Raw genomic sequence first — 115343 nt, forward strand, 5'->3', positions numbered from 1 at the left:
CAAAGTTCATTAATTGTCACCTCCGAAAATAAGGGGTTGTTGCTTGTGATAATCCGTTGTTGCTTCAAAGGCAGCTGCAGCTTGGTAGATGGTCTCTTCCGAATACTTCGGACCAATCAACTGCAAACCAACTGGAAGACCTTGAGCAAAACCTGCAGGAATCGAAATCCCTGGAAGACCTGCCAAGTTAACTGGAATGGTCAAGAGGTCCGCCAAGTACATGGCAACCGGATCATGGTTAAGCGAATCCAAATCAAAGGCCACGCTTGGAGCTGTAGGACCAAGGATGAGGTCGTAATCCGCAAAGACTTTTTCGAAGTCTTGGATAATGAGGGTACGAACTTGTCCGGCTTTCTTGTAGTAAGCATCGTAGTAACCAGATGACAAACTGAAGGTTCCCAACATAATCCGACGTTTGACTTCATCACCAAAGCCTTGGCTACGAGTGTTCACGTAGATATCATCCAAGTTCTTAGCATCTTCCGCACGGAAACCATAACGAATCCCGTCAAAACGTTGCAAGTTTGATGAAGCTTCAGACGAAGCAATGATGTAGTAAACGGCAACCCCGTATTTAGAATGAGGCAGGCTGACTTCTTCGACAGTTGCTCCCAATTTTTCAAAGTGCTTAGCTGCATTAAGAATCGTTTCTTTGACTTCTGGGTCAATTCCTTCCCCTAGGTATTCTTTCGGAAGGGCAATCTTCATCCCTTTGATGTCTTGACCAATCTTAGAAGTAAAGTCTGCTACACGAACAGGTGCAGAAGTTGAATCTTTGGCATCTGCACTGGCAATCACATTAAGCAATTGCGCATTTTCCTTAACGGTTGGAGCAAACGGTCCAATTTGGTCGAGTGAGCTACCAAAGGCAATGAGACCGAAACGAGAAACTGTTCCATAGGTTGGCTTGAGTCCAACAATCCCATTGAAGGCAGCAGGCTGGCGAATAGAACCACCTGTATCTGAACCAAGGGACAAACGGACTTGTCCTGAAGCGACAGAAGCTGCTGAACCACTAGAAGATCCACCAGGCACCTTGCTGTGGTCCCAAGCATTCTTGGTTGGTCCATAGTAAGAAGTCTCACCAGATCCACCCATGGCAAACTCGTCCATGTTGGTTTTTCCGACAACAATCATACCTTTAGCTTTGGCGTTAGCAACTGCTGTCGCATCAAAGATAGGCTCATAGTTATAGAGCATTTTTGAGGCCGCAGTTGTCAAGATGCCGTCAGTAGAGATGTTGTCTTTCACTGCAAATGGAATCCCTGATAGAAGATTATCTGCATCGATTCCTTTTTCATCAATGGCCTTGGCTTGTGCAAGGGCCGCTTCTTCAGCCACCGTCACAAATGCATTGACTGCTTCTTCACGCGCCTTGATATCGTCAAGTGTCGCTTGAGTCAATTCGGTTGCTGAAATTTCCTTAGAGACAAGGAGGTCGTGCAACTCTTCAATGGTTTTATGGTTGAATGACATTAGGCATCTCCTCCATCTTCTAGGATAGCTGGCACCTTGATGTAGTAGTTATCTTTTTCAGGTACATTTTTAAACAAGCGGTCACGGTCTGTCCCTTTTTCAGCAACATCCGGACGCAATACGGTCTTACGATCAGCCATAGTCGTTGTTGGGGCTACACCGGTTGTGTCCACTTCTTCCAACAATTCCACCATGTCGACAATCTTCGACAAGGTTGTCGCAAACTCAGCTGTCTCTTCTGGAGAGAATTTCAATTTTGAAAGATTGGCAACGTGGGTTACCTCTTCTTGCGTAATTTTCATCTTGCTTCCTTTCGTGAATTGATGATTTTTCAATACCCTCTATTTTACCATAATTTAGCTCAATTTGCTTGCCTTAGAAAAAATCTGTAGGACTTTTTTGTCGCTACAGATTCTTCATTTTATATTGCTTTTTCGCCTAATTGTCCCATCTCTATTAGAGTTTCTTTCCAGAGTTTCTGGACATGAGATGCGAGGTAGCAAGAAGCCAAGTCATAAGAAGCCTGATGAAATGGTGCAAGGTCACTTTCAAAGAGCTGGACCAGCTTGTCTGCCAACTCTTTGACCAATTGTTCTTCGGGCACTGTCTCGCTATAAGGTACCAAAAAGCCATTTTCACCCTCTTTTATAAAAGTTGGATTGCCATAACGAGCATCAAAGCCGAGCAAGGCTAACCCTGCTCCAGCCGCCTCCATCAAGGTCAATCCAAAGGTCTCCCACTGAGAAGTGGTGAGGTAGGCTTGGTAGCAAGGATAAATCTGCTTAAGATCCGCATGACCACGTAGATGAATAAAGTCTTGCGCTTCAAGCTCCTGAATCAGGTGTCGCAAGTTGTCCGCTTCGCCACCTTTCCCATAAATATCAAGCTGAAGGGCTGGGAGTCGTTTCTGTGCTTGAGCCACTACTCGAATGGCCAAATCGATGCGTTTTCTTGGATCCAAACGGGAAGCTGTGATCACACTAAAGGGAGGTCTATCTCCTTGTGATTCCGTCAATTCTTCTAGATGCCCCACTGGAATACTATAGATCGGAATTCCTTGGCATTCTTGTTTGGCAAGTGTCTGCTCCAAGACTTCTTTTTGAAGATCCGTTGCCGTGATGAAGTAATCGAAGCGTTTGGCATACTTGAACACATAATAGTACTCATAGTTGAGATGGCCATTTTCAAATTCATGCTCCGAATGAAACACCATGGCGAGCTTGGAAGGATTATCTTTCTCCAACAAAGGGCGGGCAAAATCCATGCGCGAAGCCCGATCAAGCAGAATCAGATCCCCTTCTTTGAGCGAAAGTTTCGACAGAAAACGCCTCATCACTTCTGTATGGTTGGTCAAAATCTCAGGTCCCAGTTTATAGAGCCAGCTTCCACCTAACTTCAATTCTTCAAAGGCGATACTTCCATCTTGATGGTGATAGGTTCGTCTGAGAACACTACCATACTGAAAATACTCTGTAGCAAGTTTACAAGCTCCATAATACTCTCGCTTGATCCTATTTCCAGCCAAAAGATAGTCTACGTAGCGGACACAGTTTGGATGATAGGGATCCAGATGAAAGGTCAGGGCGTTTTCATCCGCAAATTGGTAGCGAATGGCTCTTTCCGTTTTTTCAACAACATCTAGACGAGTCAGTTGAAACTCCATTTGCAAGGCCCCCACCGTCTTTTGAGGGACTGTAGTCTGTTGATCTGTAAAGCCTAAATGAGCAAAAAGCAACTCCTCATCCCGATGCCCCAAAGAGAGGTAATAGGCCAATTTTTCTGGAGTGGGCCAAGTGGTAAAGACAAACTTCGCTGCCACTCCTAGACTCCGGAGCATCTTTGCCCGAGAGGCTTGTGCAACATCGACCCCATTGGGTTCAAATCCCACTAATAGATTAAAGGTATAAATGGTCATGCTGTTCCTCCCTCTAATCGCTTAAAGATCTCTTTTAGAGCATCTTTTTCTGGCAGTTCCAAGATCCGCACTTGCTCTCTTAACATTTCTTTGAAGGCCTCTGGATGCTGGAACAATATTTCTAGTTGCTGTTTCATTTCTTCGACTGTATCGGTAATCGTGCTCAATTCTTTATAGGCTTCCTGGTGCACCGTGCTCTTTAAACCAAACAAGACTAGCCCATTTTCAAGAGCACGTATACTACTGTTCATCACTTCTTCACCTTGGTTGCAATCCAGATAAATAGAACATCTAGCTAATAAACTCTCATAATTCCCCAGCGAAATCCCTGGATAGAGGCGTACATTTGGTCGAGCCACTAAATCTGTTAATTTCGGACCCATGGCTGTTAAGGCTGCAATATGAAAGGTCACTTGTGGGAATTGATGGACCAGGCTAGATAAGCCTTCGACCTCTTGAGAAGCCGTCATGATCAGGGCTTCTGGTTGAAAACTTTCCTGCTCCACATCTACTAGCCCCGACAGAGCCGTGATTCCGTCTTTTTTCTCACTCAAAATGCCATCTTCTACCAACAAAATCTGGCCAACCTGCTCTTTGATCTCATCTAGAGCATGAGCTTCACGAGCACAGTAGGCTAGTCGCTCCTTTGGTATCTCTTTCACAAAAGCTAGCAAGCTCTGATCCATCAAAAGGATGGCTTCATCTTCCGGCAAGACTTGTTTCAGAACAGCTTTTTGAAGCTCTTCTTTATTAGCATACAGATGATCCCGTCCTTTAGGGGGTTGATACAAAAAGATCCCTTGCGAAATATAATGAAGCAGGACTTCTTCTTGCTGACGGTTCAAATAAATGTCTAAATATGGTTGACCAGTTTCCGTAAGGAGACTCTGTTTGCTTCTCCAACCATAGCGATTGTAGAAATCAATAGATGCGATCTCTTCTCCCTGACCAAACCACTCTACTCTGTCAACCGTTCGTGACAAGATATCCCCTCGCAAAACCACATTGGCACGACGTTCCTCCCCATCAAAAAGATAGGTCGTGATCCCAAGCGTCCAACATTCCCATAATTCTGGAACTTCTAGATCATTGAAAAATAAAGGGTTCCCAACTTTTGATGCCGGGTCTTTTTGGGTAAAAAAGGTCGCCAGACTCTCTGTCTGTTCAGCTATATCTGTTTCCAAATTGGTCACAAACACACGGTAGGGCTGGCCAAGTGTGTCCAATAATTTTCGCAAACGATCCAGCTCTCTGGTCTGCTCTGATGCAATAATGAACATGCTGATCCTTTCTCATCAATAAGTTCTTAGTCCATGGTTTCAACGAAACTGAGGTTGATCACCACGCGCTCATAGGTTTCTGACTCTTGCAAGCCAGCTTCTTCTAGTTTTTCAAGAGCCCGTTTCAACCGCGTTTTATAGATATAGCGGTGCCAGGTCAGATCATAGCCCAACATCCCAAGAAGAGCCAATTTTTCTTGCTTGGCTTCCATCTCATCGAGTACCCGCTTTTCTGTCCAAACCTGGGACAGAGTATCTGAACGACCCACGCGATACCAATAAATACATTTCTCCGTATGGACCACCCGATTGGCTTTTAAGAAGAGCTTGTACATGAGAAAGTTATCTTCAACATTTTTTCCGACCGGAAAACGAAGTCCTTCAAATAAACCACGCTTATAGAGTTTCATCATGGCACACGCCCAGGCCATATCTCTGGTCTCCTGAATGGCATCGTGGTCCATAATTGCTCGCCCCTCATAAAGGGTCTCTGAATAATCATCGTCCGTTACCTTGATCAAGTATTTGCTACTACTGTCATCATAGAGGTTATAGTTGGCTACCGAGACATCCGCATCATACTTCTTCAGTTGGCGATAGAGCACTTCTACATAGTCCTCCGTCACCCAGTCATCTGGATCAATAAAAGTGATGTAATCTCCAGTCGCTAACTCAATCCCTGTATTGCGGGCAGCGGATAAGCCCCCATTTTCTTGGCGGACGTAGCGGATGCGCGCATCCTTCCTAAAAAATTCTTTACAGATCTCTTCTGACTGATCTGGCGAACCATCATTGACCAATATGATCTCTAAATTCGGGTAAGTCTGATGGATAACCGTCTCCAAACATTGCCTCAAATAAGCTTCTACATTATAGATGGGAATGATAATACTGACTACTTCATTTGCTTCCATACTTCTTCTCATTTCTCTTTAAATAAGCACGAATCGCTGTCACCATATCCTGCACCTGGTCATCCCTAAACACCTGATTCTCACCATTCTCCACATGATTGGTTCCTTCAAAAGAAAAAATAGGGAGACCTTGTTGATTGATCGTTTGCGTTATCTGATCGACCTCATCATAGGGATTGATATCCAAATAAAAATCCAATTTTTCTAGGACTTTTCGACTGGTCAAGGGATCAAAAGAGGGATAAAGAAAGAGGTTAGGGTAGCGTTCCAATTGCACCAAGTTAAAACCAAAATGACTATGGGCAAGGACATGAATCGCGACATCTGGCAACTCTTTTAACAACGTCTCCAACTCGTGGATATCTGCTGTATGGGTATATATACCGGCATGATAAGGAAAAGTTCCCACTAGATCTTGATAGGTTTGTTTCAAAATCGGTTTTCGAAGCAAAATTTCCTCCCAAGAGAGGGCATAATAAAACCACCATAGATCGCGGAAACGATTGAAACGTTTAGAGGTCCATGGTTTATTATGAGAGGTGTAATGAATGACCGCAGGAATCCCTTGAAAGGCCTCATACCAGTCCAAGTCCCCATAGAGGTACTGGTCCTTATCAGATCCTACTTGTAGATTATAAGTCCAAGGCAATGGATACCAAGCATCTTTGAAATACATATTTAAAATCCCTTGATCTCCATAAACATGCTGATGATGCTCACGAGTGAGGTCAAAAAGAGCCTCTGTCACTTGGTGCTCTTGCCACCAAGCCTTATCAATCACCAAAAGTCCAGCATTAAAACCATCTGTTGTCGTCGGCTTATCGACCACTGCACCCAGTCCATAACCTTTTAGATCGACCTCAAATAAAGGCGATAAATCCTGTGTAAGGATCATATCACAATCCAGATAGAGGATTCGCTCTTCTTCCACAATCTCTGGAATAGCGTAACGGAAATAGGTCGCATAGTGAATATGGTCACTTGGAAGCGAAAAGGACTGGAATTGCTCGGGAGACATCCGACAATTGATCACTTCTGAATCCAACTGGCGCAAGCGCTGATTCATGATAGTAAACCACTCAGTTGGTAGATCTTCATTTAAAACATAGATTTTCAACTGGTCCTGATGGGCACACAGTGACTTCATAGCGGTTTCCAACTTTTCCATATAAGACAGATTGGCTGAAAACACGACAGCTTTTTTACTCATAACTTCCCCTTTTTTCTTTCATTAGAATACCATTTTCAAGTGAGGAAAACAATTTCTAAGCCCCAAAAAAGAGGCCTAGACAAGTGTCTATGACCTCTTTTACATCGGTTTCTTATTTTTGGTCTAATACAGCTAGTGTATCGTCTACCAAACTTGCCCCTAAGACATGCTTGAAGTGATTCAAAGCAAACTGGTGGTTTTCAGGAGTGAGCGACGCCACTGCAGGTTCCACAACTTCGATCTGATAACCCAGATTGTAGGCATCAACCGCTGTATGAAGGACACAGATATCGGTCAAGACACCCGTCAAAATAACGGTATCCACATGACGTTCCCGAAGGCGGATATCTAGATCCGTCCCTGAAAAAGCAGAATAATGACGTTTGTCCATCCAAAAGACGCGTGAATCCGCTTTGTGCTCCCGATAAAAATCTGCTAAAGGGCCGTACAAATCACGTCCACTAGTCCCAATGATATTATGGGGTGGGAAGAGCTTGCTTTCAGGATGAAAAGGATCGTCTACATCATGCGCATCAATGGCAAAAAAGACATAGGCTCCTTGGTCAAAGGCCAATTGGGTCACCTGAGCAATGCTCTCAGAAATGGCTTGGGCGGGAGCCCCTGCCGTTAGCTTACCTTCATCCGCTACAAAATCAACGGTGTAGTCAATCGAAATTAATGCTTTAGCCATTAGTAGTCTCTTTTCTTAATTTCTTCAAAAATATCTGGTATCAACACTTTGAGATAGGTTCCCTTCATTCCGAGTGAACGACTTTCAATAATACCAGCAGATTCCAATTTCCGAAGTGCATTGACAATCACAGAACGAGTAATGCCAATACGATCTGCGATGATAGAAGCAGTCAACTGACCTTCATTGCCTTTCAATTCACTAAGGATGGCAGATACGGCACGCAATTCGGAGTAAGACAAGGTATTGACAGCCATATTCACCGCTGTGCGACGACGAATATTCTTCTCGTCCTCCTCGCGTTGGTAGTTCAACATTTGAATCCCTACCACGGTACTAGCAATCTCAACCAAGATCAAATCATCATCCGCAAACTGTTTATCATTGCGCCAAATGATTAAGGAACCCAACCGAATCCCAGACACATGAATAGGCGCAATAGTGGTCAAGCCATCAGGAAATTCAGACTTGGTTTCAACTGGAAAGATACTCAAATCATGGTCCACATCTAAATTAGCTTCTGTATCGTAGACCAAACTAGCCGCCTTGGCATAATCTTCTGGTAATTTTTTATTTTGAAAGAAAGCTTCTACCCGGTCATTGTTGGTCTTGTAACGCATGAAATAACCAAGAAGAGTTCCCTTACTGTTAATGATACAGGCATTACAGTGAATAATATCCGCCAATTGCTGGGCAATATCATTGTAAGGCATCTCAGCTTGCAACTGTTCATCTGTCCGTTTCAAGATGGATGTAATTTTACGTGTCTTTTCTAATAAGTTTGCCATAATAAACCTCGCATATAGTCAGCTAAAGTATATCATATAAGTGTGAGAATTTCAATCAAATTATCTGAAAATTATTTATTTTTTCTACAATTATGCACAATTCAGAAAAATGGCGATGAGATAACATGGATTTTATAGAATGAAACAAAAAAAGAGAGTGGGACAGAAATCGGTAATTCGTTAGAATTCGATTTCGTCGTCCCACCTCCGCACAGTTGAGTAGGGCTATAAAAGCTGATGAAATCAGCGTAGTAGAGTCCACTCAACCACTGCGTCTTGCTCGACAATCCAAAGACAATTGAGAGGCTAGGACTTTTGTCCCAGCCTCCTTTAACTAATTAGCGTTTGTATTGTTTCAAGAAACGAGTCATTTTTTCTTGAATTTGAGCCAATTCATCCACACGTGGGAGGTAAACGATCCGGAAGTGATCTGGGTCCTTCCAGTTAAAGCCACGGCCATGAACCAAAAGAATCTTTTCTTGCTTCAAGAATTCTAAAACAAATTGTTCATCGTCATCCACGCGGTACATATCCCGATCAATCTTAGGGAAGATATACAATCCAGCCTTTGGCTTAACAGCTGAGAGGCCCGGAATCTCATTGATGGCTTTGTAAATAAAGTTCCGTTGTTCGTAGATTCGACCACCTGGAAGCAAGAGTTCATCCACAGATTGGTAGCCTCCAAGAGAGGTTTGCACAACATGTTGAGATAAGACATTTGAGCAAAGACGCATATTGGACAACATGTTCAAGCCTTCGATATAGCCCTTCACATGATGCTTCGGACCAGACAGAACCATCCAACCAACACGGAAACCTGCAATCCGGTGAGATTTTGACAAGCCATTCATACTCACACAGAAAAGATCAGGCGCTAAGCTTGCAATAGCCGTGTGCTTTTCGCCATCCATGACCAAGCGATCGTAGATTTCATCCGCAAAGATGATCAAGTTATTTTGGCGAGCAATCTCTACAATCTCAAGCAAGATCTCATCTGGATAGAGGGCACCCGTTGGGTTATTCGGGTTGATGACAACGATGGCTTTGGTATTTGAGGTAATTTTCGACTTGATATCCTCGATATCTGGATACCAGTTTGCTTCTTCATCACAAAGATAGTGAACCGCATTCCCACCAGCTAGGCTGACAGCTGCTGTCCAAAGAGGATAGTCCGGCATAGGAACCAAGACTTCATCGCCATTGTCGAGCAGTCCTTGCATGGACATGACGATCAGCTCACTCACTCCATTTCCAAGGTAAATATCATCAATATCCACATTTGGAATTTTTTTCAACTGGCAGTACTGCATGATGGCCTTGCGGGCTGAAAAGATCCCTTTTGAATCCGAATAGCCTTCACTATCACGCGCATTCATGATCAAATCATGGATAACTTCATCTGGAGCTGTAAAACCAAATTCAGCAGGATTCCCTGTATTCAAACGAAGAATTTTTTCTCCATTTGCTCGCATGCGCATGGCTTCTTCCAAGACTGGACCACGAATATCGTAAGCGACATGTTCGAGTTTGCTTGATTTATTATATTCCTTCATATTCTGCCTCGATTCACGAAATTATCTCTATTATACCACTAGTTCAAATAGAGTACAAATTGAGGACTTTATAAATTCTGCAAAAATATACCAGAAAAGTGAGACTTTACCTTTACATTCTAGCTTAAAAGGAATAAAATATAAGTGTATAAAGAATAGAAGAACTTCTGTTCTATCCATGTTTTCAAGCTATAAGGAGGTAGGGTTATGTCTCAAAAATACGAAAACATCATGGTCGCCGTCGACGGTTCCCATGAAGCAGAATTAGCCTTTGAAAAAGGGGTTAATGTTTCTCTTCGCAACGGCTCTAAATTGACTATTGTCCACGTCATCGATACCCGTGCCCTTCAAAGTGTCTCAACCTTTGATGCTGAAGTCTACGAAGAATTGCAAGAAGAAGCCAATGAATTGCTCAAAGGCTACAAGGAACGTGCTGAAAAAGTCGGGGTTCAAAATATTGCGACTGTTGTAGAAATGGGAAATCCAAAAGTCCTCTTGGCCAATGATATCCCAAGCAAAGAAGGGGTTGACCTTATTTTGGTCGGTGCTACTGGACTCAATGCATTCGAACGCTTAATGGTCGGATCCTCCTCAGAATACATCCTTCGCCACGCCAAAGTAGACTTACTAGTGGTGCGCGATAAGGATAAAACCATGTAAGAAAGAAAAAGAGGCTGGGACAAAAGTCCTAGCCTCTCAATTGTCTTTGGATTGTCGAGCAAGACGCAGTGGTTGAGTGGGCTCTACTACGCTGATTTCATCAGCTTTTACAGCCCTACTCAACTGTGCGGAGGTGGGACGACGAAATCGAATTCTAACGAATTACCGATTTCTGTCCCACTCTCTTTTTTAGTTGTCTTTTTTTGCTTCTTTTTGTTTTGCATGTTTTTCGTAGGCCTTGAGCTGGCGATCGAGTTCTTTTTGGATAGCTGGTTCTGGGGCGTATTTTTCTTCCCAATCATCTGGCTTCAAAATCTTGTGAGTCACTGGATCAAAGTGCGCTCTTCCATCTGGGAAAATCTTACCCATATTTGCCCGATGAACAATCTCAAAGACCTCTTCAGGATCCACTCCCATTAGAACAAAGCTACCATAAGTCAGATAGAGGGTATCGATCAAGGCATCGACCTGTCCCACCATGGAAATTTCAGCTGGATGCTTGCTACGCACCTTATCTGCAGCCTTATCCAAGGCTTGGTGAAGAGCTGCTACCGAGCGGTCAAATTCTTCCTCACTTGTGCTAGCTGCTCGGACAAATTCTACCAACTCCTCTTGCTTGAACATGGTTCGATAAAGGGCGTCTTGAGGTTGCCAAACAACTGGTTTCTCCTGGGTTTCTCCATCCATCACACCATGGAAGGTTTTGACCTTATTGAAGTGATCATCCTTAGAAAGAAAGAGTTCTTTCTCTGAGAGGATACCAAAGTGTTGCAGGGCCTTTTGAATGCCATCCTTGCCATTACTGGTCGTGGTATGCTTGGCAATCGCTTTGACACTGGTCGTTCCATTTCCCATCGCAATGGACAAGCCAACACCTGAAAGCATCTCTAAGTCATTATCCGAATCTCCAAAAGCCATCACTTCATCGATGTCAAAGCCAAATTCCTGACCAACGATGCGGATCCCTTCTAGTTTGGAAATCCCTGGGTTGAGGACATCTGCTGCAAAAGGACTAGACCGTGTGAATTTCAGATCCGGAAACTCTTTTTCAATTTTTGCAGTCTCTTCTGGACTCGATAAGATCAACACTTGGTAGATCGGTTCTTGCGCTAGTGCATAGAGGGTGTCCTGATCTTGTGGGACGACCTTGCTGACCACTTTGTTAAATCCTCGACTGACGGTACGGGCCATTTTGCGGGGCACAAACCGACTGGACCAGGTTGAAATAGGACTCATCCCAAAACTCATGATCCGAGAACCAAATACCCCATCCTTGGTACCGAGAGCAATTTCCTTACGGTGTTCCCGAGCATAGTCAATTAGTTGGTGCAGGCTCTTTTTATCGATTGGACTGGTAAACAGCACGCGGTCCTTGGTCAAAATATACTGACCATTATAGGTCACTGCAAAATCAAAACCATAGCGTTCCATAAACGGTTTGACAAAGGCCGGTCCCCGACCTGTCGCAAGGCCTACATAGATCCCTTCTTCCTTTAAAGACTGAATAGCTTTTTCTGTTGATTTGAGGACCGCTCGACTATCATTCACCAAGGTTCCATCGATATCAAAAAAGACTGCTTTTATTTCCATGTCTACTGTTTCTTTCTTTTTATGATAAAATAAATTATATCACATATTCCAAGGAGCTTCACATGTTTAAGAAAATTTTAGCACTACATACCGGAGGAACCATTTCGATGGCGGCAGATGACTCTGGGGCAGTGATTACCAATGAAGTCAATCCCATGACCCAAGTTACTTCACCAATTGAAGGGATTGCAGTCACCTCAGAGGACTTCTTCAACCTTCCCAGCCCTCAAATGACCCCCCGTCACATGTTAGCTCTATATCATAAAATCAAAGAGGAAGCCCACAACTACGACGGCATCGTCATCACTCATGGGACAGATACGCTGGAAGAAACGGCTTATTTCTTGGATACCATGGAGTTACCAGAGATCGCTGTGGTCATTACAGGAGCTATGCGAAGCTCCAATGAGCTAGGAAGCGATGGTGTCTATAATTTTCTGACAGCCCTTCGAGTGGCTGCCGATCCAAAAGCACGTGATAAAGGGGTCTTAGTCGTCATGAACGATGAAATTCATGCGGCTAAGTACGTCACCAAAACCCACACTACCAATGTCAGCACCTTCCAGACACCAACCCACGGCCCACTAGGTTTGGTCATGAAAAAGGAAATCCTCTTCTTTAAAACAGCCGAGCCAAGGGTGCGCTTTGATCTCGATACCATCGACGGTTTCGTTCCGATCATTGCTACCTACGCAGGGATGAAAACCGATCTGCTGGACATGCTGGATCTTTCAAAGCTCGATGGTCTCATTATCGAAGCCTTTGGAGCAGGAAACATCCCTAAAGAAACGGCACATAAACTCCAAGAGTTTATAGATGCAGGCCTTCCAATCGCTTTAGTATCCCGTTGCTTCAACGGAATCGCTGAACCCGTCTACGCATATGAAGGAGGAGGCGTCCAACTCCATCAAGCAGGTGTCTTTTTCATCAAAGAATTAAATGCCCCCAAAGCGCGCATCAAACTCCTCATCGCCCTCAATGCCGGCCTAAAAGGACAAGAACTCAAAGACTATATCGAAGGGTAAACTAAGATACAAAGCCCGTAAAATGCCAAGTGAAAATAGGAAATTGTCGCGGGGAGCGAAGCTCACAAGAGAATTTATCTTTTTCACACAGCATATAGGGCGTGCTCAATTCGTGTAACGGCAAGCACTATGGTGCCTTGCCTACACGACTCACTAACTCCTCAGGTGGATGGTATCGATCCATCTTCGTCCTGTCGCATTCATCAAGATACAAAGCCCGTAAAATGCCATCTTAAAGGGAGTGGAGTGGAATCCAAAGAATTTCCACTCCACTCCCTTTTTATACTCTAATCTAAATGTTCTTTCTTTTCTAAATAAAGCGAGAGCAAATGCCAATCTGGGTGTTCGCGCCAATCTGGCGTGGCTACGATCTGGCTGGCAACTTTCCTTGCTTCTTCCAGAATGGGATAATCTTCTACCAAATCCGCTACTTGAAATTCTGGAATCCCAGATTGACGGGTTCCAAAGATTTCACCTGAACCTCGCATTTTCAAATCTTCTTCCGCCAGCACAAACCCATTGGTTGTCTCTGTCATGATTTTCATGCGCTGCTTGCCACTATCTGTCTTAGGATTGGCTACTAGAATAGCATAGGATTGCTTGTTTCCCCGACCAACCCGACCTCGAAGCTGGTGAAGCTGGCTAAGACCAAACCGATCTGCATCCATAATGACCATAACGGTTGCATTGGGTACGTTGACTCCTACTTCAATAACGGTCGTAGACACCAAAACATCAACGTGGTGCTCTTTAAAGGACTGCATGATAGCATCTTTTTCTTCACTTTTCATCTTCCCGTGAAGAAGAGAAACGCGTGCTCGCTGACCAAAGAAGGCCTCTAGCTCTTCTTGGAGGGCAAGGGCGTTTTTCAAATCTAGCGCCTCTGACTCTTCAATCAATGGAGAAATAAAATAAGCTTGAGAACCTTTGCCAAGTTCTTTGACTAACCAGTCGAGGACCACTTCTAACTGCTCATGCTTGACCCAACGTGTGATGATTTCCTTTCGTCCAGCAGGCATCTGGTCAATGATGGACACATCCATATCTCCAAAGGCTGTAATAGCCAAGGTCCGGGGAATAGGGGTAGCCGTCATCATCAGGACGTCTGGATTTTGTCCTTTTTCTCGAAGGATACGGCGCTGGGAAACCCCAAAACGGTGCTGTTCATCAATAATGACCAAGCCTAGATCTTGGTAGTGAACTCCCTCTTGAATCAAGGCATGTGTCCCCACAATCAGTTGAGCTGTTCCTGAGGCGATCTCTTCTATGACTTCTCGTTTCTCAGCCGCCTTTAATCCTCCTGTTAAAAGGGCAATTGGCAAGTCAGGAAAAAGATTTTGCAAGCTTTCCTTGTGTTGCTCTGCCAAAATCTCCGTTGGAACCATCAAGGCTGCTTGCTTCCCAGCGCTTAAGGCTGCATACATGGCAAGACCGGCCACGACTGTCTTCCCGCTTCCCACATCCCCTTGCAAGAGGCGGTTCATATGATAAGAAGAAGCCATATCTGTCAAGATTTCATTCAAGCTGTTTTCTTGAGCTTGCGTTAGCTCAAAGGGAAGCTGTTTTTTTCGTTCTGCTAATTTTTCTGGATTCCAGGCCAAGGAAATCCCTTGGCTGGCATCGTGATTTTCTTCTTTTAGCACTTGGAATTGCAACTGGAAAAAGAGGAGCTCTTCAAATTTTACCCGGCGAAGAGCTTGCTTGTACTCTGCCAGATCCTTAGGAAAATGCATAGCCTGCACTGCTTGAGAGCGTGACAAGAGTTGATAACGCTCCCGCAAAACTTGGGGCAAATTCTCTTCTAAAAGCTGATCCAAGCCCTGATCGAATGCTATTTTGATCAATTTCACCAGGCTGTTTTGGCTGACTCCTTGCGTCACCCGATAGACTGGCTGCAAATCATCTTCCACTTGAGCCAGGAGCTTCATTCCTGTCAAACTGCCTTTTGCCTTGTCCCATTTCCCAAAAATCGCTACTGTTTGCTGAACCTCGATTTTGTCTGCTAGATAGGGTTGATTGAAAAAATTAACCGCAATCACTTGGTCTCCCTGTTTGATCGAAAAACGCAAGCGATTTCGTTTGTAACCATAATATTGGACATTGGCTGGTGTTGCTACCACCCCAGAGATGACTGCTTTTTCCCCATCTTCTAACTCTAAAACATTGCGGGTTTTGAAGTCTTCATACCGAAAGGGGAAATACAAGAGTAGATCTTCTAAGGTTTCAATCCCTAATTTTTTAAATTTTTCCGCCGATTTTGGACCGACGCCAGGCAGTACGGATAAGGGTTGGTGTAAATTCATTGTTCCTCCTTTCTTTTATAAAAAAGCAGGTCCTTCAGGGAAAACCCACCTACTTTTTTTATTCTTCACCTGCATAGTCACGAGGAATCCGATCACTCAAGAGACAGACTACTTCATAATTAATGGTACCACGGTAGTCCGCAATCTCTGTTGCCGTAATTTCTTTCTCGCCGTCTCGGCCAATCAGGGTAACCTTGGTTCCCAGAGGTAATTCTTCTGGAAGGCGAACAGTAATCTGGTCCATCGAAACGCGACCAACAATGGGACAATACTCACCCTTAATTAGCACATGGAAATTTTGCATTTCTCGGATCCAACCATCCGCATAGCCAATGGGAATCGTTCCAATCCATTGGGCATCTTCCGTCGTATAGGTTGCCCCGTAGCCAATATCTTGTCCGGCTTCTAACTGTTTGACATGAACCAATTCGCTCACCAAACTCAAGGCTGGCTTGATTTCATAAGGCAAGGCTAGCACCGAACCACTTGGATTCAAGCCATACATGACATCTCCCAGACGAACAGCTGTGAAAATCGTATCTGCATGCCACAAAGAGGTGGCTGAATTACTAGCATGAACAATCGGAGGAAGGGTTTCAAGAGCATCCAATACTTCTTTGAAAAAATGATATTGCGCTTGAAATTTTCGATCATCTGCTTCATCTGCTGTCGCAAAATGAGTAAAGATTCCCTCAATTTCAGCATCAGCTGCTAAGAGGAGGCGTTCAGCCTCTTTGATCTCTTCGATTCTTCGGAATCCAATCCGCCCCATTCCTGAGTCCACCTTAATATGGACCTTCAATCCTGAAAGATCTGCTTCTTCTCCAAGCAATTGATTCAACCAAGCAAGACTAGCCACCGTTAAGCGGATGTCCTGCTCTTTGGCCAGACTCACTGTTTCACTTGGCACAACTCCCAAAATCAAAATAGGGTGTTGCAAACCTTCTTCACGGATTTCAAGGGCTTCATCCATATTGGAGACACAAAAGCCATCTACTTGAGCTGCTAATTTTTTGGTCACTGCAACGACCCCATGACCATAGGCATTGGCCTTGACGACTGCATACTTTAAGGTTTGACTCGGAATATGCTCACTAACTTGTTGCACATTAAAGGCAATGGCATCTAAATCAATTCTTGCAACAGTTGGTCTATGTTTACTTGCTTTCATTTTCTTCCTCCAAAATGACACTGGTCGAGACTAAGTCTCCCTTGTGACTGATCGAAATCCATACCTTACCAGAAAAAGGAGACTTGGAAAAATAGGGTGCTCCGTGGGCATCATTTAAAATTTCTAAATCTTGAAAACCAACTGGTCCAATCCCTGTTCCCATGGCCTTTGAAAAGGCTTCTTTGGCTGACCATCGGCCCGTCAAATATTCCATTTTCCGCTTTCCAGATAATTCCTCAAAGCGTGCTCGCTCAGTCTCGGTTAAGACTTTTTCAGCAAATCGTGCATTCTTGTGATAGGCTTTTTCAATCGCAGCGATCGATTCGATATCGATGCCATGTCCTTTGATCATCTTGTTTTATCCTTATTTATCGTTTCAGAATCGTCTAACTGACAAAAGAGAAGGGGCTAAAGAATCACTCCTTCCGCCCCTGCCTTTTACTTATTCATCGTTGCAATTTCTTTGACCAAGGCCTGTGTTTTTTCCCAACCCAGGCAAGGGTCTGTGATGGATTGACCATAAACCACTGGTTCATTTTGACGGCCATCTTCTAGATAGGATTCAATCATGAAACCACGAACTAAAGTTGCCAAATCCTTGTTCCAAGCACGGTTCATCATGGTTTCTCTCACGATACGTACTTGCTCTTCGAATTGTTTGCCAGAGTTGTCATGGTTGGTATCCAACAGGATGAAGGGATGTTGCAAGCCCATTTCGCTATAGCGTTTTGCTGCCGCTAGCAAATCTTCATAATGGTAATTTGGAATATTCTTTCCAGCTGCATCCAATCCTCCGCGAAGGATCGCATGGGCCAAAGGATTTCCTGATGTTTCCACTGCTTGGGCATTGAACAAGAAGTTTTGAGGATGTTGGGCTGCATAAATCGCATTGAACATGACAGAAAGATTTCCAGAGGTTGGATTCTTCATGCCTGTTGGAGCAGAGATCCCACTAGATACAAAACGGTGCTCCTGGTCTTCGACTGAACGCGCTCCAATGGCATGATAAGAAATCAAATCTTCAACATAAGGAAGACTGCCTGGATAGAGCAATTCATCCGCAGTCGTCAAACCAGTTTCTGTAATCACACGATAGTGAAGATGCCGAACCGCTTTTAAACCATCTACAAAGCTTGGTGCGGCCTGTGTATCTGGTTGGTGCATCAAGCCTTTGTAGCCATCCCCATTGGTCCGAGGCTTAGCCGTATAGACCCGCATCACAATAAAAATCTGATCTTTCACTTGCTCTTGCAGGTCTGCCAAGCGACGGGCATACTCCATCACCGCTTCTTCATTATCAGAAGAACAAGGCCCGATCACAAGAAGAATCCGTTGGTCTTCTCCTTTGATAATCGCCTCTAACTCTCGATCACGCGCTTCTTTTCGCTCCAAGGCTGAACCTTCCAAGCGATACAGCGAAGTGATCTCTTGCTCATCAATCTTATTGCTCTTCGTAACGAATACCATACGGCCTCCTTTTACTACCTAGACCCATCCTCACTACGTTTAAGAGGAGATCTTAAAGTTTACGTCCGTGACAGTTTTTAAATTTCTTACCTGAACCACAAGGGCACAAATCATTGCGTTTCACTTGTGACAAATCAATTTCTGCTGGAATATCTTGTTGTTGCGCTGCAATATTGCGAGTAGCAGTTGTTGAAATGCTGTGTTCTGTACGTGGACGTTCTTGTTCGTGAATTTGGGCTTTCATCATGAGACGAGTGACATCAAATTCAATTGATCCAATCATATCGTTAAACATACGGAAACTTTCTGATTGGTATTCCACCACTGGGTTATTTTGCGCATACCCACGAAGTCCAACGGCATTTCGCAATTGATCCAAAGCATCGATGTGGTCTGTCCACTTGCTGTCCACCACTCGAAGGATCAATACTTTTTGGAACTCTTGCACAGACTCTTCGTCACGCAATTTCGCTACTTGACTGGCATAGATTTCTTCTGCCCGTCCATACAAGTAGTCGATGACTTCCTTGTCTGATTTTCCTTCAATATCACTTTCAGAAATCGTATCTTCCGGAACCAAATTGTATTTGGCAAAGTTTAGAATCGCTTCGATGCGTTCTTCCTTGCTTGAGTGGCTAGCTCCTTCGACAATCCGTTTGATCGTCCGTTTAATCATAGCCATGATTTCAGGAGCCAAGTCGCGGTTAGCTGTGATCACATCATAGCGTTCTGCATAGATGATCTCCCGTTGTTCCCGCATCACGTCATCGTATTGAAGGACTTGCTTACGAGTATCGTAGTTATTTCCTTCAACCCGTTTTTGTGCTCCCTCTACTTGGCGGGTAAACATGTTTGAACGAATAACTGATTCTTCTTCACTCAACTTGAAGCGGTCGAGCACTGCTTTGATCCGTTCGGAACCGAAACGACGCATCAACTCATCTTCAAGAGACAAGTAGAATTGAGATTCACCTGGATCTCCTTGACGTCCGGAACGTCCACGAAGCTGGTTGTCGATCCGACGACTTTCATGACGCTCTGTCCCGATGACACACAGTCCACCGAGTTCGCGAACCCCTTCACCGAGCTTGATATCGGTACCACGTCCAGCCATGTTGGTCGCGATGGTAACAGCGCCACGTTGACCAGCATTCATAATGATTTGCGCTTCTTTGTAGTGGTTTTTCGCATTCAAGACTTCGTGAGGAACACCTGCTTGCACCAACAATTGAGAAAGGTAATCACTGGTTTCAACGGCAACAGTACCAACAAGGACTGGTTGCCCTTTTTCGTGACGAGATTTCACATCTTCCACAACAGCCTTGAATTTTGATTTCAAGCTTGGGTAGAGAAGGTCTGGATGGTCAATACGGGCAATCGGACGGTTAGTTGGAATTGGAATCACGCGAATGTTGTAGATTTCACGGAATTCTTCTTCTTCAGTTTTCCCTGTCCCTGTCATCCCTGACAACTTCTTATACATACGGAAGAGGTTTTGGTAAGTAATCGATGCAGATGTTTTGGTTTCTTCTTGAACTGGAACACCTTCTTTAGCTTCGATCGCTTGGTGAAGCCCATCAGAATAACGACGACCTTCCATGGTCCGACCAGTAAATTGGTCGACGATCAAGATTTCTTGATCTTCGCTGACCACATAGTCGATATCCAAAATCATGATGTAGTTGGCACGAAGGGCATTATCGATAAAGTGGGTCAAGGCTACGTTTTCAATATCGTACAAGTTTTCAAGATTAAAGTAGCTTTCTGCCTTATCAATCCCTGAATCAGACAAACCGATGGTTTTAGATGGGACATCGATAATGTAATCGTCCTCTGTCAAGGTCTTCACATAAGCATCCGCCATGTGATAGAGCTGGCTCGTATCAGAAGCTGTCTGACCAGAAACGATCAACGGAGTACGAGCTTCGTCAATCAAAATCGAGTCTACCTCATCGACCAAGGCGTAGTTCAATGGACGTTGAACCATGTTTTCTGCACGCACAACCATGTTGTCACGCAGATAGTCAAATCCGATCTCTGAGTTGGTTGAGTAAGTAATATCACAGAGGTAAGCTTCTTTTTTCTCAGCTGGAGATTTTGCTGCCAGGTTGATCCCTACTGAAAGACCAAGCCATGAGTAAAGTTCTCCCATCTCTGTTGCATCCCGCTCTGTCAGGTATTCATTGACGGTAACAACGTGTACCCCTTTACCAGACAAGGCATTCAAGTATACAGGCATGGTTGCTGTCAGGGTTTTTCCTTCCCCTGTACGCATCTCTGGAACGTCACCATGGTGAAGGACGATTCCCCCCATGACCTGAACCTTGTATGGGAACAAACCAAGGACCCGTTTTGCAGCTTCACGAACAACTGCAAAAGCCTCGTACAAGAGATCATCCAAAGACTCACCATCTTGATAGCGTTGCTTAAACTCAACTGTTTTCGCTTTTAATTCGTCATCCGTCAAAGCTGCCATTTGGTCTTCATAAGAAAAGACCTTGTCAGCCATTTTTTCAAGGCGTTTGATTTCGCCTCGATCATTTTCAATAATTGTTTTTACTAAATTTGCCATTTTTTTCCTTACTTTGATTTTTTCAAAATCTAAAATGTTCTTTTTATTCTAGCATTTTTTTAACATTTTTTCAAGATCAAGGCTGTATCTTACAAGACTTTCGAGTGGTTTTTTCGTGTAAGAAAATCCAAAAAGATGCCTGCTCAAGCAGACATCTTTTCTATATACGGTGTTTATTCAGACAAATGGTAAGAATAGCTTGCCACAACCACTTCTTCATGCCAACGAAGAGAGTACTTCAATTTCAAACTCATTTGGTTATGGAGAATATTTTGCCAATGTTTTTTAGGGATGAATTGAGGGACTAAGACTGTGACAGTATTCCCTTTTTCCTTAGCTTCCTCAGCTACTTTAGAGACAAATTCAACTGTTGGTTGAATAATATCCCGGTAGCTCGTCATGACATTTTCAAAGCGAATATGAGGGAAATAGTGCTTAAATTCTTCTGCCACCTCTGCATCTTTGACCTTGGTTTCTTCCGTTGAGACGTGCATAGCTATAACATCGTTTCCTAGGCTATTTGCATAACTCATAGCTCCCACACTTACCTGAGTGACATTCCCGACAAGGACGATCACGGTATTGCCCGCATAACTTGTCTTTTCGATCTTACCTCCCAAGCGCAATTGAGCCGCAACTTTATCATAGTGATTGCGGATACTCAAGAACATCCAAAGCAAAAGACCAATAATAGGGAAGAAGGGCCAGATTTCACGCAGACGGAACAGCAAGAGGATCAAGACAATACCATAACAGATGGCTGCCCCGAGGATATTGGCAAGTGAATACTTGAGAAATCCTTTTTGATATTGGCGTTTCCAGTGGATAACCATCCCTGTTTGAGAAAGGGCAAAAGGAATGAAGACCCCAATGGTATACAGCGGAATCAAGCTTTCTGTTTGCCCATCAAAGATCAAGAGCAAGACGATGGCACCAATCGCCAAGGTCAAAATCCCATTGGAATAGCCCAGACGATCCCCTTTTTCCATATACATATGTGGCATGTATTTGTTTTTAGCCATGTTAAAGGCCAACATTGGAAAGGCTGAGAACCCAGTATTCGCTGCAACTGCCAGGATCAAGGCTGTTGATAATTGGAAAACGTAGAAGAAGGCTTGTCCGACCGGAGAATTTCCTAAGATAGCTTGGGCCATTTGAGCTAGAGTTGTTACCCCTTTTGCTGGTACGACACCCACCCAGTAATTGAGGAAGGTAATCCCTGCAAACATAATCCCCAAAATCAAAGCCATGATGGTCAAGGTAGAGGCTGCATTCTTTGCTTTTGGTTTCTTAAAGAAAGGAACCGAATTGGAGATGGCTTCAACCCCTGTTAGTGAAGCTGATCCACTCGTAAAGGCCCGCAACAAGAGAATGACACTAACCCCTGAAATGGTTTGACCCACATGAGCAGTCGCGTTATAGGCCAATTGACCAGTCAAAATTTGGATCACACCATAGGCGATCAAGGCAATGGTACTGACAATGAACAGGTAGACCGGAATCATCAACGATGTTGCTGATTCGCGCAATCCCCTCAGGTTCATCAGCATCAAGATCAAGACCAACAAAATGGAAATGTGAAGATTATAAGGATGAAGAGAGGGAATCGCTGACGTGATGGCATCTGCACCGGAAGAAACAGATACTGCTACTGTCAGCATGTAGTCGACCAAGAGACTACCACCAGCGATCAATCCCGCTTTGGGAGACAAATTCTCCGTAGTCACCATGTAGGCCCCTCCCCCTTGAGGGTAGGCATGAATGACCTGACGATAAGAAATCGTTAAACTGGCTAGGAGAACTAGAACCACAATCCCAATTGGAATGGACCACCAAATGGCTCCTGCTGATACGGTCATCAGGACCAGGATAACTTGCTCTGGACCATAGGCAATAGAAGAAAGCGCATCACTAGAGAGCATGGCCAAGGCCTGCATTTTCCCCAGCAATCCTCCTTCACCTTCTGCACCAGATTTCAACGGACGGCCAATAAACCATTTTTTCAATGTTGAAAACATAAAAAACTCCTTGAAAAAAAGATCATGAGGCCGGGAATCCCCTGCCTCTTTTTCATAAAACAGGGGTTATTCTACTCCTTTTTTTCAAGACTGTCAACCGAAATTGTGAAAGTTTCATAAATTTTTCATTCTTTCCTTTCCTTCCGCCTCCCATAGATAGGACCGTTTCTTTTCAATTTTTTCCAAGCAAAAAACGAGGCTGGGACAAAAATCCTAGCCTCTCAATTATTTTTGGATTGTCGAGCAAGACGCAGTGGTTGAGTGGGCTCTAGTACGCTGATTTCATCAGCTTTTACAGCCCTACTCAACTGTGCGGAGGTGGGACGACGAAATCGAATTCTAACGAATGACCGATTTCTGTCCCACTCTCACTTTTTTATTTCGGTTGATTTTCTACATAAGAAGCAATGACATCCGAAGTGTACTGGGCTGTACCAGCCCCAAACTTGTCGATGTTTCCCTTGAATTCTGGATTATAGACATAGCCTTTGCCAATATGGCCAAAAACCTCTATAGAGCAGTCAAATCCATACGTTCGAATTGCGTCTAAAAGTCTGGCTGCTTGATCTTGGTTTTCATTTGCTGATACGGGTAGACCATCTTTGAGATTTTGCGCCAAAGTTTGAAAAACTTGGTTGAAGGCTTCCGTAGCCTCATCTTCACGCCCCTTTTGGCGCTCGAGAGCCTGGTCCATGACTTCTTGACCATATTTCTCTACTGCTTCTTGGTGGTATTTTTGAGTATCTTGATAGCTAAATCCTGTAAATTTTTCCTCAATTGTCATTTGTCTTTCTCCTTTTTGTTCTTGAATGGTTTTTTGCAAGGTGGAAATCAAGGTATCCAAACGTTTTCTTTCTTGAGTCAAATAATCTAACTGTTTGGTCAAATGGGGCAATAAGTTAGACTTTTCTTCGGCTAAGAGTTCTGCTATTTGGTCCAAGGAAAAACCTAGATACTTGTAATAGAGAATTACCTGTAAGCGTTCTAAATCTTCTTGGCTGTATGTTCGATAGCCATTTTCAGATTTCACAGGGACTAGAAGCCCTATCTTATCATAGTGGTGCAAGGTCTTGATAGAGACACCCGACAGCTCTGCAGCTTTTTTGATATGGTACATGATTTCCTCCTTGTACTCAATAAAAATCAAAGAGCAAACTAGGAAGCTAGCCGCAGGTTGCTCAAAGCACTGCTTTGAGGTTGTAGATAGAACTGACGAAGTAAGTAACATATATACGGTAAGGCGACGCTGACGTGGTTTGAATTTGATTTTCGAAGAGTATTACAAGGATAGTATAACCCCTCCCCTTAGGTCAGAGTCAAGACTTAACATAAAAATAGTTTTATTTCAGAAAAAAAGCTTGAGTAGTTCCATTGCGTTTTACTCAAACCCTTTGTTTTTATGGGTGACTTACAATCAATTCTAAACCTTGCCCTTCCAAAGTCCAAGATTCAACATCGCTTGGCAAGATAAAGTGACTTCCTTTTTGAATAGGATAATCCTTTCCATCTACAGTCAATTTTCCTTCTCCAGTTAAGACGCTCAATAAGCTGTAATCGGCAGTCTTTTCAAAATTAGCTTTTCCAGTAAGTTCCCACTTATAAACCGTAAAGAAATCACTTGCAACCAAGGTCGTCATCCGAAGATCATCGATCACAACTGTATCTGGATGGCTATTAGCTGGCTCCCCAATATTCAACACATCAATTGATTTTTCTAGATGAAGCTCTCGCAAATTTCCTTGAGCATCCTTGCGGTCAAAATCATAAACCCGGTAGGTGGTATCACTCGACTGTTGGGTTTCAAGAATCAAGATTCCAGATCCAATTGCGTGCATGGTTCCACTTGGCACATAGAAGAAATCTCCAGCCTTGACTGGAACTTTTGTCAGCAAAGCATCCCAGTTTTTATCTTCGATTTGCTGGCGGAGTTCTTCTTTTGACTCGGCATTGTGTCCATAGATAATCTCTGATCCTTCGTCAGCCGCAATCACATACCAACACTCGGTTTTTCCAAGTTCTCCCTCATGCTCCATGGCATAGGTATCATCCGGGTGCACCTGTACACTAAGCCAGTCGTTAGCATCCAAAATCTTTGTTAATAAAGGAAAGACAGGCTCTTTACGATTGCCGAATAATTCTCGGTGCTCTTGATAGAGCTGATCCAATCCCATTCCTTCGTATGGACCATTGGCCACTTTAGAAACGCCATGCGGATGGGCCGAAATCGCCCAAAATTCACCGACATGGTCACTCGGAATGTCGTAACCAAATTCCTCTTTTAGACGTGTTCCTCCCCAAATTTTTTCCTGCATCACTGAATGTAAAAATAATGGTTGTACCATAATATCCTCCTCACATTTCATGTTTCTATTATACAAAAAAAAGAAAGCTTTTGAAAGCCCTTCCTGATCGTTTCCTTTCTCGCCAGAATTTTCATTTTTGTGTATAATGGAAAAGATGACACTAAAAGAAAATATTATCCAACTGGCACATTCTATTGGGATTTCAAAAATTGGATTTACAACTGCTGATGACTTTGCTTATTTGGAAAAATCGCTCCGCTTGGCCGTTGAGGAAGGACGGAATTCTGGATTCGAGCATAAGAATATTGAAGAGCGCATCCACCCCAAATTAAGTCTCTCCTCCGCAAAGACGATCATCTCAATCGCTGTCGCCTACCCCCACAAACTCAAGCAACAACCTCAAAAAACAGCCTATAAAAGAGGAAAATTCACGCCCAACAGCTGGGGATTAGACTACCATTATGTCCTTCAAGACAAGCTCAACCGCTTAGCTGCTGGAATTGAAGAAATGACGCAAGATTTTGAATACAAGGGCATGGTCGATACTGGAGCACTGGTTGATACGGCTGTCGCCCAACGAGCTGGAATTGGCTTTATCGGAAAAAATGGCTTAGTCATTTCAAAAGAATACGGTTCTTACATGTTTTTGGGGGAATTGATTACCAATCTCGAAATTGAACCAGATCATCCTGTCGACTATGGTTGTGGAGACTGTCGACGTTGTTTAGATGCATGCCCAACCTCCTGCCTAATCGGAGATGGCTCTATGAATGCAAAACGCTGTTTGTCCTTCCAAACTCAGGACAAGGGCATGATGGACCTAGAATTTCGCAAGAAAATTAAAACGGTCATCTATGGATGTGACATCTGTCAGATTAGCTGCCCTTATAACAAAGGGCTGGATAATCCCTTGGCAACAGAAATCGATCCTGATCTGGCTCATCCAGAGTTGATTCCTTTTCTCGAGCTGTCAAACGGACAATTTAAGGAAAAATTCGGGCATGTTGCTGGAAGCTGGCGAGGCAAGAATATCCTCCAGCGCAATGCCATTATCGCACTAGCCAATGCCAATGACCGCTCAGCCATCCCTAAACTCCTGAACATCATCGAGACCTCGCAAAATCAGATCCATATTGCAACGGCTATCTGGTCTTTAGGGCAACTGCTACGTGAAGTCACTCCAGACCTTGTTGAGCTCTTACGGAATATCAAACATCCGACTAATGCTATCATAGAAGAACGAACTGCTTTCTTTGAAAAATTCGGCATTCAAGCAATTTCACAACTACAATGAAAAAACACTAAGGTTACAACCTTAGTGTTTTTTTAGTTCCTTCAAGAAATACCAGCTCCCCATTTCTACATGGTTAAAGCTAATCTCGTTAGAGTAGACTTCCTTGTAGCCATTTTTGGTATAAAAATAGACATTTCCCTTCGTATTGGTATAAAAGGCTAGTTTTTCTCCTTTAACCTCCTCCAAGAAAGGCTCAATTCCTTCTGTCATAAAGCGACTGCCATAGCCCTGCCGTTGATGTTTAGGGGCGACTGCGAGAAGCATTAAATACCAATCAAAGTCTACATTTTGCTCCAATTCCTTATCCGTGTCCTCCATAAATTTAAAGTAGGCCAACATATTCTTCAAGGAAATAAACTTGAGCAAACCCAATCCCCCATTTAAGAGATAGGCTCGAAAAGGAATCGGTCCCTTTTGTAACAAGGCAACTGCATAAATTTCATCGTTCTTTTCTGCCACAAGGCAAATATGGTGCTTGAGAAAAACCTTTACCAAGATGCGCATCATGGCCTCAACAAAGGCAGGATACTGCTTGGGATCACGCACCAAATCTTTGATGACTTTTAAAAATAGATAGTCCTCAAAGGCTGTACTGGCTACTCGAACCACCTGACCCAGATCTGCTTTTTTTGCTTTTCTGTACTTCATTTTCTCTCCTATTCTAAATCTACTTTCCAGTATACACTATCCTTCACTCTTACACAAAGGTCAATTTTTAGGAATTTGTTCATTCAAACCAGCAAAAAGAGTCCTCCCCAGACGAGTCCCAATCCCCAAGCGACGAGAACGTCCTTGGGATAATGAACCCCTCCAAGAACTCGGACAAGGGCTAATAGAAGAGATAGGAGCATCGAGCACATTCCAAACGGAAGCGACAACTGACAGACACACATAGAAATAATGGTCGCCGAAAATACATGTCGGCTAGGAAAGGAATGTCCGGATGAATTCTTTTCTAATAATGGTTGAATCTCCCACTTCTCATAAGGTCTCGGAACATTGACCCAATGACGAAAGAGGCTAAACAAGACAAAACCCGAAGCAGGGATCCAGATAAAAGGCCAGATGCCTCCCATTGAAGTTTTCTTTAAAAACAGCCAACAAAAGACCAGGCCGTAGATGCCTGGCATGGCGAACGTCAAGATTCGATTCGTCCTTTGAAGGACCTGCACACGATGTGGCTTTCTCGTAAAAGGCAGGGTTAGCCAACGATAAAATTTCGGATAATCTTGAAGATTGGGCTTCATGTTGGCACTCCTGTCTATCATCTCATTTTTGTACTACTAGTATACGCGATCCTAAGAAATCCTGTCAAGCCAGGCTTCTTTTTTATCCTTTCTTTCTTCTTTTTCACATTAGAAGCGATCTATTTTTGACGCTTTGTCATTTTTCTGTACCTAAGAATCGTCTTTCCCATCCCTTCTTCCAGCATAAAAAATAGGATAGAAGCACATAGAATTGCCTTCTATCCTATTATTTTACTTTACATTTCACAAGCCTTGTATCTTGATTTCATGCCACTTCTTCTGTGAATTGGCTATTGTAGAGGTCGGCATAGAAGCCATTTTGGCTCATGAGTTCTTGGTGGTTACCCTGCTCGATAATATTTCCATCTTTCATCACGAGAATCAGATCCGCATTACGGATAGTGGACAAGCGATGGGCAATGACAAAGGAAGTTCGGCCTTCCATGAGTTTGTCCATGGCTTTTTGAATCAACTCTTCTGTTCGGGTATCGACAGATGAGGTTGCTTCATCCAAGATGAGGAGCGGGGCATCCTTCAAGAGGGCACGCGCAATGGTCAAGAGTTGCTTTTGACCGACGGACAAGGTGACAGAATCATCTAGCACGGTGTCATAACCATTCGGCAAGGTCCGAATAAAGTGATGGACCCCAACCGCTCGGGTTGCCGCTTCGACTGCTTCATCTGAAATATCGGTTTGATTAAAGACTAAGTTTTCCCGAATGGTCCCTTCAAAGAGCCAGGTATCTTGTAAGACCATCGAAAAAGCATCATGAACTTCTTCGCGACTCATGGCCTTAGTATCCACACCATCGATGGTAATTTTACCAGCTTGAATGTCGTAAAAACGCATCAAGAGATTGACCATGGTGGTCTTACCTGCGCCTGTTGGACCAACAATGGCTACTTTTTGCCCAGGCTTCGCTTCAGCAGTAAAGTCATGGATAATGGTCTTGTCTGGTGAATAACCAAAACGAACATGCTCAAAGGTAACATGACCTTTTGGCGATTCCAATTGGCGAATTTTTTGGGATTCGTCTTCCATTTCTTCTTCGTCTAAGAATTCAAAGACACGCCCCAAAGCAGCACTGGCCGATTGCAATTGGGTAATTCCTTGGGCCATTTGACCAATTGGTTGGGTAAAGATGCGGACATAGGTCATAAAGGCCACAATGGTCCCGATGGTAATGTCCCCATTAATGGTGAGGACAGCCCCAACGATACAGACCATGACATATCCGAAATTCCCTACAAACTGCATCAAGGGCATCATGATCCCAGAGAAGAATTGGGATTTCCACATGCTATGGTACAAATCTTGATTGATGGTATCAAAATGATTTTTGGCTTGGTGACGGCCATTGTAGGAAATGACGATATTGTGGCCACTATAGATTTCTTCAACATAACCTGAAACTTTGGCAAGGTTGTCCTGTTGTTGCTTAAAGAGAGGCTGGCTCTTGACCATAATGATGCTGGAAAGAGCAAAACCTGCAAAGACGGACACAATCGCTGTCACCGCCAAGTGCCAGTCCGTCTTAAACATCATAAGGATGGAGCCAATCAATAAGACAATAGAAGAGACCATTTGAACCAAGCTTTGGTTAAAGGATTGGGTCATCAAATCCACGTCATTGGTCACACGAGACAAGGTATCTCCTTGTTCATGGCTATCAAAATATTGGAGGGGCACGCGATTGATCTTCTCAGCAATGGCATTGCGCAAGCGTTCTGCAAAGCGCTGAATCATGGTTGAGATAATGAAACTACTGCTGTAGGACACCAGTGCTCCAACTCCATAAAGGATGGCTAAGGTCAGGGCAATCGAAGTGATCTTATCAATATCAATGGCGCCTCCCATCCCTTTTGTAATGGTATCTGTAATTTCTTTTAACTTATCCGGTCCAATAACCGTGATTACACTCGATACGATCGAAAAGAGGATAGCAATTAGGAAAAATAGGTGGAAGCCCTTCAAATAGGGAGAAAGTTGGCTCCAAAGGGATGTTTTTTGTTTTGTCTTATGCATGTTCCAACTCCTCCTTAGACAATTGTGAATAGGCAATTTCTTGATAGACTTCATTGGTCGCAAGCAATTCTTTATGGGTGCCTTGACCGACGACCTTCCCTTGATCCAAGACCAAAATCAAATCCGCATCCATAATGGTCGAAATCCGTTGGGCAACGATCAATTTGGTCGTATCTGCCAGCTCTTCTTTCAGAGCTTGTCGCAGGATCCGATCCGTTTTGTAATCAAGGGCTGAGAAGGAATCATCAAAGATGAGGATCTCAGGCTTACGTGCAAGGGCACGCGCAATGGCCAAACGTTGACGTTGTCCTCCAGAGAAGTTGCTTCCTCCTTGCGCTACTTCTGTATCCAAGCCCTTCTCTTTTGTGGCAACAAACTCTTTGGCTTGGGCCAATTCAAGGGCTTTCCAGATGGCTTCATCCTCTAATTTTCCTTGACTACTTTCTCCAAATTCCATATTGGAGCGAATCGTGCCGCTAAAGAACACTGCTTTTTGGGGAATGTAGCCGACTTTATTGTTCAATTCTTGGTGGCTATAGTCCTTGACATTCACCCCATCCACTAAGATCTTTCCTTCTGTCGCATCGTAAAAACGTGGAATTAAATTGACCAAAGTGGATTTACCAGAACCAGTTGATCCAATGAAGGCAACGGTTTGTCCTTTCTGAGCTGAGAAGGTCACGTGCTCAATCACAGCACGGGAAGTCCGTCCATAGCGGAAGGAAACATCTTGGAATTCTACACTTCCTTTTTCTCCAGACTCAGTCTTGGACTCAGATGGAAAATCAACAGACGGCTCTAGAGCCAAGACCTGATTAATCCGTTTTGCGGATACTAAGGCACGAGGCAGAATAATCAAGATGGCCACCATCATCATAAAGCCAATGACAACCTGCATGGCGTAAGAGGAGAAGGTGATCATATCGGAGAAGACCTTGGTCCGATCCGCTAATGCAGGACTGGTGAAGATCTTTGTAGGATCTTTTGGCATGGCGATATCATTGATCAAGTGCGCCCCAATCCAGTAGATAGCAAGGGTCAAACCACTTGATACCACTGTCATGACAGGGTTCATCAGAGACATCAAACGATAAACAAAGAGATTTAGACGGGTTAAGCCCTTGTTTTCCGTTTGGAATTTTTCATTTTGATACGCTTCTGCATTGTAGGCACGGACCACGCGCACCCCAGTCAAACTCTCCCGTGTCGTCGCATTCAAGGCATCGGTCAAACCCTGAACCTTTTGCTGGCGCGGAAAGGCAATCAGAACAAGAACAGAGAGAAGAATCAAGACCATCAAGACCGCAATCCCAACAGACGTTGTCCAGGCACTGCTCTTCCCCCAAATCTTGGTCAGAGCCCAAATCGCCATAATGGGACCACGCGTCACAACTTGCATCCCCATGACAATCATGATTTGTAACTGGGTCAAATCATTGGTTGTACGAGTTAAGAGAGAGGGAACGGAGAATTTCTTGATCTCGGCATCAGAGTAATCCATCACTTGATGGAAAATCTCTCCTCTAAGTCGCGTCGTAAAGCTGGCAGCGACTCTTGAAGCCAAAAAGCCCACAAAAACTGCCATCAAAAAGCTTCCAAAAGAGAAGAGCAACATCTTGCTTCCCGGATCCATAATATCAGAAACCTTGGTCCCATCCTTAGCTAAGAGGGTCGTGATATCAGATAAGTATTCAGGAGTCTTTAAATCCATCCAAACAGCCAGACAGATAAAGACCGTACTAAGGGCAATCATGCCCCATTCTTTGGCGGTTAACCGCCGAAACATATTGATCATTCCTCGCTCCTTTTTTTCATATTCTCATAAAATTGATGCATGACCTTGAAAAAGATGGCCAATTCTTCTTCTGATACACCAGCCATCATCTTCTGGTCCACTTCCTCAAAGAATTGTTTCATGTCATTCAACTTATTTTTCACACTGTCTGTTAGGTAGACATACTTGGCCCGTTTATCGGTCGGACTAGCCTCTAAATAAATAAAGCCATTTTTCTCCATCCGCTTGATCAGGTTACTCGTCACGGATTTTGAGATATGAAGTTCCTGCTCAACATCCCGAATCAAGGTCACTTTTCCCTCTTTCTCACGATGAGATAAAAAGCTCAATACCTGACCTTGGGGTCCTGCGCTAAATTCAAGCCCTCTCTTCTTGGCCTCTCTTTCTACCATGAGGTGAATGAGATGGCCGATTTTTTTAAATTCTTGTAAAGGTTTGTCCATCATTTCCTCCAAATAGTTCTCTTAAGAACTTTAAAGTTACTATGAGAACTATTTTAACACAAAAAAGATCCCTGTCAAGAAAAAAGTTTCCATAAGAACTAAAAAAATGGAGCCGAATCGACTCCATCCTTCATCTTTAGATAATAATGCCTTCTAGATGATCCATTTCATGCTGACAGATCTGGGCTGGAAAACCTGTCAAATGAATTGTTTTTGCTTTCCAATTCACATCTCGATAGGTCACTGTAATCTCCTCATAACGAGTGGTCGGCCGACTCCCCATCAAGGACAAGCATCCTTCCTCTGTTTGGTAAGGCTTTTTCTTTTCAAGGAGAACCGGATTAAAGAGGACCAGATTTTCACTTCCCATTCGGATGATAATCGCCCGTTTTTTCACCCCGATCATATTAGCCGCTAAACCGACACACTCAAGGAGATGAGCATTTAAGGTGTCCTGCAAATCCAAAGCCAAGGTGCGATCCTCAGGTGTCGCTTCTTCTGACTTTTGACCCAAGAATAAGACATCTTTTACAATATTCTTTTTCATTCCTTCCTCACTTCTTGATAGGTAGACGAAAGAAGAGAGTGGGACAGAAATCGGTAATTCGTTAGAATTCGATTTCGTCGTCCCACCTCCGCACAGTTGAGTAGGGCTGTAAAAGCTGATGAAATCAGCGTAGTAGAGCCCTACTCAACCACTGCGTCTTGCTCGACAATCCAAAAATAATTGAGAGGCTAGGACTTTTGTCCCAGCCTCCTCGCTCTTGTTTCTAACCTCTAAGAGACAATTGCTGCTTATTTTTTAAGTTTCTCGCTCACTTCTTTTGCAAGGACAAAGTTCCCCAAGGTCGCTGAACCATTGCCAGCAACTGCAGGTGTCACAATATAATCTCTCACATCAGGTACAGGGAGGTAACCGTTCAAGAGGGCAGTAAATTTCGTGCGAACACGATCTAACATATGTTGTTGAGCCATTACTCCTCCTCCAAAGACAATGACGTCTGGGCGGAAGGTAACTGTCGCATTCACTGCTGCTTGTGCGATGTAGTAGGCTTGAATATCCCATACATTGCTGTTGAGTTCAATGTTTTCCCCACGAATACCTGTACGAGCTTCCAGACTAGGACCAGCCGCAAGGCCTTCCAAACAGCCATTGTGGAAAGGACAAACACCCTTGAATTCTTTTTCCACATCCATTGGGTGTTGGGCCACATAGTAGTGCCCCATTTCTGGGTGCCCAGCTCCCCCGATAAACTCGCCACGTTGGATGACACCAGCTCCGATTCCTGTTCCGATTGTATAGTAAACCAAGTTTTCGATATGGCCACCCGCATTATTGCGTGCGACCACTTCGCCATAGGCAGAGCTATTCACATCTGTCGTGAAATAGATAGGTACATTCAAGGCACGACGGAAAGCCCCAACGATATCTACATTGGCCCAATTCGGTTTTGGAGTCGTTGTGATGAAACCATAAGTGTTTGAATTTGGATCGATATCAATTGGTCCAAATGAACCAATCGCAAGCCCAACTAAATCCTCAAATTTTGAGAAAAATTCAATACACTTATCAATCGTCTCAATTGGCTTGGTTGTTGGAAATTGTACTTTTTCCACAACATTATAGTTTTCATCACCAACCGCACAAACAAATTTTGTACCGCCAGCTTCCAAACTTCCATATAATTTTGTCATGTTGGCTCCTTTTTTATTATGAAAAATATCCTGTATTTATTATAGCATATTTTGTAGTCAATCTTTTTCTCTTCTCTAAAGAAAAAACACACCTTTTTTTGAGAAATAAAATTCAAGGACTGGAGATGATAGACCAGTCCTTGAGAACTTATTATTTCGATTAAGCTTTGACTTCGATGATCGCATCACCCTTCGCAACAGATCCAGTTGCAACAGGTGTGACAGAAGCAAAGTCAGCCGTGTTAGTGACGATCACCATAGTTGTGTCTTCAAGACCAGCTGCGGCAATTTTCGCTGCATCAAATGTACCAAGGACATCACCAGCTTTGACTTTATCGCCTTGAGCTACTTTTTGATCAAATCCTTCACCGTTCATTGATACTGTATCAATACCAACGTGGATCAAGATTTCAGCACCATTAGCTGTCTTCAAACCGTAAGCATGACCAGTTGCGAAAGCAATAGTTACTTCAGCATCTGCTGGTGCATAGACAACGCCTTCAGTTGGTTTGATGGCAATTCCTTGTCCCATCGCTCCACTTGAGAAGACAGGATCATTCACATCAGCAAGTGCTACAGCACTACCAACGATAGGAGAGATGATGGTTTCGTCTTGAAGAGATGCTGGAATAACTCCAGTTGTTTCTTCTTCAATAATTGCACCAGCTTCTTTGTCCTCTGCAGGAACTGATGAAGCTTCATCTTCATAACCAAACATATAAGTCAAACCGAAACTTAGTGCAGTTGTAAATACAACCATAAATACATATTTCAATAATTGACCATTTAGATAGAGAAGTGTACCTGGAATAATTGTAATACCAAATCCTGTACCAGCCAGATTTAACATAGATGCAATCCAACCACCTACAGCACCTGCTCCCAAAGCAATAACGAATGGTTTCACATAACGCAAGTTCACCCCGAAGATTGCAGGCTCAGTAATACCTAGCAAAGCAGAAATAGTTGCTGGGAATGCTAAAGCTTTCACTTTTTGAGATTTAGATTTTACTGCCACTGCTAAAGTAGCTCCAGCTTGTGCAGTCATAGCCGCTGTAATAATTGCATTAAATGGATCTTTTTTATCTGCAGTAATTAATTGTGATTCAAGAAGATTAAAGATATGATGGACGCCGGTAACGACAATCAACTGATGAACGCCACCAATAAGAAGACCTGCAAGACCAAATGGTAAATTCAAAATAAACTTAGTTACATTTAGTACATATTCTTCGATACTGTGGAAGAATGGACCAATAATAAACAAAGCGAGGAATGACATGATTGTCAATGTGAATAATGGAACCAATAACAAATCTAAGACATCTGGAATTTTCTTATGGAGCCACTTTTCAAGTTTCGCACCAATTAGACCAACGAAGAAAGCGGGAAGAACTGAGTTCTGGAATCCAACCACATGATGGAAGATACCAAAGTATGTTGCTGCTTTAGAAGGATCTTCCGCTACAACCCACGCATTTGGAAGTGTCGGACTAACCATCATCAAACCAATTACAATCCCAAGAACAGGATTTCCTCCGAATACTCGGAATGCAGACCATGAAATCAAGGCTGGGAAGAAGGCAAACGCGGTATCAGTTAAAATTGTTGAATAGGTATAAAAATCAGTAGATTTAAATGCATCTGCTGTTGTGCCAAACAAAGCCAAAACCTGGTCTTGAGCAATGGCACCACGAATCCCCATAAACAATCCAGTCGCAACAATTGCTGGTAGAATTGGAACAAAAACGTCTCCAAAGGTACGGATCGCGCGTTGGAACCAGTTTCCTTGTTTAGCGGCTTCTGCTTTCATTTCATCTTTTGATGATGTTGGTAAGCCAAGAGCTACTACTTCATCATAGATCTTGTTTACAGTACCAGTACCAAAGATGATTTGGTATTGACCTGAGTTAAAGAAAGCACCTTGTACTTTTTCAATATTCTCAACAACATCTTTGTTGATTTTTGATTCATCTTTTACCATCACGCGAAGACGAGTCGCACAGTGAGCAACACTGCTAACGTTCTCAACCCCACCGATTGCATCGATGACCTGCTTTGCAATTTCTGTATTTGACATTTTGCAAAAATCTCCTTATTTTTTGTAATGTAAACGGTTAAATCGTTTCTACGTTTTTAATTGTACCACGTATTGAAAATATGTCAAGCGTTTTGCAGGATTTTTTTGAAACTTTTTTGGATATTTTGACACTTTTTGACAGTATGAAACTATTTTCATTAAAAGATAGGCCTATAATACGCTTTTCGGCGCTTTGATTCAGTCTTTTATTTTCATTTTCTTTCATTTTTTCATGAATTTTCAACTTCTCCTCTTTTCTTCAAGCCGCAAAATAGATGTCAATCGTTTGACATTTTTTGGCCATTTCTTTCATTTATCGCTTGCATTTTTAATAGGAAATCGGTACCATGGAAGTAAGAAAAAATTCGGAGGACTAAAATGGAATGGACAACTGAACGTCGTTACAGACGTTACGAAGACTGGACAAAAGAGGAAAAGCAAGCCATCCAAGATCATATGGCCAAATCTCCTTGGCATACACATTATCATGTAGAGCCAAAAGCTGGTCTCTTAAATGATCCTAACGGTTTTTCCTACTTTGATGGAAAATGGATCTTGTTTTACCAAAATTTCCCATTTGGTGCAGCCCATGGGTTAAAATCATGGGTACAAACAGAAAGTGAAGACTTGGTTCATTTCAAAGAAACTGGTGTAACGCTTCTTCCAGACACAGATCTGGATAGCCATGGAGCTTATTCCGGATCAGCCATGCAGTTTGGTGACAAACTATTCTTATTCTACACCGGAAATGTTCGTGATGCAGAATGGGTTCGTCATCCTTACCAAGTCGGTGCTTTGATGGACAAAGACGGCAAGATTGAAAAAATTGACAAAATCTTGATTGATCAACCGGCTGACTCTACGGATCACTACCGTGACCCACAGATTTTTAATTTCAAGGGTCAATTCTACGCTATCGTTGGTGGTCAAGACCTTGAGAAGAAAGGATTCATCCGTCTCTATAAGGCGGTAGATAACGACTATACCAACTGGGTTGCAGTCGGTGATTTGGATTTTGCAAACGATCGGACAGCTTATATGATGGAATGTCCCAACCTAGTCTTTGTTGGAGACCAACCCGTTCTCCTCTACTGTCCTCAAGGCTTAGATAAATCCGTTCTCGATTATGACAATATCTATCCAAATATGTACAAGATCGGGGCAAGCTTTGATCCAGAAAAGGCCAAAATGGTTGATGTATCTGAATTGTATAATCTCGACTATGGTTTTGAAGCCTATGCCACTCAAGGATTTAATGCTCCCGATGGACGTGCCTATGCTGTTAGCTGGCTAGGTCTTCCAGACGTTTCTTATCCAACGGATTCCTATGACTATCAAGGAGCTCTCTCACTGGTCAAAGAATTAACCATCAAAGATGGCAAGCTCTACCAATACCCAGTTGAAGCCATCAAAGACTTGCGCGCTGAGAGTGAGGAATTTGCCAACAAGGCACAAACCAAGAACTGCTATGAATTGGAATTGCAGTTTGAAAAGGATAGCCAGAACGAAATCGTCCTCTTTGCCGATGCAGAAGGGAAGGGCTTAGCTCTCACATTTGATCTGGCTAAAGGATTGGTCACAGTCGATCGAAGCCAGGCTGGTGAGCAATATGCCCAAGAATTCGGTGCGAGCCGTAGCTGCACAATCGCTAACCAAGCAACAACCGCTAATATTTTCATTGACAATTCGATTTTTGAAATCTTTATCAATAAAGGAGAAAAAGTATTTTCTGGTCGGGTCTACCCACATGCAGATCAAAATGGAATCTTGATCAAGTCTGGAACCCCTACTGGAACTTACTACGAACTTGATTATGGTCGCAAAGCTAACTGATGTCGCCAAACTCGCCGGTGTCAGCCCTACTACTGTCTCACGGGTTATCAATAAAAAAGGATACCTGTCTGAGAAAACGATTCAAAAAGTCCAAGAAGCCATGCGAGAATTAGGCTATAAACCTAACAATGTTGCTCGAAGCCTCCAAGGAAAATCAGCCAAGTTAGTCGGCTTGATCTTTCCCAACATCAGCAATGTTTTCTATGCTGAATTAATCGACAAACTAGAACACCAACTCTTCAAACATGGCTATAAAACCATCATCTGCAATAGTGAGCACGACTCCGAGAAAGAGCGCGAATATATTGAGATGTTGGAGGCTAACCAGGTAGATGGCATCATTTCAGGAAGTCATAATTTGGGCATTGAAGATTACAACCGGGTAACTGCTCCTATCATTGCTTTTGACCGCAACCTCTCCCCAGAAATTCCGGTTGTCTCTTCAGACAACTACGCTGGTGGAGTGCTAGCAGCAGAAACTTTAGTAAAAACCGGAGCCCGAAATATTATCATGATCACAGGTAATGACAACTCTAACTCCCCAACTGGCTTGCGTCATGCGGGATTTGCATCAGTTCTACCTGAGTCCATGATCATCAATGTTTCCAGTGATTTCTCCCCTATTCGCAAAGAAATGGAAATCAAACAGATTTTAACCCACCACAAACCAGACGCTATTTTTGCCTCCGATGATTTGACGGCGATCTTGATCATGAAAGTCGCTAGAGAATTAGATATTCAGATTCCTCAGGATTTGAAAGTGATTGGTTATGATGGAACCCAGTTCATCGAGACCTATACACCTGAACTGACAACCATCCAACAACCCCTCGAAGACATTGCTATTCTCATGGTGGATCTTTTACTCCAAAAGATCGAAGGAAAAAAAGTAGCGACTACCGGTTATTTCTTGCCCGTTAGTCTCCACTCTGGAAAAAGTGTCTAAAAGCAATATCCCCTCAGTAGAAACTGTGGGGATATTTTTTACCAAAAAAAGAGCCAGTAGGCTCTTTTTACTTATTCTTCTGTCACAAATTGACTGAGGACACCGTTGACAAATCGTGAAGAGGTTTCATCCGAAAAGGCCTTGGCCAATTCCACCGCTTCATTGACTGCGACGATCTGTGGTGTATCAAACTCTGTCATTTCATAAATTCCCAGACGAAGGATGTTTTTCTCTACCAAGGTCAAGCGCTCAACAGTCCAGCCGGTTTTCAAATGTTGACCGATTTGTTGGTCTAGTTGATCTTTTGACTGATAGACACCCGTCACGAGATTCATGAGAAAGGCAGGAAGATCGACTTCTTTGTCTTCTGCTAGGTCCTTGTCATGTAGATAAGCAAAGCGACAAGCTTCAACAATGTCTCCATCGTATTCCAAGGCCATCAAGGCTTGGAAGGCACGCTCACGCAAATCTCGACGTGATTCTAATAAAATTTCATCAGTCATTGAGGAAGTCCTCATTAAACAAGTCTTTCAAGTCTGGTTTTGGAGATTTTTCCGTCGCGATACCGACAACGTGAATGTTAACAGCATCCAAGGTTACATCTGCCATATCATAAACCGCAGACTTGACCGCTTTTTGAATCGCTACTGCTACAGATGGCACAGCAACTCCATACTCCAAATAGAGATAGATGTCTACTGAAACTTGACCATCTTCTTCCGTATGAAGGTAGACGCCACGTCCAAGGGAGCGTTTGGATAAGCTATCTGAAACACTCTTGTTTTCAAGCGAATAGACACCCTCTACTTTTGCTGTCGCAATCGCAATAATTTTTTCTAATACACGTGGTGCAATAACGATGTCACCAAATTGTTCAGTTGCCATAGAAGTTCCTTTCTATTTGACACCCTGAGATGTCTCTTATGCACGAGAAACGTAAGTTCCTTCAGCTGTATTGATAATCAATTTTTGTCCTGCTTCGATGAAGTCTGGAACGTTTACCACAAGACCAGTTTCCATTGTAGCTGGTTTACCAGAACCTGTCACAGTAGCACCTTTGATAGATGGTTGAGTTTCTGCAACAGTCAATTCAACAGTTGTAGGAACTGTTACACCGATTACTTCGCTTCCGTAGAATTGAATTTTTACTTCTGAGTTTTCAAGGATGTAAAGCAATTCTTGTTCTACGTTCACAACTGGAATTTCATATTGGTCATATGTTTCAGTGTTCATGAAGTAGGCTGTATCATCCATTTTGTACAAGTATTGAGCTGGAACAGTTTCGATAATCGCTTGTTCAAATTTTTCTTCTGGACGGTAGCTTGTATCAAATGTTGAACCAGTACGGACATCACGCAATTTCATACGCATGATAGTGTTTCCTTTACCTGGTTTGTGGTGGCTAGCTTCCAAAACGCGGATCAATTTTCCGTCAGCTGTTTCAAAAGTCATACCAGCTTTCAATTTACTTGCTTCGATCATGTTTTATTACCTCTTTTTCAAAAATAGATTACTCTTTATTGTAACACACTATTTGATTTTTCTCAAACAGCAATTGTCTCTTTTTAGGAAGGCTAGAAGGCGGAGAGAGATTGCAGGAACGAGTCCTTAGAATCTCTATACCTCCAACTCCATCTTCACTATTCCTTATTGGTCCACAGGCACAATATTGCCATCGGCATCCTTGGTGACATGGACATATTTGCCATCTACTTCAATGTAGAAGGTATGAGGCTTGTCTTGAGCTGAAGAGGCTTGTTTTTGAAGGTCATTGCCAAGGGCTTGACCCAAGTTCATCCCCATAATCATGTTCATGCCATTGCCACCTTCATTTTTAGCAGCTGCGACCAAGGCTTCATTGCGAGCACGACGTTCTTCGATTTCAATGGTATTGTACTTCATCGCTGCCAATTCACTGTCCAGTTTATTGACCTTGGCCATACTGTCTGCATCGTAGCTCAAATCTTCGATGAGGACATTGGTTAATTCGATACCATATAATTCTGTCCAAGTTTTGTTGACTTCGCGTTTTGCAACTTCATTGAAGACGTCTTGGTCCGCATTGATATTGTAAATATCCGCTTTATTTTCTGCTGTATATTTTGAAATGGCCACTGCAATTTTTGGAGCCAGATTTTGGCGCAAGGTTCCCTGAGCCACATCTTCCAAGGTAAACGGCTTATCTGCAGTGATTTGGCGACTGACTGCACTGATGTAAAAGAGTACAGGATCTGCTACTTTAACATCATAAAGACCATAAAAACGAATACTAAGAAGTTGTTGGTAACGATCGCTAAAATACTCGACTGGATTTTGAGTGCCAAATTTATTTCCTGTAAAAGGTTGCATCCGCACAAAAATAATTTCTTGTTGGGTGACCACTTGGCCTCCAAATGAGAAACGATTCTTGAACTGATCCCACGTTCCTTTCACACCACCCTTTTCAAACAACCAGGCATTTTCACCGGCTTGCCATTCGTGGCTCCCTGCTTCTAGAAGGTCTCCTAGAAACGTTCCATTATTGACCAAGAGAGCAACATATCCTTGGGGAACGATGACAACAGAGCCATCTGTCAATAGACCTGTATTTTGGTTGCTCTGACGAGAGCGCCCATCTGGATCTTTGGTCAAGAGCTGTCCCTTAATGGCCAAAGCTGTTGCTGGAACAGCTTCCGGCAAGGTAATGGCTTCCTTAAATTTACTATCTTGAAAACTTGAAATGCCCGCTGAAAGGGCTGCTTTAATAAATCCCATACATTCTCCTATCTGTAGAATTCAATTTCATCCACAACTTCGTAGACATCCAAGACCCAATCTTTTGGATTGTGCTTCAAGGATGCTTGGCAATATTCACACTTGTCGATTGAATCAATCGTCAATGGCGCACCACAGTTCGGACAATGATCACTAACGACTTCTGAATTCTTAATGATCTCTGTCTGCGCTCCATGTTCACGGAGGAAGACCATGCGGTAAACAGTAAAGAGATCTTTGGTTGGATCCCCTTCGATCACACGACCCGTTTCATCATTTCGGATGTAATCTCTCATTGTCGATGACAGAATGACTTCGATGCGGTCATTACCATCTGGATTTTCGATAAAGTCTTTGATCTTCGAATCTTCCACACGCACGCGCTCAAGAACATTGGTTGTTTTGGCGCGAATATGCTCTTGCAACTGCGTCAAGTGTTGCTCATAAAGACTGGTACTTTCTAAGTTCCGCACAGAATTCCAATCTTTTTCTGTCCAGGCAGACTGCAATTGAAGATAAACCAGCTTGACTTGCGACAAGAAGCGGTCTTCATCAAACATTGGATCCAATTTACGGATACGGCGAATCGCTTCATAGTTGTTCTCAATTGGTCGACCAGCCCGTTCTTCGGTTGTCCGTTTTGGACCACTATTTGAAGAGAATGATTCATCACTATCATTAGCCTCTTTTGCAATATTATAGATAAATCCAATCAATCCAACGATAGCAAAAACTGCCACTACACCACCAGAGTCTGTTCCAGAACTAGAACTGTAGCTACTGGATCCACCAGACCAGCTGCTGCCACCAGACCAACTACTTCCGCCATCGGACCAGCTACTGCCACTATCGGACCAACTGCTACCACCACCTGAATCAATCAAGCTACTGCCACCACTATCTGTATTACCAACACCAGCATGGGCAGAAGGAGCAAATACAAATAGCAGGACTACTAGAAGAATTCCAACTATTACACTTCGTTTTTTCATAGGCCTCTTTTCTTATCTTTGTTTGTTACACAGGGGTTAAGAAAATACTGTCTATTTTATAGGACAATCAATTCTTTAGGAGCAAGAGTCAAGACTTCACAGCCAGTTTCTGTGATCAAGAGGTCATCTTCGATCCGCACACCAGAGAGGCCTTCGATATAAATCCCTGGCTCATCTGTCAAGACCATCCCTGCTTGAATCGCTTCTTTAGAAGTTTGGCTGAAGTATGGCTCTTCGTGGATATCTAGCCCAATTCCATGACCGATTCCATGCGTGAAGTATTGACCATAGCCGGCTGCCTCGATCACATCACGTGGGATTTTATCAAAATCACGGAAGCCAAGTCCATCTTTAGCCGCAGCAATCAAGGCTTGATTGGCTTTCAAAACGGTTTCGTAAATTTCTCTTTCCTTGTCGCTGACATGTCCTGCATAGATAGTCCGTGTCATATCACTGACATAGTGATCATACAAGCAACCAAAATCAAGGGTCAAGGCATCTCCTGCTGAAATGACCCGATCACTTGGAGTCGCGTGAGGCATGGCAGAGCGTTCACCAGCTGCTGAAATAATATCGAAAGATACACCAGAAGCTCCCAACTCCCGCATTCTAAAATCGAGGAAAGTCGCTGCTTCCAACTCTGTCGTTTTCCCTACCTTAATATAGTCTAAAATATCATGGAAGGCTTGGTCAGAGATGCTACAAGCTTTTTTAATGGCCGCAATCTCCGTTTCATCTTTAATCAAGCGCAATTCCATTACAAAGTTCGCTAGAGATTGAAGGCTAATGCCACTGAAAACAGAAGCCATACGGGCATGGTAGGCTACCGTCACTTCGTCCTCAAAACCAAGTTCTTTGATGCCAAGGTCCTTAACGATCTCTGCAGCTGCAGTCAACTCATCGCGGGTTTCCACAATCTCTACAAAGGGGAAACAAGTCGCATGGGCATGGATGGTGTAGCGCGAATCTGTAAAGAGGACCACGCGTTCTTCTGTCACCAAAGCGGTCCCGTTTGAACCCCAGAAATTGGTCAAATAATAAACATTTTTCAAATTGTTAATCAATACCGCTTTGAGGTTTTGGGCTTTCATTTTGTTTCTTAAGTTGCTGATCCGTTGATTCATTGTAATTTTCCTTTCAAATATTGTCCCGTGTAGCTAGCAGGATTTGCTGCTACTTCTTCTGGTGTTCCGGTCGCAATAATGGTTCCACCACCGACACCGCCTTCGGGTCCTAAATCGATGATATGATCTGCTGTCTTAATGACATCCAAATTGTGCTCAATCACAAGGACCGTATTGCCATCATCCACAAATCGCTCTAAGACTTTGATCAAGCGAGAAATGTCTTCGGTATGGAGTCCGGTCGTAGGTTCATCCAAGATATAGAAGGATTTGCCTGTAGAGCGCTTGTGTAATTCAGAAGCCAACTTCATCCGTTGCGCCTCCCCACCTGAAAGGGTGGTCGCTGGTTGCCCCAGCGTTACATAGCCCAAGCCCACATCTTGGATGGTCTTGAGTTTGCGTTCAATTTTTGGAATGTGCTTGAAGAATTCAACTGCCTTGTTGACCGTCATATCCAGCACTTCTGCAATATTTTTTTCCTTGTAGTGGACTTCAAGGGTCTCACTATTGTAACGACGTCCATGGCAGACCTCACAAGGAACGAAGACATCTGGCAAGAAGTGCATTTCAATCTTGATGATCCCATCTCCTGAGCAGGCTTCACAACGCCCGCCCTTGACATTGAAACTAAAGCGGCCTTTTTTATAGCCCCGAATTTTGGCTTCATTGGTCTGAGCAAAGAGATCACGAATGTCATCGAAGACGCCTGTATAGGTCGCTGGATTGGAACGAGGAGTCCGGCCAATCGGGCTTTGATCAATGTCGATCAAGCGATCGATATGCTCAATCCCCTGAATGGTCTTGTATTTCCCTGGTTTTTCCGAATTGCGGTTGAGCTTTTGAGCGATGGCTTTTTTCAAGATGCCATTAATCAAGGTCGATTTCCCAGAACCGGAAACTCCAGTGACTGCGATAAATTTGCCCAGAGGAAAGCGCGCTGCGATGTCTTGTAAGTTATTCTCACTGGCTCCTGTTATTTCAATATAGCGACCATTCCCCGAACGACGCTCTGTCGGAACCGGAATCTTGCGCTTGCCGGACAAATACTGGCCAGTGATGGATTTGCTGCTGCGTGCTACCTGCTTTGGAGTTCCTGCTGCAACGATCTCTCCCCCAAAGACACCGGCACCTGGGCCGACGTCGATCAGGTAGTCTGCCTCTCTCATGGTATCTTCATCATGTTCGACGACGATCAAGGTGTTGCCTAAATCGCGCATCTTCTTGAGACTGGCGATCAGGCGGTCATTGTCCCTTTGGTGGAGGCCGATAGACGGCTCATCCAAGATGTAAAGGACACCAGAGAGGTTGGAACCGATCTGGGTTGCCAAGCGAATGCGCTGGCTTTCTCCACCTGATAAGGTCCCAGCAGATCGTGACAAGGTCAAGTAATTGAGCCCCACATTGTTTAAGAAGGTCAAGCGATCCTTGATCTCTTTTAGGATCGGTCTTGCAATCGTAGCTTCATTGTCTGTTAAGATCAACTGATCTACGGCTTTTAAGTGGTCCGCAATCGATAGATCTGACACTTCCCCGATATGCATCCCCTTCTCCCCGCCGACACGAACAGAAAGAGCCTGGTCATTGAGGCGGTAGCCATGGCAGGTCGCACAGGTCAATTCGTTCATATAAGAGCGCATTTGATTGCGGGTGAAATCACTATTGGTCTCACGGAAACGACGGTGAATGTTGTTTACGACCCCTTCAAAAGGAATTTCGATATCCCGAACTCCACCAAACTCATTTTCATAGTGGAAGTGGAATTCCTTCCCGTTTGAACCATAGAGGACCAAGTCCTTTTCTTCTTGAGAAAGATCGGAAAAAGGTCGGTCCATATCAACGCCAAAATGGATCATAGCCTGCTCCAACATCTGTGGATAGTAGTTGGAAGAGATCGGATTCCAAGGAGCGAGTGCTCCTTCGCGAAGGGTTAAGCGATCATCTGGCACCACCAAATCCAAGTCCACCTCTAGCTTAATACCCAGCCCATCACAATCTGGACAAGATCCAAAAGGCGCATTGAAAGAAAAGAGGCGGGGCTCTAATTCAGGAACGGTAAAGCCACAGACTGGACAAGCATAATGCTCAGAAAAGAGTAGCTCCTTGCCATCCATGGTATCAATCACCACATAACCATCCGCAATCCGAAGAGCTGCTTCAATCGAATCAAAGAGCCGCGAGCGAATGCCCTCTTTGATCACGATTCGGTCCACAACCACTTCAATCGTGTGCTGCTTGCTTTTAGATAGTTCTGGAACCTCTGTCACATCATAGATCTCACCATCGACCCGCACCCGGACATAGCCGTCTTTTTGCACCTTTTCAATGATATTCTTGTGCTGGCCTTTTTTCTTGCGAATAATAGGAGCTAGAATTTGCAGGCGTTGGCGCTCTGGTAATTCTAAGACTTGATCGACGATTTGCTCAACCGAAGAAGCTGTAATCGCTCCATGCCCATTGATACAATAAGGCGTCCCTACACGTGCATAGAGCAAGCGCAGGTAGTCATTGATCTCTGTTGCCGTCCCCACTGTAGAACGGGGGTTTTTACTGGTCGTTTTTTGGTCGATGGAAATGGCTGGACTCAAGCCGTCAATGGAGTCCACATCTGGTTTTTCCATATTTCCCAAGAACTGCCGGGCATAGGCCGATAAGCTCTCCACGTAGCGGCGCTGGCCTTCTGCATAGAGGGTATCAAAGGCCAGACTGGACTTTCCAGAACCAGACAAACCCGTCACCACAACTAATTTGTCCCGTGGAATTTCCACGTCTATATTTTTTAAATTATGGGCGCGTGCCCCATGAATGACAATTTTATCTTGCATGTTCTTACTCTAATCACCTTTTTGTTAACCTCCATTATAACAAATTTTTTAGTATTCTTTTATCCAAAACCGTCCTTTTTCTGATATAATGTTAAGGTGTAAAAAAACAAGGGGAGGCACCATGAAACAGGTCTTTTTATCGACAACGACTGAATTTAAGGAAATAGAGACGCTGGAACCTGGTAGCTGGATCAACCTTGTGAACCCTTCTCAAAGTGAATCGATGGAAATCGCCTCTGCTTTTAATATCGATATTGCAGACTTGCGGGCACCACTCGATGCGGAAGAAATGTCCCGTATGACTATCGAAGATGAATACACCTTGATCATCGTCGACGTTCCCATCAAGGAAGAGCGGAACAATCAGACCTACTACGTGACCATTCCGCTAGGGATTATCCTGACAGAAGAAGCTATCATCACGACTTGCTTGGAGAAATTGCCACTTCTTGATATCTTTATCCACCGACGCTTGCGGAATTTCTATACCTTTATGCGGTCGCGCTTTATCTTTCAGATCCTCTATCGCAACGCTGAACTCTACTTGTCTGCGCTTCGTACCTTGGATCGCAAAAGCGAGCAGATTGAAAGCCAATTGCACAAATCAACGCGTAATGAAGAGCTGATTGAGTTGATGGAGCTGGAGAAAACCATCGTCTACTTTAAGGCCTCTCTAAAAACCAATGAGCGCGTGATCAAGAAATTGACCAGTGCTACTAGTAACATCAAGAAATACCTAGAAGACGAGGATCTGTTGGAAGATACCTTGATCGAAACCCAGCAGGCCATCGAGATGGCAGACATTTATGGAAATATCCTGCACTCCATGACCGATACCTTCGCATCGATCATCTCCAACAACCAGAACAACATCATGAAGACCCTGGCCCTCGTTACCATTGTCATGTCCATTCCGACCATGATCTTTTCGGCCTACGGGATGAACTTCAAGGACAATGAGCTTCCGCTCAACGGCGAGCCCCATGCCTTCTGGCTGATCATTTTCATCGCCTTTGCCCTGACCGGGTCTCTCGTCGTCTACCTCATCCATAAAAAATGGTTCTAACACCTACTAATAACACTAAGGAGTATTTATGTCTCAATTTGATTTAACTCAATTAAGTAAAAAAAATCAAGAATTCGTTCGCATCGCCAAACACCAATTGCTTGAAAACGGAAAGACAGAGGAAGAAGCAGAAAGCCTCATCCAAGAAATTTTACCAGCTATCCATGAAAACCAAGGAAAAGGAATTCCGGCACGGACCCTTTTTGGTGCTCCAACTGTTTGGGCGAATTCTTTCAGCGAGAAAGAACGCTATGAAAAAGAGCATCCGAAATTAAACGATGCTCCCTCTCTCATGATTTTGGATTCCTTCCTCTTTATCTTTGGTGTTTTTGCTGCGATTAGCGCCTTTATGAACTTGGTTGCACCGCGTCGTACTGGCTATGGTTTGATCACCTTGATCCTTGGAAGTTTGACAGGGGCTCTGCTCTTGTATCTCATGTACTACTTCTTCTATCAGTATATGGATGGCACAAAAGATCGCAGTGAGCGTCCCTCTCTTTGGAAATCCATGCCGATTCTTGTTGGAGTCATGTTCCTTTGGGTCATTGTCTTGTCCTTTACTTCCTTACTCCCACAAGTTCTCAACCCAACTATTCCAGATGTTTTTGCCATCGTTTTAGGAGCTCTAGCGCTTGTCCTTCGCTTCTACCTCAAGAAACGCTTTAATATTAAAAGTTCGAGCACAGCACCTGCAACTCGACGCTAAAAAGAAACGGATGAAGTTTTCATCCGTTTTTGTTTTACTGTATTTCCCTGTTCAACCTTTTTGAAAAATAGAGGACTAAGTCATCATTGTTTTCACAAGAACTGTAAGGGGCCAAGGGCTGATCCCTAAACCAAACTCCAGATCCATCTGGGATATAGCCCCGTTTGACATACAGTCTTTGAGCTGGGCCATAACCCGAGTGTAAACCAACCCCTAAAGTAACAATCTCTGATAGTAGCTGGACTCTTTTTTCTGCCTCCTCTAAGAGTTGATTCCCAATCCCTCGATTTCTAAATGGTTCAAAAACATTAAAATCAGATAGTTCAGGATAGACTCCCACGAAAGGGCCGTGCTTGGCAGCAGGCAATATAGTGATATAGCCTGCCACAAATCCATCCGACTCAGCTACTAATACGTCCCTCTCTCTATTCTCCTGCTCTTGAAAATAGCTAGTCAAGATATCCTCTCTACCTGGCCACCCTTGGTGGATAAAGGCTTGAGAGATGTGCTCAATATCTGCCTTTATCATCCTCCTGATGATTACACCTTCCTTCATGTTGCGCTCCTTGATACCTTTCTCCCCATCATTATAGCATAATTAGAGCTTGAGAAAGGTCAAAGAGCTTCACACGGACCTAACTCACTATCACATTTCTATGCTCGCAAAAAAAGACCCGTTAGGGTCTTACTCGCTTTTTTATTTTCAAGCTCGTGAAAAAGAGGTCCACTGGACCTCTTTTTTAATCTTCGTTTACGAAAGGCATCAAAGCCATTACGCGAGCGCGTTTGATAGCTGTTGTTACTTTACGTTGGTTCTTCGCTGAAGTTCCAGTTACACGACGAGGAAGGATTTTCCCACGTTCTGAAACGAAACGGCTAAGAAGCTCAGTATCTTTGTAATCGACATATTCGATTTTGTTTGCTGCGATGTAATCAACTTTTTTACGGCGTTTGAATCCGCCACGACGTTGTTGAGCCATGTTTAATTCTCCTTTATAGTTTTAATTCGTTAAACCCATTCTTAGAATGGAAGATCGTCGTCTGAGATATCCATTGGATTAGCTCCAAATGGATTTTCTTCACGACCAAAGTTTGGCGCTGCATTGCTTGGTTCAGATCCACCAAAGCTTGGGGTTGCATTTCCAGCAAAACCACCGTTGCCTGATGAATAGCCACCACCTGCATGCCCTTCGCGTGCTGCACGGCTTTCCAATAGTTGGAAGCTGTCTGCTACGACTTCAGTGACATAAACACGTTGACCTTGCTGGTTTTCGTAATTACGTGTTTGAATGCGACCGGTAATCCCAATCAAAGCACCTTTCTTAGCCCAGTTGGCTAAGTTTTCTGCTTGCTGACGCCAGATCACACAGTTGATGAAATCGGCTTCGCGCTCTCCATTTTGACTCTTGAAGTTGCGGTTGACAGCTAGGCTGAAAGTAGCAACTGCTTGATTGCTTGGAGTGTAGCGAAGTTCAGCATCACGGGTCATACGACCGACAAGTACAACATTGTTAATCATAAGTCACCTCTGATGATTTCTTACGCGTCAACTTTTACGATCATGTGACGAAGAATGTCACCGTTGATTTTTGAAAGACGGTCGAACTCGTTAAGAGCTACAGCGTCGTTCGCTTCAACGTTTACGATGTGGTAAAGTCCTTCACGGAAATCTTGGATTTCGTATGCAAGACGACGTTTTTCCCAATCTTTTGATTCAACAACAGTTGCACCGTTGTCAGTCAAGATAGAATCGAAACGTGCTACCAAAGCGTTTTTAGCTTCTTCTTCAATGTTTGGACGAATAATATAAAGAATTTCGTATTTAGCCATTGATAATGTTCCTCCTTTTGGACTAATGACCCCAAGTCTTTGCAAGGGGTAAGTGAGGTTTACTCACAAGAAACTATTATACCAGACTTTTCGAACAAAGGCAAGAATTATCTTTAGGATTTAAAAAATGATTTCTGGACGTCCCCTTCGAGAAAAAAGAAAGAAATGTCCTAATAAATGACACTTTATAGAAGAAACCCCTCCCCTTCTTCCTCTCCTTTCCTTAAAGAAAACTGATATCAGTTAGCTTTAAGCTTGAGTCTTTATACTAGCTACAACAAATCTCAAGAAACGAGGAACGATTATGAATTATCTTATCATCCCCGCCTATCAACCGGATCTGAATCTTGTCAAACTGGTTCGCTTGGTCCACGCTAAAAGCGATCTCCACATCATCGTGGTCGACGATGGGAGTGACGCTGACAAGAAAGTGCTTTTTGAAAAATTGGAGGGTCTTGCGACAGTTTTGACCCATGAGCACAACCAAGGAAAAGGGCAAGCTCTCAAGACTGCTTATGCCTACATCCTAGAAAGAGGCACCTATGGAAGCATTGTTACAGCTGATGCAGACGGTCAGCACAAAATTTGGGATATTTTCAGGGTTGTTAACCAATCTCAAGAGCATCCTGGAACACTTATTCTAGGAGCACGCGCCTTCTCTGGAAAAGTTCCTTTGCGTTCTGCTTTCGGGAATAAATTGACCCGCTTCTTGTTTAAGCAACAAACAGGAGTGGCAGTCAGCGATACCCAAACAGGCTTACGAGCTTTTACTACGAATCTCTTGCCTTTCATGCTTGAAGTTGAAGGACAGCGCTATGAATATGAGATGAATGTGCTCCTTGCAGCAAGCAAGTCCTTCCCCATCGTGGAAGTTCCCATCGAGACGGTCTACATCAATGACAACGAAGGCTCCCATTTCCGACCTATTCGAGATGGCCTCATGATCTACAAGGACATGTTTAAGTTTGCCCTCTCTTCCCTCAGTAGCTTTATCGTGGATTATCTGGTCTACGCCTTCTTCCTTTTCGTGATGATGGCCGTGCCCATTAGTCTACGTATTCTCCTAGCGAATGGGATCGCTCGTGTGACGAGTTCCATCTTTAACTACTCGACCAATAAGCACCTGGTCTTTAAGAACAAAGACAGCGTCACTAAAACCGGAAGTGGCTACTTTGGCCTAGCCCTCGGCCTCTTTATTCTCGATACGCTCTTGATTCGACTCATCTATACTGCTTTCGGGCTCAATCTCCTGATCAGTAAGATTGTCGTCGGCTTCCTCCTCTTTCTGGTCTCATGGGTGATCCAGAAAAAAGTGATCTTCAAAGAAAGGACTGCACCCCACCATGAAATTCTTTAAAAAATCCTACACCTATGCTGCCTGCTTTGGCCTTCTTTTGACCAGCAGTTTTAGCTACTCGATGCTCAAGACCTTTGTCTTATCCGATGCCATCCAAACCGTAAAAGCTACGACTACGGACACTAAGGCAGCCAAAAAAGCAGCTGCTTCAGCTACAACGACTGATACTAGCTATTCAGATGACAATATCCAGGTGACTTTAACAGAAAAAACAGTTGAAAATACCCAGGTTTACATCGCAGATATCACAGTCAGCTCGGCAGATTATCTCAAAACAGCCTTTGCACAAAACACCTACGGGACAAATGTAACGGCTAAGACTTCCGTCACTGCAGCTGAGAACAATGCTATTCTAGCCGTCAATGGAGACTACTACGGAGCTAATAGCACCGGCTATGTCATCCGAAACGGAGTGGTCTACCGCGATACGGTTCGGGAAGATTCAAGCAATGGTGACCTAGCCATTTACAAGGATGGATCCTTCAAAATTATCTATGAAGATGAGATCTCTGCAGATCAATTGGTCAAAGATGGGGTCGTCAATCTCCTTGCCTTCGGACCTTCCTTGGTTGAAAATGGTGAGATTACGGTCGATACGAACTCAGAAGTTGGACAATCCATGGCCTCCAACCCACGTACAGCGATTGGGATCATCGATGAAAACCACTACATTATCGTCGTGTCAGATGGACGGACTTCAGAAAGTGAAGGACTATCTCTCTACCAATTAGCGGAAGTGATGAAGTCTTATGGTGTTAAAACAGCCTATAACTTGGATGGGGGTGGATCTTCTACACTTTACTTCAATGGCCAAGTTATTAACAAACCAACAACAAATGGTACTATCTCAGAAAGGGCGGTGAGTGACATTGTCTACATCGGTTACTAATCCTATTAAACAACGCTTGAAAAAGACCATCCTATGGTACATTCTTATCTCGGCTTTCTTCTTTGTCGGAAGTCGCATCTATGAACACTTTAGTTTTGGCGAAACCTCTGCCTTCATGCACTACCTATTCTTGATTCCTTTGATCGGTGGCGCCCTACTAGTGGCTCTGCAACTAGTGGTAAAAGGCCTTTCTCGAATCACTCTTAATCTTTGGAACTCAGCTGTCGCCACGGCAACTGCTGGAGCCCTCTACCGAGGCATTGTTAACCTCTCTGGTCGTTCAACAACTCTCGACCAACCCTACTATTATGTTGCAGGGATCTTCCTAGCCCTTGCCCTCATCAGCATCTTCTTTGTCCGCAGTGTCTGGGTGGAGAAAACAGCCTAAGACATCAAAAACGTCCGTTTCTTTATAGAACGGACGTTTTTTAGGGTAAGTTAACGGATGAATGACTTAGCCTTCACGTTTTTTGCTGGCTACAATGCCTGCTAAAGCTAGTGAGGTCATGCCAAAGAGGCTAAGGACTGTGGAAGCCAATTCATCTTGACCTGTTTTTGGAAGACCAGTTGCTGGTGTAGCTGTTGCTTCTGCTTGGCCACCTGTATGGTAAGTGACAGCGACTGGTTTGTTTGTTGCCACTTCTTTTGCTTCGCTTGCAGCTGGTTGAGCTGGAGTTACTGGGCTTTCAGGTTGAGGAGTTGGGGTAGCAGGAGACACTGGAGCCACAGGATGGACTGGATTTACAGGACTTACTGGATCAACTGGCGCTGGCTGTGGTTGTGGAGTTGGTTGTGGAGTTGGTTGTGGAGTTGGTTGTGGTTCTGGAGTAGGTGTTTCTTCTTCCACTTTTTCCACAAAGGTCTTGTTGCCCAAGATTGAAGCAGATAATTTCTTCCCTGCCTTATTCACATCTTCGATGTACTGGATAAAGACTTCAGTATCTGGATTAATCGCACCGATCAATTTTGTATCACGGAAGACTGAGAAGCCATCTCCGCCACCATACAAGAAGTCGTTGATAATCGCCTTGTAGGTCTTGTTGCGATCAATTTCAGTTCCGTCTGCCTTGTAAGCTTTCACGACCTTATAAGGATTTTCTTCCGTTGCGTCGGCTGGTTTCGTATAGGTGTACTTGATCCCTGCCATTTGCAAGAAGTAAAGCTCTTTCTCATCATATTGTTGGTCCAAAGCTTTATAAATTTGGTCTCCGGTAATTTCGACTACTTGAAGGATATTTCCAAATGGTTGCACGGCTTGAGCTGCACCCCAAGTGACTGTTCCGTCTGGTTTCACCACGAGGTCTGCACGGATTCCTCCATTATTGGTGAAGGCAAAGTCAACATCTGGATAACCTGATTTTTTGGCAATATCTAGTTGCGCTGCTGTGACCAAATCTCCAACAGCACTTTCTTTTTGTGCATTCAATTCACGAGTAATATTTTCAGCCTTGTCTGCTGTACCGATTTTTGCTTCTGTTACTTTTTTAACCGTCGCATTGGCATCATCGATGATCGCTTGAACCTTGGCATCTTTTGCTTTGCCTTTAGATGGATCTACCGCAATAATTTTTGCAGTTGGAGCTTTGACAAAGTCAGCTGTATCCGTATCTAGGACTCCACGGACATCCGAGTAAGCTTTCCCTTGAGACGTACCTTGAACGATCAAGGTATTTCCAACCATCCCGTTTGTATATTGGTGGTTGTGACCTGCAAAGACGATATCCACTGAGTTTTCAGGATAGATTTGGTTTAATTTTTTAATCATGTCTGCAGCAGGACCTTCTGCTACACCATTCTTACTAGTGGCAGCAACGTGGGCCAAGACAGCAATCGCATGAACTCCTTGGTCATTTAATTCACGCGCATATTTGGCAATCGATTCTGCTTCATCCAAAACACGGTATTGTTCATGATTTTTACGCAAGACAAGATTTGGGAATTCTGTCGTAACAACCCCGATAAATCCGACCTTAACGGTCTTATCGTTGACTGGGATTTCTTTGATGGTATAAGGTTTCCAGTCAAATGGGATTTTGTTGGTATCTTTGTCAACCAAGTTGGCAATTACAACTTCTTGTTTGGAAGCTTCATGAGGATACTCATCGACGATCTTGTTGAATTGACCAGGTGTTGGGGCTTCTCCCTTCATGATCCGGTTGAATTCACCAAGCCCTTCGTCAAACTCGTGATTTCCAAGGGTTCCGTATTCAAAGTTCATTTCATTGAAGACTTTTACAGTTGGTTCATCTTGAAGGAGGGCAGAGTTGGCTGGACTAGCGCCGACCATATCTCCCGCTTGCACACGGATGCTGTCATTAGGCGTTCCGGCATTCTCCGTTTCAAAGTCTTTTTGCGAATCGTTCAAATAGGTTGCCAAAAGTGGAGCTGTTCCTGCATTTTTCACAGTTTCGCCTTCTAAACGAGCTGTCCCTGTTTGTTCCAAGGCACCGTGGAAGTCATTGACGCCCATGAACTGCACGGGCAATTCGTCTGCAAAAACGCTATTGATCGCAAAAACACTAAGACCCGCAGCGACCGCTAGGATACTGCTTTTCAAGATAATTTTTTTCTTCATAGAATACTCCATTTTCTAATGTAGGACACTTCTCCAAAAAGGAGAACGCAGAACAGTTGATTTGCTGCAATCAGCTCTTCCATTTTACTATTTTTTCGGTTTTACTTCAATATTTTCCTAGAAACTCTTACAATTTTATTGGAAAACGCTTGATTTCCGAACATCTATTCTCATCCTCTTCCTTTTGTTACTTGCTGTTCCTCACAAAAAAAGCCGGATTGCTCCGGCTCTTTCTATTATTTATTCACGTTTTCCCATTTCCAGTTTTGAACTTCTGGAATGTCATCTCCATTTTCACGGATATAGGCGTTGTGGAAGGCTACTGTTTCATCCATTTGAGCTGCAAATTCAGCTGCTTCTGCTCCAAGAGCTGCATTAGCAGCATCTTGTGCCAAGTGGAAGCGATCCAACTCAGACATGACACGCATATCGAATGGTGTTGTGATATCTCCGTTTTCACGGTAACCATGCACACGCAAGTTGTGGTTGTGACGGTTGAAGAAGATGTCACGGATCATGCCTTCGTAACCATGGAAGGCAAAGATCACAGGTTTGTCAGCGGTGAAGACCTTGTCGAACTCTTCATCTGAAAGTCCACGCGCGTCGACTGATGGGTGACGCAATTTCAAGATGTCTACAACGTTAACAAAGCGGATCTTCAATTCTGGGAAGGCTTTGTGCAAGATTGTGATGGCTGCAAGAGCTTCTAAGTTTGGCTCTGTACCTGCAGCTGCAATAACAAGATCTGGTTCTTCATCTGCTGAAACAGTTGAAGCCCAATCGATCACCTTGTATCCTTCACGAACCAATTCTTCTGCTTCAGCTGCTGAGTAGAATTGAGGACGTGGGTGTTTAGAAGAAACGATCAAGTTGATCACATCTTCTCCCTTGAAGGCTTCATCCATCACTGCAAGCAAGCTATTGGTATCTGCTGGCAAGTACTCACGGATATATTCAGGAGTTTTCTCAGCCAAGTGAGTCAAGATACCTGGATCTTGGTGAGTGTAGCCATTGTGGTCTTGTTGGAAGACAGTTGAAGTTGCAATCAAGTTCAAGGCTGGGTAGTTTTTACGCCATGTTGTATGTGTCTTAGACTTACGCAACCATTTGAAGTGTTGAGTAATCATAGAATCTACAACACGAAGGAAGGATTCGTAAGAAGCGAAGAATCCATGACGACCTGTCAAGACATATCCTTCAAGCATTCCTTCTGCTTGGTGCTCTGACAATTGAGAGTCAATGACACGACCAGCAGGGCTCAAGGCTTCATCGTAATCCGGTTTCATACGTCCTAACCATTGACGGCTTGTACGAGTGAAGACTTCTTGAAGACGGTTTGATTTGGTTTCGTCTGGACCAAAGATACGGAAGTTATCTGGGTTCGCATCTACCAAGTCTGCCGCATACTTACCAAATTCGATCATGTCTTGAGCCATGATTTCACCTGGTGTGTTGAATTGAAGGGCATGTTTCTTCCAATCAGCTGTGCTCATTGGTTTGATCACACCAGCATTTGTGATTGGGTTCATAGCCATGCGACGGTCACCTTTTGGTGCAATTTCAGCAATTTCAGGAACTAGTTTACCAGTTTCGTCGAACAATTCAGCTGGACGGTAAGATTCCAACCATGAAAGAAGGGCATCGACATGCTCCATGTGGTGAGCATCTACTGGGATTGGAACTTGGTGCGCACGGAATCCACCCTCGATTGGTGTTCCTTCCCAAGCTTTTGGTCCAGTCCAACCTTTAGGGATACGAGCAATCAAGACAGGATATACTGGTTGAGTTGCTTCTTCTGCAGAACCTTTACGAGCTTCCGCTTGGACTTTCTTGATTTCTTCAATCGCTTCATCCAATTTTTCAGCGAACAAAGCGTGTGCAGCTTCATGGTCTTCTGGAATCGCAGTGACATTCGCAAAGATTGGTTTCCAACCAAGACCTTCAAAGAAGAGGGCCAATTCTTCGTCTGTTTTGCGTTCGAAGATGGTTGGGTTGTGGATCTTCCCACCGTTGAGGTAGAAGATTGGAAGGATAGCCCCATCGTTGACTGGGTTCAAGAAGGTATTTGACAACCAACCAGCCATCAATGGACCTGTTTCTCCTTCACCGTCACCGATAACTGTGGCAGCAATCACATCTGGATTATCCAATACAGCACCAGCAGCGTGAGAAAGGGCATAACCAAGTTCTCCCCCTTCATGGATAGATCCTGGTGTTTCAGGCGCTGCGTGAGAAGCAATTCCTCCTGGGAATGAGAAGATCTTACACAAGTGTTTGAAACCTTCTTCATTTTGTGGGATATTTGGATTCAATTCAGTATAAGAACCATCTAAGTAAGAGTTCGATACCATTACTTGTCCACCGTGACCTGGTCCTTCAATGTAGAACATATCCAAGTCATATTTGTTGATGGCACGGTTCAAGTGAGCATAGATAAAGTTTTGCCCTGGTACAGTTCCCCAGTGTCCGATTGGGTGAGCCTTCAAGTCGTTTTCAACGACTTCGCGCTTCAACAATGGGTTATCTTTCAAGTACATTTGAGCAGCTGAAATGTAGTTGGCTGCACGCCACCAAGCGTCTACTTTATCCAAGTAAGCTTTGCTGTTATAATCGACAGTCATCTTGTCTCCTCACAATTTCTAGACAGGTCTGTTGAACAACCTGTTCGTTTGATCAATAGTTTAAACAATCTGTTTTCACGACAAACAGATGATATTGAAGAAAATATTCAATATTACTTCTATTCTATCAAGAATTTCCCTTTTTGTACATCAGAAAGTAAGAAAAATATTCTTTGAACGTCAAATTTTAATTTCCCACTAAAGTGGTTCCATTCCCTACAGGGATAGGTTTTTAAAAAAGACTTTGCTGATTTTTGCAAACCAGCAAAGTCCCAAATGAAATGGAGTCGGTTAAATGACTTTTTGACCTTTCTTGTAGACATCTGTCACTAGATTTGTCGCAAAGAAATAGAAGAGATAATCTAGATTTGGTGCATCAAAGATGGTAATGTCAGCCTGTTTGCCAACATCGAAAGAGCCGATTGTTTTAGCACGATCTACTGAATAGGCCGCATTGATGGTCACTGCATTGAGAATTTCTACTGGAGTTAGGCGCATCATGAAGCAACCCAGATGCATGGCAAACTGAAGATTGGCTGTTGGACAAGACCCTGGGTTGCTGTCCGTTGTTAGGGTAATGGCCATGCCAGCGTCCAACATCTTACGAGCCGGTGCATAGGTATCTTCCATGAGGCTGAAGGTTGTAGCTGGCAAAAGATTTCCAATCACTTTTGCTGCAGCTAATTTTTGAATGCCTTCATCGGTAATCACCATCAAGTGTTCTGCACTAGTAGATTCCAATTCAGCCGCCACATCAACACCACCAATGGATTCGATTTCATCGGCATGGATCCGCAGCTTGAAGCCCATCTCCTTAGCTTTTGAAAGAAGATAGCGAGATTCATCTGCTGTAAAGACACCTTTTTCACAGAAGATATCACAGAACTCAGCTAGCTTTTCTTCCTTCACTTTGGGAAGCATTTGCTCCACAATGAGATCTAAATATTCTTGGGAACGGCCCTTGTATTCTGTGGGAATCGCATGGGCTGCCATAAAGGTTGATACCAAGTCTATTTGATGATCACGGTCCAGTGCAGCCACAACATCCAACTGGCGTTTTTCAGTTTCCCAATCTAAACCATAGCCACTCTTAGCTTCAACAGTTGTTACCCCATGACGCAACATATAATCCAACAGTCGTTTGGACTTGTCATAGAGATTGTCAAAAGAAGCTTCCCGTGTCGCCCGAACCGTGCTCAGAATTCCACCGCCTTGAGCGAGGATGTCTAAGTAAGAAACACCCGCTAACTTTTTAGCAAACTCATGCTCACGACTGCCTCCATAGACCAAGTGGGTATGGCAATCAATCAGGCCAGGAGTCGCAACTTTTCCTTCACAGGATTTGACTTCCGTATGATCATCGATCAGTTCAGGGTCTGGTTGACCTGTCCCAACTGCAAGAATCTTTCCATCTTTAATGGCAATATAAGCATCGGAAAGGATTTGCGCTTCTGCCATCTCTTTTCCATAGAGAGGATGGCCTAGATCATTCGGACAAAACAATTGGTTAAAGTGGGTTAATAGGATATCAGCAGACATATGAAACATTCCTTTCTATTTCCATTGTTATTCATTTTACAATTCTACAGGAAAAGCGTCAAAAAAAAGTCAAAAAGTTTTTCCCTCATTTTTTTTTGCTTTATTAAAAATTATATTTTTTTTTGACTCTTTATTGACGTTTCTTCGATACAATAAAGAAAATATAAATTCACAGTCCAACTATAAGGAGGGTTCTGCTATGTCATTTATAGACGAGAAAGAAATTGCAGCTGCTATGTCTGTCAAACTTGACTTTGATGTCCTACCTGAAAAGGCGACTTTTCAAGAAGGCATCCGTCGAGCACCTGATAGAGGCTTCCGCTTAACGCAAGCTCAGACTGAAATTGCCCTTAAAAATGCTTTGCGTTACATTCCTAAAAAATTCCACCAAGAGTTGATTCCAGAATTTCTGGAAGAACTAAAAACTCGCGGTCGGATCTATGGCTATCGCTTCCGTCCAAAAGATCGCATCTATGGAAAACCAATCGATGAGTACAAAGGAAAATGCACAGCTGCTAAGGCTATGCAGGTCATGATTGACAACAACTTGAGCTTTGAAATTGCTCTTTATCCATATGAATTGGTCACTTATGGGGAAACAGGATCTGTCTGTGCCAACTGGATGCAGTACAACTTGATCAAGAAATACTTGGAAGTCATGACAGAAGACCAAACCTTGGTGGTTGAATCGGGTCACCCTCTTGGCCTCTTCAAATCGAAACCGGAAGCTCCTCGTGTCGTCATTACCAACGGTCTCTTGATCGGTGAGTATGACAACATGCGCGACTGGGAAATTGCTGAAGAAATGGGAGTGACCAACTACGGTCAGATGACGGCTGGTGGCTGGATGTACATTGGTCCTCAAGGAATCGTTCACGGTACTTTCAACACCCTTCTCAATGCCGGTCGTCTCAAACTCGGTGTGCCTGATGACGGCGACTTAACAGGTAAACTCTTCATTTCATCTGGTCTCGGTGGAATGAGCGGAGCTCAAGGGAAAGCAGCTGAAATCGCAAAAGCAGTTGCTATCGTTGCAGAAGTGGACCGCTCTCGGATCGAAACCCGTCACTCTCAAGGCTGGATTAGCCAAGTGACCAACAGTGCCGAAGAAGCTGTGAAATTGGCTCAAGCAGCACTGGAAGCTGGTGAATCCACTTCGATTGCCTACCATGGAAATATCGTAGACTTGCTCGAATATGTCAATGAACACAATGTCCACGTTCATCTCTTGTCTGACCAAACCTCTTGCCACAACGTTTATGATGGTGGCTATTGCCCAGTTGGCATTAGTTTTGAAGAACGGACACGTTTGCTGGCAGAAGACAAAGAAACCTTCCGCCGTTTGGTTGATGAAACCTTGGCTCGTCACTTTGCAGTGATCAAAGCCTTGACAGCTAAAGGTACCTACTTCTTCGACTACGGTAATGCCTTCATGAAATCTGTTTACGACTCAGGTATCAAGGAAATTTCTAAGAATGGCTTGGATGACAAGGATGGCTTCATTTGGCCATCTTATGTAGAAGATATCATGGGACCTATGCTCTTTGACTATGGTTATGGTCCATTCCGTTGGGTCTGCCTCAGCGGTAAACACGAAGACTTGATTGCAACTGACCATGCAGCCATGGAAGCGATCGATCCAACTCGTCGCTACCAAGACCGCGACAACTACAACTGGATTCGCGATGCGGAAAAGAACCAACTAGTCGTTGGTACACAAGCACGTATCCTCTATCAAGATTGCATGGGCCGTGTTAACATTGCATTGAAATTCAATGAACTCATTCGCCAAGGTAAGATCGGACCGGTCATGATTGGACGTGACCACCACGACGTATCTGGTACAGATGCTCCATTCCGTGAAACCTCCAATATCAAGGACGGTTCGAACGTTACTTGTGACATGGCAGTTCAATGTTACGCTGGTAACGCTGCTCGCGGTATGAGTCTCGTTGCTCTCCACAACGGTGGTGGTACTGGTATCGGTAAAGCCATCAACGGTGGATTTGGTCTCGTTCTAGACGGTAGCCACCGGATCGATGAAATCATCAAGTCTGCCATTGCCTGGGACACTATGGGTGGGGTTGCTCGTCGGAATTGGGCACGGAATAACCATGCCATTGAAACAGCGATCGAGTACAACCGTCTCCATGCAGGAACAGACCACATCACCATTCCTTATCTAGCAGATGAAGATTTGGTAAAAGAAGCCGTTCAAAAATTGTTTTAACATCAAAAAATAAAAACTGAGAAAGGGGAGGAAAATGCAAAGACTCCTCCTCCCCAACTTCTCCTATAAAAAGAGGTAATCATATGGCAAAAATTGTTGAGTGTATTCCAAACTTCTCTGAAGGACGCAATCAAGCTGTGATCGACGGATTAGCAGCAACAGCAAAAAGTATTCCAGGTGTCACTTTACTAGACTACTCGTCTGATGCCAGTCACAACCGCAGCGTCTTTACACTCGTTGGGGATGAAGAAAGCATTCAAGAAGTGGCTTTCCAATTGGTGAAATACGCTTCTGAAAACATTGATATGACCAAGCACGAAGGCGAACACCCTCGTATGGGGGCAACAGACGTTTGTCCATTCGTTCCCGTTAAAGATATCACTACAGCTGAATGCGTTGAGATTGCTAACAAAGTAGCCGAACGCATCAATCGTGAATTAGGTATTCCAATCTTCCTTTATGAAGATGCTGCAACTCGCCCAGAACGGAAGAACTTGGCGAAAGTGCGTAAAGGACAATTTGAAGGAATGCCAGAAAAATTGTTGGAAGAAGACTGGAAGCCAGACTACGGTGAACGCAAGATTCACCCAACTGCAGGGGTTACAGCTGTCGGTGTCCGGATGCCACTCGTTGCTTTCAATATCAACCTTGATACAGATGATCTAGAGATTGCCAATAAGATTTCTAAAATCATTCGTGGATCAAGCGGTGGATACAAATACTGTAAAGCGATCGGTGTCATGCTAGAAGATCGCAACATCGCCCAAGTCTCCATCAATATGGTCAACTTGGAACAATTCCCATTGTATCGTGTTGTGGAAACCGTTCGTTTCGAAGCGCAACGCTATGGTGTTCGCATCATCGGAACAGAACTCATTGGACTGGCTCCTGCTAAGGCTTTGATCGACTCTGCTGAATACTACTTACAATTAGAAGACTTTGACTACAGCAAACAAGTCTTGGAAAATCACTTGTTGGGTTAGAAAGGGAGTTCTATGAAACTAGTTGACTTAAGTATTACGGAGTTTGCCAAGGTCCTTGGTTCGGATGCTCCAGCTCCAGGTGGTGGTTCTGCTGCTGCCCTATCTGCTGCAAACGGGATTTCACTTACAAAAATGGTCTGTGAACTGACCATCGGTAAGAAAAAATACGCAGAATTTGAAGACCACATCAAAGGGGTTCACGAAAAAAGCGCTCACCTCCAAGACCAGTTACTAGAAGCTATTGACAAGGATACAGAAGCTTTCAATGTCGTATCAGCTGTCTTTGATCTTCCAAAAGAAACGGAAGAAGAGAAAGCCGCTCGTCGTGAGGCCATGCAACAAGCCTTGAAACAGGCAACTGAATCTCCTTTCTCTATGATGGAGCTCATCGTTGAGGCGCTTGAAACCACCAAAGAAGCTGTTGGCAAGTCCAACACCAATGCGGCGAGTGACTTAGGGGTGGCTGCTCTGAATCTCAAAGCTGGCCTTCAAGGGGCTTGGCTCAACGTCCTGATCAACATTTCAGGAATCAAGGACCAAGACTTTGTCCAAGAATACCACGGCAAGGGTCTCGAACTCCTCCGAACAGGCTCTGATCTTGCAGACAACATTTACCAAAGCATTTTAGAAAGTCTATCATAAACCTAACAAACAAAAAGAAAGAAGGGATTCTATGGTTTTATCGGATATTGAAATTGCCAATTCTGTCCAAATGAAGCCCATTACCGATATCGCTGCTGAACTTGGATTGACCGAAGACGACATTTCGCTCTACGGAAAATACAAGGCCAAAATTGATAGCAACCAACTGGAACAACTCAAGGATAAGGAAGATGGAAAACTGATTCTTGTGACAGCCATCTCTCCGACACCTGCTGGAGAAGGAAAGACAACCACCTCTGTTGGGTTAGTCGATGCCCTCTCAGCTATTGGTGAAAAAGCCGTCATTGCCCTGCGCGAACCTTCTCTTGGCCCTGTCTTTGGGATCAAGGGTGGAGCTGCCGGTGGTGGATACGCCCAAGTGGTTCCAATGGAAGATATTAACCTTCACTTTACCGGAGACTTCCATGCCATTGGGATTGCCAATAACCTGCTTGCAGCTTTGATTGACAACCACATTCACCATGGAAATGAGTTGGGCATCGATTCTCGTCGGATTACCTGGAAACGGGTGGTCGACATGAACGACCGTCAACTCCGCCATATTGTCGATGGCCTTCAAGGAAAAACAAACGGGGTTCCTCGTGAAGATGGCTTTGACATCACAGTGGCTTCTGAAATCATGGCTATTCTCTGTCTCTCAGAAAATATCCTTGACCTCAAAGAACGCCTCGATCGCATCATTATTGGGTACAACTACCAAGGACAACCAGTCACAGCTAAAGACCTCAAGGCTGGAGGTGCTATGGCAGCCGTCCTCAAAGATGCCATCCATCCAAACTTGGTACAAACCTTAGAACATACTCCTGCTATCATCCACGGCGGACCATTTGCCAATATTGCTCATGGCTGTAACAGCGTGCTGGCTACTAAACTAGCTCTCAAATATGCAGACTATGTTGTGACAGAAGCTGGTTTTGGAGCAGACTTAGGTGCTGAAAAATTCATTGATATCAAGTGCCGCATTGCCGGACTCAAACCTTCTGCCGTAGTCCTCGTCGCAACCATCCGAGCCCTCAAGATGCATGGTGGAGTCGCCAAAGCGGACTTGGCTACTGAAAATGTCCAAGCTGTTATCGATGGTCTGCCAAACCTAGACAAACACTTGGCCAACATCCAAGAAGTCTATGGCTTACCTGTGGTCGTTGCCATTAACAAATTCCCACTGGATACAGAGGCAGAGCTAGAAGCTGTCTATGAATCTTGTAAGAAACGCAATGTAGATGTTGTTATTTCAGATGTCTGGGCAAATGGTGGAGCTGGTGGTCGTGACCTAGCTGAAAAAGTCATTCAACTAGCTCAAGAAGAAAACCACTTCTCTTATGTCTATGACGAAGAAGACAGTATTGAAACAAAATTGACCAAGATTGTCACAAAAGTATATGGTGGTAAAGGCATTAGCTTAACACCGGCGGCCAAACGCGAACTAAAAGAATTGGAAGCACTTGGTTTCTCCAACTACCCAATCTGTATGGCCAAAACGCAATATTCCTTCTCGGATGATGCCAAGAAAATGGGAGCACCAAAAGACTTCACTGTCAAAATCAGTAACCTCAAGGTGGCTGCTGGAGCTGGCTTTATCGTCGCTCTCACTGGTACCATTATGACCATGCCTGGCCTACCTAAAGTTCCTGCCAGTGAAAAGATTGATATCGATGCCCAAGGCAATATCACTGGTCTCTTTTAAGAAAGAGGACGTCCTATGGTGACTATCCTTCATCTTACCCCCGCAGATTATCAGATTTCTACTTGGTCCGGTGGCCAAACTACCCAACTCTTCCTCTCTCCAAAAGAGGGAAGTTATCAGGATCGAACCTTTGATTTCCGACTCTCTACTGCAACGGTAGAGGTTGAAACAAGTGACTTTACCGATCTCACGGGCTACCACCGAATCTTGATGCCCTTGAATGCCTCCATTAGGCTTACCCATCACCATAAAGAAGTGGTTTTGAACCCCTTTCAAAGCTACTTCTTTGATGGGGGAGATCCTGTATCTAGCCAAGGGACTTGTCAAGACTTTAATTTGATTTACAAACCTTCTTATCAGGGGCATATGAGTGCTATATCCCCAAAAGAGAGTGTCAAAAGTCAGAGTCGCTATCAATTGATCTACGCTCTCTGTCCACTAACACTCGAATGGGGAAACAATCATTCTCAAACTCTCCAAACTCACGAGCTCCTGGTGATCGAACAAGCATCTCCTCTTCAAGAGATGACAATCACGTTTTTACCCCATCAGTCTGAGGAGCAACCGATTGCTATCTGGACTGGACTACAATAATGTTCACAAAGGAGAAACATTATGAACGGAGCACATAAACAGTCGATTGAGGAACAAGAAAAAGCGAAATTCAGCTTTAGCGGTGCCACTCTTTACGGTATCAACGCCGTAATCGGATCTGGTATCTTCCTCCTCCCTCAAAAAATTTATTCTGGCCTCGGACCAGCTTCTCTAGCTGTCATGTTCGGGGTTGCCATTCTCGTCATGCTACTATCAGCCTGTCTGGCTGAAACAGCTGGCTACTTCGACAAAAACGGTGGAGCCATGCAATACTCAAAAGCCGCTTTCGGAGACTTCGTTGGCTTTAACGTTGGGATTCTCGGTTGGGCCGTTACTGTTATCGCTTGGGCTGCCATGTTAGCCGGCTTTGCTAAGATCTTCATCATCACCTTCCCAGCATTTGAAGGCTACAACCTTCCGATCAGTATCGGTATGCTGATTCTCTTGAGTCTGATGAACATTGCCGGTCTGAAAACCTCTAAGATGTTTACTCTGACAGCTACTGTTGCAAAATTAATTCCAATTGTCCTCTTCTCACTCTTTGCCATCTTCTTCATTTCCGGTGGCGTGAGCAAAGGCAACTTCACACCTTTCCTTCAATTGGAAAGTGGAACAAACCTCTTCAGTTCTATTTCTAGTACAGCCGTCTACATCTTCTACGGTTTTATCGGATTTGAAACCATGTCTATCGTTGCAGGGGAAATGCGCAACCCTGAAAAGAACGTTCCCCGCGCTATTCTAGGTTCTATTAGTATTGTATCTGTTCTCTACATGTTGATCATCGCTGGAACAATTGCCATGCTTGGTGGTCGCATTATGCAAACCGGTGCACCAGTACAAGACGCATTTGTCGAAATGATTGGCCCTATCGGAGCTCCCCTCGTTTCTTACGGAGCCCTCATTTCAATCGCCGGTCTAAACATCGGTGAATCCATCATGGTCCCTCGTTTTGGTGCCGCATTAGCAACTGAAAAACTCTTACCAGAAGGGCTTGGAAAAACAAACTCTAAGAATGCCCCTGTCATTGCCATTATCATCTCTGGTATCTTCGCTTTCTTACTCTTGTTATCTGGCTCTTTCGAATCCTTAGCAACATTCAGTGTTGTCTTCCGTTTCTTCCAATACATTCCAACTGCTTTGGCAGCTATCAAACTCAGAAAAATGTACCCAGACAAAAAGGTTACCTTCCGAGTACCATTTGGTCCCGTTATCCCAGTTCTAGCTGTTGTCATTAGTATCTTGATGATTGCAGGGGACAACCTAATGAACTTTGTTTGGGGGGCCATCGGTCTCGTGATTGCAAGTGGACTCTACTTTGTTTTCCACGGCGATAAACTACATAAATCGAAAACCCTTCCTCACTAATTTTCTTTACACAGTAGATGGGAACAGAGACGGGAGCGAAGCTCGGTTTTGCTCCCTAACACATCTAGGACTCCACGAATGTCAAACCTGAGCCCTTTTCTCTATGACTCTTTTCAATTTTTATGATCAATAGACAATGGGCCCATGTTTGGTATTCAAACCGAAGTAAACAACACTACTTCCACAGAACAACTATTCATAATCGGAGGTTTTATATGACTCAATTGATTCATTTAGATGGTAATAGCTTAACACTCGAAGAAGTCATCGCTGTAGCTCGGCACGGTGCCCAATGTGAGCTTGATGAACAAGCCAAAGAAGCCGTTATCGCATCCCGTAAAATCGTTGATGACATTGTCCGGGAAAAACGAGTCGTCTATGGTGTAACCACTGGCTTTGGTTCCCTCTGTAATGTCAGCATCTCTCCAGAAGATACTGTTCAACTGCAAGAAAACCTGATCCGAACTCACTCATCTGGCTTCGGTGATCCACTTCCTGAAGATGCTGTTCGCGCCATCATGCTGATCCGTATCAACTCACTCTTGAAAGGTTATTCTGGCATTCGTCTGTCAACCGTTGAAAAACTGTTAGAATTGCTCAACAAAGGAGTCACTCCTTATATCCCTGAAAAAGGCTCTCTCGGAGCTTCTGGAGACTTAGCACCACTTGCTCATATGGTTTTACCAATGTTGGGTCTTGGACGCGCCTACTACAAAGGAGAACTTCTCAGTGGTCAAGAAGCCTTAGATCGTGCTGGAATTGAAAAGATCCAATTAGCTGCCAAAGAAGGGCTTGCCTTGATCAATGGTACGACTGTCCTAACCGGTATCGGTGCTCTTGCGACTTATGATGGTATCCAATTGCTCAAACTCTCTGATATCGCTGGTGCTCTCTCAATGGAAGTTCACAATGGAATTACCAGTCCATTCGAAGAAGACCTTCATTCCATCCGTCCTCAAAGTGGACAATTGGCAACTGCTCGCAACATCCGTAACCTCCTTGAAGGAAGCAAGAACACAACGGTAGCAACCCAACAACGGGTACAAGATCCTTATACACTCCGCTGTATCCCTCAAATACATGGAGCCAGCAAGGATTCTATTGCTTACGTAAAAGAAAAAGTTGAAATCGAAATCAACTCTGTCACAGATAACCCAATCATTACCAAAGAAGGACACGTCATCTCAGGAGGTAACTTCCACGGTGAACCAATGGCGCAACCATTTGACTTCTTAGGCATTGCCCTTTCTGAAATTGGGAACGTATCTGAACGTCGGGTGGAACGCTTGGTCAACAGCCAACTCAGTAAATTACCATCCTTCTTGGTCAAACACCCTGGACTCAACTCAGGCTTCATGATTACCCAGTATGCTTGTGCATCCCTTGCATCGGAAAATAAAATTTTGGCTCACCCTGCTAGTGTCGATTCTATTCCATCTTGTGAAAACCAAGAAGATTTCGTCAGCATGGGAACGACTGCCGCTCGTAAAGCAGCAGAAATTCTTAAAAACTCACGTCGCATCGTTGCTACTGAAATCATGGCAGCTTGCCAAGCCTTGGATCTCAAGCCAGAAAATCATGAACTTGGTAAAGGTACAAAACCAGCTTATGAGCTGATTCGTCAAAAACTGAACTTCATTGAATTTGACAAAGATATCGAAATCTTTGAAGAACTTAATAAAGCATCTGCTGTTGTCGAAAGCGAAGAATTCTTAGCAACCATCGAAAAAGCAGTTGACTTAAGCATTCAATACTGATACAGTAAGAATAAAGCAAAACAGAGGCTGGCGATCTTCTCAGCCTCTGCCTGCTTTCAGAAAAATAAGGGAGGCGACAAGCTTGCTCACAAACTACTATCCAATGACCTACAGCTACTACCAAGGTAGCATCGAGGACAATCCCTACACGGCCAAATGGGGAATGGTCACCAAATTTTTAGACCTAAACGACGAGACCCTCACTCCATTTGAGGGGATGACCTTTGGGATCATCGGCTTTAAGAGCGACAAAGGAGTCTATATCAATAATGGGCGTGTAGGAGCAGTCGAGGGTCCTACAGCTATCCGTTCTCAAATCGCTAAACTTCCATGGCACTGGGGAACCAATGTGACAGTGTATGATGTGGGAAATATTGACGGGCCTAACCATTCACTAGAAGAACTCCAAGAAAGTCTCTCACAAGCGATCCAGCGCATGTACCAATTAGGGATCCAACCCATTGTCCTAGGAGGCGGTCACGGAACTGCTTACGGCCACTATCTAGGGATTCAATCCAGTTTAGAAAAAGATGAACAACTGGCTGTAATCAATTTGGATGCCCACTTTGATTTGCGTCCTTACGACCAAACCGGGCCCAACTCTGGAACAGGTTTTCGTCAAATGGCTGATCATGCGAAAGACAAGGGGCAGGACTTCCCTTACCTCATCCTGGGGATCCAAGAGCACAATAATAACCTCTTCCTCTTTAATTACGTTGCTAAAACACCAAGCATTGATTTCTTAACCGGGCAAGACCTCTTCCAGATGAGCCACCAAGCCATTCTGGATCGAATCGATCAATTTTTAGAAAATCAAACCGCGATCTATCTGTCTATTGATATGGATTGCTTTGCAGTCGGCTCTGCTCCTGGTGTTAGTGCCATCCAATCACTTGGTGTCGATCCTAAACTGGCCCTCCTGCTTCTCCAACACATTGCTGCCAGTGGCAAACTAGTCGGATTTGATGTCGTGGAAGTTTCTCCTCCTCATGACATTGACAACCATACTTCAAACCTTGCTGCGACCTTTATCTTTTACTTGACCCAAATATTGGCGCAACAAAAACTGAACTAAGAAGATTTCTACACACATAAAAAGCATAGAAACACCCATTGCTTGGGTATTTCTATGCTTTTTTCATTTTCGCCTGAAAGGAGGCATGGCCTCTTAGCCTTCTCTTATGATTTAGATAAGAGACACTACATATCTTTTAATTTCTTAAGAAACTGACGATCTCTGTAGGGATTCAAGTGTTGCTCTGCCACTTTCTTATAGTAATTCTTCTCTTCTTTCAAGAAGGTAATCAGGGCAGGATCGAGCTCTTCTCCCTTCTCCTTTTGATTAGATAAGAAAGCTAATAGATAATGAACCATCCCCTTATCCCGTGAATTAGCAGATGGATTCATCATCCTTTCTTTTCGAGCCAGATAATCCGCAATCTTTTCTTGATCTCCTTGCTGGCAAGCGATTAAGGATTGATAAAATTCGAGCAATTCTTCCTTCCAAGGGAAGCGAACACTGGACAAAATCTTCTGGGCTCTGTCAAAACAGAGGCGTGCTTGGATCAAATCTCCCTTCCAATAATAGGCGATACCCAGATCAATATCAAAGACGACACGGACAGAATCAACAGCTTGATCTCCCACCAAACGCAAGACCTCTTCTAAGTGGGTGACGGCTACTTGGAAATGACCCCTAATTTGCTCTATTTCAGCGAGGTAGGCCAAAGAAGCCGCAATTTGAATGGCATACTTGGTCTGCATACTATTGGTCAAACTAAAGCAATCAATGGAGCGATACAGATGCCGGGTCGCCTGCTCCTCATCCCCAACCATTAGATGATACAAGCCTTTCAAGCGCAACTGGATCGCGATGATCTCATGATTGTTAGCTTGGATAGCATCTTCCAGAGCCAAATCTGTATAATAGGCCATCTCAGAAATATTTTCTGTTTGAATGCAATAATAAATGATTTGCCGATAACCCTCTAAAAGGAAGTCTGACTGTTTGAGTTCCCGCGCATAGGAGATGACTTTTTGGATATCATGAATCCCCTTTTGATACTCCCCACTTCGAATAAAATAGCGACCTTCTAGGTACAAGTAACGCAGTTGTAAATGCTTGTATTCTCTATCTCTTTGGTGCCTTGAAAAGAGATTATCTAATTCTTGGCGTATACGGGATAGCTCTCCAAAAATGTCCAAACGGCTATTTGTACCATCTGATAGGAACCCCTCATCTACCTTGGAATAAATCGGAAACAGTTCATGCTCCAGCTGAAGGATTTCTTCTAAATAGGTCAACTCAAACGATAAGGAACGCAAAAGATTTTGGGATCGCTTATATTGGTAGGCAATTTCCTTATAAAGAAGAAGGTCCGTCGAATCTTCTAAGCTTTCTTCCAATTTTTGCGCAATTTGTTGGTGGAAGAGCCGCCGTCTAGCTGGCGAAAGAAGATGGTAAAAGTACATGGCTACCAATTGCTTGCAGAATTGAACCATAAGAGACTCTCCTTCTTCTACGATTGAGACGATCGCTCTTTCAGATAAAGGCTCGATTAATTCTGTCAAAACAGGAAGCTCTGTAGCCGTCAATTCCGCCAAGATAGACAGAGAAATTGGCTTATGAAAACACGATAGGTAGTGTAGAAGAGCCTCTTCCTCGCTGCTCATATCCCCAAGCTCCTGAGAAAGATAAGCTTGGATGATATCAGGCAAGGGTTCTAAATTTTCATTTTCTTTCCACTCTTCGATATAGCTGGATAGTAAGAACGGACTGCCTTCACTCCATTCGACCATCTGCTCCATCACTGCCGGCTCTATTGCTCCCAGTTCCCCTTTCAAGAGAGCACGACTTTCACTTGGGGCAAAATTGGTCAACTCTAGTTGAGACAAGCGTTTCTCTACCTTCAAGCCCCCCAAGAAGTTGACGAAGAAATCTGGTAGGGGCTCTTCCGCTGTAAAAATTAGTTGCCATTTCTCCTGATTTCTTCGATCTTCTAGTTGTTTCACTTTTTCTAGAGACACTGCATCGATCCACTGGGCATTTTCAAGAAGAATCAGGAGCGGTTTTTCTTTGCTAAGGCCTTGAAGCTGATTCCACACTGAAATGAGATCATCCTCCCCTTCCAGAAATGAAATCCCCATCTCATCCCCCAGTTTCTCTAGCGCTTGTCTGAGATCATTCCAGCTGCTTCCTTCGTAGCGTTGACTAGTAGCTCTTCCTTCCACCTTGATAAAATTAAAACTGCGATTGGACATCAAGACCAACTGCCGCAAGAGACGTTTCTTACCTGTTCCAGATTGCCCCATCACGAGAAAAGGACCTACCGCCTCACCCGTCTCGACTAAGGAAAGGTATTCCTCGAGCTGCGAGAGTTCTTGTTTCCGACCAAAGAAAGGAAGTTCATGGATATTCAAGCGATGACTCAGTTTATGAGTTCGTTTGGCTTCCAAAACGGAGTGATAAAGTTCCTCAATTGCTCGACTGGGACGCACACTAAGCTCGCGATCCAATAAATCGACTAGCTTATAATAGGTCTCAAAAAATTTTCCTAGCTGATGATGGAAGCTATAATACTCCATCAAGAGCTGGTAGTTTTTCTCTTCAAATTCATCCAACTCTACCAAATGATGGAGCAAGAGTTCTATACTAGAGTCTCCGAAACCGACCTTTTCAATTTTTTGATAGCAGCTTTCGACATAGAGCTTCCTATAAGCATCTCGTTTGCGAGAAGCCCACTGATCAAAGTCTTCATCATCCTTGACATAGAAGCCCTCTAAAAAGTCTCCCCGATAAAGATCCAAGGCACTTAGTGGATCTCTTTCAAAGAGTTTGACATCCAAAGAAAGGCTCAAATCAGGATTAAGGGCCAAACTGCTCCGACTTGGAGAGACAATGATATCTCCTTCAAAGATTTTATTGGCTTGGTAAACCGTATTCCGTAAGTTTTTGCGAGCTACTTGGTTTTCCTTATCTCCCCAAAGGATACCGGCTATTTCATCGCGGTTGACCTGGCCCATGACCGCTAAATAATAAAGCAAGGCCTCCATCTTCGAAAAAGAAAACCGAATAGTTTTCTGATTGAAAACAACCTTAGGGGGTCCAAATAACTTTAACGTGAGATCTTTCTTCATTGCAAGCGCCTCCAAAAACTTCATATTAATACTATAAAAAAAAAGTTGGCTTTTAGCAAGTAATTTATCCAAATAAAAAGAGACTGAGAACGATTCTTTCTCAATCTCTACACTTCCTACTAAAAGTGTTGATTAATTCACTTCAAAATTCGGTTGATGAGCAAATAAATCCTTTGTCGCTTGGTAGACGTGGTAAGCGACATCTTCATTGTTCATGGTGTAAAGATGGACACCTGCCACATCTTGAGTAACCAAATCAACGATTTGATCGACTGCATAAGCCAAGCCAGCTGCGCGAAGAGACTTTGGATCATGCTCATACTTGTCCAGAATGGCTTTAAACTTCCGTGGGATATGAACATTTTCACAAGTCTTAAGGAGACGAAGGGCCTGATTGCGATTGAGAATCGGCATCACTCCTGCATGAATAGGAACATTGATCCCAGCCAAGGTACACTTATCTTGAAAATCATAGAAACGCTCATTATCAAAGAAAAGTTGAGTGACCAAGCTAGAGCACCCTGCATCTACCTTCTTTTTAAGATTTTGAATATCTGAAATTTGGTTGGGAGAATCCGGATGTCCCTCAGGATAGCAGGCACCAATTACCTCAAAATGGGGCGCTTCTGTTTTGATAAATTCAATCAGATCCGTTGCATAACGAAAGTCTTTTAAAGGTTCCACACCAGGGATAATATCCCCACGCAGAGCCAAAATCCGATGAACTCCTACTTCATCTAACTCATGAAGAGTATCAGCCACTTTTTCCTTGCTCAAATAGACGGCTGGCAAGTGAGCAATCGTCGGAATAGACAATTCATTTTGAATGTAATTGGCTAAAGCAACCGTCGTCTCTTTGATATTGTATTTATTATTGCTAGCGGTCACACTAATAAAGTGAGGAGCTAGCTCCTGCATATTTGCCAAAGCACGTAAGAGTTTGGCATTGCCTACTTCAGGATTTGGAGGAAAAACTTCAAATGACAGAGACGGTGTGTGTTGAGACATATTCTATCCTTTTCTTTTGTTTCTTTGATCAAGAACTCTGAGCCACTATTTCTAGGATAAGGGAACGATTCGAAAACCCTCTACACGATGATAGAAGGTCCTCGAAACATTTCTTACAAGTGTTCACGCGCTTCTTTAGCAGCATTAACGAGCTTGATCAAGCTTTCTTTTGTTTCTTTAATTCCGCGAGTCTTCAAACCACAGTCAGGGTTGATCCAAACTTTGCCACTTGGTACTTTAGCCAAGATTGCTTCGATGGTGTGATCAATTTCACCGTCTTGTGGGACACGTGGTGAGTGGATATCGTAAACCCCAGGTCCAACTTCTGTTTGGAAGTTTTTCGCTTTCAACTCATCCAAGATTTCAAGGTTTGAACGGCTTGCCTCAAATGAGATAACGTCTGCATCCAAGTTGTCGATAGCAGGGATGATATCTGTAAATTCTGAGTAACACATGTGAGTGTGGATTTGTGTGTCTGGCGCTACAGTTGAGTGTACCAAACGGAAGGCTGGAATCGCCCAGTCAAGGTAATCTTCGTACCAGTCGCTACGACGAAGTGGCAATTTCTCACGAAGAGCAGCTTCGTCGATTTGGATGATTTTCACGCCTGCAGCTTCAAGGTCAAGAACTTCATCCTTGATAGCAAGAGCGATTTGAAGAGTAGAATCCTTGATAGAGATGTCTTCACGTGGGAATGACCAGTTAAGAATGGTAACAGGTCCAGTCAACATCCCTTTAACAGGTTTATCTGTACGGCTTTGTGCGTAGCTAGACCATTTCACAGTGATTGGGTTAAGACGAGTAACATCTCCCCAGATGATTGGTGGTTTCACCCCACGCATACCGTATGATTGTACCCAACCGTTTTTAGAGAAGAGGTAACCAGACAAGTTTTGACCGAAGTACTCAACCATGTCGTTCCGTTCAAATTCACCGTGTACAAGCACATCAAATCCAACTTCTTCTTGCCATTTGATCCATTCATCAATTGTTTCAGCAAGGAAGGCATCGTATTCTTCTTGAGTCAATTCACCCTTACGGAAGGCCAAACGTTTAGCACGAACTTCTTTCGTTTGAGGGAATGAACCGATGGTTGTTGTTGGAAGCGCTGGAAGTTTGAAGGATTCTTTTTGGATTTCTTCGCGTTCTGCGAAAGCTGGCAAACGAGTGTAGTCTGCTTCTGTCAAAGCTGCGATGCGAGCATGAAGTTCAGCATTTGCTCCAACGCGTTCTGTTGCAAAGAGTTCTTTGTTGGCAGCAAGAGCTTCTGCCCCTTGACCATTTCGGATGGCATCCAAGTCACGCAATTCACCCAATTTTTCAACCGCAAAGGCGAAGTGGTTCAAAATAGCTGGTTCAAAATCTTCATTAGCAGTTGTAAATGGCACATGAAGAAGAGAGCAAGAAGTCGTCAAGACAACCTTTTCAGCTGGAACTTGATCCAAGATTTCCAAGCTCTTTTCATAGTTGTTTCGCCAGATGTTCTTCCCATTTACAATACCTGCATAAAGAGTCTTATCAGCTGGGAAGCCACCTTTCACCAATTCAAGTGTTTTCTTGCCTTCAACAAAGTCAAGACCAATACCATCAACTGGCAAGTTCACAAGGTCATTGTAGACATCACGAACATCACCAAAGTAGGTTTGGATCAAGACTTCAAGGCCTTTCTTATCCGCCAAGAGTTTGTTGTAGAGGTCCAAGAAGAGAGCTTTTTCTTCAGCTGACAAATCTTTAACAAGAGCTGGCTCATCGAGTTGAATACGAGTCGCACCAAGCTCAGCCAATTTGGCAAAAACTTCTTGATAAGCAGCAACCAGGCTGTCTACGAAGTCTTCAGCTTTCACACCATCTTCAAAGTCAGATAATTGAAGGAAAGTGAATGGTCCAACCACTACTGGACGAGTATCAAGACCCAATTCTTTGGCTTCTTGGTACTCATCAAAAATCTTGTGACCAGCCAATTTCACTTCTGTTGTTTTTTCAAATTTAGGAACGATGTAATGGTAGTTGGTGTTGAACCATTTTTTCATTGGAAGGGCACGGACATCCCCTTTTTCACCTTGGTAACCACGCGCCAAAGCGAAGTATTGTTCAAGGTCTGTCAAATCCAAGTTTTGAACAGATGCAGGCACGACGTTGAAAAGGAAGGCTGCATCAAGGAAATTGTCGTAGTGTGAGAAGTCATTTGAAGGAATCTCTGAGATGCCTTGTTCTTTAACAATGTTCCAGTGTTTTGCACGCAAGTCTTTAGCAGCTGCCAAGAGCTCGTCTGCTGAGATTTCTTTTCTAAAGTATTTTTCAGTTGTAAATTTTAATTCACGGAATTCACCCAAACGTGGGAAACCGATAATTGTAGTTGACATGTTGTGTCCTCCAAAAATTCTAATTGACACTATCATATCAGAAGAAAGCCGTCTTGTATAATTGCTTTTACACGAATTTTGATATAGCCAAAAACTATAACACAGATTTAATGGGCCTTGAGACCAGAGATTAAAAGCAAAAACTAGGACTTCTTATAAAGATTTCCTATAGCCCAAGCGTCCCTGAACCATTTCTGAGCGGATTTTGAGCGGATTCCGCTAGAAGAACAGCCCCTAAAAAGCAAAGCAGGCCTTCTCTACTGAGAAAGACCTGTGCAAGCATAAACAAATTGCTTCTGTTTACAAATCTAAGAAATTCTATAAAAATGTATTCGTTAGAACGATTCTATCATCTAGTGAAACTTTCCGCCGTGAGAAAAGTGCTAGAAACACTATTGTTTCTAGCACTCGGAATTATTGAGACCTAAGGCTCAATAATTAGTCTTGGAACTTCGTAGAAGTTCGCTGACGTCCGTAACTCACCTAAGGAAAGTTTTTTAGATGACGTCGTTCCCAATCTGACAGGCCTTCTCTATCGAGAAAGACCTGCTTCTACGAGGAAGTAATTTCCTCTATTTTTTCATTTGCTTCATTAGGCTAATTTAACACAGAAGGCATCCCAAGGGGCCAACTTGCCTGATTCGAGGACTTGTTCTACCTTGGTATTGGCAATGAGAACCTCTTCAACCCCATTGACGAGCGGTAAGTCTTGCTCTTGACTGGAGAGATTGACAACCACCAAATAGGCGTGCTCTCCTTCTACCCGCTTGTAGGCAAAAACCTTGTCTGCTGCGTCCACCAATTCATAATCGGCTGTCACAAGCCAAGGGTACTCTTTTCTCAAAGCAATGAGGGCTTGGTAGGTATAGAAAATAGAGTCTGGATCTGCTAGGGCAGCCTCCACATTGATCTCTTTGTAGTTTGGGTTGACCGCAAGCCATGGATGACCTGTCGTAAAGCCAGCTTCTGCTTCATCATTCCACTGCATCGGTGTCCGGGCATTGTCCCGACCAATATGGCGGATTTGATCCATGATCACTTCGAGCGGCACGCCTTTTTCTAAGGCTTCGTGAGCATAGTTGATCGACTCAATATCTTCTACGTCCTCAAGGCTCTTAAATGGATAGTTGGTCATCCCGATTTCTTCCCCTTGATAGATATAAGGAGTTCCCTTCATCAAGTGAAGCAGAATCGCTAAAGCCTTGGCAGATTTGACACGATAGTTCCCATCATCCCCCCAAGTTGACACAATCCGTGGCAAATCGTGGTTGTTCCAAAAGAGGGAATTCCAGCCTTCGTCTTTTCCTAATTCCGTCTGCCACTTGGTGAAAATTTCCTTCAATTTTGGCACATCCAATTCCTTAGCGTAGTGCCACTTTGGTTGACCCGGTTGGTATTGAAGGCCAATGTGTTCAAATTGGAAAACCATGGACAATTCTTGATTTTTTGGATTGGAGTACTGCTTGGCAATCTCTGGAGTCGCTCCCCAAGTTTCTCCTACTGTAAGCAGATCCTTATCACCAAAGGTTGCTTGATTCATTTCCTTCAAGTAAGGATGGAGCATGGGACCATTGCTGATGATTTCCTGATCTGGGATCTTACCGATCATATCGATCACATCCATACGGAAGCCACCAATTCCCTTATCAATCCAGAAATTCATCATGTCATAGATCTGATGACGGAGCTCCTCGTTTTCCCAGTTGAGGTCTGGTTGCTTCTTACTAAAGTTATGTAGGTAGTATTGTCCTGAAGCTTCATCGAACTCCCAAGCAGAGCCACTAAAAGCTGAAATAATGCCATTGGGCTCATCGCGCCAAATATAGAAATCCCGCTTTGGACTGTCTGGATGTTCACGCGCCTCGATAAACCAAGCATGCTCATCAGAGGTATGGTTGACCACCAAGTCCATGATGATTTTGATCTTGCGTTTCTGACCTTCTGCGATCAATTCTTCCATATCTTCCATGGTACCAAAGATGGAGGCAATATCCTCGTAATCCGAGATGTCATAGCCGTTATCATCCATGGGACTCTTGTAGACTGGTGAGAGCCAGATGGCTGTAATCCCAAGCTTTTCCAGATAGTCTAGCTTGCTCGTGATCCCCTTGAGATCCCCGATGCCATCGCCATTACTATCCTTGAAACTTTTTGGATAAACTTGGTAAATTACGGCATTATGCCACCATTTTTGTTCCATTTTTTCTTCTCCTTTATGATTGTGAAATCACTTTCATCATACAAAAATAGGGGTGATATTGCAAGAGTTTACAAGTCTTCTCCCTCTTCACTTGAATAAATCACTTCAAAGAGACGTTGGCGCAAGCCTTCCTCCAAAGGCGTGATGACCTTCATCAACTGTTTCCAATCCTTGGCTCTTGAACAAGCCGCAAATAATTCATTTTTCCTATCGTAGGCCAGGTTAGCAGATTTCAAGAGTTCAAACATCCGATCTTCTTTAGCAATCGGACGCGATTGTAGCTCACCCATCGCAATTTCTTGACTTTGATTGTCAACTAAAATAGGGGCTGTCTCAAAGGTATGGAGCAAGAAACGGTGTTGTCTCTTTTCAGGAAGCAAGGCTAGATCACCTGACAGATCCATCCTAATCTTTCTTTCATCCCAATCGACTGTTAGGCGGGTTTCAACCTTACCAGCTCCTTCTCCTTCGACGAGTACAAAGGAACGATTGTCACCTGGGAAGAGATGCCAGTCCAGCATTTCTGGAAGCTCCACTCCTGTCTGTGGTTGTGCATCCATAGGGATGATGGCTCCTGCACGTGCAAAGACTGGAATATCCTGGCTGGTCCTAAAGATCGTGAGCTTGCCTCTTCCTTCATACTTCCAGTCATGGAAGAAATCGTACCAAACGCCGTCTGGGAACCAAACGCTCACAGAAGCACTATGAAAGACAGGATCCAGCGCTTCGGTAATTGGCGCCACCATGAGTTCACTGCCAAAGAAATATTGATTTTTCGCTTCATAAGCCTCTTCTTCGTTTGGATAGTGGTAATAGAGGGGTTGAACCAAAGGTAGTCCTTCTTCGTGTGTCGCCACATTCATAGTGTAGAGATAAGGCAGTAAGCTATGGCGCAGGCGCAAATACTGCTTCATCAAGCGACAGGTCTCAGACGAGTAAAACCACGGTTCCTTACTGTTAAAGGCATTACAAGAACTATGAAGACGATTGATCGGGCTAAAAACCCCAAACTGCAACCAGCGAAGAGCCAAGTCTTCATCATAGTAGCCCCGCATATGGCCACCGATATCGTGACTCCACCAGGTGTAGCCGATATTGGAAGCTGTGCTAGTAAAATAGGGTTGAAAGGCTAGGGATTCCCAAGTCACAATAGTGTCCCCTGAAAAACCGATCGGATACCGATGGCTACCAGGACCCCCATAACGCGATAAGATGAGACCAGCTTGGCCTTTTCGACAATTGTCTAGATAATGATAGTGATTTAACAACCAAAGGGGATCCATCTTGCCATGACTACCTTGCTGCCAATCAATCCACCAAAAGTCCACTCCTTGATCTTCCAAAGGATGGTGGACATCTTCAAAATAAGCTTCGCGAAAAGCTGGACTATAAAAGTCAAAGCTAGCCGCTTCTTCTTTTTCTGCATCCAGTCCCAAGCGTTTTGCGACCATGGGATAAGCATCTTCGAAGGCGCGAATTCCATCTGCCGGATGGACATTTAAGGTCACCTTTAAACCACGCTCATGTAGGCCATTTAAGAAGGTAGCTGGATCAGGAATCAAATCCCGGTTCCAACTATAGCCCGTCCAACCACTTCCAAAGCGAGCAGGGATCGCTGTCTTGTGCCAGTCCATATCGATCACACTGACCGCAAGAGGCACCCCTTCTGCTTTGAATCGATCCATCAAATCTGTGTACTCCTGACTGGTATAAGGCCAATAGCGACTCCACCAGTTTCCCAGAGCATAACGTGGCAAGAGTGGGGGCTGTCCTGTCAGATGGTAAAAATCTTTTAAGGCACCTAGATAATCGCGCCCATAACCGAAGAAATACAGATCCACTTCTGGATAGGAGCGTGCTCTAAACCCGCTTTCGTCATCATACAAGTAGGAAGCGGAATCGTCTAATAGAGCATAACCAGCCTTGCTCAAGATTCCATCTTGCAACTCCATAGCCCCATCGACCTCGTCAAGTGTCCGACTGGTCCCCTTTAAGGTCTCCGGCTGATCTCCATAGAGCCACCGGCTCCCATAGACTGCATACTGACCCTTGAGTTCGATATAAAGTCGATCCGGTGCAAAAGGTCCTTTTTCAAAATGGAGGTGGAGATGCTCTGTATGAAGGTCGAGAACAGCTTCTGTCTCTACAACCTCACAGGCAACAGGTCCAAAATCTCGATTTTGTATAACTTGCGTCTGACCATCTTCAAAAACACCATCCTCTGAGTATTCCAAGCGCACCAAGGATTCCGTTAATACGGAGATCCGATAGTTTTCTCCCTTTATCACTGGTCCTGCCATTTGTCTGTCCTCCTCTTTTTATAGGGCATCTGACTAGCCCTCTTTTCATCTGGTTCGCCTCACTAGGTAAGCGCTTACGATTTTACTATAGCACTCAAAAAAAGGCCTGTCAACACTTGACAGAGCCTTTCCTAAAATTTTATAAGATCAACTTCCCCAATTGATCAAGAGATACATGAGACTCGAGCCAAACATATCTGCCAAGGCATGCATGAGGAAAAATGGCAAGAGATTCTTGACGACCTTCTTGTACATGACGTAATAAAAGAGTCCATAAATGACGCCAATCACAAGGGCCCAGAGAAGCCCTTGATAGGTATGGAAAGAAAAGCGGATCAGGGTTGAAAAGGCCAGCGCCTTCCACTTGTTCTTCTCACTTACCGAAGTCATTAAGCCCAAAAAGAAAAATTCTTCATAAAATCCATTGAGCAAACCATAAGCAATTGCCATGGGACTCAGAGCCATGAACTTATGGAGGATCTGCATGGGATCGATATAGGGCCAAAGACTCGGACTTAGGTAATTGTATTCACCCGAGACTGTTGAAATCACATCCCCAAAAAGTCCCATCGCTGCAAAGAGCAGGGGCACCCAGATCAAGGTGGACCACTTAAAGCGGATCGGCAATTGTTTAAAATCAAAGCGACGAAGCAGCAAGTAAAGAAGAGCTAGAGCCAGTAAGATCAACTGCAAGGTCATATTGCTCGAATAAGCAGCTCCTTCACTTGCAGTATTGCTACTGTTTGTGGCTACTGCAGTCTGCGCGACTGGCTGAAAACTGGCTAAAAACAGCTGGGTCGAGCGGATAATGAATTGCCCAAAAAGAATGGCTGTCACAATACCAATATCAAACCATTTGAGTTCTTTTAAGGGCTGTTTGGGTCGTATTCTGTTAAAAAATATCATCTTTCATCCTTCTATTCCCACAATGGAAGTATTTTTGTTTCTCTTACTTTAGCAATCAATACTTAAAGAAGAGTTAACCTAGAGAAGAAAAAAACGACCTTTGGGCCGTTTCCATTACACTATTAGTCTAACAAATCTTGGATTCTATCTAAATATTGGTTGTCTGTCACTGCCATCACGCGCACCCCTTCAGGCCAGATAAAGTCGGGACCAATCTGAATATGAAGCGGTTGGTCTTCCGCATCTCGATAGCCGATAATATTGAGATGGTACTCCTCTCTGACAGCCAAGTCCTGAAGGCTTTTTCCTACCCAGCTAGCTGGAACCGTAAACTCAGCCACCACCACTGCTTCATCCAACTGGAAGACTTCAATCCCGTGTTGGAAGAGGATCATCTTAGCTAGAGACATCCCCGCTTCTACCTCTGGTAGGATGACCAAATCAGCTCCAATCTTCTCAAGGACTTCCTTGGTCACTTCATTCTTGACCTTGGCAATGACGTGCTCGACGCCAAGTGCCTTACAGTGCATGACCGCCAGGACACTTGATTCCAAGTTTTCTCCCGTCGCAATGACGACTGTGTCACAGTTCCCAATATCTGCCGCATCCAAGAGGTCCATTTCCGTAATGTCTCCAACAATCCCAGTTGTAATCATAGGTTCATACTGGTTGATCACATCTTCATGATCGTCAATTGCAATGATATCCACATCCTGGTCCTGCAGGGTTTTTAAGACACTCTGTCCAAAAATCCCTAATCCCAGAATTCCAATGGTTCGATTTGCCATAAGTCTCTCCTATCCGATAATGATGTCTGCCTTGGCATATTGCAAGGCATCTGCTTTTTTGGCTTTGTAATTGTTCAAGCTGACCATAAGGGTCAAGGGGCCGATCCGACCGATAAACATGAGCACCATGATGATGCCAAGTCCCGCTCCATTTAAGGTCGAGGTCACATTGGCCGTTACGCCCACTGTCGCTAAAGCTGATACCACCTCAAAGACCAGGTACAGAAAACGTTGACCATCCGGCGTCACAAGACAAAGACCAAAGAGACCCAGGATAAAGGTCAACTGGAAAATCACTGCTGTGCCCAAAGAACGTTGCACCAAGTCTGGTGCGATGGTTCGTTTTCCTAAATTGGTATGTGGCAACCCCAGCAATTCCTTGCGCGCTAAGAGGATCAAGACCAAGAAGGTGGTGATCTTCATCCCTCCTGCTGTCCCACCTGGTGCCCCACCTAGGAACATCTGGAGGATATAGACAAAGAGCGTTACAGGTCGGACTGCTGTATAATCCAGTGAGGCAAAGCCAGCCGTCCGCATACTGACCGTTTGGAAGAAGCTGACCAAGATCTTCTCTCCCAATGGAAGGGACCCAATCGTTGCTGGATTATTAAACTCTGTCAAAAGACTAGTCACTGTCCCAAAGAGAAGGATAGCAGCTGTCAACCAGAGAACCACCTTAGTATGGAAACGAAGAGTCCGTCGTCCCGATTGGTTGCGGGCCTTGGTGGCTAGGTCAAACCAGACCATGAAGCCCAAGCCTCCGGTAATGATCAGAGCAGATAAGGTCATATTGACCAACCAATCGGTCTGGAAACTCATCATACTATCGCCCCCAAAATTATCAAAGCCTGCATTACAAAAGGCGGAAACTGCGACAAAGATGGAGTTAAAGATCCCATGGCCCCAGCCAAAGCGAGGAATAAAGCGAGTCATGAGGAGCAAGGCCCCGACACCTTCGATGGTAAAGGTGGTAATAAAGATGGAGCGGACAAAACGGGTCAAGCTTTGATTATTGCTAAAGCTAAAGCTGTCCCGAATAGTCTGCCGGTCCTTGAAACTGAGCTTTTGGCGACTTTCCATAAAGAAGAGACCAATAAAGGTCAAAATCCCTAGGCCTCCAATCTGAATCAAGAGCATACAAATCAATTGCCCCCAGCCATTATAGGTCGAAGCCACCGACTGGGTAAAGAGCCCTGTCACACAGACCATAGAGACCGCGGTAAAGAGGTGGTCGATGTAGCCTGCTGTTGAGCTTACTTGCTGGACAAAGGGCAAACTCAGTAAGAGAGAGCCTATCAGGATAACCAAGGCAAAGCTGAGAAAGATCCGCCTTGCTGGAGACAAGCGAGTCAATTTGGCCCGCCATTGTTTAAAAAATAATTTGTCTAACATAGCTTCATTGTATCATAAAAAAAGAAAAGATTTATAAGTGATGAACCATCTCAAGGCACAATTCTAAGGCCTTCTCAAAAGCTTCTGAGCCCCAGTCACGTTGGTCATAATTTTCCAGATCTGCTAGAGAATCTGCGGTAAATAGGAGCATGCCCCAAATCGCCCCACGAAGTTGGGCCACTGCAGCAAGTGAAGCACACTCCATCTCCACCACACTACACCCTTCTTCGATGCGATAGGCCACCTTGTCAGGTGTTTCCCTATAAAAACCGTCGGTCGACCAGGTCATGACTTCTTGATAAAGAATTTCTTTTCCTTTCAAGACCGTTTCAATAGCATTCAGGGCACGGCCGTCCACCTCTATATAACGAGAAGGAGCGACATAATGGTAACTGGCTCCTTCATCTCGCAAGGCCTTGGTCGGGATTAAAAAAGCATTTTCTTCAATGTCCACCAAGACGCCACAGCTTCCTGAGGAAATGATTTTCCTCACCCCATAGCCAATCAACCAATCCATGAATTGGGCAGCAGGTGCAGATCCAACTGGCGCTTGTGCCAAGCAGAGTTTCTCCCCTTGGTGCTCCAGAACATAGACTGGATAAGCCTTGGTAGCTGAGACAAAGGTAGCCACTTGCTCAGCTCCAACAGTTTTGGCAAAGCGGTCAATCTCATCCTCCAGGAAAGCATAGATGCATTTTTCAGGTAGGTGCAGGTCTAACCCCTCATGGGTCGGCATCAGGACTGCCTGTGGGTTGTCGTCAAACTCTAAAATAGGAATTTCATGTTTTTGGATCATCCCTTCTCCTTTTTAATGGGTATTTCTTTAATGATACGGGCTGGGTTTCCTCCAAGAACTACATTATCTCCAAAGGATTTGGTCACGACTGCCCCAGCGCCAGCGACCACATTGTCACCCAGCGTCACACCAGGAAGAATGGTGACCCCTCCTCCCGCCCAGAAGTTGTCTCCTATCGTAATCGGCGCCCCGTATTCGAGACCAGAATTGCGCTCATCTGGATCCAGTGGGTGCAAGGGCGTCAAAAATTGGCAATTGGGACCAATCATGGCATTATTGCCGATCGTAATGGGACAAATGTCCAACATGGTTAAATTGTAATTGGCATAGAAATTTTCTCCCAGATGGATGTTGACCCCATAATCCACAAGAACCTGACGATTGAGATAGAGGTTTTCACCGGTTGATCCAAACCACTCTTTGATGATAGCTGCCCCTTTTTTAGGATCCACCTCTTGGTTAAAAGCTTCTTGTTTCTCCCGAGAGGCTTGGGCCAAAGCCCGCAATTCAAGGTCCGCAGGTTTATAAAAATCACCTGCAATCATTTTTTCATATTCACTGGCCATAAGGAAACCTCCACGTTATTTTGACATATTATAGCAGAATTCCCCCTTTAAAACAAACGTCAGAATAAGGTTTGTAAGAAAAAAGATCATAAACACTTAAAAACACTTAACAAAACTTGCATCCGCTTACAAAATAATGTACAATAAAGACAAGAACAGAAATAAGGAGCGAATTCATGTACCAGGAACAACGGCTCGAAAAAATCCTAGAACTTTTAGAAGAGCGAAAACAGCTATCAGCTAAAGAAATGGTCGACTATTTCAAGGTCTCAAAAGATACTATTCGCAGAGACTTTGCTCTCCTTAGCCAACGCCAGCTGGTTCGTAGGACCCATGGTGGACTCCTCCCCTTAAACAAAGAACCCGGCCCTTCTTACCTAGACCGTAGTCAGAAAGCCAACAAGGAAAAGACTGCTATGGCTCAAAAGGCCCTGCAATTGATACAAGATGACCAAGTAATCTTTCTCGACGTTTCCACCTCGATGACCCTGCTTGCTGGCTTGCTTAACAAGGAAGTCACAGTCTATTCGCATTCCCTTGACAATGCCATCCAGCTCAGTAGCCATTCTCAGGTTGACTTTCATCTTTTAGGAGGAAAATTCTACCCTAAAAACCGCTTTTACTATGACGCGAATCAAGCACAAATACTGGACAATCTTCGCTTTGATCTCGCTTTTTTTGGAGCGAGTAGCTTAGCCAATGGTGAAGTCACCTTTGAGGATGCCGAAGACGTTGCCGTCAAGTCTCTCGTTTTTGAACGAGCTCGTACCAAGGTGCTGGTGGCAGAAAGCATCAAGTTCTCCCAAAATGCCAACTACTATCTCGCTCATCTCAAGCAATTTGACTATTGGATTACCGACCAAAAACCAAGCCCGGAAATCCTAAAACAAGTTGGCAACGAAACCACTATTCTTTACTAGGAGGTAATTTTATGTCTCACATCCGTCTCATCATCAGCGATATCGATGGCACCATCTTAAATGATCTACACCAGATCGATTCTGATTTACTGACTCTCATCCCAGATTTGAAACGCGAAGAGATTCCTTTCGTTCTGGCCTCTGCTCGTTCTCCCAAAGGGATGGCTCCTATTGCCAAAGAGCTCGGTATAGAAGACTGCCCCATGGCCTGCTACAACGGGGCCTTGATTCAAAAAGGCGAGCAGGTTCTGTTTGAGCATCCCTTAGACAAGAATGAAGCTCGTCAGTTTATCGACTGGGCCAACCAACACTTCCCTCAAGTTTCGATCAACCTCTATAGCGGAAAAGACTGGATGACCGATCATCTCGACCAATGGAGCCGAGAGGAAGCCCGGATTACAGGGGAAAAACCTCTTATTCTTCCCCTATTGGATCCTTTGCTGGATATGACAAAGCCCCTCCACAAATTGCTCTTAATTGGAGAAGCAGAAGAGATCCAAGCCCTCTATCGTGCTATTTCTGCCGATGACTTCCCTTCTACCGCCTTTTATCTCTCCAAAGCCAACTACCTAGAAGTTACTGCTAAGCACGTCTCTAAAGAGGATGCTCTGGTTGAACTCGCCAACCACTACCACTTGAGCTTAGAAGAAGTCCTCACCATGGGGGACAACTTCAATGACCTTCCTATGCTCAAAAAAGCAGGCATCGGTGTCGCTATGGGCAACGCTCCTCAAGAGGTGAAAGACGAAGCAGCAGTCGTGACAAAGGACAATAATGAAAACGGGGCTGGGCAAGCGGTTGAAACCTATGTGTTGATCTAGTCATCCGTTTAAAAAGGACGTCGAGTATAATACCCGACGTCCTTTTTGACGAATGTATAGCACTAAAACTACATCATTTTCATATAAATGCTATCCCAACAATGTCTGCAGAATTGGAACCACAATCACAAATAAGACTGTGCTGAGAGTGACCACATTCGTTGAAAACTCAACATCGCCTTTACCTTGATTGGCAAGGATAGGAAGAACTGCCAAGGCTGGTGTTGCTGATTGAATCATAAAGGTTCTAAATTCTGGTGCCACCATATTTGGAGAGAAGAACTTCAGAACCAAGAGCATGATGACCGGTGCAAGAATAAAACGACCAACCAGTGTGATAATGGTATCTTTATCAAAGCGAATGGTGTTCAAACCTGCCTTAGCTAGGATGATACCGATATAGACAAGAGATAAGGGCGTTGTTAAACTACCAATATAAGTCAAGGTGCTTTCCGCAAAACTTGGAACAGGAATACGTAACACCAAAAAGACGAGGGCTACGAGAAAACCTAATAAAGGAGCTGGGAAAAGCTTCTTCCAATTAAATTTTTGAGCCTGTTTTGAAGCCCCTTCTTTACTATCAGAAGTCATTAGATAGACACCTAATGTCCAAGTAGATACTGTATTTGTAATATAATAAACCAAGAAGTAAGGAAGGGCTTGATTTCCAAACAAAGCGATATTTAAAGGCAAACCAATAAATATGGTATTGGCATTAACAAAGGTATTAATCATGGTTCCTCGACGACCCGGGCGCACTTTAAAAACTTTCACTGCGATAAAGGCCGCTAGGTAACCAAGAATGAAGGCGATAAAGGTATACAACAAACCGCCAGACAAGCTAATCAATTTATCTAAAGTTAAATATTTAAGAACAGAGGTAAAAATTGCAACAGGCATGGCCACGTTCATAATCAGTTTAGATAAGTCATTTCCAAAACTCTCTTGAAACCAACCTCGGACTTGCAAGAAATAACCAAGAATGATGATGACGATAATGGGTACAATACTCTGAATTGACGTTAAAAAGATTTCCATAGTCTCCCTTTCTATCTAACAGGACATACAAGAAAAGGTGTACAAGGCATCCAGTCGCACTCGTACACCTCCATTAAATTTACTTATTTATATTCTGGATACCATTTCAAATCACGTACCGCTTTAGCCATATCTGTTTCTTGAGCACGCGCAAGACCTTGTTCTTGCGCTTTTTTAGCAACTGCTTCTGCTACTTTGATAGAAACATCAGCTACATACTTGAATGGAGGTAAGACTGGTGCTCCTGGTTCGCCTGGATTGACAATCCCACTCAATGAATGTGCGGCTGCTCCAATCATTTCATCCGTCAAAAGACTCGCTTCAGAAGCCAGCATACCAAGTCCAAGACCTGGGTAAATCAGGGCATTATTCGCTTGACCAATCACGTAGTCCACACCTTTATAGGAAACTGTACCAGCTGGAATTCCTGTTGCAACAAATGCTTTTCCGTCTGACCATTCGATCAAATCTTTGGCACTTGCCTCAGCTAGTTTGGTCGGGTTTGACAATGGGAAAATGATAGGACGTTCAGTGTTTTCACACATAGCTTCTACAATTTCTTTTGTGAAAGTATTCGGCTGAGTTGAAGTTCCCACAAGAATGGTTGGTTTAACCGTCTTCACTACTTCAAGAAGGTCCGTCAACTGATCTGCATTGGCAAAATCAGAACGTTTCTTAGCAAATGGTTTTTGTTGCGGCGTTAAGTCATCCATATCATCAAAAAGGAGACCTTGTTTGTCGACCATAAAGAAGCGTTTATAAGCTTCTTCTTCAGGTAGACCTTCACTAACCATTTCACGAAGGACACGAGAAGCAATCCCTGCACCAGCAGTCCCACCACCATAGCAGAGATAAACTTGATCCGTTAATTTTTCACCTGTAATATCCAATGCCCCAAAGATACCTCCAAGGGTTACGATACCAGTTCCTTGGATATCATCGTTAAAGGTTGGAATTTGCTTCCGGTATTTTTCAAGGATGTTAGCAGCATTTAAGCGACCAAAATCTTCCCAGTGCAGATAGAGTTTAGGGAAGAGGCGTTCTGCAGTTTGAACAAATTGATCGATAAAATCATAATAACGATCTCCACGCACACGTTCGTGACGATTTCCTAAGTAATTAGGATTGTTACGCAATTCTTCACGGTTGGTACCTGCATCAATGACCAAAGGAAGCACCGTTGAAGGATCGATTCCTGCAGCTCCAGTATAGACCATCAATTTCCCAACAGAAATATCAACACCATTTGTACCCCAGTCACCAATACCGAGAATACCTTCTGCATCTGTCACAACAATAAGACGAATTTCACGGTCCCCTGCTGCATTTTTCAAAGTTGCTTCGATATTTTCAGGATGATTGATATCAAGATATGCGGCATATTGTGGATCTACAAAGAGATCGCTATACCCTTCAATGGTATCAGCAATGGTTGGGTCATAGACAATGGGATTAAATTCTTCCAAATGTTGAGCAAATAGGTAGTAAAATAGAGTACGATTTGTATTAAAAATTTCCATTAGGAACAAACGTTTTTCCAAATCATTAACCTTTGTTTGCATTTGCGCATAAGTTTGCGCTGCTTGTTCTTCAATGGTTTGAACGTAAGGTGGTAGGAGGCCAATGAGACCTAGTTGCTTACGTTCCTCTAAAGTAAAGGCAGTTCCCTTGTTAAGGAAAGGGTTGTTTAAAATATCATGTGCAGTCATCATGTGACCTCCTTATTTATTTTATTCTATTATAACACTTATTTTCTTTAAATGACACTTTGTTATGTATATGATACAATATGAATGAATCAGGCAATGAATGTTCAGGCGATGCAACCGAAAATGATGCGATTTCAAAAGATAACAAAATAATAGGTTTATCCATCACTTCCTAGATAGTCACGGTCATCTCTTAAAAAAGCCTGTTCCTTTCCACCTTTTAGAAGGTTATTCTCATCAAAAGATCCACTGTTTTCAGGTACTCTTTTTTCCACTTATGATGATCAATACCTATAAAAACCATAGATAATAAATCTAAAATATGTTTGTTATAAAATACTTTGTTTTGTTTAAGGTGTTATTTTTGTCATTTAAAACTTGTATTCTGGTTACATGAAAACAAAACATTATTTACAACGGTATATAGCGCAAAAGGTCAAATATTTGCGAAAAAAACAAAACATGAGTCAAGAGGAGCTATCGGAACGGGCAGATCTTGGATTAAAATACATCAATCAATTGGAAAATCAAAACGTGAATCTGACCATTCACAGTCTTGAAAAAGTCATTTCTGCTCTTGAGTTAACGCCTGAAGAATTCTTCAATTTTGATTCACTCGAAGCGTCTTCAGATCCTACTGACAGCCTTTCACTTAAGAGAGTAAATATGAAAATTAAGCAACTTCCAGTTGGAAAAAGGGAGAAGATCCTAACGATTTTCGAAGATCTTTTAGATAGCCTTTAATTGTCCTCTGACTCACCTCAGATTGTAACAAACAAAAAATCATATAGTCAAATTAGCTATCACGGATAATTTTTGCTTATCCATGTCTGTCTATTTAGAAGAGGGAGCCCAATGAATCTTAAGGACTTTTATTATTTTCTTGATCTTAGTCAACAGCAATCCTTTACTGGGGTTGCCCAAAAACACGGGATCAGTCAACCATCCGTTTCCTTTGCGATTAAACGACTAGAAAAGGAATTTCACTGTCCATTAATCGCGCACGATCCTTCTCATCGTACTTTCAAATTGACGCCCCAAGGAGAAATCTTGCTACGACATATTCAAAAGGTCTTACCTGAGATTCAAGGGGCCAAAAAAGAGATCCTCCGGAGTCTCTCTCAATTCAATACGGTTGGTTTCCCACCAATCATCATTGACTATCTTGTCCGAAAACAACCCGCCTTTATCAGTAATGTTGCAGCTCTTCAAAGTATCCATCCTGTCCAAGAAGGATCTGTTGAACTTTTAGAAATGCTTTCCAAAGGAGAACTAGATGCTAGTTTTTTAGGGAGTTTAGAACCGATTAAAGATCATCGCTTCCAGGTAAGAGAAATGGCCAAACGAGATCTCTTCTATATCCTTCATCACAACCATCCACTAGCCTCAAAAAAAGTATTACAATTTTCAGACGTCATCGATGAAGATTTTATCATTCCAGACGAGCACTTTGTTCATTTAAAAGCCTTTGAACAGTTGAATGAGCGCTATCACCATGAGGCTACGCCCTTCTTTCAGACGGATGATATTCAGCTTCTAAAACAACTCCTTCGTAAACAAGTGGGGATCAGTTTACTAGCAGATCTTGCACTAACAGATGGTGAAGAAGAACTGATCGCGATTCCGATGGCAGAAAATGAACGGATCAGCTTTTACGTTTCACTAGTTGAACCGAAGGAAAGTAATCTCAAACCGGAGGTCATCCAATTCTTTGAAAAATTACTAAACTAGTCGTAGTCTTTGTTCTTAGTGCTAATGCAGAAACATAAATAAAGTGACTAGCTAGTATTTTTTACGACTAAAAAATAGAGTAGAAATGCCGATAAAATAAGGATTCCTGCAAATTGCTAGGAATCCTATTTTCTTTCGCATGTATTGTATAATTAAATTATTTTGTGTATATTTCACTTATTCGACTTTTTATTAATAATTAGAGATATAAAAAGCTCGGAAACCCTTGATTATTATACCGTTGACAAGTTTTTCAAAAACCTGTATGATAGAAAAAAGTTTATTAAAAAGGGGACGTATTTTGAAAAAATATACTATTTCACGTAAACAAACTTTAACTTTAGCTTCCGTTGTTTTAGGAACTGTCTTCACAGGAACGACTATTGCTTCTGCTGATGACGTTGCACCTAGCACAACCCAAGCTGCTCCTGCAGCCACTACAGCAGCAAAATCACCTATCACGGCTGCAACAGAAGAAATCAACGCCAAAGCCAATACACCAGTTGTTCCTGCTGATAAAGCAAAAACTGGGGATATCATCGCTGTGGACGTCAAAAAAACTGGCCCATCTGCTAAAACAGACGGTGCAGACACCACCACTACTTCAACAGCAACCATCAAAACGACTAGCTTAGCAGATCCAAACACACCTGTTGGCACTTCAAAACCGGTCTCATCTACTAAGACAGCTACATCAACCAAGGAAACAGCGGACTACACTGAGACAACAACTGAAACAGTTAATAAAACAACTGTAGTCGAAGTGACAAAAGAAGCCGATGTGGTCAATAAAAAAGAAGTTCAAGCAACATCAGACATCGTCTTTGTCATTGACAAATCAACTTCAATGGATTCTCACATCAGGGATACGATGAAGAATGTCGAGACCTTCGTTCGCAATCTATCGGCAAAAAATATTCAAGCTCGTTTAGGATTGGTTGAATACGAAAGAGCTAGTGAAGTTAAATACCATGATTTCAATGGATCTAAGTTCACAAGTGATCCAGAAAGTTTCATTTCTGCTTTGAAAACCATCAAAACTAAAGGCTACTATGAAAATGCTACTGTTCCATTGCATCATATCGCTACTTCAGGAGACTACAACTGGGGGACTGGGGCAAACAACCATCGCTTTGCTTTCTTGATTACAGATGAGGACATTGATCTTACAAAGGATACACCAACCAAAGAAGCGACACTGAAAGCCCTTCAAGATGCTGGTATCTCTTTGACAGTGGTTGGTGAAACACGTGAAAAAAAAGACTTTGATCCATTGGTCAATGGAACAAATGGTCTCTACCTAGATATCGACAAAAACTTTGCTAACTTGTTGAACGTTCAATTTGCCAATAAAGTCGTTGAAACTGTCCAAAAAGGTCGTGTCTTCAAAGTCCAAACAGACAAGTATGAGTTGATCTCAAAATCTCATCGTGTGGCGAAAGCAAAACCACAAACATCTAGCATCCAAACGCCTGCAACACCGACTCCTACTCCTCAAAAACCGGCTGTTGTAACACCTGCGAAACCGACCGTATTTACACCTGCTAAAAACGAGCCTGTGAAAACGGAAGTTTATATCGCACCAGCAGCTCTTCCTCAAAAAGAAGCAAGTCTTCCAAATACAGGAAGCAAGACCTCAATTGCCTTGACGACTCTAGGTCTTGGTCTTCTTAGCATGAGTGCTGCCTTTGGACTCTCTCGTAAAACAAAGAAAGACTAACATGAAAAAGCCTAATCATCTGATTAGGCCTTTTTCAATCTCTATTTCAAAAACTCTACCATCCATTGCTCTAAACAGTCCATAAATCGTTGAACAGCTGGAGATACTTTTTTTTTTTTAGGGAGGGCCATCCCAAGAGAAACAAAGCGTTTCGGACTGAGCGGAACTTGCACCACTTCTTCTTTCCAGTCTCTTGCGATCATCGCTTGGTTAAAGCTGACTCCTAGACCAACCTTGACCATCTGATAGGTCGTAAAGCCGTCTTTTGTTGTGAATCGTGTCTGCAGATTAAGGCCTTCTTGCTTGATTAAACGGTCTTGGTCTGTATCTTGACCAGGTAAGGTATGGATAAAATCTTCTGTTTCCAGATCTTTAATTTTGTAAGTCTTTTGTTCGGCCTTGGGATGATTTTTCGGCAACCAAGCCACCAAGGAGTCTCGATACAATTCTTTCCAGCTGTACTCTCCACTATCCTGAGGCTCCGCGCACAGACAAATATCGACAGATTTCTCAGCTAGCCACTTGGCAATCTCCTTATTTCCACCTTCTAACAGAGTAATCTGAATGGATGGATAGGTTTCGGAAAATGCTTTTAAGAGGCTAGGCATCCACATGGAGGACACGCTAAAGTAGCAGCCAATTGTGATGGAACCTCTGACTAAGCCCTTGATTTCCTCACTGACTTCGACCGCCACCTGATTGGCATCGACAATCTCTCTAAAATAAGGCAACATCAATTGCCCATTTTCCGTTAAGCGAACGCCCTTTTTGTTGCGGATGAAAATTGGAAAGTCCAACTCTTCCTCTAAACTCGAGATCATCCTTGTAATCCCTGACTGGGTATAGTTCAGCTGTTCAGCTGCGGCTGAAAAAGAGCCGGTCTCACTCGCTACTAAAACAGCTTGGCATTTACTGGCATCCATAAACTTCTCCTCCTTATCTATTCCATTATATCATAGATAAGATGAGTTTTTGCCGTTTGTGTAATATCAAAAATTATTTTAAACTAATAGCATCAATAAAGAAAGAGAAGCAACCAAATGAAAACACAACTGAATTTCGCCAACGACTATTTACAAGGAGCACATCCTAACATCCTTAAGCGGATGATGGAAACCAACCAAGTGGAAATGACAGGTTATGGGACAGACCCGATTACTGAGAGTGCCATTGAACGGATTCGAGAGGCTTGTGACTGTCCCCAAGCAGAAGTTCGCTTTCTTATGGGCGGGACCCAAACCAATCAAATCATGATTGATAGCCTCCTTCAATCTTATCAAGGGGTGATCGCAGCGAAAACTGGGCATGTCAGTGTGCACGAGGCTGGGGCTATCGAGTTTGGCGGCCACAAGGTTCTAGAACTCGATACAGCAGACGGAAAATTGACCGCCCAACAAATCAAAGAAATCATTGAAGAGTACTGGGCAGATGGCAATCACGAACACATGGTCATGCCCGGCATGGTCTACATCTCACAACCGACTGAGCTTGGAACCCTCTATAGCAAATCTGAATTGGAAGCCATTGCTCACGTCTGCAAAGAGCACGAGGTCAAACTCTTTGTCGATGGAGCACGCCTGGCCTATGCTCTGGCTTGTCCTGAAAATGATGTGACTCTAGCTGACCTCGCCCAGCTCTGTGATGCTTTTTACATCGGTGGCACCAAGTGCGGGGCTATGTTTGGAGAAGCGGTGGTCATTCCTAATCCTCGTCTCCTTCCCCATATGACCACTATCATCAAGCAACACGGTGCTCTCCTATCTAAAGGCAGATTGTTAGGCATCCAATTTGACGAATTGTTCAAGGATCATTTATATGATACCATCGGCCAAGACGCGATTACCTATGCCAATCAGATCCGTCAAGCATGTAAAAAAGCAGGACTCCCTCTCTATTTTGAAAATCCGACCAACCAGATCTTTTGCTTGGTGACCAAAGAGCAGATGAAAAAACTCTCTGAGAAAGTGATTTTCTCTTTCTGGGAAAAGTATGATGATGAACTGACCGTTATTCGTTTTGCGACCTCCTGGTCCACTCGAAAGGAAGATGTAGAGGCATTGTGTCAGGTGATTGAGTCACTCTAGGGCTTGAAGGAATCGGTCACCCACCTCATTTATGATATAATAATCCTGATAGAGGGAGGAAACCAATGTTACAAGAACTAGCCTTTACAGGCCAATGGAGACACTATCAAAAACGCGTTCTCGATAAGAGTGACGCTTTTATGGCGGATGGCCATCTGCATTTGGTAGCAGCGCCTGGCTCTGGGAAAACAACCCTGGGTATCGAATTTATCCGGCGCTTTGGTCAGCCAACCCTGATCTTAGCTCCTACTGTCACCATTCGTCAGCAATGGGTGGACCGGATTATCCAGGCATTCCTGAGTGATGAAAGCCAAGCAGAACAACTGATTTCACAAGACTTAAAACATCCTAAGCTGATTACAGTGGCTACCTATCAGGCCCTACACAGCGCCATGAACCAAGTCGTCGGTCAATCGCAAGCTGAGGATACCGATGACCAGGCAGAGATTGAAACATTTGATTTCAAAGGCTTTGATATCTTTACTACTTTCAAAGCCATCTCACTCGGGACACTTTGTTTAGATGAGTGCCACCACTTGCGCAATGAATGGTGGAAGAGTTTGGAAGCCTTTCGTCAGGCCTTCCCAGACTTAAAGATGATCTCCCTTACCGCCACCCCGCCCTATGAAGGGGATCCTGCCCTTTGGGATCGCTATATCCGCATGTGTGGTGAGATTGATGAGGAGATTACGGTTCCCGAATTGGTCAAGGAAGACACCCTTTGTCCTCACCAAGACTATGTCTACTTTGCCTTTCCAACCAAGGAAGAGCAAGAGCAATTGGATGCTTTTAGCCAACAAAAGAATGCTCTCTTGCAGCAACTGACTTCCGATCCCCTCTTTTGCCAACACCTTCAAACCTGCCAGGCCTTATCGGGTCAGATCAGCAATGATGAATTGCTCAATGAGCCTAAGTATCTCTCTGCTACCCTGATCTTTCTTCGAAGCAAGGGAATTGACTTTCCCAAACGTTTCCAGGACCTTTTAGGAGCCAAGAAACTACCTGCTTTCACCCTGGACTGGCTTGAAATTCTCCTGCAAGGTCTGCTCTTTCAGGTGCCTCAATGGTACAATCTACCTGAGGAATACGAGAAGCAACTGCTTCATGAATTAAAAGCAGCCAGCTTGATCGATCGAAAACAAGTTAAACTAGTCCGCAACAAAAAACAAGACCTTCTACTCAACCAATCCCTCGGAAAACTCAATGCGGTTCGAGAGATTTTCAAGGCCGAATACCAGGCTCTTGGAAGCCGACTGCGCCAACTGGTCCTAACAGACTATATTCGTCAAGATTTCGAAGTTCATCTCGGAGATAAAGACGCCCAATTTACTCAATTGGGAGTGCTCTCTTATTTCGAATCCATTCGCAGGGAAAGCATAGAGCAAGCAACTCCTCCTGCCATCGCTGTATTGACCGGTAGCATTGTCATCATCCCTACGATCGCTAAGCCAAGACTAGAGGAGCTGCTAGGAGGGAATAGACTGACTTATCAAAGTGTTGGCCAATTATCTCCTGATGACTTTCTCAAGGTTCGTTTGGTCGGTTCTCAACATGATTTGGTGACAGCTGTGACCCAGCTCTTTCAAGAGGGCCTCATCCAGGTTGTTATTGGAACCAAGTCTCTTCTAGGAGAAGGCTGGGATGCTCCCTGCGTCAATTCCCTGATCCTAGCGAGCTTTGTCGGCAGCTTTATGCTCAGCAACCAAATGCGAGGTCGTGCCATCCGAGTGTGGCCTGAGGATCCAGACAAGACCAGTAACATCTGGCACCTGGTCTCCATCAATCTTTCCCTAAAGAAATGGTATGAAAAGTCCGATCTTGAAAAGGAAGAGATCGAAGCCCTCACTGATCAGTTGAAAGAATACAGTCCTGATCTGGAGCTCTTAGAAAGACGGATGAAGCAATTTTTAGGTCTCCATTACAAGGAGCCCTTCATCGAATCCGGTATCGAACGTCTAGCCTTTGACAATATCCGCTATACCAAAAAACAGTTGCAAAAACTCAATGAAGAAACCTTAGAGCGCTCCACTCATCGTCAAGAGCTCCGAGACGGCTGGCAAAAAGCCCTGCCAATTCTGGAGAATATGGAGATTGCAAATGAGGTCCAAGTGGATAAACACTTCCTGCCCTTGGCCCTATTTTTTGACGCTAGGAAGCTAGCTCGTTGGCTGACGGCCGCCACTTTGACCGATGCTTTCGCCAACCTTTTTTACTATTCACATAGAGGAGGAGGGAATAAAGCGTCTCTAATTCTTCTAGTCGTTTTAGCTGTTCTCGCTCTCCTTGCTTGGCTCCGCTACTATCTCTATAAGAGCCCTTATAAACGGCTAGAAGTCTTTGGTCAGGCTATTCACCAAGCCCTACTCCTCTTTGGGCATATTCAAACTCAGGAGACCCGCATCCAAGTCGTACGAGACAGAAAGGATGCCATCAACACGCTGATCTATTTGAAGGGCGGAACCATGCGGGAGAAGGAACTCTTCTCGCAAACTATGATCGAGTTTTTCGCACCGATTGAAAATCAGCGCTATATCCTGAAAGCACAGGAAAAGGTGTCCGATCAGACAGAATATTTCGCAGTGCCAAGCCTCTTTGACAAACGGAAAGAGGATGCCCAAGCCTTTGTGGCGCAAATTCGAAAGAGTCTGGGCAAGTATGACCTCGTCTATACCCGAAGTGCCGAAGGCCGTGCCATTCTCCTAGATGCGCGCATTAAGGCCCTAGCCAACAAACAAGAGCGCACCTTCACCAAGAAACAAGTGATGTCGAATTTGAAATAAGAATTTATTTCACAATAAAAGAAAAGTCTAGTAGTTTCATTTCTACTAGACTTTTTCATTACTCAAGCACAATCATAGCCTTAATAGTCTTGCGTTCATCCATATCTTTGTATGCCTGATCAATCTCGTCCAAGCTATAACTATGAGTGAAGACGCGACCTGGATTGATATCGCCATCAAGGACAGCCTTAAGCAAGAACTGTTTGTCGTAGGTAGTGACCGAGGCTGCTCCACCTGCCACCGAGATGTTTTGAGCAAAGGTCGAACCAAGGGCACGATTATTGTAATGAGGCACGCCGACAAAACCTAAACGTCCTCCATTGTGAAGAACCCCAAGGGCTTGATCGACAGCTGCTGCGGTACCGACACATTCAAGGGCCGCATCTGCTCCACCTCCGAGGATTTCACGAACCTTGGCAATGCCTTCTTCACCACGCTCAGCGACAACTGCTGTCGCGCCTGACTCCAAGGCCATCTGTTGACGGTCTTGGTGACGGCTCATAAGGACGATTTGTGATGCTCCCCGCATTTTGGCTGCGATCACTGCACATTGACCAACGGCACCGTCCCCGATGACCACTACTTTGTCACCAGGCTTCACGTCTGCTACACGCGCTGCATGGTAGCCCGTCGGCATGACATCAGCCAGCGTCAAGAAGGATTTGAGCATAGCTTCTGTATAATCAGATGGTTGACCTGGAATCTTGACAAGGGCCCAATTAGCAAAGTGGAAACGGATGTACTCTGCTTGCACCCCGTCAGACCAGTTGGTGCCAATATGGCGGTCACAAGTCCCATCATAGCCAGCACGACAGGCATCACACTCCCCACAACCATGGGTGAAAGGCGCAATGACAAAGTCTCCTGGCTTAACCGTTGTAATGGCCTCACCGATTTCTTCCACGATCCCAATAGCTTCGTGGCCACTATTTTGATGACCTGCTTCAATATCCGGATTGCGGTAGCTCCAGAGATCGGATCCACAGACACAGGTGCGAACGATGCGGAGAATGACATCATCTGGCGCTTCGATGCGTGGACGTTCTACTTCTACTAGACCCACTTGCCCAGCTTTTGTATAAACTGTTTTCTTCATAGGAACAACCTACTTTCTATTGCTTACTTACCTACAGTATACACTTTTTCTTAGGCTTCTGCTCGTACCAACTCGTCATTAATGATGGTGATGATCATGCCCATGACCTTGATCCACTTCCAGTTCTTCGATATTTCGCTTGTGGGCGCGGTGGGTCGCCAAGTCTTCATCCACTTCGATGGTAACATTTTGAAATCCACTCTCTTTGAGCAAGGTGCGGATAGACTCTTTACAGACCTCCATATGCTTGACATGCTCCAGACAAACATGGACAATGGCGTTTTTTTCCAAACCATCCATGGTCCAAAGATTGAGCTGATTGATACTAGCGACATGGTCCAACCGCTCCAAATCACTCTTGACTTGCTGGATATCTACTCCTTCTGGCACGGCATCCAAGAAAATCTTGAGCGTGCTCCAAAAACGTGGAATGGCTTTTGACAGAATAAAGATGGAAATGGCAAGAGATAAGAGCGGATCCAGAATATACCAGTCGGTAAATCGGAGGACAATGGCCATTAGGATGACAGCCACCCAGCCCAGAGTATCTTCCAGAAAATGCAGGCTGAGAATGGATTCGTTCTTGGTTTGCCCCTTGCGAATGACGAGACTCGCTAGCACATTGATGCTGACGGCTATGATTCCAAGCCAGAGAATGCCCTCATCGTTGACAGGTTGTGGGTGAAATATTTTCGTTATATTTTCTAAAATAACCAGAACGGACCCTGTCATGAGAATCACTGCCGTTACCATGGCCCCTAAAAGGCTAAAGCGCTTGTAGCCCAAGGTATAGTGGCTGTCTTCTTCACGGTTAGAAATGCTCTCCAAAAAGGCGGAGATCCCAATAGCGATCGCATCCCCCAAGTCATGGACCGAATCCGCAAGGACAGCGCTGGATCCAAAAATCCCTCCTGCAATAAACTCAACAATGGCATAACTCAAATTCAAGAAAAAAGCGATCCAGACCGCATGTTTTGTCTTCATAATCCTATTTCCTTTGTTATAATAGATTCATGAACATCATGTTCATTATCATTATCTAACATTCACAACAGAAAGGATAGGGGCAAACCGTTTAGGGTGTACGTTACTGAACAGTTTGTTCAAAGTGTCCATATGACTGCTCAGGATCGTCGTATTACTAAGACTCGAAAAGCCATCTATAATGCTTTTTTACAACTACTCAATCAAAAAGACTACGAGGCTATCACGGTTCAGGAAATCATAGACCTTGCTGATGTTGGGCGCTCGACCTTTTACAGCCATTACGAGAGTAAGGAATTATTGCTAGATGAACTCTGTCAAAAGCTCTTTCACCATCTCTTTGAGCGTGCTGAACACCTCTCACCACAAGACTATCTAGCTCATATCTTTCAGCATTTCAAGAAAAATCAAGATCATGTGACCAGTCTCTTGCTCTCTAAAAACGATTATTTCATCCGGCAACTGCGAAAAGAACTAGAACACGATGTCTACCCAATGGTAGCCGACGAACTCATCCAATCGTACCCTAACATTCCCCACTCCTATCTCAAACACCTGGTCGTCAGCCATTTCATCGAAACCCTCAGCTGGTGGTTGAAAAAAGGCAAGTCCTACACCGAACAAGAAGTCATCCAATTTTATTTGGAGATTCTAAAAGTGGGCTCGAACTAGAAGGGAGTATTTTCAATGACCAGCGTGCAATTTTACTTTCTATTTCCATCACTCTTCATGCTTCACGAACTGGAAGAAATCATTTGGATGCCATCCTTTGTCAAAAAAATATCAATCCAGTATCCAAACAATCGAATCCTAACTTATTACACTCCTTTTGCTTTCAACTTTATTGTCTTGGAACAATTTCTCATCCTAATGACGTCGCTATATCTTAGTTACCAGTTTAATAACTATAGCATTTACGCAAGCATCATAATCGCTTATATCTACCATGTGTTCGGACATCTGATTCAGACAGTCGTTATTCGAAAATATGTGCCTGGGTTGTTAACGGGCATTTTAACAAGTTTGTTTGCTCTTTGCAATCTCAAAAATGAATTTCCAATTAAACTTTATGGTTACTCTCTTTTTACCTTATTGGTTATTATTTTAAATCTTGTAGTATCATTTATGATTCTTCATAAAATCAGTCATAAAAAATAGTACTCAGGCAATCATATCTTAGAAAGGAAACCCTATGTTCTTCCCCATTCTTCTCGGCTTTTTTACAGCCTTCTTTGCCCTTGCTTTTGTTCTTCTTCACTTATTGGCCTCCCTTTCAGAATTTAAAAAGGGAAATCACACTTTAGGAAATACATTTCTCCTCATCGGAAGTAGCCTTGCGACCTTATCTCTCATCCTCTACTTCTTTTTACCGATTGTCTCTCTAGCCCTTTGGCTGATCGGATGTGGTTTGATTTGCTACGGAGCCTATTGGAATGGAAAACACAAAGGAAACTTCCACCCAGTCCACCACCTGATTCGGATGGGCATCGCTCTGGTGATTACAATTTTATTAGCTCTCATATAAGAAAAGCTCAGGTTTTCAAAAAACTTGAGCTTTTGTAGTTTCTATTTATTATGCCATCAACAGCATGAGAATAGGAATCACCACCATGGTTGCAAGGGTCGTTTCTGTCACCATGACGGCTGCATAGTCACTATCAGCTCCATAGAGTCTGGCAACAACTGGCGCATTGGTCATCACAGGCATAGCGGACTGGATGATAAAGACCTGCTTCATCAAACTTGGAAGAGGCACCCAGTAGACGATGGAGGCCATCAAGAGAGGGGCAACCAGAAAGCGACCTAGTAGAATCAATAGTTGCTCTTTTCCCAGAACCAACTGCTTCACACCTACATGAGACACTGACAAACCGATGAATATCATGGATAAGGGGGTTGTTAAATTGCCCAGGTACTGTAAATCACTGGCTAGAAAAGCTGGCAACTTGATCTGTAGCATCACCAAGACTAGTCCCAAGAGAAAGCCCATAAGGGGCGGAGAAAAGACTTTTTTCAGACTGGTTTTGAGATCAAACTGAGCTTCTCCCTCACCATCTCGCTGAATGAGATAAGTTCCCAAAGTCCAGAAAAAGGTCGTATTACACATGTAATAGATCAAAACATAGGGAATACTGGCATCTCCAAAGAGGGCTTGGTTAATGGGGAGTCCCACGAAGATGGTATTGGAGTTAAAAAACATGGAAATAAAGAGGCCACGACGGTCCTGTCTTACTGCAAAGATCCTTGCTACCCCTGTCGCGATGCCAAGTAAAATAACCATAGACAGGGCAGGAAATCGCAAGGCTGGCAACATTTTAAGTAGATCTGCTGCTGTGAAGCGTTGCGTAATGGTGTAGAGCATATAGCAGGGAAGAGCAACTTGAGTGACCAATTTAGCGAGTAGGCCACGCGACTTGTCATCGAACCAGCCTTTTTCACCAATGATAAAGCCCACTAAAATCATGCCCAGGATGACGAGAATCCCTGATATGCTCCTCAAAAAGATGTCCATGTTCTCCCCTTTTCTTTTTTAAATTTGAACTAAAAAAAAACATTTTTTACAAGTCTCAAAAACTACTCTAGTATATCATAAAAAGAGGTGGGGCAACATGCCCAACCTCATGCATTTTATTAATTGTCACTAATACCCCTTCTTAGCTGCCTTACTCCATTGGTACCAACCAACGAGACTGTTGATAAAGTAAATCAAGAAAAACCAATAAAATGGTGGGGACTATGGCGAAAATAGATGATTCAGTTAAAAAGAAAGTTCCAGAATTGCGATTTAAAGGATTCACGGATGAATGGGAACAGCGTAAGTTGGGAGACAAAGTTCGAATAGTGATGGGACAGTCTCCTAATTCAGAAAATTATACTGATGATCCTAATGGGCGCTAAAAATGCGAAGACCTATGAAGACCTATTTTGTATTAGTCAAACAAAAGATCCAAAAGAAATGGTATATGATTATGACCATGAAATAAAGTAAAACCAAACCGAGTGATCTGAGGAAGCACCCGATGATCATGAAACGTTATTAAACACAAAAGTCACCCATGTGAGTTCTTGCCAGAAGCTGAAGTTAATCCTTCAACCTGGAAAACCCGCAGAGGTGACTTTTTCTATACATCTCGATTTTTCTGGCAATAATCATTAACCGATAAATATGTCTGTGAATCACCCAGCGACTTCGCTATGTCCATAATCCGCGGTGGTAGTAATCCCACTCGCTGGACAAGTTCGTGATCGCTGAATAATTCCCGTGGACTGCCGGCGAAGCCAAACTTCCCGTGTTCCATAACATACACCGACTCAAACTCGGCGGCGACCCAATCCATGTCATGGGTGATGGTCACAACTTGGTGGCCCGAATCAGCCAACTGATGGAAAATTGCGGTCAACTTGCGCCGGCTTTCCCAATCAAGCGACATCATCGGCTCATCAAATAAATAAATCGCCGGATCCACTGCCAAAACTGTGGCAACGCTCAACAGCTTGCGTTCCGACAATGACAGGTCATATGGACTTTCAGCTGTTTTATCATCCAAGCCAACTCTTTTTAGAGCCGCTAAAGCCCGCCTCGTAATCGTGTCGTGGTCATCCATGACCTGCGCGACACTCCACTCCACCTCTCGTTGAACGGTCGGGTTGAAAAGCTGATCGTCAGGATTCTGAAAAGTAATCCCAACCTTCAGTAACTTTTCGACTGGTTTAAGATCATTAAAATTTTCTCCATCGATCTTAATCACACCGGTTTGTGGTGTCAGCAAGCCCGTCAACAATTTGAAGAGCGTTGATTTGCCGGCACCATTTTGGCCGACAATCGCCACCATCGGATCGGCGAAGTGTTTGTCTTCAACATCCAAGCTAAAGGACCGTTCCGGATAAGTGAACGTCAGGTGTTTCAGTTCAATTGTGGACATAACGAACCTCCTTCAGTTCAGCGTCATTCACCGGATACCGGCCATCAGCCAAGTGCCAATCCATTTTTTGAGCAAGTTGCTGGATTGTCGGGGCTGGAATCTGCCAGTCAGCTGCCAAATGATTAAACACCTCACCCGGCCTGCCCTGGGCTACCATTTGACCCTCGTGCAGCACCCACACAACGTCGGCGACTTCGCACAAATCGTCAATTTCACTGGTGACAATGAAGACAGTCGTCTCTTTGACTTGGGCCAGCCATTGGAAAAATTGTCGGCGGCCAAGGGGATCCATCTGACTGGTCGGATCATCCATAATCAAAACAGCCGGGTTAGCCACAATCGCCGTGGCAATTGCCAACCGCTGGATCTGACCACCGGAAAGGCTCTCGGGACGCAAATTCAGCTGTTCAATCAGCCCCATTTGCGTGGCAACTTCTTCAACCCGTTTTTGAATCAGTCCTTCAGCCATTCCCTGATTAATCAAGTCAAAGGCGATTTCATCGGCAACCGTGTCTGCCAACCCGCTTAGTTGGCCAGCTGGATTTTGCAATACAACTCCATTCATGGCATTATAAACCGGCCAATTGTCGGACACTCGCTGGCCAAACATGTGCCAGTCGCCCTCAATTTCAGCAGACACAATTTTGGGAATGACTCCTGCCAGCACACGGCACAAAGTCGATTTGCCGGAGTGGCTATTCCCGATAATCCCAACCACCTGGCCGGTATGAACCTCCGCGTTAATTTGACGCAGTTGTGGTTGCTCAGTACCCGGATAACGGGTGGTCAAATTTTCAATTACAATCCGTTTATCTTCGTCCATATCTTCCACCCAATCAATAAAATTGCCAATCCAGTCAGACCAATGTGCAGCGTCCGCGACAGGCGATACACGCGCTGGGAGGTTCTGACAGTCCGGTTGGGATTATCAAAACCTCTCAGTTGGAGAGAAATCGACCGCGCCATCGATTGATCCAAGGTCTTAATCACCAATGGAATTAGAACCGGCAGGACTGACTTTAATTTCTGAATCAACGTTTTTTGCGGATTGGTTCCGCGAACTTTTTGTGCCTGCTGGATTTTCCGCATATTGCGCATCATTTCCGGCAAAATATAACAGACCGACATCAGAACGTAGACGGTTTTATAAGACAATCCGGACAGTTCCAAATAGGCCGCGTTTTCTGAAATACTCGTGGTCACCATAAAAAAGCCACTGGTCAAAATAATCACCAATACTCGACAACCCAGAGTGGTGGCGTAAATCAGGCCTTCTTTGTAGAACGATACCCCAAGCACAGAAAACAGCACAGTTTGATTCCGACTGTAAAATAACCCTTGGATGATCAGCATGGTGCAAATCAGAAACAGGCTGAATCCCAGCGCCTTAAAGATGGTAGAACTCAATTTGGAAAATAACAATAGCAGTGTTGCGACAAGAATTAATCCGGCCTGAAGCAATAAATTCATACTGGCAAAGCTCAACAACGTCATGTCCAAGATGAACAAGAGCTTAGTAATCGGATCGATCACCTGGTACCACTTGAGCTTGACCCGTGGCGCTCCAGAAATCAATGTTTGATCAGTCATCATTTATCACCGCTAAAGAAGTGCACCATCCGCTTCGGCAACTGACGATAGATGAAGAATGCCAGGTAGGCCACGCAGACTTTATCCAAAATATCCAAGACAAACTCATCGATAAATGAGGCCAGCCACACTGGTGCATGATTGGCGACCATTACCGCAAACAATGAGTCACCCCAAGCGATACCGGTCTGACCACCCCAAAAGATGACGTTGAGTGGCGTTGAAATGACAGCTGAAACGATGGCAATAATAATAGCAGAAACAAATACTCGTCGCGCTGACGAGAACCACCCATTGGCGTGCAAAACTCCGACAGCAATCCCAATTCCGATGCTGGTAATCGCATATACGGTTGAAATTGGCGATAAGGTCAGCCCATAGATCACGTTGTTGATGAAACCACTGATGGCACCGGCAACCGGCCCAGCCAACATGCTGGCAAGAAAGGTTCCCAAAGACCCCAGCCAAACGGGCAACTTTAACCCCTCCGCCAAGGCTTTGGCAACATAGTTAATCCCCACGGCAGCGGGAATCAAAGTCATGGTGGCAGCACTTAACTTAAATTTCCACATACTGGTACGATGAATCGGTTCTGTTTTCATAATTTTCTCCTTTTGTTTTTAAAGAGCCGTGTCTGTTTAGACTTTCGGACGCAACGCTCTATAGATTTTTGATTTGAACCGCTTCTCCTTTCACAGATCCCTTAGTCGACATCAGGGATTTTCTTGAAAATAATTGTTCAACAGTTCACAACTAATCATACTCCGATTTTCATAGAAGTCAAGAATTTTCTGAATTTTTTTTGAAAACGTTCGGGAATTAAAAAATAGAGCAAGCGCCCATGAGAACGATCGCTAGACAATTATAAGAGGCCACTATAAAAAAACAAACACCATTTCTGGTGTTTGTTGTGAACAGAGAAAAACTGTTCTTTTATATAAATCTAATAACTTCTATAAAGTTTTATTTATTAGTATTATTCGACCATCTTCTGAAACTTTCCTCTGTGAGAAAAGTGCTAGAAACAATAATGTTTCTAGCACTCGGAATTATTGAGACCTTAGGCTCAATAATTAGTCATGGAACTTCTTCGAAGTTCGCTGACGTCCGCACTCACCTATGGAAAGTTTCTAAGATGACTTTGTCTTTAATATGAACAAACACCATCTCTGGTGTTTGTTCATATTATAAAGGAAGCACTAGCTTATTTTTTCTTTTTCTTCAAAATATAAGCTGCAATGCTTGCCAAGAAAAAGGCTAAAACTAGGCTAATAATAGAGATGGTCGTACCCGTATTTGGTAAGAATCCTAAGATCTTGCCTGGTTTCTTCGGCTCTGGTTGGCTTGGTTTTTTAGGTTCAGGTTGACCCGGTTTCTTTGGTTCAGATGAACTTGGAGGAGTTGGTTGTTTTGGAGTTTCTTTTGGAACATGCTTGTTAGTAATCACAACATTTCCTTTACCATCCTCGTCGTTACGAGCTTCATAGCCCTTTGGAACACTGACTTCTCTCACTGTATAAGTGATGGTGTTTCCATTTGCTTTTTCATCTAAATCTGCAAAGGTATGGGTCCACTTGTTTTCAGCTGACAATTCTACTTCTTGACCGACTTTTTGATCATTGGCATAGAGTTGAATGCGAATACTCTTCGGACGAATTCCATCCTTGTCATTCTCATCATCCCACTTCTTAGTGACCGTGACGCTTGTCTTACCAGGTGCATGGGTATTGGTAATGGTATAAGCAGCCTGATCAATTGTAGTCGTATATTCAGCTACCTTCTCTTCTTGAAGAGTATAGACGATTTCTTTTCCATCCTTGAATTTTGGTAGACCTGTGAAACTTTCTTTCCAATCTGTCGCATTCGTGAGTTCTTTTTGAGCAACTTTTTCACCATTGGCAAGAAGATTCACAACGATACTTGCTGGACGAAGACCATCTTGATTGTCTTGGTCATTCCAAATCTTGGTCACTGGAATATCGATCACCGCTGGCGTATGCGTATTGGTCAAGATCGTATGAGCAGCGTCAGAGGTATCGGCAGTGACTTGGTAGCCTTCAGGAACAGAGACTTCTTCCACACGGTAGCTGATAGCTTGACCAGCTTTCTTTTCAGCTAATTTGCTAAAGGTATGAGTCCATTGATTGTCCGCTGACAATTCAACTGGGTCTCCTACTTTTTCATCCCCAGCATAGAGTTGAACCTTAATGGATTTTGGACGAAGACCATCTTGGTTGTTGGCATCTTCCCATTTCTTCGTGACTTTCATCTCTGTCAAAGCTGGTTCATGCGTATTGGTCAAGACAACATTGGCCTTGTCCTTATCATTTACCGTTACTTTGTAACCATCTGGGACAGTTACTTCTTTGACTGTATATGCAATTGCTTTTCCAGCTGCCTTGGCATCAAGGTTTTCAAATGCACCTTTCCAGTCATTCGCAGCTGAAAGTTCTAATACTTGATCGGTCGCAAGACCATCTTTGTACAATTGAACTTGAATGCTGGCTGGACGAAGGCCGTCTTGGTTGTCTCCATCTTCCCACTTCTTGCTCACTTCTACTTTGGTCTTTTCTGGTTCGTGCGTGTTGGTCACGACTACTTGACCTGGATTGCTTGCTTCGACGGCTTGTGTGTAGCCTTCTGGAACATCGATTTCTTTGACTGTATAGTTGATAACTTGGCCAGCTTTCTTCTCATCTAGGTTTGAGAAGGTATGGGTCCATTTGTTATCTGCTGACAATTCAACAGCCTTACCAACCTTTTGATCACCAGCATACAATTGAACCTTGATTGTTTTTGGACGAAGGCCATCTTGGTTATTGGCATCCTTCCAGTTTTTCGTAACAGTCAGGCTTGTCTTACCTGGTTTGTAAGTATTGGTAATTGTAGTGCCATCAATCTTAGTGGTGTAATTGTCCACTTTGTCTTCTGTCACTGTGTAGACAACTTTTTGTCCATCTTTATAGACTGGTAGATCTGAGAAGGTATGAGTCCATTCATCTCCTTCACCAGTCAGATCAAGAGCTTGAACCTCTGTTCCATTTGCCAAGAGGTGAACTTTGATGGTAGATGGGCGAAGACCGTCTTGGTTATCGGCATCATCCCAGACTTTCTTGACGGTAACTGTCGTTGTCTCAGGAGTGCGTTTATTGGTGATGGTTGCTTTTCCATCAGTGAAGCTGGCTTCTTCTGTATCGACCGTATAATGAGTCGGTACTTTCACTTCTTTGACCGTATAGGTATTGAGCTTGCCATTGCTGTCTTTATCTGGAAGGTTCGTAAAGTGAGCTTTCCAGTCTGTTGCAGCTGAGACCGTGACTGGTTTTCCTTGCGCTTTTCCATTCTTATAGAGTTGGAATTCGACACTTTCTGGGCGAAGCCCTTCTTGGTTGTCTTGGTCATCCCAAACTTTTGAAGCTTCAAGATCGATATACTTGATATCTGCTTCATTCGCGATTTCTAGAGGAAGAGCTTTTGAGCCAACAGCTTTTCCATCCACCGTGACGTGGTAGATTTGCTTGTCTGCATCATAGGTCACAACCACTGCATGATCTGTTTCATCCAACTTGTAATTTGCAGGTGCCTGTGTTTCTTTGAGCGTATAGGTTCCTTCTGTTAAGGTGTTAAAGGAAAGTTCCCCTTTTTTATCAGAAGTTGCCGTCGCAACAACAGCGCCATTTGCATCTGTTAAAGTAAATTCAGCGCCTTCAAGGACTTTCTTCGGATCATCCTTGTCCACCTTCTTGACTTGGAAAGCAGCCGAGAAGATTTGTGCAGTGACGGTATTAGACTCACGATTTCCTTCATGACCTTTCGCCTTGTAACCAAACTGGTTATGGGCTTGGACTACACCTGAACGACCACCGTTGTCTTCATTATCTTTGGTGCGTTTTTGCATCAAGGCCTTGACTTCATCGGTCAATTCACTTGGATTCACGACTGGGACACCAAAGCTTGCTTCACCACGCGCAGGAATCGTAGTACCAGCATTTGCAACTAACTTGATTCCTGTTACTTGACTGTAATCAGACACAGCTGTCGTCCAGATATCCTTGTCAGCAGCTTGCGCCATGGTATCTGTCGTAACGCCTGTATCAGTTGTATAGTAGACCGTCCATCCTTCTGGAGCTGTCACTGGTCCACGAAGGCTGACCGTGTATTCTGTCATCCGACCAGATCCGTCTAGTGTGTTAACATCTTTTACTTTTGGTAGGACATCATAGACGACTCCGTCTTCTACTGCCTTATCCGTATTATTTTTAATGGTGAGTTTGTAGTTAAAGGTCTCACCTGGTTTGAAGGTACGTGTCACAATCGAAGCGTCTGACAGGTCATCATTTTTAGCGATATATTTGCGTGCATAGATTCCTTCAGCAGCCACAATTGTATAGTTTGATTGGGCATATGGAATCTTATCTGTTGTTAAACCATTTCCGTTCAGATCATACACATCTTCCGTGACCCGATCAGGGTTGGCATTTTCAAGATCGTGGATCCCATTTCCAGCGACATAAACCTTATTGGTGAAGGTCCCACCATCGTCTTTCCCTTTCAGATCGGCCACGATAAATGGTAGACGCACGCGATTAAGATCTTGAAGAGAAGCTTTAATAAACTCTTTTTGATCCAAATGCATGATGAGAGCTGTCCGTCCAGAATTGTGGTAGTTTTCAATGACATCGTAGCTCTTTAAGAATTTCATACCTTTTTCATTAGAGGCAAGGTTTCTTTCAAAATCTTTATAGTCGACTTTAAGGGTATTTGGATCATACAGATCAATGATTCGCAGGTCTCCATAATCCTTATCAGGATCCAAGACCACTTTCGTTGCCATCAAACCAAAACGAATATTTTCTCCATCAGTATAACGAACATCATTGTAATCCGTCGTTTTTGAAATCTCAAAGCTTTCCTTCAAAGGAATCAGCTTAAAGGTCCAATCTGATGTTTGGTCTTTAGCAATATTTGATTGTGTTTGATAAGTGACACGACCTGTATTCTTGAATTCATTCTTGGTCGCATCATTTTCATCGTAACGAGTCTTTTCTGGATCTTTGAAGCTTGTATAGGTATTGAGGCGAATTCCTTGACCAGATTTTAGGACAAAATCATCCTTCATTTCCATCCGCCAACCGACAACGGTTCCATACTTGGTTAAGTCGATAAAACCATTGTCGTCTTTATCGGTTTCTGGCTGAACTTCTTTTTGACTACCATCTTCTAAAGTAAGGATGATGCGTTTCACATATTTGCTAATATACTCACCAATACCGTAATTTCCTTGCATAAGACGAGCGTAATCAATCTTGGTGAATTTTAACCGAGAGTCCACTGTCTCATCATAGAAAACAAAATTCTTTTGTGTCGAAGGAGTTTTATTATCAAAAGCGATGATCCATTTATAGTTTGCTGCTTTATATTCAGTTGAATCATAGACATCACCATCTGCTTTTTTGGCAAAACTTCCAGCCCCTTCCAGGTCACGAGAGGTCAAGCGGAAAATAAGAGAATCTTCAGCTGTAATATCCGGTTCTCCCTCTCCACGATTGGCAGGAATTCCCACAATACTTCCTGAGTTTGTCAAATCCTTACTAAGGACGTCTTTGAGAGTCTGGTCCTTTTCCAAAACTAAATCAGGAAACTTCAAGTAAAGGTAACTTGTATTCTTGATTTTTGCCATGAATTCTTGGTGATAAGCTGCTGGATTACCGTTTGCATCTGCTGTAAACGTCTTAGAAACGGTGCCATCTCCATTATCTACCCAACCTTCAGACTTAGCTGTATCTAAAACTGCTGTCCGGGTATTGCCATTTTTATCTGTATAGGTTGGCAACTTATCGGTAAGCGTTACTGATTCTAATTGACGATATTGTCCCCCATACTGTCCTTGCATTCCCTCCAATTGAAATGCAAATGGAACAGATGATGGGGTTTCAATATAATTTTTTCCGTCAGCCCCTTTGACAACACCAGGCATGGCTTCCGCATAGTCCTTGGACATGGCTTCGTTCAAGTTTTGGTTGATATACTTGGTTAAGCGATAGTCATTGTACTTGGGTTTCCAAATGATATCATTGAGTTTTGCTTCTTGACCATTGATATTCAAGGTACCCGTAATATCCAATGAATAATTGGTCGGTGCATAACCGACTTTAAATTTTCCAATAAATGGTAAAGTCAGGACCTCTGACTTTTGGTAATTGTTAAAGTGAAGTGTGACTTGATAATCATCTCCAACTTTTGTAACCGTTGGTTTGTCATGCTCTGAAGCACTATTGAAGTCAGGGAAACTAACTTCTCGTAAGTACTTTCCAGGAACCTTCAAGGTCACCGTTACTTCATTAATATCCGTTGTCAAATTCTTAGGGGTGATCTGGATATAACCAGACATGGTATCCCCTGTGTAATAGGACATCCCATCTGGATGGTTCTGTTTATCCCCATACATAAGGGTAACATCCAAGGCCCCATTATCCCCGACTGCTAGCTCATTGGCAAAGGCTGTGATCGCCCCTTGACCAAGCTGGCCTAGCATCATGAAAATTGTTAAAATGGCAAAACCTTTTTTCAAAAAGTCTTTCCATAATGAACGAAGCTTTTTCATGTCTTATCTCCTTTACTTTTGTTAGCCTTCCAAAAGGCCCTCCCTTTAATTTTATCACTTATTTTTTAAAATATCCTTTGCTTTTCAAATTAAATCATCACTATTCAATAATATAGACATTATTTGCAATGATGTCTATATTATAAATCACTATCTGGTACTGATTTCCCCTTTCTTCTATCCAAGGGCAAGAAAATAAAACATTTATAAACAAGGAGGAGCAGTCTGCCAATTCTTATTCTTCCTTGATTTTCTTCATACAAAAAAACTCAAACACATCTGCTTGAGTTTTGTACACCCTACTATTGGTTGATTATTTTATCTAACTCTTCACCATTTGAAGGAATCTTTTGTTTTTCCCTTCTCTCTCGTACCCACAGCATAGCTAGTCCAAAAAGGTGACTACCAAACAAGGCAGTCACAAAAATCAGCTTGCCCCTGTCTGGATAAGAGAGAGGGAGGCTGCTAAAGCCATAGCGAGCCCACTCGATAAAGATCGGATGCGAAAAGTAAAGGGCTATACTCATTTGCTTTAAATACTGTAAATCATAGCTTTTCAAAAAGGACGATCGCAGGCAGGCATTGACCAAATAAACGGTCACAAAGGGAAGAAGAAAGAAAAAGTTCTTATCAATTCCTTGGTGTTGAAAAATAATGATCCCTTCTAGACAGAGCAATCCAAAGGCAAGAGCTAGCTTTTGCCAACGGTGAATTCTAAAAGTTTGTGCATGAAAATGGTCATACAGATAATAACCCATATAAATAAAAATGGGCGTGTAAAAGAGACCATTTCGCGCTGTAAAAAATAGGTTGCTGTAGAGCTGGTAACCCTTGAGAAGACTTGTGGTATCCAGATAAGCCGAATAGGTCTCGATCAAGCCCCAGCAGTAAAGAAGAAAGGTGATCAACCCCGTCCAAACCATACCTAGGCGTTTGACCAATTGATTGACCAAAAACAAGCCCAGCAAAAAAGCAGGAATATACCAGAGTTGGTAGCACATTCCCAAGTAGACCAGAGCAATCAAGATTCCTGCTGGAAAGAGATAAACAGGAAGATGGAGACTAGAGAAAAAGAGCCAGGCATAAGGGAGGTAAACGAAACTCCAAAACAAATAGTTTTTTACGATTTTGACCAGATAGGCCTTCATTTTCTTAGAATTCCCTAGGGAGTGTTTGAGGAAAAAGCTGGCACAGACGATAAAAAATGGCACCGCTAGCCGGCCGAGCATACTCTTGAGACCAAAATGCAGTGGCTCATAAGAGGTCAAGCGACCACTATGCACCAAAATCACTGCAATCGCAAAGAGGTATTGAAAAAAGCTGATACTAGAGGTGTTATAGAGGGGATTCTTTTGCATAGTCCTACTCCTTGCCCAAAGCAGTTTCTATGGTTATTTTAGCATGAAAGGGAAGGCCAAGCAAGGAATCTTACATCCTTATCTACCTTTTTTCCTCTATTTTTGATATACTCAAAGCATGCATAAACAAACCATTATTGATTTTAAAGAGCTTGGATTGCGATACCTTTTCACCAAGCCCATAAAGGAATTAAAAACTAGAAACCTCGACCAGGTAGAGGATCTTCTTAGAGAAGTCGAAGCCTACCAGGAGCAAGGCTTTTATGCTGTTGGCTATGTCAGCTATGAGGCTGCTCCTGCTTTTGAGAAGAAGTTTGCTGTCCATCCAGCACCTCTTATGGGAGAGTATCTCCTCTATTTTACTATCCACGAGAAGGTCGAAACCCTTCCTTTTCCAGAGGACTATGAAGCTGTGGATCTTCCAGCCAATTGGAAGGAAGAGGTAGAGGCGCCTGCTTATCAAGAAGCCATCAAGACGATCCATCACCATATTCGCCAGGGAGATACCTACCAGGTCAACTACACTGTCCAGCTTTCTCAAGAGCTAAAAGCAGATCCTTTGGCCATCTACAATCGCTTAGTGGTAGAGCAAAAGGCCCATTACAATGCCTTCATCCAGCACGATGATGTCTCTATCCTCTCCATCAGTCCTGAGCTCTTTTTTGAGCAAGACGACCGGCTACTGACCACGCGCCCCATGAAAGGAACGACGCACCGTGGTCTCACCAACCAAGAGGATCTTCAAGAGGCTGCTTGGCTAGAAGCCGACCCGAAAAATCGAGCAGAAAACATGATGATCGTCGACCTCCTCCGCAATGACATGAACCGGATTTCGGAGATTGGAAGTGAGCATGTGACCCATCTCTGCCAAGTCGAGCAATACTCCACTGTTTGGCAGATGACCTCGACCATTGAAAGTCGCTTACGAGCTGAAATCGACCTGATCCAAACCTTCCGAGCTCTCTTTCCTTGTGGCTCGATTACAGGAGCACCGAAGATCTCCACTATGGAAATCATCCAAAAGACGGAGAAGTCTCCTCGAGGTGTCTACTGTGGAACGATCGGCATCCTTCTTCCAAAAGGGAAACGGATTTTTAATGTAGCCATCCGGACCCTTCAAATGCAGGGGAATCAAGCCATCTATGGCGTGGGAGGAGGCATCACTTGGGACAGCAAATGGGAAGGTGAATACCAGGAAACCAAGCAAAAATCGGCTGTCCTCTACCGGCAAGAACCTCGCTTTGAGCTCCTGACGACTGGCTGCATCCACCAAGGAGAGTTGACTTTCCTCGACCAACATGTAACACGCTTGAGAGAAGCTAGTCGCTACTTTGCATATCCTTATGATGAGTCGAAGCTCCTGAAAGAACTTCAAGAAGAACTCGCTCATTTAGATCTCAACCTTGACTATCGTTGTCGGATTGCCTTGCAAAAAAACGGGACCTTCCACCTAGAGATCACGGAGCTGACCGACTTGCCAGCTAGCTATCTACAGGCCCAACTGACCGAGCAGAAGCTTGATTTAGCGACGCCATTTACTTATTTCAAAACGAGTCAGAGAGACCATCTAGGCCAGTCAGATCACGAGCAAATTTTTCATCTGCCAGACGGAAGCTTGCTAGAAACGACCATTGGCAATCTGGTGCTGGAGATAGAGGGACAACTCTATACCCCACTAGCTCACCTCCCCTTACTCGATGGCATTTATCGGCGCCATCTTCTTGAGACCCAGCAGGTTGAAGAAAAACTCTTAACTCTGAACGATTTAATAGACGCCGATCGTATTTATGCCTGCAATGCTCTTCGTGGTCTCTACGAACTCGATTTTCAAAGAAAGGATTCCTGATGAAACTGATTTTTTTACATGGACTAGGACAGGATGTCCTCTCTTGGCAAGGAGTCCAATTTGCACTTTCACCCTTGCACTCCAAAACTTTTGATATTTTCTCCCATCCAAAAGAAAGCTATCAGGAAGTTAAAGAAAGGTTGATGGAGCGCCTCCAGCAAGAAAGCGAACCCTTTATTCTGGTAGGACTCTCACTAGGTGGCGTGCTCGCTCTTGATCTCTCCAGACAAGACTTCCCGCAACTCAAGGGCTTGGTCCTTGCAGGAACTCAATACAAACTCAACACCAACCCCCTCTATCGGCTCCAGATCCTTCTCTTTCGTCTACTTCCCAAGCATGTCTTTGAAAAACAAGATGCCAATAAACAACAGATGCTTCAAATTTTGACCGAATTAAAAGGGCTCAATTTAACCGATACCGTTAAAGCTTGCTCTCTCCCTAGCTTGGTTATTTGTGGCAGCAAAGATTGGGCCAATCAATCTTCTTCTAAAAAATTGGCCAAGCTCCTGCCAAAAGGCCGCTATCAAGAAATCGCAGACGGAGGTCATCTACTCAATACCGAGAAACCCTATGAACTGGCCCAAGCCATCAAGGAGTTTGTCGCTGGGTTTTAAAATGAAGAGGCTGGGACAAAAGTCCTAGCCTCTCAATTATTTTTGGATTGTCGAGCAAGACGCAGTGGTTGAGTGGGCTCTACTATGCTGATTTCATCAGCTTTTACAGCCCTACTCAACTGTGCGGAGGTGGGACGACGAAATCGAATTCTAACGAATTACCGATTTCTGTCCCACTCTCTTTTTTTAGAAATATTTGAGAATTGCTTGATAGTTATTTGAA

Annotated in this window: 95 protein-coding genes (1 of these 95 running past the window's edge); 31 read left to right on the forward strand and 64 right to left on the reverse strand. The window is 43.7% G+C overall.

The genetic code is table 11. The features are described 5' to 3' along the window. The 10 genes from gatB to NMM13_RS02270 all read right to left on the reverse strand — a co-directional run. Window positions 1-10, reverse strand: the 5' end (the start) of a protein-coding gene (gene gatB / locus NMM13_RS02225; RefSeq protein ID WP_254727307.1) for an Asp-tRNA(Asn)/Glu-tRNA(Gln) amidotransferase subunit GatB. It extends 1433 nt beyond the left edge of the window; 10 of the gene's 1443 nt are visible here — the first part of the coding sequence; the start codon lies at window positions 8-10; its stop codon lies beyond the left edge, outside the window. Then, window positions 10-1476: an Asp-tRNA(Asn)/Glu-tRNA(Gln) amidotransferase subunit GatA gene (gene gatA / locus NMM13_RS02230; RefSeq protein WP_254727310.1), complete on the reverse strand. Its 1467-nt coding sequence runs from the start codon at window positions 1474-1476 to the stop codon at window positions 10-12. Before gatA ends, gatB begins: the two co-directional genes overlap by 1 nt. Continuing rightward, window positions 1476-1778: an Asp-tRNA(Asn)/Glu-tRNA(Gln) amidotransferase subunit GatC gene (gene gatC / locus NMM13_RS02235; protein ID WP_002884769.1), complete on the reverse strand. Its 303-nt coding sequence runs from the start codon at window positions 1776-1778 to the stop codon at window positions 1476-1478. The genes gatA and gatC overlap by 1 nt, the downstream gene beginning before the upstream one ends. 119 nt (window positions 1779-1897) lie before the next feature. After that, entirely contained in the window at window positions 1898-3391 is a 1494-nt protein-coding gene (locus NMM13_RS02240) for a glycosyltransferase (protein ID WP_254727313.1), read from the reverse strand. Further along, on the reverse strand, window positions 3388-4671 hold the full coding sequence (locus NMM13_RS02245) for an accessory Sec system glycosyltransferase GtfB (protein ID WP_254727317.1): 1284 nt from the start codon (window positions 4669-4671) through the stop codon (window positions 3388-3390). The genes NMM13_RS02240 and NMM13_RS02245 overlap by 4 nt, the downstream gene beginning before the upstream one ends. Before the next feature lie 26 nt (window positions 4672-4697). Further along, the gene (locus NMM13_RS02250) at window positions 4698-5585 is read right to left on the reverse strand and encodes a glycosyltransferase family 2 protein (protein WP_254727320.1); all 888 of its coding nucleotides are present in this window, start codon (window positions 5583-5585) and stop codon (window positions 4698-4700) included. Further along, the gene (locus NMM13_RS02255; protein WP_254727323.1) at window positions 5572-6795 is read right to left on the reverse strand and encodes a glycosyltransferase family 8 protein; all 1224 of its coding nucleotides are present in this window, start codon (window positions 6793-6795) and stop codon (window positions 5572-5574) included. Before NMM13_RS02255 ends, NMM13_RS02250 begins: the two co-directional genes overlap by 14 nt. Before the next feature lie 112 nt (window positions 6796-6907). Beyond that, window positions 6908-7486 carry a cysteine hydrolase family protein gene (locus NMM13_RS02260; RefSeq protein ID WP_254727326.1) on the reverse strand — a complete coding sequence of 193 codons (579 nt, stop codon included), beginning with the start codon at window positions 7484-7486 and terminating at the stop codon, window positions 6908-6910. Continuing rightward, window positions 7486-8274: a GTP-sensing pleiotropic transcriptional regulator CodY gene (gene codY, locus NMM13_RS02265; RefSeq protein WP_003005668.1), complete on the reverse strand. Its 789-nt coding sequence runs from the start codon at window positions 8272-8274 to the stop codon at window positions 7486-7488. The genes NMM13_RS02260 and codY overlap by 1 nt, the downstream gene beginning before the upstream one ends. A 338-nt stretch (window positions 8275-8612) precedes the next feature. Then, window positions 8613-9827: a pyridoxal phosphate-dependent aminotransferase gene (locus NMM13_RS02270; RefSeq protein ID WP_003008537.1), complete on the reverse strand. Its 1215-nt coding sequence runs from the start codon at window positions 9825-9827 to the stop codon at window positions 8613-8615. A 207-nt stretch (window positions 9828-10034) separates the two neighbouring features. Here NMM13_RS02270 and NMM13_RS02275 point away from each other — a divergent pair, with 207 nt between their 5' ends. After that, a complete protein-coding gene (locus tag NMM13_RS02275) occupies window positions 10035-10487 on the forward strand; it encodes a universal stress protein (RefSeq protein ID WP_201036767.1) in 453 nt (150 codons plus the stop codon). A 189-nt stretch (window positions 10488-10676) separates the two neighbouring features. Here the strand turns inward: NMM13_RS02275 and NMM13_RS02280 are convergent, their stop codons facing one another. Continuing rightward, entirely contained in the window at window positions 10677-12077 is a 1401-nt protein-coding gene (locus NMM13_RS02280) for a Cof-type HAD-IIB family hydrolase (RefSeq protein WP_254727329.1), read from the reverse strand. A gap of 62 nt (window positions 12078-12139) precedes the next feature. Here NMM13_RS02280 and NMM13_RS02285 point away from each other — a divergent pair, with 62 nt between their 5' ends. Next, the gene (locus tag NMM13_RS02285) at window positions 12140-13102 is read left to right on the forward strand and encodes an asparaginase (protein ID WP_254727332.1); all 963 of its coding nucleotides are present in this window, start codon (window positions 12140-12142) and stop codon (window positions 13100-13102) included. 287 nt (window positions 13103-13389) lie between these two features. Here the strand turns inward: NMM13_RS02285 and recG are convergent, their stop codons facing one another. The 8 genes from recG to manA all read right to left on the reverse strand — a co-directional run bounded on the left by recG (window position 13390) and on the right by manA (window position 24975). Beyond that, complete coding sequence (gene recG, locus NMM13_RS02290) at window positions 13390-15405, reverse strand: ATP-dependent DNA helicase RecG (protein ID WP_254727334.1); 2016 nt, start codon at window positions 15403-15405, stop codon at window positions 13390-13392. A gap of 58 nt (window positions 15406-15463) precedes the next feature. Continuing rightward, window positions 15464-16576, reverse strand: coding sequence for an alanine racemase (gene alr / locus NMM13_RS02295; protein WP_254727337.1), 1113 nt, complete (start codon window positions 16574-16576; stop codon window positions 15464-15466). Then, the gene (gene acpS / locus NMM13_RS02300; RefSeq protein ID WP_254727340.1) at window positions 16563-16928 is read right to left on the reverse strand and encodes a holo-ACP synthase; all 366 of its coding nucleotides are present in this window, start codon (window positions 16926-16928) and stop codon (window positions 16563-16565) included. The genes alr and acpS overlap by 14 nt, the downstream gene beginning before the upstream one ends. 86 nt (window positions 16929-17014) lie before the next feature. After that, window positions 17015-18043 (reverse strand): 3-deoxy-7-phosphoheptulonate synthase, encoded by a 1029-nt coding sequence (locus NMM13_RS02305; RefSeq protein ID WP_254727343.1) that lies wholly within the window; start codon window positions 18041-18043, stop codon window positions 17015-17017. Between the two features lie 52 nt (window positions 18044-18095). After that, complete coding sequence (secA, locus tag NMM13_RS02310; protein WP_254727346.1) at window positions 18096-20615, reverse strand: preprotein translocase subunit SecA; 2520 nt, start codon at window positions 20613-20615, stop codon at window positions 18096-18098. 173 nt (window positions 20616-20788) lie between these two features. Next, window positions 20789-22633, reverse strand: a complete 1845-nt coding sequence (locus tag NMM13_RS02315) for an APC family permease (protein WP_254727350.1) — start codon at window positions 22631-22633, stop codon at window positions 20789-20791. A 376-nt stretch (window positions 22634-23009) separates the two neighbouring features. After that, window positions 23010-23750, reverse strand: a complete 741-nt coding sequence (locus NMM13_RS02320) for a MerR family transcriptional regulator (RefSeq protein ID WP_254727353.1) — start codon at window positions 23748-23750, stop codon at window positions 23010-23012. Window positions 23751-24030: 280 nt separating this feature from the next. Beyond that, complete coding sequence (manA, locus tag NMM13_RS02325) at window positions 24031-24975, reverse strand: mannose-6-phosphate isomerase, class I (RefSeq protein ID WP_201036776.1); 945 nt, start codon at window positions 24973-24975, stop codon at window positions 24031-24033. Window positions 24976-25090: 115 nt separating this feature from the next. Between manA and queG the strand changes: the two genes are divergently transcribed. Further along, window positions 25091-26230, forward strand: coding sequence for a tRNA epoxyqueuosine(34) reductase QueG (queG, locus tag NMM13_RS02330; RefSeq protein ID WP_254727356.1), 1140 nt, complete (start codon window positions 25091-25093; stop codon window positions 26228-26230). 21 nt (window positions 26231-26251) lie between these two features. Here the strand turns inward: queG and NMM13_RS02335 are convergent, their stop codons facing one another. From NMM13_RS02335 to NMM13_RS02375, 9 genes are all read right to left on the reverse strand, one after another. Continuing rightward, a complete protein-coding gene (locus NMM13_RS02335; RefSeq protein ID WP_254727359.1) occupies window positions 26252-26878 on the reverse strand; it encodes a GNAT family N-acetyltransferase in 627 nt (208 codons plus the stop codon). Window positions 26879-26961: 83 nt separating this feature from the next. After that, entirely contained in the window at window positions 26962-27477 is a 516-nt protein-coding gene (locus NMM13_RS02340; protein WP_049515922.1) for a phosphatase PAP2 family protein, read from the reverse strand. Window positions 27478-27742: 265 nt separating this feature from the next. Further along, window positions 27743-29503 (reverse strand): ABC transporter ATP-binding protein, encoded by a 1761-nt coding sequence (locus NMM13_RS02345; RefSeq protein ID WP_024054810.1) that lies wholly within the window; start codon window positions 29501-29503, stop codon window positions 27743-27745. Further along, window positions 29496-31298: an ABC transporter ATP-binding protein gene (locus NMM13_RS02350; RefSeq protein WP_254727362.1), complete on the reverse strand. Its 1803-nt coding sequence runs from the start codon at window positions 31296-31298 to the stop codon at window positions 29496-29498. The genes NMM13_RS02345 and NMM13_RS02350 overlap by 8 nt, the downstream gene beginning before the upstream one ends. Further along, on the reverse strand, window positions 31295-31741 hold the full coding sequence (locus NMM13_RS02355; RefSeq protein WP_049474066.1) for a MarR family winged helix-turn-helix transcriptional regulator: 447 nt from the start codon (window positions 31739-31741) through the stop codon (window positions 31295-31297). The genes NMM13_RS02350 and NMM13_RS02355 overlap by 4 nt, the downstream gene beginning before the upstream one ends. 136 nt (window positions 31742-31877) lie before the next feature. Next, window positions 31878-32288: a peptide deformylase gene (locus NMM13_RS02360; RefSeq protein ID WP_049474067.1), complete on the reverse strand. Its 411-nt coding sequence runs from the start codon at window positions 32286-32288 to the stop codon at window positions 31878-31880. 248 nt (window positions 32289-32536) lie between these two features. Further along, window positions 32537-33436, reverse strand: a complete 900-nt coding sequence (gene scrK, locus NMM13_RS02365; RefSeq protein ID WP_118396571.1) for a fructokinase ScrK — start codon at window positions 33434-33436, stop codon at window positions 32537-32539. 160 nt (window positions 33437-33596) lie between these two features. Beyond that, complete coding sequence (locus NMM13_RS02370) at window positions 33597-35516, reverse strand: sucrose-specific PTS transporter subunit IIBC (RefSeq protein WP_134974209.1); 1920 nt, start codon at window positions 35514-35516, stop codon at window positions 33597-33599. 37 nt (window positions 35517-35553) lie between these two features. Then, the gene (locus NMM13_RS02375; RefSeq protein WP_070675232.1) at window positions 35554-35760 is read right to left on the reverse strand and encodes a hypothetical protein; all 207 of its coding nucleotides are present in this window, start codon (window positions 35758-35760) and stop codon (window positions 35554-35556) included. A 134-nt stretch (window positions 35761-35894) separates the two neighbouring features. Here NMM13_RS02375 and NMM13_RS02380 point away from each other — a divergent pair, with 134 nt between their 5' ends. Both NMM13_RS02380 and NMM13_RS02385 read left to right on the forward strand, forming a co-directional pair. Continuing rightward, window positions 35895-37349: a sucrose-6-phosphate hydrolase gene (locus NMM13_RS02380; RefSeq protein WP_254727365.1), complete on the forward strand. Its 1455-nt coding sequence runs from the start codon at window positions 35895-35897 to the stop codon at window positions 37347-37349. Beyond that, complete coding sequence (locus NMM13_RS02385) at window positions 37330-38295, forward strand: LacI family DNA-binding transcriptional regulator (RefSeq protein WP_049471835.1); 966 nt, start codon at window positions 37330-37332, stop codon at window positions 38293-38295. Before NMM13_RS02380 ends, NMM13_RS02385 begins: the two co-directional genes overlap by 20 nt. 71 nt (window positions 38296-38366) lie before the next feature. On the opposite strand, the gene nusB is transcribed toward NMM13_RS02385, so the two are convergent. The 7 genes from nusB to uvrA form a co-directional block, all read right to left on the reverse strand. Next, window positions 38367-38798: a transcription antitermination factor NusB gene (nusB, locus tag NMM13_RS02390; RefSeq protein WP_003008602.1), complete on the reverse strand. Its 432-nt coding sequence runs from the start codon at window positions 38796-38798 to the stop codon at window positions 38367-38369. Next, window positions 38791-39180, reverse strand: a complete 390-nt coding sequence (locus tag NMM13_RS02395; RefSeq protein WP_003005404.1) for an Asp23/Gls24 family envelope stress response protein — start codon at window positions 39178-39180, stop codon at window positions 38791-38793. Before NMM13_RS02395 ends, nusB begins: the two co-directional genes overlap by 8 nt. Window positions 39181-39216: 36 nt before the next feature. Next, window positions 39217-39777: an elongation factor P gene (gene efp, locus NMM13_RS02400; RefSeq protein WP_023919007.1), complete on the reverse strand. Its 561-nt coding sequence runs from the start codon at window positions 39775-39777 to the stop codon at window positions 39217-39219. A 165-nt stretch (window positions 39778-39942) separates the two neighbouring features. After that, window positions 39943-41049 carry an SPFH domain-containing protein gene (locus NMM13_RS02405; protein ID WP_254727368.1) on the reverse strand — a complete coding sequence of 369 codons (1107 nt, stop codon included), beginning with the start codon at window positions 41047-41049 and terminating at the stop codon, window positions 39943-39945. 8 nt (window positions 41050-41057) lie between these two features. Continuing rightward, window positions 41058-42041: a TIM44-like domain-containing protein gene (locus tag NMM13_RS02410; protein ID WP_254727371.1), complete on the reverse strand. Its 984-nt coding sequence runs from the start codon at window positions 42039-42041 to the stop codon at window positions 41058-41060. 56 nt (window positions 42042-42097) lie between these two features. Beyond that, complete coding sequence (locus tag NMM13_RS02415) at window positions 42098-43165, reverse strand: Xaa-Pro peptidase family protein (RefSeq protein WP_049471837.1); 1068 nt, start codon at window positions 43163-43165, stop codon at window positions 42098-42100. Next, window positions 43162-45987: an excinuclease ABC subunit UvrA gene (uvrA, locus tag NMM13_RS02420; RefSeq protein WP_254727374.1), complete on the reverse strand. Its 2826-nt coding sequence runs from the start codon at window positions 45985-45987 to the stop codon at window positions 43162-43164. The genes NMM13_RS02415 and uvrA overlap by 4 nt, the downstream gene beginning before the upstream one ends. 121 nt (window positions 45988-46108) lie before the next feature. Here uvrA and NMM13_RS02425 point away from each other — a divergent pair, with 121 nt between their 5' ends. Then, the gene (locus NMM13_RS02425; protein WP_214259571.1) at window positions 46109-47053 is read left to right on the forward strand and encodes a magnesium transporter CorA family protein; all 945 of its coding nucleotides are present in this window, start codon (window positions 46109-46111) and stop codon (window positions 47051-47053) included. A 28-nt stretch (window positions 47054-47081) separates the two neighbouring features. Further along, on the forward strand, window positions 47082-47759 hold the full coding sequence (locus tag NMM13_RS02430; RefSeq protein WP_195424399.1) for a DUF1129 domain-containing protein: 678 nt from the start codon (window positions 47082-47084) through the stop codon (window positions 47757-47759). A 34-nt stretch (window positions 47760-47793) separates the two neighbouring features. On the opposite strand, the gene NMM13_RS02435 is transcribed toward NMM13_RS02430, so the two are convergent. The 4 genes from NMM13_RS02435 to rpsF all read right to left on the reverse strand — a co-directional run bounded on the left by NMM13_RS02435 (window position 47794) and on the right by rpsF (window position 49589). Continuing rightward, window positions 47794-48315 (reverse strand): GNAT family N-acetyltransferase, encoded by a 522-nt coding sequence (locus NMM13_RS02435; RefSeq protein WP_061454945.1) that lies wholly within the window; start codon window positions 48313-48315, stop codon window positions 47794-47796. A gap of 184 nt (window positions 48316-48499) precedes the next feature. Next, the gene (rpsR, locus tag NMM13_RS02440; protein WP_000068664.1) at window positions 48500-48739 is read right to left on the reverse strand and encodes a 30S ribosomal protein S18; all 240 of its coding nucleotides are present in this window, start codon (window positions 48737-48739) and stop codon (window positions 48500-48502) included. A gap of 41 nt (window positions 48740-48780) precedes the next feature. Next, on the reverse strand, window positions 48781-49278 hold the full coding sequence (locus NMM13_RS02445) for a single-stranded DNA-binding protein (RefSeq protein WP_003008622.1): 498 nt from the start codon (window positions 49276-49278) through the stop codon (window positions 48781-48783). Between the two features lie 20 nt (window positions 49279-49298). Continuing rightward, entirely contained in the window at window positions 49299-49589 is a 291-nt protein-coding gene (gene rpsF, locus NMM13_RS02450) for a 30S ribosomal protein S6 (RefSeq protein ID WP_003005040.1), read from the reverse strand. 304 nt (window positions 49590-49893) lie between these two features. Between rpsF and NMM13_RS02455 the strand changes: the two genes are divergently transcribed. From NMM13_RS02455 to NMM13_RS02465, 3 genes are read left to right on the forward strand one after another with little or no spacing between them, the layout of a single operon-like run. After that, the gene (locus NMM13_RS02455) at window positions 49894-50946 is read left to right on the forward strand and encodes a bifunctional glycosyltransferase family 2/GtrA family protein (protein WP_254727377.1); all 1053 of its coding nucleotides are present in this window, start codon (window positions 49894-49896) and stop codon (window positions 50944-50946) included. Then, complete coding sequence (locus tag NMM13_RS02460; protein WP_254727380.1) at window positions 50933-51835, forward strand: phosphodiester glycosidase family protein; 903 nt, start codon at window positions 50933-50935, stop codon at window positions 51833-51835. The genes NMM13_RS02455 and NMM13_RS02460 overlap by 14 nt, the downstream gene beginning before the upstream one ends. Beyond that, window positions 51816-52223: a hypothetical protein gene (locus tag NMM13_RS02465; RefSeq protein ID WP_254727616.1), complete on the forward strand. Its 408-nt coding sequence runs from the start codon at window positions 51816-51818 to the stop codon at window positions 52221-52223. The genes NMM13_RS02460 and NMM13_RS02465 overlap by 20 nt, the downstream gene beginning before the upstream one ends. Before the next feature lie 66 nt (window positions 52224-52289). On the opposite strand, the gene NMM13_RS02470 is transcribed toward NMM13_RS02465, so the two are convergent. From NMM13_RS02470 to hutI, 3 genes are all read right to left on the reverse strand, one after another. Next, on the reverse strand, window positions 52290-54410 hold the full coding sequence (locus NMM13_RS02470; protein ID WP_254727384.1) for a 5'-nucleotidase C-terminal domain-containing protein: 2121 nt from the start codon (window positions 54408-54410) through the stop codon (window positions 52290-52292). A 236-nt stretch (window positions 54411-54646) separates the two neighbouring features. After that, on the reverse strand, window positions 54647-57031 hold the full coding sequence (locus NMM13_RS02475; protein WP_254727387.1) for a phosphoketolase: 2385 nt from the start codon (window positions 57029-57031) through the stop codon (window positions 54647-54649). Window positions 57032-57322: 291 nt separating this feature from the next. Next, window positions 57323-58570 carry an imidazolonepropionase gene (gene hutI, locus NMM13_RS02480; protein ID WP_254727390.1) on the reverse strand — a complete coding sequence of 416 codons (1248 nt, stop codon included), beginning with the start codon at window positions 58568-58570 and terminating at the stop codon, window positions 57323-57325. Window positions 58571-58769: 199 nt separating this feature from the next. On the opposite strand from hutI, the gene NMM13_RS02485 reads away from it, so the two are divergent. From NMM13_RS02485 to hutG, 8 genes are all read left to right on the forward strand, one after another. Continuing rightward, complete coding sequence (locus NMM13_RS02485; protein ID WP_254727393.1) at window positions 58770-60800, forward strand: urocanate hydratase; 2031 nt, start codon at window positions 58770-58772, stop codon at window positions 60798-60800. Between the two features lie 83 nt (window positions 60801-60883). Then, a complete protein-coding gene (ftcD, locus tag NMM13_RS02490) occupies window positions 60884-61783 on the forward strand; it encodes a glutamate formimidoyltransferase (RefSeq protein ID WP_003008641.1) in 900 nt (299 codons plus the stop codon). Between the two features lie 12 nt (window positions 61784-61795). Beyond that, window positions 61796-62425, forward strand: a complete 630-nt coding sequence (locus tag NMM13_RS02495) for a cyclodeaminase/cyclohydrolase family protein (protein WP_254727395.1) — start codon at window positions 61796-61798, stop codon at window positions 62423-62425. A 31-nt stretch (window positions 62426-62456) separates the two neighbouring features. Continuing rightward, window positions 62457-64130: a formate--tetrahydrofolate ligase gene (locus NMM13_RS02500; RefSeq protein ID WP_254727398.1), complete on the forward strand. Its 1674-nt coding sequence runs from the start codon at window positions 62457-62459 to the stop codon at window positions 64128-64130. 15 nt (window positions 64131-64145) lie between these two features. Further along, on the forward strand, window positions 64146-64724 hold the full coding sequence (locus NMM13_RS02505) for a HutD family protein (protein WP_254727401.1): 579 nt from the start codon (window positions 64146-64148) through the stop codon (window positions 64722-64724). 21 nt (window positions 64725-64745) lie between these two features. Further along, window positions 64746-66089, forward strand: coding sequence for an APC family permease (locus NMM13_RS02510; protein ID WP_003008649.1), 1344 nt, complete (start codon window positions 64746-64748; stop codon window positions 66087-66089). A gap of 215 nt (window positions 66090-66304) precedes the next feature. Beyond that, window positions 66305-67846 (forward strand): histidine ammonia-lyase, encoded by a 1542-nt coding sequence (gene hutH / locus NMM13_RS02515; protein WP_003008651.1) that lies wholly within the window; start codon window positions 66305-66307, stop codon window positions 67844-67846. Between the two features lie 82 nt (window positions 67847-67928). Next, window positions 67929-68921: a formimidoylglutamase gene (hutG, locus tag NMM13_RS02520; protein ID WP_061604485.1), complete on the forward strand. Its 993-nt coding sequence runs from the start codon at window positions 67929-67931 to the stop codon at window positions 68919-68921. A gap of 125 nt (window positions 68922-69046) precedes the next feature. On the opposite strand, the gene NMM13_RS02525 is transcribed toward hutG, so the two are convergent. The 10 genes from NMM13_RS02525 to NMM13_RS02570 all read right to left on the reverse strand — a co-directional run bounded on the left by NMM13_RS02525 (window position 69047) and on the right by NMM13_RS02570 (window position 84302). Further along, window positions 69047-71983: an AAA family ATPase gene (locus tag NMM13_RS02525; protein ID WP_254727404.1), complete on the reverse strand. Its 2937-nt coding sequence runs from the start codon at window positions 71981-71983 to the stop codon at window positions 69047-69049. A gap of 132 nt (window positions 71984-72115) precedes the next feature. Continuing rightward, complete coding sequence (gene metF / locus NMM13_RS02530; RefSeq protein ID WP_049486236.1) at window positions 72116-72991, reverse strand: methylenetetrahydrofolate reductase [NAD(P)H]; 876 nt, start codon at window positions 72989-72991, stop codon at window positions 72116-72118. A 113-nt stretch (window positions 72992-73104) separates the two neighbouring features. Beyond that, a complete protein-coding gene (gene metE / locus NMM13_RS02535) occupies window positions 73105-75354 on the reverse strand; it encodes a 5-methyltetrahydropteroyltriglutamate--homocysteine S-methyltransferase (RefSeq protein WP_254727406.1) in 2250 nt (749 codons plus the stop codon). A gap of 592 nt (window positions 75355-75946) precedes the next feature. Then, complete coding sequence (locus tag NMM13_RS02540) at window positions 75947-77554, reverse strand: alpha-glucosidase (RefSeq protein WP_254727409.1); 1608 nt, start codon at window positions 77552-77554, stop codon at window positions 75947-75949. Between the two features lie 68 nt (window positions 77555-77622). After that, window positions 77623-79854 carry a glycoside hydrolase family 31 protein gene (locus tag NMM13_RS02545; RefSeq protein ID WP_254727412.1) on the reverse strand — a complete coding sequence of 744 codons (2232 nt, stop codon included), beginning with the start codon at window positions 79852-79854 and terminating at the stop codon, window positions 77623-77625. A 147-nt stretch (window positions 79855-80001) separates the two neighbouring features. Then, window positions 80002-80760: a CPBP family intramembrane glutamic endopeptidase gene (locus tag NMM13_RS02550; protein WP_049474097.1), complete on the reverse strand. Its 759-nt coding sequence runs from the start codon at window positions 80758-80760 to the stop codon at window positions 80002-80004. A gap of 122 nt (window positions 80761-80882) precedes the next feature. Next, complete coding sequence (locus tag NMM13_RS02555) at window positions 80883-81548, reverse strand: TrkA family potassium uptake protein (RefSeq protein ID WP_049471856.1); 666 nt, start codon at window positions 81546-81548, stop codon at window positions 80883-80885. Between the two features lie 9 nt (window positions 81549-81557). Further along, window positions 81558-82940 (reverse strand): TrkH family potassium uptake protein, encoded by a 1383-nt coding sequence (locus NMM13_RS02560; RefSeq protein ID WP_201087528.1) that lies wholly within the window; start codon window positions 82938-82940, stop codon window positions 81558-81560. A gap of 31 nt (window positions 82941-82971) precedes the next feature. Next, the gene (locus tag NMM13_RS02565; protein WP_254727415.1) at window positions 82972-83736 is read right to left on the reverse strand and encodes a nucleoside phosphorylase; all 765 of its coding nucleotides are present in this window, start codon (window positions 83734-83736) and stop codon (window positions 82972-82974) included. Then, window positions 83733-84302: a sugar O-acetyltransferase gene (locus NMM13_RS02570; protein WP_254727418.1), complete on the reverse strand. Its 570-nt coding sequence runs from the start codon at window positions 84300-84302 to the stop codon at window positions 83733-83735. The genes NMM13_RS02565 and NMM13_RS02570 overlap by 4 nt, the downstream gene beginning before the upstream one ends. Window positions 84303-84478: 176 nt before the next feature. Between NMM13_RS02570 and NMM13_RS02575 the strand changes: the two genes are divergently transcribed. Both NMM13_RS02575 and NMM13_RS02580 read left to right on the forward strand, forming a co-directional pair. After that, on the forward strand, window positions 84479-85222 hold the full coding sequence (locus tag NMM13_RS02575) for a DeoR/GlpR family DNA-binding transcription regulator (protein WP_049490390.1): 744 nt from the start codon (window positions 84479-84481) through the stop codon (window positions 85220-85222). 11 nt (window positions 85223-85233) lie between these two features. Continuing rightward, window positions 85234-86043 (forward strand): Cof-type HAD-IIB family hydrolase, encoded by an 810-nt coding sequence (locus tag NMM13_RS02580; RefSeq protein ID WP_049490392.1) that lies wholly within the window; start codon window positions 85234-85236, stop codon window positions 86041-86043. Between the two features lie 90 nt (window positions 86044-86133). On the opposite strand, the gene NMM13_RS02585 is transcribed toward NMM13_RS02580, so the two are convergent. Together NMM13_RS02585 and NMM13_RS02590 are read right to left on the reverse strand one after the other, a co-directional pair. After that, the gene (locus NMM13_RS02585; RefSeq protein WP_254727421.1) at window positions 86134-87081 is read right to left on the reverse strand and encodes an AEC family transporter; all 948 of its coding nucleotides are present in this window, start codon (window positions 87079-87081) and stop codon (window positions 86134-86136) included. A gap of 83 nt (window positions 87082-87164) precedes the next feature. Continuing rightward, on the reverse strand, window positions 87165-88790 hold the full coding sequence (locus tag NMM13_RS02590) for a malolactic enzyme (protein ID WP_049490433.1): 1626 nt from the start codon (window positions 88788-88790) through the stop codon (window positions 87165-87167). Between the two features lie 393 nt (window positions 88791-89183). Between NMM13_RS02590 and NMM13_RS02595 the strand changes: the two genes are divergently transcribed. The 3 genes from NMM13_RS02595 to NMM13_RS02605 all read left to right on the forward strand — a co-directional run bounded on the left by NMM13_RS02595 (window position 89184) and on the right by NMM13_RS02605 (window position 92241). Beyond that, window positions 89184-89534, forward strand: coding sequence for a helix-turn-helix domain-containing protein (locus NMM13_RS02595; protein ID WP_023919061.1), 351 nt, complete (start codon window positions 89184-89186; stop codon window positions 89532-89534). A 111-nt stretch (window positions 89535-89645) separates the two neighbouring features. Continuing rightward, window positions 89646-90521, forward strand: coding sequence for a LysR family transcriptional regulator (locus tag NMM13_RS02600; protein WP_254727424.1), 876 nt, complete (start codon window positions 89646-89648; stop codon window positions 90519-90521). A 301-nt stretch (window positions 90522-90822) separates the two neighbouring features. After that, a complete protein-coding gene (locus NMM13_RS02605) occupies window positions 90823-92241 on the forward strand; it encodes a VWA domain-containing protein (RefSeq protein WP_070675308.1) in 1419 nt (472 codons plus the stop codon). 41 nt (window positions 92242-92282) lie between these two features. Here NMM13_RS02605 and NMM13_RS02610 read toward each other — a convergent pair whose 3' ends face one another. Beyond that, window positions 92283-93164: a LysR family transcriptional regulator gene (locus NMM13_RS02610; RefSeq protein WP_254727427.1), complete on the reverse strand. Its 882-nt coding sequence runs from the start codon at window positions 93162-93164 to the stop codon at window positions 92283-92285. 117 nt (window positions 93165-93281) lie between these two features. On the opposite strand from NMM13_RS02610, the gene NMM13_RS02615 reads away from it, so the two are divergent. Together NMM13_RS02615 and NMM13_RS02620 are read left to right on the forward strand one after the other, a co-directional pair. Next, window positions 93282-94325: a low specificity L-threonine aldolase gene (locus tag NMM13_RS02615; RefSeq protein WP_049490400.1), complete on the forward strand. Its 1044-nt coding sequence runs from the start codon at window positions 93282-93284 to the stop codon at window positions 94323-94325. 65 nt (window positions 94326-94390) lie between these two features. Further along, on the forward strand, window positions 94391-97105 hold the full coding sequence (locus tag NMM13_RS02620; protein ID WP_254727430.1) for a DEAD/DEAH box helicase family protein: 2715 nt from the start codon (window positions 94391-94393) through the stop codon (window positions 97103-97105). A 58-nt stretch (window positions 97106-97163) separates the two neighbouring features. Here the strand turns inward: NMM13_RS02620 and NMM13_RS02625 are convergent, their stop codons facing one another. Together NMM13_RS02625 and NMM13_RS02630 are read right to left on the reverse strand one after the other, a co-directional pair. After that, a complete protein-coding gene (locus NMM13_RS02625; protein WP_118095536.1) occupies window positions 97164-98201 on the reverse strand; it encodes an alcohol dehydrogenase catalytic domain-containing protein in 1038 nt (345 codons plus the stop codon). Between the two features lie 78 nt (window positions 98202-98279). After that, on the reverse strand, window positions 98280-99185 hold the full coding sequence (locus NMM13_RS02630) for a cation diffusion facilitator family transporter (protein ID WP_049497949.1): 906 nt from the start codon (window positions 99183-99185) through the stop codon (window positions 98280-98282). 132 nt (window positions 99186-99317) lie between these two features. Here NMM13_RS02630 and NMM13_RS02635 point away from each other — a divergent pair, with 132 nt between their 5' ends. From NMM13_RS02635 to NMM13_RS02645, 3 genes are read left to right on the forward strand one after another with little or no spacing between them, the layout of a single operon-like run. Beyond that, window positions 99318-99857, forward strand: a complete 540-nt coding sequence (locus tag NMM13_RS02635; RefSeq protein ID WP_049497948.1) for a TetR/AcrR family transcriptional regulator — start codon at window positions 99318-99320, stop codon at window positions 99855-99857. 15 nt (window positions 99858-99872) lie between these two features. Continuing rightward, window positions 99873-100343 carry an HXXEE domain-containing protein gene (locus NMM13_RS02640; RefSeq protein WP_254727433.1) on the forward strand — a complete coding sequence of 157 codons (471 nt, stop codon included), beginning with the start codon at window positions 99873-99875 and terminating at the stop codon, window positions 100341-100343. A gap of 34 nt (window positions 100344-100377) precedes the next feature. Beyond that, on the forward strand, window positions 100378-100710 hold the full coding sequence (locus NMM13_RS02645; protein WP_049497946.1) for a hypothetical protein: 333 nt from the start codon (window positions 100378-100380) through the stop codon (window positions 100708-100710). A 48-nt stretch (window positions 100711-100758) separates the two neighbouring features. Here NMM13_RS02645 and NMM13_RS02650 read toward each other — a convergent pair whose 3' ends face one another. Continuing rightward, the gene (locus NMM13_RS02650; protein WP_049497945.1) at window positions 100759-101697 is read right to left on the reverse strand and encodes an AEC family transporter; all 939 of its coding nucleotides are present in this window, start codon (window positions 101695-101697) and stop codon (window positions 100759-100761) included. 224 nt (window positions 101698-101921) lie between these two features. On the opposite strand from NMM13_RS02650, the gene NMM13_RS02655 reads away from it, so the two are divergent. Further along, window positions 101922-102083, forward strand: a complete 162-nt coding sequence (locus tag NMM13_RS02655) for a hypothetical protein (RefSeq protein WP_173018768.1) — start codon at window positions 101922-101924, stop codon at window positions 102081-102083. A gap of 224 nt (window positions 102084-102307) precedes the next feature. Here the strand turns inward: NMM13_RS02655 and NMM13_RS02660 are convergent, their stop codons facing one another. The 6 genes from NMM13_RS02660 to NMM13_RS02685 all read right to left on the reverse strand — a co-directional run bounded on the left by NMM13_RS02660 (window position 102308) and on the right by NMM13_RS02685 (window position 112660). Beyond that, window positions 102308-103108, reverse strand: coding sequence for an energy-coupling factor ABC transporter ATP-binding protein (locus NMM13_RS02660; protein WP_049497944.1), 801 nt, complete (start codon window positions 103106-103108; stop codon window positions 102308-102310). Then, complete coding sequence (locus tag NMM13_RS02665; RefSeq protein ID WP_049490421.1) at window positions 103095-103931, reverse strand: ABC transporter ATP-binding protein; 837 nt, start codon at window positions 103929-103931, stop codon at window positions 103095-103097. The genes NMM13_RS02660 and NMM13_RS02665 overlap by 14 nt, the downstream gene beginning before the upstream one ends. After that, complete coding sequence (locus NMM13_RS02670) at window positions 103907-104698, reverse strand: energy-coupling factor transporter transmembrane component T (RefSeq protein WP_171963570.1); 792 nt, start codon at window positions 104696-104698, stop codon at window positions 103907-103909. The genes NMM13_RS02665 and NMM13_RS02670 overlap by 25 nt, the downstream gene beginning before the upstream one ends. Further along, on the reverse strand, window positions 104698-105300 hold the full coding sequence (locus NMM13_RS02675) for a hypothetical protein (protein ID WP_003008715.1): 603 nt from the start codon (window positions 105298-105300) through the stop codon (window positions 104698-104700). The genes NMM13_RS02670 and NMM13_RS02675 overlap by 1 nt, the downstream gene beginning before the upstream one ends. A 602-nt stretch (window positions 105301-105902) precedes the next feature. Continuing rightward, a complete protein-coding gene (locus tag NMM13_RS02680; protein WP_254727436.1) occupies window positions 105903-111302 on the reverse strand; it encodes a Cna B-type domain-containing protein in 5400 nt (1799 codons plus the stop codon). A gap of 302 nt (window positions 111303-111604) precedes the next feature. Further along, a complete protein-coding gene (locus tag NMM13_RS02685) occupies window positions 111605-112660 on the reverse strand; it encodes an acyltransferase (RefSeq protein ID WP_049490427.1) in 1056 nt (351 codons plus the stop codon). Between the two features lie 118 nt (window positions 112661-112778). On the opposite strand from NMM13_RS02685, the gene pabB reads away from it, so the two are divergent. Next, window positions 112779-114506, forward strand: a complete 1728-nt coding sequence (pabB, locus tag NMM13_RS02690; RefSeq protein ID WP_254727439.1) for an aminodeoxychorismate synthase component I — start codon at window positions 112779-112781, stop codon at window positions 114504-114506. Further along, entirely contained in the window at window positions 114506-115120 is a 615-nt protein-coding gene (locus NMM13_RS02695) for an alpha/beta fold hydrolase (RefSeq protein WP_049506328.1), read from the forward strand. Before pabB ends, NMM13_RS02695 begins: the two co-directional genes overlap by 1 nt. Window positions 115121-115343 lie beyond the last annotated feature (223 nt).

The sequence above is a fragment of the Streptococcus sp. CF8_St5-11 genome, assembly GCF_024295625.1.
Classification (GTDB): domain Bacteria; phylum Bacillota; class Bacilli; order Lactobacillales; family Streptococcaceae; genus Streptococcus.

Coding starts and splice junctions, on each gene's coding strand:
- NMM13_RS02595 (WP_023919061.1), top strand. CDS start 89,184: ATGAAAACAAAACATTATTTACAACGGTATATAGCGCAAAAGGTCAAA.
- NMM13_RS02475 (WP_254727387.1), bottom strand. CDS start 57,031: ATGACTGTCGATTATAACAGCAAAGCTTACTTGGATAAAGTAGACGCT.
- NMM13_RS02355 (WP_049474066.1), bottom strand. CDS start 31,741: ATGGACAAACCTTTACAAGAATTTAAAAAAATCGGCCATCTCATTCAC.
- NMM13_RS02500 (WP_254727398.1), top strand. CDS start 62,457: ATGGTTTTATCGGATATTGAAATTGCCAATTCTGTCCAAATGAAGCCC.
- NMM13_RS02425 (WP_214259571.1), top strand. CDS start 46,109: ATGAAACAGGTCTTTTTATCGACAACGACTGAATTTAAGGAAATAGAG.
- NMM13_RS02345 (WP_024054810.1), bottom strand. CDS start 29,503: ATGCATAAGACAAAACAAAAAACATCCCTTTGGAGCCAACTTTCTCCC.
- NMM13_RS02585 (WP_254727421.1), bottom strand. CDS start 87,081: ATGGAAATCTTTTTAACGTCAATTCAGAGTATTGTACCCATTATCGTC.
- NMM13_RS02630 (WP_049497949.1), bottom strand. CDS start 99,185: ATGAAGACAAAACATGCGGTCTGGATCGCTTTTTTCTTGAATTTGAGT.
- NMM13_RS02350 (WP_254727362.1), bottom strand. CDS start 31,298: ATGATCAATATGTTTCGGCGGTTAACCGCCAAAGAATGGGGCATGATT.
- NMM13_RS02580 (WP_049490392.1), top strand. CDS start 85,234: ATGTCTCACATCCGTCTCATCATCAGCGATATCGATGGCACCATCTTA.
- NMM13_RS02405 (WP_254727368.1), bottom strand. CDS start 41,049: ATGGGATTTATTAAAGCAGCCCTTTCAGCGGGCATTTCAAGTTTTCAA.
- NMM13_RS02280 (WP_254727329.1), bottom strand. CDS start 12,077: ATGGAAATAAAAGCAGTCTTTTTTGATATCGATGGAACCTTGGTGAAT.
- NMM13_RS02435 (WP_061454945.1), bottom strand. CDS start 48,315: ATGAAGGAAGGTGTAATCATCAGGAGGATGATAAAGGCAGATATTGAG.
- NMM13_RS02370 (WP_134974209.1), bottom strand. CDS start 35,516: ATGTCAAATACAGAAATTGCAAAGCAGGTCATCGATGCAATCGGTGGG.
- NMM13_RS02540 (WP_254727409.1), bottom strand. CDS start 77,554: ATGGAACAAAAATGGTGGCATAATGCCGTAATTTACCAAGTTTATCCA.
- alr (WP_254727337.1), bottom strand. CDS start 16,576: ATGAAAGCAAGTAAACATAGACCAACTGTTGCAAGAATTGATTTAGAT.
- NMM13_RS02470 (WP_254727384.1), bottom strand. CDS start 54,410: ATGAAGAAAAAAATTATCTTGAAAAGCAGTATCCTAGCGGTCGCTGCG.
- NMM13_RS02415 (WP_049471837.1), bottom strand. CDS start 43,165: ATGAATCAACGGATCAGCAACTTAAGAAACAAAATGAAAGCCCAAAAC.
- NMM13_RS02460 (WP_254727380.1), top strand. CDS start 50,933: ATGAAATTCTTTAAAAAATCCTACACCTATGCTGCCTGCTTTGGCCTT.
- NMM13_RS02380 (WP_254727365.1), top strand. CDS start 35,895: ATGGAATGGACAACTGAACGTCGTTACAGACGTTACGAAGACTGGACA.
- NMM13_RS02620 (WP_254727430.1), top strand. CDS start 94,391: ATGTTACAAGAACTAGCCTTTACAGGCCAATGGAGACACTATCAAAAA.
- NMM13_RS02250 (WP_254727320.1), bottom strand. CDS start 5,585: ATGGAAGCAAATGAAGTAGTCAGTATTATCATTCCCATCTATAATGTA.
- NMM13_RS02625 (WP_118095536.1), bottom strand. CDS start 98,201: ATGAAGAAAACAGTTTATACAAAAGCTGGGCAAGTGGGTCTAGTAGAA.
- ftcD (WP_003008641.1), top strand. CDS start 60,884: ATGGCAAAAATTGTTGAGTGTATTCCAAACTTCTCTGAAGGACGCAAT.
- NMM13_RS02245 (WP_254727317.1), bottom strand. CDS start 4,671: ATGTTCATTATTGCATCAGAGCAGACCAGAGAGCTGGATCGTTTGCGA.
- NMM13_RS02260 (WP_254727326.1), bottom strand. CDS start 7,486: ATGGCTAAAGCATTAATTTCGATTGACTACACCGTTGATTTTGTAGCG.
- pabB (WP_254727439.1), top strand. CDS start 112,779: ATGCATAAACAAACCATTATTGATTTTAAAGAGCTTGGATTGCGATAC.
- efp (WP_023919007.1), bottom strand. CDS start 39,777: ATGATCGAAGCAAGTAAATTGAAAGCTGGTATGACTTTTGAAACAGCT.
- NMM13_RS02565 (WP_254727415.1), bottom strand. CDS start 83,736: ATGATCCAAAAACATGAAATTCCTATTTTAGAGTTTGACGACAACCCA.
- NMM13_RS02560 (WP_201087528.1), bottom strand. CDS start 82,940: ATGTTAGACAAATTATTTTTTAAACAATGGCGGGCCAAATTGACTCGC.
- scrK (WP_118396571.1), bottom strand. CDS start 33,436: ATGACAAAATTATATGGAAGTTTGGAAGCTGGCGGTACAAAATTTGTT.
- NMM13_RS02660 (WP_049497944.1), bottom strand. CDS start 103,108: ATGTCCACAATTGAACTGAAACACCTGACGTTCACTTATCCGGAACGG.
- NMM13_RS02335 (WP_254727359.1), bottom strand. CDS start 26,878: ATGAAGTACAGAAAAGCAAAAAAAGCAGATCTGGGTCAGGTGGTTCGA.
- NMM13_RS02680 (WP_254727436.1), bottom strand. CDS start 111,302: ATGAAAAAGCTTCGTTCATTATGGAAAGACTTTTTGAAAAAAGGTTTT.
- NMM13_RS02305 (WP_254727343.1), bottom strand. CDS start 18,043: ATGGTATTCGTTACGAAGAGCAATAAGATTGATGAGCAAGAGATCACT.
- NMM13_RS02275 (WP_201036767.1), top strand. CDS start 10,035: ATGTCTCAAAAATACGAAAACATCATGGTCGCCGTCGACGGTTCCCAT.
- acpS (WP_254727340.1), bottom strand. CDS start 16,928: ATGATCAAAGGACATGGCATCGATATCGAATCGATCGCTGCGATTGAA.
- NMM13_RS02505 (WP_254727401.1), top strand. CDS start 64,146: ATGGTGACTATCCTTCATCTTACCCCCGCAGATTATCAGATTTCTACT.
- uvrA (WP_254727374.1), bottom strand. CDS start 45,987: ATGCAAGATAAAATTGTCATTCATGGGGCACGCGCCCATAATTTAAAA.
- NMM13_RS02485 (WP_254727393.1), top strand. CDS start 58,770: ATGTCATTTATAGACGAGAAAGAAATTGCAGCTGCTATGTCTGTCAAA.
- NMM13_RS02545 (WP_254727412.1), bottom strand. CDS start 79,854: ATGGCAGGACCAGTGATAAAGGGAGAAAACTATCGGATCTCCGTATTA.
- codY (WP_003005668.1), bottom strand. CDS start 8,274: ATGGCAAACTTATTAGAAAAGACACGTAAAATTACATCCATCTTGAAA.
- NMM13_RS02635 (WP_049497948.1), top strand. CDS start 99,318: ATGACTGCTCAGGATCGTCGTATTACTAAGACTCGAAAAGCCATCTAT.
- NMM13_RS02285 (WP_254727332.1), top strand. CDS start 12,140: ATGTTTAAGAAAATTTTAGCACTACATACCGGAGGAACCATTTCGATG.
- NMM13_RS02650 (WP_049497945.1), bottom strand. CDS start 101,697: ATGGACATCTTTTTGAGGAGCATATCAGGGATTCTCGTCATCCTGGGC.
- NMM13_RS02615 (WP_049490400.1), top strand. CDS start 93,282: ATGAAAACACAACTGAATTTCGCCAACGACTATTTACAAGGAGCACAT.
- nusB (WP_003008602.1), bottom strand. CDS start 38,798: ATGACTGATGAAATTTTATTAGAATCACGTCGAGATTTGCGTGAGCGT.
- NMM13_RS02645 (WP_049497946.1), top strand. CDS start 100,378: ATGTTCTTCCCCATTCTTCTCGGCTTTTTTACAGCCTTCTTTGCCCTT.
- rpsR (WP_000068664.1), bottom strand. CDS start 48,739: ATGGCTCAACAACGTCGTGGCGGATTCAAACGCCGTAAAAAAGTTGAT.
- gatA (WP_254727310.1), bottom strand. CDS start 1,476: ATGTCATTCAACCATAAAACCATTGAAGAGTTGCACGACCTCCTTGTC.
- NMM13_RS02270 (WP_003008537.1), bottom strand. CDS start 9,827: ATGAAGGAATATAATAAATCAAGCAAACTCGAACATGTCGCTTACGAT.
- metE (WP_254727406.1), bottom strand. CDS start 75,354: ATGTCAACTACAATTATCGGTTTCCCACGTTTGGGTGAATTCCGTGAA.
- NMM13_RS02495 (WP_254727395.1), top strand. CDS start 61,796: ATGAAACTAGTTGACTTAAGTATTACGGAGTTTGCCAAGGTCCTTGGT.
- recG (WP_254727334.1), bottom strand. CDS start 15,405: ATGAATTTACACCAACCCTTATCCGTACTGCCTGGCGTCGGTCCAAAA.
- NMM13_RS02665 (WP_049490421.1), bottom strand. CDS start 103,931: ATGGACGAAGATAAACGGATTGTAATTGAAAATTTGACCACCCGTTAT.
- NMM13_RS02255 (WP_254727323.1), bottom strand. CDS start 6,795: ATGAGTAAAAAAGCTGTCGTGTTTTCAGCCAATCTGTCTTATATGGAA.
- NMM13_RS02315 (WP_254727350.1), bottom strand. CDS start 22,633: ATGTTTTCAACATTGAAAAAATGGTTTATTGGCCGTCCGTTGAAATCT.
- NMM13_RS02445 (WP_003008622.1), bottom strand. CDS start 49,278: ATGATTAACAATGTTGTACTTGTCGGTCGTATGACCCGTGATGCTGAA.
- NMM13_RS02385 (WP_049471835.1), top strand. CDS start 37,330: ATGGTCGCAAAGCTAACTGATGTCGCCAAACTCGCCGGTGTCAGCCCT.
- NMM13_RS02430 (WP_195424399.1), top strand. CDS start 47,082: ATGTCTCAATTTGATTTAACTCAATTAAGTAAAAAAAATCAAGAATTC.
- hutI (WP_254727390.1), bottom strand. CDS start 58,570: ATGTCTGCTGATATCCTATTAACCCACTTTAACCAATTGTTTTGTCCG.
- NMM13_RS02640 (WP_254727433.1), top strand. CDS start 99,873: ATGACCAGCGTGCAATTTTACTTTCTATTTCCATCACTCTTCATGCTT.
- NMM13_RS02675 (WP_003008715.1), bottom strand. CDS start 105,300: ATGAAAACAGAACCGATTCATCGTACCAGTATGTGGAAATTTAAGTTA.
- NMM13_RS02360 (WP_049474067.1), bottom strand. CDS start 32,288: ATGAAAAAGAATATTGTAAAAGATGTCTTATTCTTGGGTCAAAAGTCA.
- NMM13_RS02240 (WP_254727313.1), bottom strand. CDS start 3,391: ATGACCATTTATACCTTTAATCTATTAGTGGGATTTGAACCCAATGGG.
- rpsF (WP_003005040.1), bottom strand. CDS start 49,589: ATGGCTAAATACGAAATTCTTTATATTATTCGTCCAAACATTGAAGAA.
- hutH (WP_003008651.1), top strand. CDS start 66,305: ATGACTCAATTGATTCATTTAGATGGTAATAGCTTAACACTCGAAGAA.
- NMM13_RS02685 (WP_049490427.1), bottom strand. CDS start 112,660: ATGCAAAAGAATCCCCTCTATAACACCTCTAGTATCAGCTTTTTTCAA.
- queG (WP_254727356.1), top strand. CDS start 25,091: ATGACACTAAAAGAAAATATTATCCAACTGGCACATTCTATTGGGATT.
- NMM13_RS02555 (WP_049471856.1), bottom strand. CDS start 81,548: ATGGCAAATCGAACCATTGGAATTCTGGGATTAGGGATTTTTGGACAG.
- NMM13_RS02510 (WP_003008649.1), top strand. CDS start 64,746: ATGAACGGAGCACATAAACAGTCGATTGAGGAACAAGAAAAAGCGAAA.
- NMM13_RS02570 (WP_254727418.1), bottom strand. CDS start 84,302: ATGGCCAGTGAATATGAAAAAATGATTGCAGGTGATTTTTATAAACCT.
- NMM13_RS02320 (WP_254727353.1), bottom strand. CDS start 23,750: ATGTACCATATCAAAAAAGCTGCAGAGCTGTCGGGTGTCTCTATCAAG.
- NMM13_RS02670 (WP_171963570.1), bottom strand. CDS start 104,698: ATGACTGATCAAACATTGATTTCTGGAGCGCCACGGGTCAAGCTCAAG.
- NMM13_RS02410 (WP_254727371.1), bottom strand. CDS start 42,041: ATGAAAAAACGAAGTGTAATAGTTGGAATTCTTCTAGTAGTCCTGCTA.
- NMM13_RS02575 (WP_049490390.1), top strand. CDS start 84,479: ATGTACCAGGAACAACGGCTCGAAAAAATCCTAGAACTTTTAGAAGAG.
- NMM13_RS02550 (WP_049474097.1), bottom strand. CDS start 80,760: ATGATATTTTTTAACAGAATACGACCCAAACAGCCCTTAAAAGAACTC.
- NMM13_RS02340 (WP_049515922.1), bottom strand. CDS start 27,477: ATGAAGCCCAATCTTCAAGATTATCCGAAATTTTATCGTTGGCTAACC.
- NMM13_RS02610 (WP_254727427.1), bottom strand. CDS start 93,164: ATGGATGCCAGTAAATGCCAAGCTGTTTTAGTAGCGAGTGAGACCGGC.
- NMM13_RS02525 (WP_254727404.1), bottom strand. CDS start 71,983: ATGAAGAAAGATCTCACGTTAAAGTTATTTGGACCCCCTAAGGTTGTT.
- NMM13_RS02695 (WP_049506328.1), top strand. CDS start 114,506: ATGAAACTGATTTTTTTACATGGACTAGGACAGGATGTCCTCTCTTGG.
- gatC (WP_002884769.1), bottom strand. CDS start 1,778: ATGAAAATTACGCAAGAAGAGGTAACCCACGTTGCCAATCTTTCAAAA.
- NMM13_RS02600 (WP_254727424.1), top strand. CDS start 89,646: ATGAATCTTAAGGACTTTTATTATTTTCTTGATCTTAGTCAACAGCAA.
- NMM13_RS02590 (WP_049490433.1), bottom strand. CDS start 88,790: ATGACTGCACATGATATTTTAAACAACCCTTTCCTTAACAAGGGAACT.
- NMM13_RS02455 (WP_254727377.1), top strand. CDS start 49,894: ATGAATTATCTTATCATCCCCGCCTATCAACCGGATCTGAATCTTGTC.
- manA (WP_201036776.1), bottom strand. CDS start 24,975: ATGGTACAACCATTATTTTTACATTCAGTGATGCAGGAAAAAATTTGG.
- NMM13_RS02395 (WP_003005404.1), bottom strand. CDS start 39,180: ATGGCAACTGAACAATTTGGTGACATCGTTATTGCACCACGTGTATTA.
- NMM13_RS02655 (WP_173018768.1), top strand. CDS start 101,922: ATGGCGAAAATAGATGATTCAGTTAAAAAGAAAGTTCCAGAATTGCGA.
- secA (WP_254727346.1), bottom strand. CDS start 20,615: ATGGCAAATTTAGTAAAAACAATTATTGAAAATGATCGAGGCGAAATC.
- metF (WP_049486236.1), bottom strand. CDS start 72,991: ATGTCTCAACACACACCGTCTCTGTCATTTGAAGTTTTTCCTCCAAAT.